This is a genomic window from uncultured Porphyromonas sp., from assembly GCF_938023125.1.
Taxonomy (GTDB): Bacteria; Bacteroidota; Bacteroidia; order Bacteroidales; family Porphyromonadaceae; genus Porphyromonas.
This window is the reverse complement of record NZ_CALHDW010000012.1, coordinates 1-97,511: the sequence shown is the minus strand read 5'-3', so window position 1 is coordinate 97,511 and position 97,511 is coordinate 1. Positions and strand designations below refer to the sequence as shown.

General features: G+C 47.1%; 72 protein-coding genes and 2 tRNA genes. 40 read left to right on the top strand and 34 right to left on the bottom strand.

Translation table 11 applies throughout. From position 1 onward, the window contains the following. The 8 genes from Q0090_RS03930 (at window position 1) to Q0090_RS03895 (ending at window position 8,776) form a co-directional block, all read left to right on the top strand. A tRNA-Gln gene (locus Q0090_RS03930) sits at window positions 1-71 on the top strand. A gap of 138 nt (window positions 72-209) precedes the next feature. Continuing rightward, window positions 210-1,286 (top strand): LptF/LptG family permease, encoded by a 1,077-nt coding sequence (locus tag Q0090_RS03925; RefSeq protein WP_297947656.1) that lies wholly within the window; start codon window positions 210-212, stop codon window positions 1,284-1,286. A gap of 46 nt (window positions 1,287-1,332) precedes the next feature. Then, window positions 1,333-2,130 carry a thymidylate synthase gene (locus tag Q0090_RS03920; RefSeq protein ID WP_297947654.1) on the top strand — a complete coding sequence of 266 codons (798 nt, stop codon included), beginning with the start codon at window positions 1,333-1,335 and terminating at the stop codon, window positions 2,128-2,130. 7 nt (window positions 2,131-2,137) lie between these two features. Beyond that, window positions 2,138-2,650 carry a dihydrofolate reductase gene (locus tag Q0090_RS03915; protein ID WP_297947652.1) on the top strand — a complete coding sequence of 171 codons (513 nt, stop codon included), beginning with the start codon at window positions 2,138-2,140 and terminating at the stop codon, window positions 2,648-2,650. Beyond that, window positions 2,647-4,017, top strand: coding sequence for a histidine--tRNA ligase (gene hisS, locus Q0090_RS03910; protein ID WP_297947650.1), 1,371 nt, complete (start codon window positions 2,647-2,649; stop codon window positions 4,015-4,017). The genes Q0090_RS03915 and hisS overlap by 4 nt, the downstream gene beginning before the upstream one ends. A gap of 1 nt (window position 4,018) precedes the next feature. Next, window positions 4,019-5,917 (top strand): 1-deoxy-D-xylulose-5-phosphate synthase, encoded by a 1,899-nt coding sequence (gene dxs / locus Q0090_RS03905; RefSeq protein ID WP_297947648.1) that lies wholly within the window; start codon window positions 4,019-4,021, stop codon window positions 5,915-5,917. Between the two features lie 5 nt (window positions 5,918-5,922). Continuing rightward, window positions 5,923-7,269, top strand: coding sequence for a Trk system potassium transporter TrkA (trkA, locus tag Q0090_RS03900; protein WP_297947647.1), 1,347 nt, complete (start codon window positions 5,923-5,925; stop codon window positions 7,267-7,269). A 13-nt stretch (window positions 7,270-7,282) separates the two neighbouring features. Further along, window positions 7,283-8,776 (top strand): TrkH family potassium uptake protein, encoded by a 1,494-nt coding sequence (locus Q0090_RS03895; RefSeq protein WP_297947645.1) that lies wholly within the window; start codon window positions 7,283-7,285, stop codon window positions 8,774-8,776. A gap of 446 nt (window positions 8,777-9,222) precedes the next feature. On the opposite strand, the gene trxA is transcribed toward Q0090_RS03895, so the two are convergent. From trxA to Q0090_RS03880, 3 genes are all read right to left on the bottom strand, one after another. After that, window positions 9,223-9,537 (bottom strand): thioredoxin, encoded by a 315-nt coding sequence (trxA, locus tag Q0090_RS03890; RefSeq protein ID WP_297947644.1) that lies wholly within the window; start codon window positions 9,535-9,537, stop codon window positions 9,223-9,225. A gap of 49 nt (window positions 9,538-9,586) precedes the next feature. Then, window positions 9,587-13,342 carry a DNA polymerase III subunit alpha gene (gene dnaE, locus Q0090_RS03885; RefSeq protein WP_297947643.1) on the bottom strand — a complete coding sequence of 1,252 codons (3,756 nt, stop codon included), beginning with the start codon at window positions 13,340-13,342 and terminating at the stop codon, window positions 9,587-9,589. Between the two features lie 881 nt (window positions 13,343-14,223). After that, entirely contained in the window at window positions 14,224-14,457 is a 234-nt protein-coding gene (locus Q0090_RS03880) for a hypothetical protein (protein ID WP_297947641.1), read from the bottom strand. Between the two features lie 514 nt (window positions 14,458-14,971). On the opposite strand from Q0090_RS03880, the gene Q0090_RS03875 reads away from it, so the two are divergent. The 19 genes from Q0090_RS03875 (at window position 14,972) to Q0090_RS03785 (ending at window position 33,739) form a co-directional block, all read left to right on the top strand. Continuing rightward, complete coding sequence (locus Q0090_RS03875; RefSeq protein WP_297947639.1) at window positions 14,972-15,832, top strand: glycosyltransferase family 2 protein; 861 nt, start codon at window positions 14,972-14,974, stop codon at window positions 15,830-15,832. A 118-nt stretch (window positions 15,833-15,950) separates the two neighbouring features. Continuing rightward, a complete protein-coding gene (locus Q0090_RS03870; protein ID WP_297947637.1) occupies window positions 15,951-16,862 on the top strand; it encodes a YitT family protein in 912 nt (303 codons plus the stop codon). Next, window positions 16,859-17,554, top strand: a complete 696-nt coding sequence (locus Q0090_RS03865; protein WP_297947635.1) for a peptidylprolyl isomerase — start codon at window positions 16,859-16,861, stop codon at window positions 17,552-17,554. Before Q0090_RS03870 ends, Q0090_RS03865 begins: the two co-directional genes overlap by 4 nt. Before the next feature lie 17 nt (window positions 17,555-17,571). Further along, on the top strand, window positions 17,572-18,285 hold the full coding sequence (locus tag Q0090_RS03860) for an SAM-dependent methyltransferase (protein ID WP_297947633.1): 714 nt from the start codon (window positions 17,572-17,574) through the stop codon (window positions 18,283-18,285). 12 nt (window positions 18,286-18,297) lie between these two features. Then, a complete protein-coding gene (locus Q0090_RS03855) occupies window positions 18,298-19,740 on the top strand; it encodes a hypothetical protein (protein ID WP_297947632.1) in 1,443 nt (480 codons plus the stop codon). Window positions 19,741-19,884: 144 nt separating this feature from the next. Continuing rightward, window positions 19,885-20,346, top strand: a complete 462-nt coding sequence (gene queF, locus Q0090_RS03850) for a preQ(1) synthase (RefSeq protein WP_297947630.1) — start codon at window positions 19,885-19,887, stop codon at window positions 20,344-20,346. A gap of 24 nt (window positions 20,347-20,370) precedes the next feature. Then, complete coding sequence (locus tag Q0090_RS03845) at window positions 20,371-21,276, top strand: diacylglycerol kinase family protein (RefSeq protein ID WP_297947628.1); 906 nt, start codon at window positions 20,371-20,373, stop codon at window positions 21,274-21,276. Continuing rightward, window positions 21,273-22,283, top strand: a complete 1,011-nt coding sequence (locus Q0090_RS03840; RefSeq protein ID WP_297947626.1) for a calcium/sodium antiporter — start codon at window positions 21,273-21,275, stop codon at window positions 22,281-22,283. Before Q0090_RS03845 ends, Q0090_RS03840 begins: the two co-directional genes overlap by 4 nt. Before the next feature lie 5 nt (window positions 22,284-22,288). After that, a complete protein-coding gene (locus tag Q0090_RS03835; protein WP_297947624.1) occupies window positions 22,289-22,825 on the top strand; it encodes an FHA domain-containing protein in 537 nt (178 codons plus the stop codon). A 21-nt stretch (window positions 22,826-22,846) separates the two neighbouring features. Next, window positions 22,847-24,013: a GDP-mannose 4,6-dehydratase gene (gmd, locus tag Q0090_RS03830; protein ID WP_297947623.1), complete on the top strand. Its 1,167-nt coding sequence runs from the start codon at window positions 22,847-22,849 to the stop codon at window positions 24,011-24,013. A gap of 21 nt (window positions 24,014-24,034) precedes the next feature. Further along, window positions 24,035-25,120: a GDP-L-fucose synthase gene (locus Q0090_RS03825; RefSeq protein ID WP_297947621.1), complete on the top strand. Its 1,086-nt coding sequence runs from the start codon at window positions 24,035-24,037 to the stop codon at window positions 25,118-25,120. A gap of 49 nt (window positions 25,121-25,169) precedes the next feature. Beyond that, complete coding sequence (locus Q0090_RS03820; protein WP_297947619.1) at window positions 25,170-26,468, top strand: L-serine ammonia-lyase, iron-sulfur-dependent, subunit alpha; 1,299 nt, start codon at window positions 25,170-25,172, stop codon at window positions 26,466-26,468. 45 nt (window positions 26,469-26,513) lie between these two features. Then, window positions 26,514-28,256 carry a hypothetical protein gene (locus Q0090_RS03815; RefSeq protein ID WP_297947617.1) on the top strand — a complete coding sequence of 581 codons (1,743 nt, stop codon included), beginning with the start codon at window positions 26,514-26,516 and terminating at the stop codon, window positions 28,254-28,256. Between the two features lie 27 nt (window positions 28,257-28,283). Further along, the gene (gene pncB / locus Q0090_RS03810) at window positions 28,284-29,462 is read left to right on the top strand and encodes a nicotinate phosphoribosyltransferase (RefSeq protein ID WP_297947615.1); all 1,179 of its coding nucleotides are present in this window, start codon (window positions 28,284-28,286) and stop codon (window positions 29,460-29,462) included. A gap of 23 nt (window positions 29,463-29,485) precedes the next feature. Beyond that, the gene (gene nadD / locus Q0090_RS03805) at window positions 29,486-30,061 is read left to right on the top strand and encodes a nicotinate (nicotinamide) nucleotide adenylyltransferase (protein WP_297947613.1); all 576 of its coding nucleotides are present in this window, start codon (window positions 29,486-29,488) and stop codon (window positions 30,059-30,061) included. A gap of 325 nt (window positions 30,062-30,386) precedes the next feature. After that, window positions 30,387-31,112, top strand: a complete 726-nt coding sequence (locus Q0090_RS03800) for a dihydrodipicolinate reductase C-terminal domain-containing protein (RefSeq protein WP_297947597.1) — start codon at window positions 30,387-30,389, stop codon at window positions 31,110-31,112. Between the two features lie 42 nt (window positions 31,113-31,154). Beyond that, window positions 31,155-32,564 carry a signal peptidase I gene (lepB, locus tag Q0090_RS03795; RefSeq protein WP_297947594.1) on the top strand — a complete coding sequence of 470 codons (1,410 nt, stop codon included), beginning with the start codon at window positions 31,155-31,157 and terminating at the stop codon, window positions 32,562-32,564. A 42-nt stretch (window positions 32,565-32,606) separates the two neighbouring features. Continuing rightward, window positions 32,607-33,107 carry a signal peptidase I gene (lepB, locus tag Q0090_RS03790; protein WP_297947592.1) on the top strand — a complete coding sequence of 167 codons (501 nt, stop codon included), beginning with the start codon at window positions 32,607-32,609 and terminating at the stop codon, window positions 33,105-33,107. After that, window positions 33,104-33,739, top strand: a complete 636-nt coding sequence (locus tag Q0090_RS03785; RefSeq protein ID WP_297947590.1) for a WbqC family protein — start codon at window positions 33,104-33,106, stop codon at window positions 33,737-33,739. The genes lepB (Q0090_RS03790) and Q0090_RS03785 overlap by 4 nt, the downstream gene beginning before the upstream one ends. Window position 33,740: 1 nt before the next feature. On the opposite strand, the gene dnaA is transcribed toward Q0090_RS03785, so the two are convergent. The 15 genes from dnaA to rplM form a co-directional block, all read right to left on the bottom strand. Beyond that, window positions 33,741-35,156: a chromosomal replication initiator protein DnaA gene (gene dnaA, locus Q0090_RS03780; protein ID WP_297947588.1), complete on the bottom strand. Its 1,416-nt coding sequence runs from the start codon at window positions 35,154-35,156 to the stop codon at window positions 33,741-33,743. 619 nt (window positions 35,157-35,775) lie between these two features. Continuing rightward, the gene (locus Q0090_RS03775) at window positions 35,776-36,933 is read right to left on the bottom strand and encodes a glycosyltransferase (RefSeq protein ID WP_297947586.1); all 1,158 of its coding nucleotides are present in this window, start codon (window positions 36,931-36,933) and stop codon (window positions 35,776-35,778) included. A 10-nt stretch (window positions 36,934-36,943) separates the two neighbouring features. Further along, window positions 36,944-38,050 carry a DNA-processing protein DprA gene (gene dprA / locus Q0090_RS03770; RefSeq protein WP_297947584.1) on the bottom strand — a complete coding sequence of 369 codons (1,107 nt, stop codon included), beginning with the start codon at window positions 38,048-38,050 and terminating at the stop codon, window positions 36,944-36,946. A 21-nt stretch (window positions 38,051-38,071) separates the two neighbouring features. Next, entirely contained in the window at window positions 38,072-41,758 is a 3,687-nt protein-coding gene (gene purL / locus Q0090_RS03765; protein ID WP_297947582.1) for a phosphoribosylformylglycinamidine synthase, read from the bottom strand. Window positions 41,759-41,946: 188 nt separating this feature from the next. After that, window positions 41,947-42,381, bottom strand: a complete 435-nt coding sequence (gene rpiB, locus Q0090_RS03760; protein WP_297947580.1) for a ribose 5-phosphate isomerase B — start codon at window positions 42,379-42,381, stop codon at window positions 41,947-41,949. Window positions 42,382-42,577: 196 nt separating this feature from the next. Beyond that, entirely contained in the window at window positions 42,578-43,306 is a 729-nt protein-coding gene (locus Q0090_RS03755) for a response regulator transcription factor (protein WP_297947578.1), read from the bottom strand. Window positions 43,307-43,372: 66 nt separating this feature from the next. Further along, a complete protein-coding gene (locus tag Q0090_RS03750) occupies window positions 43,373-44,965 on the bottom strand; it encodes a HAMP domain-containing sensor histidine kinase (protein ID WP_297947576.1) in 1,593 nt (530 codons plus the stop codon). Window positions 44,966-45,466: 501 nt separating this feature from the next. Then, a tRNA-Pro gene (locus Q0090_RS03745) sits at window positions 45,467-45,541 on the bottom strand. Window positions 45,542-45,572: 31 nt separating this feature from the next. Continuing rightward, window positions 45,573-46,655: a 3-dehydroquinate synthase gene (gene aroB / locus Q0090_RS03740; protein WP_297947574.1), complete on the bottom strand. Its 1,083-nt coding sequence runs from the start codon at window positions 46,653-46,655 to the stop codon at window positions 45,573-45,575. Between the two features lie 3 nt (window positions 46,656-46,658). Continuing rightward, the gene (alaS, locus tag Q0090_RS03735; RefSeq protein WP_297947573.1) at window positions 46,659-49,283 is read right to left on the bottom strand and encodes an alanine--tRNA ligase; all 2,625 of its coding nucleotides are present in this window, start codon (window positions 49,281-49,283) and stop codon (window positions 46,659-46,661) included. A gap of 174 nt (window positions 49,284-49,457) precedes the next feature. After that, on the bottom strand, window positions 49,458-50,555 hold the full coding sequence (locus Q0090_RS03730) for a hypothetical protein (protein WP_297947571.1): 1,098 nt from the start codon (window positions 50,553-50,555) through the stop codon (window positions 49,458-49,460). 346 nt (window positions 50,556-50,901) lie between these two features. Further along, window positions 50,902-51,726, bottom strand: coding sequence for a translation elongation factor Ts (gene tsf / locus Q0090_RS03725; RefSeq protein ID WP_297947569.1), 825 nt, complete (start codon window positions 51,724-51,726; stop codon window positions 50,902-50,904). Between the two features lie 38 nt (window positions 51,727-51,764). Beyond that, on the bottom strand, window positions 51,765-52,634 hold the full coding sequence (rpsB, locus tag Q0090_RS03720) for a 30S ribosomal protein S2 (protein ID WP_297947567.1): 870 nt from the start codon (window positions 52,632-52,634) through the stop codon (window positions 51,765-51,767). A gap of 238 nt (window positions 52,635-52,872) precedes the next feature. Further along, window positions 52,873-53,259 (bottom strand): 30S ribosomal protein S9, encoded by a 387-nt coding sequence (rpsI, locus tag Q0090_RS03715; RefSeq protein ID WP_297947661.1) that lies wholly within the window; start codon window positions 53,257-53,259, stop codon window positions 52,873-52,875. A gap of 11 nt (window positions 53,260-53,270) precedes the next feature. Continuing rightward, entirely contained in the window at window positions 53,271-53,726 is a 456-nt protein-coding gene (rplM, locus tag Q0090_RS03710; RefSeq protein ID WP_297947565.1) for a 50S ribosomal protein L13, read from the bottom strand. Window positions 53,727-54,216: 490 nt separating this feature from the next. Between rplM and cobM the strand changes: the two genes are divergently transcribed. Together cobM and cbiD are read left to right on the top strand one after the other, a co-directional pair. After that, window positions 54,217-56,052 carry a precorrin-4 C(11)-methyltransferase gene (gene cobM / locus Q0090_RS03705; RefSeq protein WP_297947563.1) on the top strand — a complete coding sequence of 612 codons (1,836 nt, stop codon included), beginning with the start codon at window positions 54,217-54,219 and terminating at the stop codon, window positions 56,050-56,052. Window positions 56,053-56,072: 20 nt separating this feature from the next. Next, window positions 56,073-57,887, top strand: a complete 1,815-nt coding sequence (gene cbiD, locus Q0090_RS03700; protein WP_297947561.1) for a cobalt-precorrin-5B (C(1))-methyltransferase CbiD — start codon at window positions 56,073-56,075, stop codon at window positions 57,885-57,887. Window positions 57,888-57,949: 62 nt separating this feature from the next. Here the strand turns inward: cbiD and Q0090_RS03695 are convergent, their stop codons facing one another. The 10 genes from Q0090_RS03695 to Q0090_RS03650 form a co-directional block, all read right to left on the bottom strand. Then, the gene (locus Q0090_RS03695; RefSeq protein ID WP_297947559.1) at window positions 57,950-59,101 is read right to left on the bottom strand and encodes a hypothetical protein; all 1,152 of its coding nucleotides are present in this window, start codon (window positions 59,099-59,101) and stop codon (window positions 57,950-57,952) included. 4 nt (window positions 59,102-59,105) lie between these two features. After that, on the bottom strand, window positions 59,106-59,999 hold the full coding sequence (locus Q0090_RS03690; RefSeq protein WP_297947557.1) for a class I SAM-dependent methyltransferase: 894 nt from the start codon (window positions 59,997-59,999) through the stop codon (window positions 59,106-59,108). 34 nt (window positions 60,000-60,033) lie between these two features. Next, on the bottom strand, window positions 60,034-60,828 hold the full coding sequence (gene mazG, locus Q0090_RS03685) for a nucleoside triphosphate pyrophosphohydrolase (protein ID WP_297947555.1): 795 nt from the start codon (window positions 60,826-60,828) through the stop codon (window positions 60,034-60,036). Window positions 60,829-60,834: 6 nt separating this feature from the next. Beyond that, a complete protein-coding gene (locus tag Q0090_RS03680; RefSeq protein ID WP_297947659.1) occupies window positions 60,835-62,850 on the bottom strand; it encodes a cytochrome c biogenesis protein CcdA in 2,016 nt (671 codons plus the stop codon). 101 nt (window positions 62,851-62,951) lie between these two features. Then, window positions 62,952-63,944, bottom strand: a complete 993-nt coding sequence (locus Q0090_RS03675; RefSeq protein WP_297947553.1) for a pseudouridine synthase — start codon at window positions 63,942-63,944, stop codon at window positions 62,952-62,954. A gap of 381 nt (window positions 63,945-64,325) precedes the next feature. Continuing rightward, window positions 64,326-64,688: a septum formation initiator family protein gene (locus Q0090_RS03670; protein WP_297947551.1), complete on the bottom strand. Its 363-nt coding sequence runs from the start codon at window positions 64,686-64,688 to the stop codon at window positions 64,326-64,328. A 346-nt stretch (window positions 64,689-65,034) separates the two neighbouring features. Beyond that, window positions 65,035-65,487, bottom strand: coding sequence for a pantetheine-phosphate adenylyltransferase (gene coaD, locus Q0090_RS03665; protein ID WP_297947549.1), 453 nt, complete (start codon window positions 65,485-65,487; stop codon window positions 65,035-65,037). Between the two features lie 67 nt (window positions 65,488-65,554). Then, window positions 65,555-67,489, bottom strand: a complete 1,935-nt coding sequence (locus Q0090_RS03660; RefSeq protein ID WP_297947548.1) for a DNA topoisomerase IV subunit B — start codon at window positions 67,487-67,489, stop codon at window positions 65,555-65,557. Further along, window positions 67,489-68,616 (bottom strand): hypothetical protein, encoded by a 1,128-nt coding sequence (locus Q0090_RS03655; protein ID WP_297947546.1) that lies wholly within the window; start codon window positions 68,614-68,616, stop codon window positions 67,489-67,491. The genes Q0090_RS03660 and Q0090_RS03655 overlap by 1 nt, the downstream gene beginning before the upstream one ends. Before the next feature lie 43 nt (window positions 68,617-68,659). Next, complete coding sequence (locus Q0090_RS03650) at window positions 68,660-70,333, bottom strand: Na/Pi cotransporter family protein (RefSeq protein WP_297947545.1); 1,674 nt, start codon at window positions 70,331-70,333, stop codon at window positions 68,660-68,662. Window positions 70,334-70,448: 115 nt separating this feature from the next. Between Q0090_RS03650 and Q0090_RS03645 the strand changes: the two genes are divergently transcribed. The 10 genes from Q0090_RS03645 (at window position 70,449) to Q0090_RS03600 (ending at window position 89,035) form a co-directional block, all read left to right on the top strand. Continuing rightward, window positions 70,449-72,116 (top strand): nucleoside kinase, encoded by a 1,668-nt coding sequence (locus tag Q0090_RS03645; RefSeq protein ID WP_297947543.1) that lies wholly within the window; start codon window positions 70,449-70,451, stop codon window positions 72,114-72,116. A gap of 14 nt (window positions 72,117-72,130) precedes the next feature. Next, complete coding sequence (locus Q0090_RS03640; protein WP_297947542.1) at window positions 72,131-72,460, top strand: translation initiation factor; 330 nt, start codon at window positions 72,131-72,133, stop codon at window positions 72,458-72,460. A 76-nt stretch (window positions 72,461-72,536) separates the two neighbouring features. Then, entirely contained in the window at window positions 72,537-73,586 is a 1,050-nt protein-coding gene (locus Q0090_RS03635; protein ID WP_297947540.1) for a DUF4837 family protein, read from the top strand. Window positions 73,587-73,622: 36 nt separating this feature from the next. Then, the gene (gene pdxA, locus Q0090_RS03630; RefSeq protein ID WP_297947538.1) at window positions 73,623-74,738 is read left to right on the top strand and encodes a 4-hydroxythreonine-4-phosphate dehydrogenase PdxA; all 1,116 of its coding nucleotides are present in this window, start codon (window positions 73,623-73,625) and stop codon (window positions 74,736-74,738) included. A 27-nt stretch (window positions 74,739-74,765) separates the two neighbouring features. Further along, on the top strand, window positions 74,766-78,041 hold the full coding sequence (locus Q0090_RS03625; protein WP_297947536.1) for a UvrD-helicase domain-containing protein: 3,276 nt from the start codon (window positions 74,766-74,768) through the stop codon (window positions 78,039-78,041). Window positions 78,042-78,477: 436 nt separating this feature from the next. Then, the gene (nfo, locus tag Q0090_RS03620) at window positions 78,478-79,332 is read left to right on the top strand and encodes a deoxyribonuclease IV (protein WP_297947534.1); all 855 of its coding nucleotides are present in this window, start codon (window positions 78,478-78,480) and stop codon (window positions 79,330-79,332) included. Between the two features lie 23 nt (window positions 79,333-79,355). Further along, entirely contained in the window at window positions 79,356-80,795 is a 1,440-nt protein-coding gene (locus Q0090_RS03615; protein ID WP_297947532.1) for a DUF4836 family protein, read from the top strand. A gap of 38 nt (window positions 80,796-80,833) precedes the next feature. Further along, window positions 80,834-85,738: a translocation/assembly module TamB domain-containing protein gene (locus tag Q0090_RS03610; RefSeq protein WP_297947530.1), complete on the top strand. Its 4,905-nt coding sequence runs from the start codon at window positions 80,834-80,836 to the stop codon at window positions 85,736-85,738. Further along, on the top strand, window positions 85,722-88,040 hold the full coding sequence (locus Q0090_RS03605; protein ID WP_297947528.1) for a BamA/TamA family outer membrane protein: 2,319 nt from the start codon (window positions 85,722-85,724) through the stop codon (window positions 88,038-88,040). The genes Q0090_RS03610 and Q0090_RS03605 overlap by 17 nt, the downstream gene beginning before the upstream one ends. Before the next feature lie 14 nt (window positions 88,041-88,054). After that, window positions 88,055-89,035, top strand: coding sequence for a glycosyltransferase (locus tag Q0090_RS03600; protein WP_297947526.1), 981 nt, complete (start codon window positions 88,055-88,057; stop codon window positions 89,033-89,035). A gap of 127 nt (window positions 89,036-89,162) precedes the next feature. Here Q0090_RS03600 and Q0090_RS03595 read toward each other — a convergent pair whose 3' ends face one another. Beyond that, on the bottom strand, window positions 89,163-89,582 hold the full coding sequence (locus Q0090_RS03595) for a 5-fold beta-flower protein (protein ID WP_297947523.1): 420 nt from the start codon (window positions 89,580-89,582) through the stop codon (window positions 89,163-89,165). A gap of 180 nt (window positions 89,583-89,762) precedes the next feature. On the opposite strand from Q0090_RS03595, the gene Q0090_RS03590 reads away from it, so the two are divergent. Beyond that, window positions 89,763-90,470, top strand: coding sequence for a peroxiredoxin (locus Q0090_RS03590; protein WP_297947657.1), 708 nt, complete (start codon window positions 89,763-89,765; stop codon window positions 90,468-90,470). Between the two features lie 269 nt (window positions 90,471-90,739). On the opposite strand, the gene Q0090_RS03585 is transcribed toward Q0090_RS03590, so the two are convergent. From Q0090_RS03585 to Q0090_RS03565, 5 genes are all read right to left on the bottom strand, one after another. Further along, window positions 90,740-92,899 (bottom strand): elongation factor G, encoded by a 2,160-nt coding sequence (locus tag Q0090_RS03585; protein WP_297947521.1) that lies wholly within the window; start codon window positions 92,897-92,899, stop codon window positions 90,740-90,742. A 332-nt stretch (window positions 92,900-93,231) separates the two neighbouring features. Continuing rightward, the gene (locus tag Q0090_RS03580; protein WP_297947520.1) at window positions 93,232-94,560 is read right to left on the bottom strand and encodes a VWA-like domain-containing protein; all 1,329 of its coding nucleotides are present in this window, start codon (window positions 94,558-94,560) and stop codon (window positions 93,232-93,234) included. Next, a complete protein-coding gene (locus tag Q0090_RS03575) occupies window positions 94,557-95,624 on the bottom strand; it encodes an AAA family ATPase (RefSeq protein WP_297947518.1) in 1,068 nt (355 codons plus the stop codon). The genes Q0090_RS03580 and Q0090_RS03575 overlap by 4 nt, the downstream gene beginning before the upstream one ends. Before the next feature lie 31 nt (window positions 95,625-95,655). After that, on the bottom strand, window positions 95,656-96,501 hold the full coding sequence (locus tag Q0090_RS03570; protein ID WP_297947517.1) for a hypothetical protein: 846 nt from the start codon (window positions 96,499-96,501) through the stop codon (window positions 95,656-95,658). Between the two features lie 275 nt (window positions 96,502-96,776). Further along, the coding region (locus Q0090_RS03565; protein ID WP_297947515.1) for a hypothetical protein at window positions 96,777-97,511 on the bottom strand (735 nt) is incomplete at its 5' end.

The window sequence follows — 97,511 nt, the reverse complement described above, 5'->3', positions numbered from 1 at the left end:
TGTCTCGTGGTGTAATGGTAGCACAACAGGTTTTGGTTCTGTTTGTCAAGGTTCGAATCCTTGCGAGACAACACACATTGATTAAGAGCTCCCACTACAGTGTCTAGTTTAGATCATGTAGTGGGAGTTTTCTTACATTTGCAAGCGGTATGCGTATAGATAGTGTCAAGAGGTATATAAGACATCGAATACTAAACTCTTCTAAGCCGATGTTTCTCCGATTAGATCGTTACATCATTCGGCTTTTTCTAGGGACTTATTTCTCGTCTATCTTGCTGATATTGTCGGTAGCCATCGTCTTCGACATCAATGAGCGTATCTCCAAATTCCTCAATCCGGAGTGCTCTTTGTACGAAATTGTATTCCATTATTACCTCAATTTCGTACCCTACTATGCAAATATGTTTAGCCCTCTCTTTGTTTTCTTGTCGGTTATTTTCTTTACCTCTAAACTGGCAGAGAAGACGGAGATTATCGCCATTTTGGCGAGTGGTGTAAGCTTCAAGAGACTGTTGCGCCCTTACCTCTTTTCGGCGGCAATTATTGCTCTACTTACCTTCTTATTAAGCAGCTTTGTTATCCCTCCCGGGAGCCGTGTTCGCAACGATTTCCAGAATAAATACTTTAGGGATAAGCGTCAGACTTATGCAGAGAGTGTGCAGATACAGGTCTCCCCCAGCCTATTTGCCTACATCCACTCTTATAGTGCAGATACCAAAACGGGCTACAGCTTCATGTTAGATAAGTTCGAGCACAACACGCTCAAGAGCAGACTTACCGCTCAAACAGTAGAGTACGATACGCTTAATACATGGCGATTATACGATTATAGTATCACTCGTTATGGAGCCAGAAGAGATACACTGGAGCGAGGCTCTCAGATTGATACGACGATTAACCTAAAACCTCAAGACTTTCTTATTTCTGCTGTAGATGCCGAGACCTATACTACCCCGATACTCCACCAGTATATTAGGGAACTAAAGTCTCGTGGGGCAACGAATGTAGGGCTATTGGAGGTGGAGCTGCAAAAACGCTATGCAGCTATTCCTGCGGCCTTTATCCTTACTATAATAGGTGTTTCGCTCTCTTCTCGGAAGCGTAAGGGGGGGACGGGGCTTTCCCTCGCCATTGGTATTGGTCTTAGCTTCACCTATATCCTTTTCCTTACCCTAGCCTCTAGCTTCTCGGCATCAGGTGACTTGTCTCCTATTGTGGCAGCCCAAATGCCCAATGCCATCTACGCTATAATTGCCATTTTCTTGTACAAGAGGGCCCCTCGGTAATACTTCTAGTTTTTGTATCTTTGCCTTATTAGCTGTTGGATTGATTATGAGACAGTATCTAGATTTACTCCAAAAGATTATGGATGAGGGGACTTTGCGCTCCGATCGTACGGGCACAGGTACCAAAAGTATTTTTGGGCACCAAATGCGGTTCGATTTGGAAGACGGATTCCCACTGCTTACCACAAAAAAACTACATCTCAAGAGCATTATATATGAGCTTCTTTGGTTCCTCCGAGGAGATTCCAATGTAGCTTACCTACAAGAGCATGGTGTCTCTATTTGGGATGAATGGGCAGACCCCGAGGGAAATTTAGGTCCCATTTATGGAGTACAATGGCGCTCATGGCCTAGTTACAATCGAGGGGAAGCCTATGACCAAATAGCCCGAGTAGTAGAGGATATTCGTACCTCTCCCGATAGTAGAAGGTTGATAGTTAGTGCTTGGAATGTGGCCCAAATTGATCAGATGGCACTCCCCCCTTGTCACTGTCTAATGCAGTTCTATGTAGCCGATGGACGCCTAAGTCTACAACTTTATCAACGCTCGGGGGATGTATTCCTTGGCGTACCCTTCAACATTGCTTCTTACGCATTACTCCTTATGATGGTGGCCCAAGTAACCGGGCTTAAGCCGGGAACATTTGTACACACTCTTGGGGACGCTCATCTCTATTGCAACCATCTAGAGCAAACAGCTTTGCAGCTAATGCGCACTCCTCGCCCTCTGCCTACAATGCAGTTGAACCCGGAAGTGTGCAATCTCGAAGACTTTAAGTTCGAGGACTTCAAACTATTAGATTATAACCCTCACCCCCATATAGCAGCTCCCATTGCTGTATAAGTATCTTATGACTTTATCTATAGTAGTAGCCGTGGCTGCCAATAATGCCATTGGAAAAGACAATGATCTATTGTGGCATCTACCCGGAGATCTTAAACGATTCAAGGAAACAACAACGGGGCATGCCATTATTATGGGGAAAAACACCTTCTATTCGCTCCCTAATGGGGCGCTCCCCAATCGACGTAATATCGTTGTCTCCTCTACATTGGTTCCGCCCGAAGGGGTTGAGTGCTACTCTACTCTGCAAGCGGCTTTGGAGGCTGTAGCCGGGGAAGAAGAGGTCTTTATTATAGGAGGAGCGCAACTATATGCTGCAGCCCTTCCTCTCGCAGATAAGATCTATTTTTCTCGTGTGGAAAAGGGATTCCCCGAGGCAGATACCTATTTCCCGGAGTTCGATCTTACGGAGTGGACTCCCTCATCTTGCACTCGCTATCCCCAAGACGAACGCAACGAGTATGCTGTTACACTTACAATATATCAACGTATTGCCTACTTTAAGCATAGACTAAAATGAACAAACCATCTATACCAAAAGGGACTCGCGACTTTAGCTCTCTCGAGATGCAACGTCGCAACTATATATTCAATACCATCAGCGACGTGTATCGCTTGTATGGATACAAACAAATAGAAACTCCTGCTCTTGAGTTGCTTTCGACCTTGATGGGGAAGTATGGAGAAGAGGGCGATCGTTTGCTCTTCAAAGTACTCAACTCTGGAGACTTCTTGAGCGATGTAACCCAGCAGGATTTTGATGAAAAGAACCTCCCTCACATTGCCAATAAGATAAGTGAAAAGGGACTTCGGTATGATCTTACAGTGCCCTTTGCTCGCTTTGTCGTTCAGCACAGAAATGAGATAACATTCCCCTTTAAGCGTTTTCAGATACAGCCGGTATGGCGAGCCGATAGACCCCAAAAGGGGCGCTATAGAGAGTTCTATCAATGCGATGCCGATGTGGTAGGCACAGACTCTCTCTTGTGCGAAATAGAATTGATTCTGATTATCAACGAAGTATTCTCCCGCCTAGGAATAGCCACTCGTCTGCACCTCAATAACCGCAAGATCCTTGCCGGTATTGCAGAGGTGGTAGGTGTTCCCGATCAGCTCACAGAGCTTACCATTGCCATGGATAAGTGCGACAAAATTGGACTTGATGGGGTAATGGAAGAGCTTCGTGCCAAAGGATTCTCCGACGATACCATCCAGCGTCTCCAACCCTTCCTACACCTAGAGGGAGAGAATAGAGAGCGACTAGAGGCCTTGGTTACCCTACTCGCTTCCTCCGAAATAGGCTGTAAGGGTGTTGAGGAATTGACCTTTATATTTGAGGGATTAGCCTCCCAGCACCTAACTACGGAGATCCTTTTCGATCCCTCCCTAGCTCGTGGATTGGGATACTATACCGGAGCTATTCTGGAGGTAAAAGCCAAAGATGTAGCCATTGGTAGCATTACTGGCGGTGGGAGATACGATAATCTCACCAGTATCTTCGGGCTTGACGGTATGTCTGGGGTAGGTATCTCTTTTGGAGCCGATCGTATATACGATGTGCTTCTCCAGCTAGATGCATTCCCTACCACCACGAATACCACCACCCAGGTACTCGTTATTAACTTTGGCAAGGAGGAGGTACAACAGATGCTTCCCATCGTGCAAGAATTACGAGCTAATGGTGTAACCGTGGAGATTTATCCCGATGCTGCCAAGCTTAAAAAGCAGATGAGCTATGCCGATAGTCTCGCTATTCCCTATGTTGTATTAGCCGGTAGCGAAGAGCTAAAGCAGGGGATGTTTACCCTAAAAGACATGGCAGAAGGAAGCCAAGAAACACTCTCTCAAGAGCAACTAATGCATTTCTTTACTTCAAAAGAGCACTAACATGGCTACACCCTATCCATTGCTTAATGGAATAGACTCCCCTAAAGACCTTCGAGCTCTCTCCTCGGATAAGCTCACGGAGCTTTGTAGAGAACTTAGAAGTTTCCTTCTTGATGTTCTTTCGCAGCATCCGGGGCACTTAGGGTCTAGCTTAGGGGCTGTGGAGCTATCTGTAGCTCTACACTATGTATTCCGAACCCCCTACGATCGCATTGTATGGGATGTAGGGCACCAAGCCTATGCACACAAAATCCTCACGGGGCGACGCGATCAGTTCGAGACCTTGCGCCAGTGGGGAGGTATAGCGGGCTTCCCTTTCCCCGATGAAAGCGAGTACGATACATTCCCCGCAGGGCATGCTTCCAACTCTATATCAGCCGCCCTTGGGATGTCTGTTGCTGCAGAACTCAATAAAGAAAAGCGCAACGTAATTGCTGTTATTGGCGATGGCTCTATGACGGGGGGCTTGGCATTTGAGGGGCTGAACAATGCTTCTTCTTTCCCCAATAACCTGCTTGTTATCCTCAATGACAACAATATGTCTATTGATGCTAACGTAGGAGGGCTCAATCATTACCTGGTAGACCTTAATACGAGCCATGCTTATAACACCGTTCGGTACGATGTCTATCGAGGGCTAAAGCATATAAAGCTCATCAACGATGGTAATAAGCGTAATATCTTACGTCTGAATAATAGCATTAAAAGCCTCTTCTCCAATAATCAATCCTCCTTCTTCGATGGACTGAGTATTCGCTACTTCGGTCCGATAGATGGGAATGATATCCTTCGATTGGTAGAGGTCTTACGCAAAATAAAGGACCTAAAAGGGCCTAAGATTCTTCATATTCGCACGATAAAGGGAAAGGGATATCCCGCTGCAGAGAAGAACCCAACGATTTGGCATGCCCCCGGGCATTTTGATATTCTTACAGCGGAGCGCCTCGATAAAAAGAAGGCTGGAGAGGCACCCAAGTTTCAAGATGTTTTTGGACAGACTCTCGTTGAACTAGCCGATCAAGACGAGCGCATTGCAGGAATTACTCCCGCTATGCCTACGGGTTGTTCTATGACCTATATGATGAAGGCTCACCCCGAGAGAAGCTACGATGTAGGTATTGCAGAGTCGCATGCGGTAACGTTTTCCGCAGGGCTTGCACGAGAGGGAATGATCCCCTTCTGTAATATATATTCCTCGTTTGCCCAGCGAGCTTATGACCAGTTGATCCATGATGTATGCCTCCCTCGCTATCATGTCGTACTCTGTCTCGATAGAGCCGGCCTTGTTGGTGAGGATGGAGCTACGCATCAGGGTGCTTTCGACTTATCCTACCTCAGTTGTATCCCCAATCTTACGATAGCAGCGCCTCGCAATGAACACATGCTACGCAACTTGATGTATACAGCCTATAAAGGTCAGGATGGGCCCTTTGCCATACGATACCCTCGTGGCTCGGGTTCGTGTCCGGAGTGGCGTAATAACATGGAAATATTGCCTATTGGCAAGGGCGAATTACTTCAGGAAGGGGATAAGATTGCCATCCTTTCCATAGGAGCTATTGCCACAGAGGTAAGTAAGGCCATAGAGCTACTCAAAGAGAAAGGAGAGACTGTACCGGCTCATTACGATATGGTGTTTCTCAAACCATTGGACACTACCCTTCTTGAACACGTTGCAACCCACTATCAAGCCGTAGTAACGGTAGAAGATGGGGCTATACACGGAGGGCTCGGATCTTCTGTCCTCGAAATCCTAGCTGAGATGGGCTACAAAGGCCGTCTCAAGCGCTTGGGAATCCCCGATCAGTTCATCCCGCACGGAACTCCTAGAGAGCAGTATTCGTTCTCTGGTATAGATGCTCAGAGTATTGCACAGACTATTCTCTCGCTTAAAGAATAACTCCAATGAAAATTGTAATCGCCGGTGCCGGAGAGGTTGGCACACACCTAGCCAATAAATTATCGGCCGAGGAGCAACAAGATATTACGCTGATGGATCCAGATCCTAAGCGTCTGAGTGGCTTGTCGAACTCTGCAGAGCTGCTTGCCGTGGTGGGAGATCCCACAGACGCACGAGATCTACGCGATTGTAATGTGCAGCACGCCGATCTTTTTATCAGCGTGATGCCGGATGAGCCCACCAATATCTTGGCATGTACTCTGGCAGCTTCTATTGGAGCTCCGGAGACGATTGCTCGTGTAAGTAATCACCGATATTTGGCTCCGGAGTACACTCGCTTTTTTGAGGGGCTTGGTGTTACCAGCCTTATTTATCCGGAAGAACTTGCCGCCGAAGAGATCAACATAACCTTCCAAAACCCCTGGGCTAGACAGTACATAGAGCTCTTTAATGGCAACATTGTACTCCTAGGTGTAAAGGTGCGCAATGGCTCTGAACTCGTGGGAAAGAAGCTGATCGAGCTCCCCCATGTGGAACGGAAAAAATTCCATGTGGTGGCCATTAAACGTGGTACTGAGACCATTATCCCCTCGGGGCAGACCTCTATAGAACACGGAGATATTGTCTTTTTTACGGCCATAGGCAGCGATATAGACGAAGTAAGGCAGCTAGCCGGTAAGAAGAAAGTAGAGGTAAAGCGCGTGGTCGTGATGGGAGCCAGTAGCATCGCCATGCGTACCATAGCCAAAGCAAATAGGAGTATTGAGTTTATTCTATTCGAGAAAGAGAAACGCCGTATAGAGGAAATTCGAGACAAGCTCCCCTCCAATGTGACCCTCTATCATGGCGATGGTAGAGATCCGGCTTTGCTTGAGGAGGTGGGGATACGAAATGCTCAGGTCTTTATGGCGCTAACGGAGAACTCCGAAACGAACGTACTAGCTTGTCTAGCCGCCAAACGTTACGAGGTATTCAAAACCATTGCCAAGGAAGAAAACATCGACTACATTCCTCTGGCAGAACGGCTTGACATCGGTACCATTATCAACAAAAAGCTGATAGCTGCCGGCTATATCTACCGCTCTCTCCTGGGGCAGGATACGAGCACGGTGAAGTGTTTGACGATAGCCAATGCCGATGTGGCCGAGATCGTTGCACGTCGTGGCTCCCCCATTACCGGTAAGCCGGTAAAAGACTTAGCACTCCCCAAGGGAATTACCCTAGGAGGGATGGTGCGCAATGGTGTACCTCGTATGATTGATGGTAACACCATTATAGAACCCTACGATTTGGTCGTTGTATTCTGTTATGACCTTGCTATCGACAAGGTAAAAGCTCTATTCGAAGAGTAAACCACAAGCATATATGTTCTCGGTTCTTCACGCTCAAAAATCAAAGCGATCGGGGATTAATTATCCTTTTATTGCCTCAGTTGTTGGCAGTATGTGCCTTTTTGAGACCCTTTTTCTGCTGGTTTGTTTTGCTGTTGCTCTCTATACACGAGGGGGGGATGCAATGCCTTTCCTCTATACGATAGGCATTATGGCATTGGTAGGATCATCTCTATTCTTCTACGGGAAACTCGCAAAAAAGAATCGGAATACAGGGATCCGAGAAGGCATGCTATCGGTTACAACAACTTGGCTAATACTCTCTTTGATAGGTATGCTCCCTTTTGTCTTTGGGAATTATACCCCGACTGTTATCGATGCTTTCTTTGAGACCGTATCCGGCTTTACCACTACCGGAGCGACCATATTCACCTCGGTACATCAGCTACCCCACGGAGTTCTGCTCTGGCGTAGCCTTATTCAGTGGCAGGGAGGTATTGGTATTGTTGTCTTTACCTTGGCTCTAATGCCTACACTAGGCTCTGGAGGTGGGTTACTCTATAATGCGGAAACTACAGGTATCAAACACGATCGTTTCATGCCTCGTATCACGGAAGTCGCGAGGAGACTTTCTATTGTCTATTTGGGGCTAACGGCTCTACTTACCATCCTCCTAATGTGTGGGAATATGAATTTTTTTGAGTCTATTTGCCACGCCCTTACTTGCGTCTCTACTGGAGGATATTCTACTCGAGATAATGGTATTTTGGAGTTCAATTCTCCCTATATAGAGTACCTCATTACCCTATTCATGTTCATTGGGAGTCTTAATGTTACCCTGCTCTACTTTACCTTTTTCGGGAAGAAACCCGGTAAACTTTTCCGCGATGAAGAGTTTCGTTGGTTTACTATTTTCGTGGGGATTTGCATCGTACTTTCTACGGCTTGGCTGTCATACCAAAACCTATTCGACACGGCCGAAAGCACTTTCCGCCACGCTGCTTTCCAAGTCATCTCCCTAATTAGTAGTACCGGGTATGTCACGGCAGATATGAATGAGTGGCACCCTCTTTTCTTCTGCTTAGGGATGATAATGATGGCGATCTGTGGATGTGCAGGATCTACAGCCGGAGGGCTTAAAATGAGCCGTTTTATGGTGATGGTGAAGAACCTAAACAACGAGTTTAAGAAGCGAATCCATCCCAAAATGGTAACGAATGTGCGCTTCAATGGCAATAGTATCTCGGGCGATTATGTGGTGCAAGTTCTTGCTTTTATTTCCCTCTATATCACCCTTATATTGATTGGAACCATCGCCTTGACCATCTCTGGTAACAACTTTATTACGGCGGCTTCTTCTGCCTTTACCTGCATCAGTAACGTAGGCCCTTCGTTCGGAAAGTTTTCTATGAACTTTGCCTATGCCACAGGCTTTGAAAAGATTATTTTGAGCTTCATCATGCTGGCAGGTCGCCTAGAGGTCTTTACGGTAATCTGTATCTTACAACCCGCTTTCTGGCGTAAATAACACTTCTGCAGCCAAAGAGGCTGTCTCCTTTTTATCTCTCGACATTTCGGATTATGTGTGCCAGAGGGGTTTTTATTCCCCTCTGTATGCCACTCTCTTGCCCTAAAAGGGAAAGAAATCTGCTTGAGAAGTAAATCTTTTCTGGGCAAGATTGAGTGCGAACCCAGATAACTTTGAGAAGGATCTCACGCAGTAGGGAAAGGGAAATTAGGCTGTACTCTACCCTAGCAATTAGACGACTTTGTCGCTACCTATTGAGTGGGTCAAACGGAGAAGGGGCGTCTCTCATGAGATGGGAGTTCGGGGTAAATAAAAAGAGAAACAACGAACTCCAAAAACGGACTCCGTTGTTTCCCTGTCTATTAATAGGAGGATTCCATCCCCGAGGGGAGGAATCTTCCCGTTATATCAGCCCCAATATATCAGGGCTAAGGTTCCGATTCTTCTTAGAGAAGCTTCTCTGCCTCTGCAATTAGGGTAGCTTTTGATTGTGCTCCCACAAGCTTATTTTGCACCTCTCCGTTCTTGATAAACAAGATGGTAGGGATATTGCGTACACGGAATTGTGCAGGCAAGTCCTGGTTACTATCTACATCTACCTTACCTACGATGATGCGTCCTTCATATTCGGTTGCAAGCTCGTCAATCATAGGGCCAACAAGCTGACAGGGACCACACCAAGTAGCCCAGAAATCTACGATCATAGGTTTACCTTCGGCAAGAAGTGCCTCAAAGTTCGTATCAGTTATTTGCATTGCCATAGTTCAAACTGTTCTTTAGTTACTAATTTATTTATACTACAAATATACTCTATTTTACGGAATAAGAGATCTCGAATGACTCTAAAAGATCTACCAGCCAAGTACCCAGAGTGAAAGTCCTCTCTGTCATGAGGTACCTCTCTATCGGATTGCCAAACTCATCACAGAAGGATATGATAAGCTTTGTTTGGGCATTATTGGCTTTCTCACTACCATGGGCCTCTATCTCGGTGATAAACTCTTTGATAAATAATTCATCAATCTCTTTATAGGGGATGAATAACTCAACCTCTTTGATTGAAGAATAGTATTCGTCGGTCAGAAGTTCAATTGAGTTGAAAGAAAGATCGAATCGTTCCGGTTCATCAGGCTTCCTAAATTGCCATGGCTTTACACTGGCATGGCAGATCAGGAAGATCTCGGTTTTGAGGAAATGTTTGTACTCGAGGTACTGTTTCCCAAAGAGGGCAAACTCATGAGAACCGGACAAATCTTCGAGCGTGAAGCGACCATAGGGTTTGTTCGTCTTGGTCAGACCTTCCACCACATTTGTAACCAATCCGGCAAATACCATCCTGGTGTCTTTGAATTCCTCCAAGTCCTTTTTGTCGAGATCATCGAGCTTTACAGTACAAAGCTTATCTAGGATAAGGCGGTAAGGCTCCAGGGGATTCGAACTAATATAGATACCAACAAGTTCGTACTCTTTGCTGAGTTTGGTAAGATTATTCCAAGGCTCGGCTTGGGGAACTTCCGGTTCTGGGATCGAAAGTTCTTCGCTCTCTCCAAATAGCCCCATGCTCTGAGATGAACTCTCCTCTTGCACAATGCGACCATAGGCAAGCAGAGTGGCTATAAATGAATCCTCACGGGAGTTGACAGGAGGTGCAAAGAAGCTCTCTCTCTCAATACCGAAGCTATCGAAGGCGCCGGAGAGAGCGAATGCTTCCATCGTTTTCCTATTGATAAACTGTCGGGGGATGCGAGCAACAAAGTCGTAGATGCTTGTAAAGGGGCCATTTTGCTCTCGATCTTCGATGAGTTTATCGATCGTTGTTTGGTTTACCCCTTTGATGCCGCTAAGTCCAAAGCGTATGTCGCCGTTGCTATTGACACTGAACTTTTGCATTGATTCGTTTACGTCGGGAGAAAGAAGGTGGATGCCCATTGCTTTGCATTCCTTCATGAGTTTCGCTATTTCCGGAGCATTATTGAGATTACAACTCAAGTTACCCGCCATAAACTCACTCGGATAATGCGCCTTGAGGTAAGCCGTTTGGTAAGCCAGCCAGCTATAACAAGCAGCATGACTCTTATTGAAGGCATATTTGGCAAAGTCCTCCCAGTCCATCCAAATCTTCTCTAGGACCTCTTTGGAATGCCCATTCTCTACGCCACCTCTGAGGAAGTCTGCCTTGAGCTTCTCCATCTCCTCAATTTTCTTTTTCCCCATCGCCTTGCGGAGGGAGTCACTCTGCCCGCGTGTGAAATTGGCAAGAGAGCGAGATAGAAGCATTACCTGCTCTTGGTATACGGTTACACCAAAAGTCTCCTCGAGTATTTCCTTGGTTTCCGGCACATCGTAGACGATCTCCTCTCTACCGTGCCTCCGTGCAATGAACTGAGGGATATACTTCATCGGCCCCGGGCGATAGAGGGCATTCATCGCAATGAGTAGCTCAAATCGATCGGGTTGTAGCTCTCTCAGATACTTTTGCATCCCTGCGGATTCGAACTGGAAGATCCCCACCATGCGTCCCTCGCAGAAGAGTTTGAATGTCTTCTCGTCGTCTAGAGGGATGTGGTCTATGTCAATATCTTTGTGGAATCGGTGCTTTACATTCTCCAATCCCTCTCGGATGATACTGAGCGTCTTGAGACCTAAGAAGTCCATTTTGATAAGACCTGTGGACTCAATAACCTTACCCTCGTACTGGGTAATCAATACCTTATCGCCGTTCTCATCGAAGGAGGTCGAAATGGGGATTACGTCACTTATATCATACTTCCCGATGATTACTCCACAAGCATGAACCCCAATATTGCGAATACTCCCCTCCAACTTCTGTGCATACTTAAAGGTGTCTTGTATCTGAGGGTTGCTCCCGACTTGTAATTTCTTTAGCTCTGGTACGACTAGAGTAGATAGCTCAATGGTTACGTTGCCCTTGGCATTTTCATAGCCGGGCGTCTTGTGTATAAGCTCCATATCGCTATCACTAAACTTATCGGGGATGAGCTTGGTAATGCGTCGGCTCTCTTCTACCGGTATATGTTTTAGGCGAGCCACGTCGGCAATGGAGCTTTTGGCTTTCATTTCGCCAAAGGTGATGATCTGAGCCACGTTCTTATGTCCGTACTTCTCGGTAGCCCATTGGAGGATCTTTGCACGCCCGGAGTCGTCAAAGTCTATATCAATATCCGGGAGAGAGATACGATCCGGATTGAGGAATCGCTCGAAGAGCAAGCCGTATTTCAAGGGGTCTAGGTTCGTTATCTTGAGGCAATAGGCTACGGCCGAACCTGCTGCCGAACCACGCCCCGGCCCCACACACACTCCCATGTCTCGGGCTGCCTGAATGAGGTCTTGCACGATAAGGAAGTATCCGGGGAATCCCATCGACTTGATCGTGTTCAACTCAAAGTCAATCCGCTCCTTTACCTCCTCGGGGATGGGGTCGCCATAGCGCATTTTAGCACCTTCGTAGGTAAGGTGTTGAAGGTATTTATCGGCATCATCAAACCCTTCGGGCAGTGGGAAGTCCGGCATAAGTGCCGGGTTTTCGATGGTATAGAACTCTACTTTGTTTAGGATTTCCAGCGTATTGGAGAGAAGTTCGGGGCGATCTGCAAATATCGCATTCATCTCCTCTTGAGTTTTGAGCCACTCTTGCTGCGAATAACGCATACGCTGAGGGTCGTCTAGATCTCTCTTCGTACCCAAGCAAATGAGCATATCGTGCGCCGTAGCATCCTCCTGATTGACAAAGTGGACGTCGTTCGTTGCCACCACCTTTACGCCCGTGCGCTCTGCAATATCGTAGATCACTTCGTTCACAGCCAGCTGCTGCACAAAAGTCTCTCGATTGGCATTCGGGTCGTCCGTCTTATGGAGTTGTACCTCTAGGTAATAGTCTTCTCCAAAGATATTTTTGAACCAACGAACGGTCTCTTCTGCTCGCTCGGGATGCCCTCCTAGGATGTGTTGAGGGACCTCTCCCCCCAGGCAGGCACTCATTACAATAACCCCTTCGTGGTGTTGCTCAAGCAAATCTTTGTCGATACGGGGGCGATAATACTCCCCTTCGGTAAATGATGCGGATACCATTTTGCAGAGATTGAGGTACCCTTGTTTGTTCTTGGCAAGGAGGATAAGATGCCATCCGCTTCGGTCTATGGAGCGGCTGGGGTTGTAGGGATCCGGTACATCCTTGTCTTTGTCGAAGCGGGTGCGTCGTGCGCAATAGGCCTCACAGCCGAAGATCGGCTTAAACATCTGGCGCTCTACCTCACTTATCTCCTGTTCCAATTTCTCTATTTGTTCCTTATCCTCGGGAGTGAGAGACTCCTTTTTTTGCAGCTCCTTTATCTCTTTTTTGAGAGAGGAGATGCGAGAACGATGCTTTGAATTGACCTTGTTGCACTCATCGAAGAATGTTTTAATCCCAAACATAACTCCATGATCCGTAAGGGCAATACCGGGCATACTATCCCCGATGGCTTTTTTTACGAGAGCCGAGACGGAGGCTTGCCCATCAAGGATTGAGAATTGTGAGTGAACGTGTAGGTGGACGAAAGGAACCATACTATATCAATTGTCGTTGCTCTGAGTGTGCTATATACTTGTTTGCAAAGGACCGGTAAACACATTTGAAAAAACCTGTGTTTCGGAAGGAAATCAATTTGCTTGGAATACTATAGACGAGTAGTTTGGGTGAAAAAACGACCTCCATTGACATGTAGAAGATTGCAAGATTTTACACCGAAAGGTTCTTCTAGGATGGACCTCCCAGACGCAGGAGAACCTCCTAGAATATAGACTATTGGAGATTGTACGGAATCTTGAGAATTAAGAAGGAGATCCTCCTTTTTCATAAAGATGCGTTCTATTGCTTTCGATCCATTGCCTGTATTCGTGGCAATATAATCGATCTATCTTATCATATATAGATTGTTTTATAATCTGAGGTGTAGAAGGATCACGGAGAGCGTTCTCCTCTTTTTGTAACAAATGGAATCGTTCCAGGAGGACTTCTTTCTCCGATGGAGTTGCCTTTTCCATTTTGATTAACATGATCCCTTTTAATTTGGCGATCGTTTCCCTTAGTACATCTTTGAGCATTTCGTCCATGCGATTTTACTGCTTTATTGTTTTACTGCAGAAAAGCTACGGTCTCCCATCGGGGGAAGAGCTTGCTACAAAGTTAGGCGATTTGCTTTACTCGTCCACCATCTCGCCCTCTTCGAGGTAGGCTCCCCAAAGCTCTAGAGTTTTTGGGAGAATGCTAATTAGGAAACAAAACGACCTCCATTGACATGTAGAAGATTGTAAGATTTTATACCGAAAGGTTCTTCTAGGATGGACCTTCCAGACGCAGTAGAACCTCCTAGAATATAGGCTATTGGAGATTGTACGGAATCTTGAGAATTAAGAAGGAGATCCTCCTTTTGTACAAAAAACAGCCTCTACTTGCCGATCCATTGCCTAAATTCTTTACAGTACAGTCTTTTTATCTTGTCATATATGGATTGTTTTATTGACTCGGGAATTCTCGGATCACTGAGCGCCTCTTCTTCGCTTTGTAGTAAACGAAATCTATCCATAAGTTCTTCGTTTTTGGATTTGTTAGCTTCGATAAGTATAAGCCCTTTTAAGTCGGATATGGTTTCTCTCAAGACATCAATTTGCATTTCATTCATACTTTTACTGCTTTATTGTTTTACTGCAGAAAAGCTACGGTCTCCCATCGGGGAGAAGAGCCTGCCACAAAGTTAGGCGATTTGCTTTATTCGTCCTCTATTCCGCCCTCTTCGAGGTAGGCTCCCCAAAGCTCTAGAGCTTTCATCAAATTCCTAATGAGCTTTTGTCGGATTCCTCATGAGCTTTTGGAAGAAAGCTAATGAGCTTTTATGAGAATGCTAATTAGGAAACGTCAGAATGGTCATTAGAAATAGAGAATATTACATCTTTATCCCCCTTTCTTGCTCTCTTCCAAATTACGCTTTTCTTGCGCTTCTCTCATCGCATCGGAAAGAACTTTCCGATAATCCAGCCTCTATTAATAGAGTTGTTGCTGCCGAGGACAGAGAGGCTGTCATTTTGTTGGTCTGTACGCATCTCTGCCAGCAGCTCTATTTTTGTCGCTCCATTGTCGTTAGTGGAAGAGAAAGGGGTTCGGTGAGAATCTCCTACCTTTGCCGAGGATTAAACGTTATGGATAAGACAGCCTACACTCCACGTCGCATTGCTGCCATTACAATGGCTAGAAATGATGACTTTTTTCTCAATCGCTGGGTACGCTACTATGGAGAAGCACTCGGTTATGAACACCTATATATATACCTAGACGGACTGGAGCAGGCAATTCCCTCACGAGCTATCCCCGAACAGGTAAAACGTTGGGAGCATCGTACGTTATCCCGAGCTCAAGGAGATAAATATCGTATCGGCTTGCTCAGCTCTCTTGCACAGCAGTTGTTCGCCAAGGGATACGATCTCGTAATAGGCTGCGACGCCGATGAGTTTCTTATCGTAGATCCCCAAAGAGAAATGGGACTTGCAGAGTACCTTTCTCGGCAAAATTTGCCCTCGTGTTCTAGTGCATTAGGACTGGATTTGGGGCAGTGCATCGGGGAAGAAGAGACGTTGGATGGTACTCGTTCTATCCTCGCTCAAAGGCACTACGCTGTATTGAGTTCGCGCTATACCAAGGCTGTTATTTTGTCTCGTCCCTTGCAATGGGGGTCGGGATTTCATCGAGTTAAGGGGCATAACTATCATATTCTGCCCGATTTGTACCTCGTTCACACGGGATACTGCGACTTAAAACGTCTCCAACTCCGTACGCAAGACTCGCAACGGACGGATGCCTCGTGGGGAGCACACCTCAAGCGCAGAGCCAAAACGATTTACTACACTACGCATCGCAAGGCAATTCCCGCAGACAAAATACTCTCCCGTGCTCGGCGTTGGCAAACGCTCTACCGCCCCCTATACGCCCTAAACAAACCCAAAATGCCTTGCCCTCCTCGGGTTGTACGTCTCCCCTCTCGCTTTTCGCAGATTGAGATCTAGGCTTTTGGCTGTAACTCCCCCTTCAGCTCTCTTGAGAGACCAGAGTAACTAGTCCAAATTTCCCTACCTTTGTATCCAAACAATTAGGTGATATAAACGAGAAACCCTATTTATCCGGATGAAAACGAGAAGGAATCCATTCAGCTCCAATCCAACAATCACGGGGAAGCAAGTTGCCAACGATTTATTTTTGGTGCTCATCGGTGCTATCCTTCAAGCCGCAGCTTATTCCATCTTTATTGCACCGGCAGGGATTGTGCCTGGGGGTGTATATGGTATCAGCATTGGTATCAATCACCTAACACAGGGGCTTTGGTCGATTTTCCCCGAAGGGCTACCCATTGGTAAGGTCTCCCTGTGCTTCAATATCCCTCTATTCCTGTTGGCGGCTCGTAAGCTCGGCATGTATTCCGGAGGGAAAACCATCGCTACATTCCTACTCATTGCCCTGCTGACCGACCTTATCACGACGCATATAACCAAAGGACTCCCCATCATAGAAGACGACCCCTTCCTTGCTGCTGTTTACGGAGGGGCGATTTTGGGACTAGGCGTATTCTTCACCTTTAGAGCAGGTAGCACGAGTGCCGGTACCGATGTACTTGCTCGGGTTTTGGGCAAGGGGCGCAATATCAAAACCAGCAACCTCATTATTCTCATCGATTCTCTTGTGGTTCTATTCGGGCTTATCGTCTTCCGCGATTTGAGAGTGCCTCTCTACTCCCTCGTTACCATCTTTGTGTATGGTAAGGTACTAGACCTGATGAACCCCGAGAATCCCAACAAAGCCATCTTTATCATCTGCGAAAATCCGCAAGAACTACGCGCTCTTATTATAGACGAACTACAGCTCCGTGCTACCTATCTACACGGTAGAGGCATGTATGCAGGAGTGGAGCGCGATATCATCTTTATGATTGCAGAGCGCAAAGATGTGCCCAGGCTCAAACAATATGTGCTGGAGAAGGATCCAAAGGCTTTCATCGCTACTGCTAATGCAACCAACGATACATTACCCCCATTAATATGAAAAGACTTGTACTCTCTTTCCTCTGTCTCATCGCCCTCACTACTCAGCTCAAAGCTCAATATACGGCTCCTCTTACCAACGAAGCATCCTTCTTTGTCAAGATAGAGACCAGCAAGGGAAATTTTGTGGTTGCTCTGTATGATGGCACCCCACGCCATCGAGACAATTTCTTGCAGCTAGTTCGTGCTCATAGTTACGAGGGTACGCTCTTCCATCGTGTCATCGACCGCTTTATGATACAAGGGGGCAATCTGATGACCCGAGGGGCTACTGCGTCTACAGATGTGAGCCAAGATACCATAAGCACACGCATTCCGCACGAAATTGATCTTACGCGATTCTTTCACAAGCATGGGGCGTTGTGTGCGGCTCGCGAAGGAGATGAGGTGAATCCGGAAAAAGCCTCTTCGTCTACACAATTCTACATTGTAACGGGGAATTACTTTACCGATCTTGATCTTGATGAGCTGGAGGCTCGCACCGGACGCAAGTACACACCTGAGCAACGAGAGGCTTACAAGCTCTATGGAGGAACACCCCACCTCGACAATGGCTACACCGTCTTTGGCGAAGTGGTAAGTGGTATGAACGTGGTTGAGGAGATACAACGTGTAGCTACCGACGACCAAAACAGACCTCGTAAAGATGTTATCATCAAGAAAGTAAGCATCGTTGCCAAACCTAAGAAATAGGAGCATCCTAACCTCTTATGACAAACTCTTCCGGCATCCTCTATATGCTGCCTGTACCCATTGCAGAAGGTAGTATAACGGACTTTTTTCCTCAAGCGAATGCTCCCATAATAGAGCAACTAGATCTATTCTTTGTTGAGAATATTCGCTCGGCACGAAGAGCAATTAGGCTCTTTTGTCCCCATAAACCGATCGATCCTATCACCTTTATAGAGATCGGGAAACATGCCGATGAGGCGACCCTTAGTGAGGCTTTTCTTATGATGGAGAAGGGTGAGTCTGCGGGAGTTCTCTCCGAAGCCGGATGCCCCGGAGTGGCAGACCCCGGAGCTAGAGTAGCTCGTCTAGCTCACGAGCACAAGATACGAGTAGTACCGCTCATCGGCCCCTCTTCTCTCCTGCTAGCTTTGATGGCATCCGGTCTTAATGGCCAATGCTTTGCCTTCTCAGGCTATCTCCCCAAAGAGCCAACCGAGCTAAAGAAAAGCATTGCGAAGCTAGAGCGGCGCATTACGGAAGAAGGTCAATCTCAACTATTCATCGAAACTCCCTATCGCAACGAAAAGATGATGGAGAGTTTGCTTGCCCACTGCCGGCCCACTACTCGCCTCTGCGTTGCTCAAGACATTACGGGGCAAGAGGAGCATATCGAGACTCGCTCCATCGCTCAGTGGCGAAAGATCCCCTTCTCACTAGCCAAAGTGCCGACCCTTTTCATCCTAGGAGCGTAGAGGAATAGCACTATGGCCGATCTTATTCCCCCCTTGCCTTGCGACTTTGTTCATCAGATTGAGCAGGACTTCCCACAAGAGGCAGCGACTCTTTTATCCGCATTAGATCACACCGAGCCTATTGTAAGTCTTCGTCTCAATATCCGCAAATGTGTGCGTTACAAAGCGTCTCCTTCACTAGCTTACCCTTCTACGCCGATCCCTTGGTGCCAAGAGGGATATAGACTTGGGGGACGCCCATTTTTCGCTCACGATCCCCTCTGGCACGCCGGCATGTACTATGTACAAGAAGCTGCCTCTATGGCTCTTGCCCAGCTTGCGCCTCTCATCCCTAAGCGTCCCATAGAGGTGTTAGACCTGTGTGCTGCTCCGGGGGGAAAGTCAACTCTTTTGCTCAATATTTTACCCGAGCATAGTACTCTCGTAGCCAACGAGCCAATTCCCAAACGTGCTCAGATCCTCCGAGAGAACCTCATGAAATGGGGCTATCCCAATACAATGGTTACCAATAATTATCCGGATCAGTTGGCAGCAACAGGAGCACAGTTCGATATGATTGTAGTAGATGCTCCTTGCTCGGGCGAAGGGCTCTTCCGTAAAACACCGGAAGCTCGTCTGGAGTGGTCGATGCAGTCAGTAAACGAATGCGCCCTACGCCAAAGAGAGATCCTTGATGCAGCTTGGACTATGTTACGGCCTGGTGGCATGCTCGTATATTGTACTTGCACCTTCAATAGATACGAAGACGAAGAGCAAGCGGAATATCTCTTGCGAGAACACAATGCCAGCCCCATCACGGCGATTACCCCTCCCGAAGAATGGCATTGGATTGAGGGGAAAGGAGGAGTGGGATGGCACTTCCTCCCTGGCATGACAATGGGAGAAGGGTTCTATTTCGCCGCTTTCTACAAGCCTCAAGAGGGGGATAATAACACCTCTTCTACTCCACTCCCCAAAACAGCAAAGAGAAAAGCAGGACGTAGAGAAACATCCGGCATTTCATTTTCTAATATAGATAGACGTTGGTTTCTTTGCGAAGAGGGGAACGAAAGGGAAGCGGGAAAGTTCGTTACATCCCCCGTTGCACCTGAGGTTATACAGAGGATCCCCTCACAGCTCCTCCCTAAATACCAAGAATTGGCATCCTCACAAGCCATCCGCATTCTATCTGCAGGGGTTTCTGTGGGAGAATCTAAGGGAAAGGAAATAATTCCCTCTCCTCTACTCCCTTATAGCCAGCTTTGCAATATCTCAGCCTTCCCTACCATAGCTCTTGAGAGGGAGCAAGCATTGGCCTATTTGGCTGGAGAAACTCTTGCATCTCATCCTTCGACTCCCAAGGGGTTCTGCCTTGTTTGTTACGAAGGGATTCCCCTTGGTTTTGTAAAAAACATTGGGTCAAGGTACAACAATCTCTATCCCAAACCTTATCGTCTAAGGAACCTACCTCAGTAGTTTTCCCCCGTTCTACTCTTACTCTGCCTAGCGGGAAAATCCATCCTATTAGCTTAATCCCTAAGGAGAAAGCAACTAAGAATAATGGTATAAGCGTATGTTTGACTACTTTTGTAGAGACAAACAGAATATACTATAAGTTCTATGGATAGATCAGAAGAGGGGCTTGAGCTCCTTGGCAAGAAAACGGAGTATAAAGAAGATTATGCTCCAGAGGTCCTAGAGGCATTCAGCAATAAGCATCCCCAACGTGACTACTGGGTTCGCTTTGTCTGCCCGGAGTTTACGGCTCTCTGCCCCATTACGGGGCAACCCGACTTCGCCACAATCTACATCGATTACATCCCAGACGAATGCATGGTAGAGAGCAAAAGTCTCAAACTCTACCTCTTCAGTTTTCGTTCGCATGGTGCTTTTCACGAAGATTGTGTCAATATCATCATGGATGATCTCATCAAGCTGATGAATCCTAAATACATAGAGGTAACAGGAGACTTTAGCCCTCGTGGGGGCATTAGTATTGTGCCCTTCTGCAACTATGGGCGCCCTGGGACGCAATATGAAGCCATCGCTCGTGAGCGACTACTCCGCCATGATCGCCATTAATCATTATCCCCTTAAAAATATTTCATGATTAAGCCTAATCGCATACTTGCCATCATCAACCCCATCTCCGGAGTGGCCTCCAAAAGCCGTATTCCGGAACTTCTGGCAGAGGCCTACAACGAACGAGAAGAGGAACTACTCATCACCTATACAAAAGGAGAGGGGCATGCGACTCGCCTTGTAAAGGAGGCAATAGAAAATAATATAGACAGTATTATTGCTGTGGGAGGAGATGGCACCATCAATGAGATTGCGAGTGCATTGCATGGCTCTCAGGTCAAAATGGGAATAATCCCCAAAGGGAGTGGCAATGGTCTGGCACGAGCCCTGAATCTACCACTCTCCAGCGATGCAGAGGCTGTTCGGGTAATCACAGAGGGCTATACCACAGCCATAGATACAGGTGTGGTGGATGGTAAACCCTTCTTCTGTACTTGCGGCGTGGGATTTGACGCAGAGATGACTAAGCGGTATGCCGAGACTTCGCGCCGAGGGTTGCTTACTTACATCAAAGCGGCCATTGATGAGTACATTGCTTTCCGTCCTCAACAGTACCGTATTACCATTGACGGCGAAATTATTGAGACAAAAGCCTTTCTTGTTACGGCGGCCAACATAGATCAATACGGCAATAACTTCTATATAGCTCCGGGGGCAAGTCCCTCCGACGGATTGCTCGATCTTGTCATTCTACGCCCCTTTGATCCCTTACTCGCTGGGCATGTTGCCTTGCAACTTGTAACTAAAAATATCGACAAAAATAGTTGTGTCGATAGTTATAGAGGAGCTAATATCGTGATAGAGCGAGAGTGCGACGACAAAGCTCCGGCTCAGATTGACGGAGAGTCTGTACTAGCCGGCAATCGTATAGAAATCGGTGTACGCAAACAAAGTCTTCTCGTTTATACTCCCAAGCCTGCTGAAAAATGAGTACACTTCTTAGTATTGCCATGCTACTCGGAGGGTTGGTTCTTATCTTCTATGGAGCCAACTTCTTGACCGATGGTGCGAGTTCTATTGCCCGACGGATGCAGGTGTCAGCCCTTGTTATCGGGCTTACAGTTGTTGCTATTGGCACCTCTACTCCCGAGCTTGCTGTCAGTCTCTCTAGCGCCATACATGGGAAGGAGAGTATTGCATTAGGCAACGTTTTGGGAAGCAACATCTTCAATATCCTCGCTATCTTGGGTGTCACAGCGATCATTACCCCACTTCGGGTAGGTAAGAGCACGTTGTATGCAGAGATCCCTATGGTATTCATCTTCTCTATCTCTCTTATCCTACTGGCCAATGATGCTGTGGTACATAGTGCTACCGTAAATAGTCTTGATCGCATAGATGGTCTTGTGTTGCTCTTTTTCTTTGCTCTCTTTATGTGTTATACTATCTATATAGCTCGCAAAAAGGGAACAAAAGAAATGAATGAGGCGCACCAACCCGATGGCGATGCCCCCAAGATCAAGGTTTATAATTGGTGGCTATCTATTGTAATGGTAATAGGTGGCCTTGTAATGCTCGTTGTTGGGGGGAACCTCTTTACAGAGGGGGCCTCTGCCATTGCTCGCGCTCTAGGCGTTAGCGAATCGGTGATAGGGCTCACTCTCGTTGCAGTGGGCACCTCCGTACCTGAGCTAGCCACTTCTATTGTAGCGGCAAGAAAGGGCGAAGTAGATATGGCTATAGGCAACATTGTTGGTAGCAATATCTTTAATATCGCCTTAATCCTTGGGACAACTGCCACTATACGTCCTATCAAGTCAGAAGGCATTACCCTTCTAGATTATGGCGTAATGTTGCTCGCCGTTGTATTGCTCTTTCTCTTTACTCTATTTTATGGTAAGCGTGAGATCAAACGCTTGGAGGGAGCAGCCCTTCTCTTGGTCTACATCACTTATACGGTCTGGCTGATCCTCCAAGAAACCTCTACTTTAGCATAAACGATATGAAATATATACTGTGTCCCTATTGTAAGAAACGCCTTGAGGGTACCTGGATTCGGAGTGTTTTGGATAAGAATGGCCATGTAGATACGCCTTGTCCCGGATGCCACAGGCAACTTGCCTTTACCCTACGCCCACCCAAAGCTTCTCAGCAAATGGAGGGAGAGAAAGCAGGCCGCTCAGACAAATGTGACGAGGGGCAACCCCTTGCTTATTTGCAGGTTGTAGAAAATGTATTTGGCTATTCGGCACAATTTCCTCTCTACGAGGGGCTCAATAGGATTGGCCGTTACAATGATAGACATACAGAGATTGAGGTTGCCATTCGCACGGCAGACCCGAGCCTCGATCGCAACCAATCGCTACTAACCATAGAGAAAGACGCAGAAGGGAAGATCGTTGCTATCCTTATGGACGATGATAGCATGACCGGTACCTTTGTGAATGCACGTGAGCTCGACCCCGGAGAGAAACGTCAACTCTCTGATGGAGATGTAATAACCCTTGGGGCTACATCTCTTATTTTTTCTATAAAGTAAACTTTGTCATACGAGAGAGATATGAGTACACCTACCCCTAGAAAAAAGGCCCTTATCACCGGTGTCACAGGGCAGGATGGAGCCTATTTGAGCGAATACCTACTCAAGCGAGGATACGAAGTTCATGGACTAAAGCGCCGCTCCTCTCTATTTAATACAGAACGTGTAGATCACCTCTACCAAGATCCTCACCTAGAAGGACGTAACTTCTACCTTCACTATGCCGATATGACAGATGGCCAGGGGCTAACTCGTCTTATTGGGGAGATAGCTCCGGATGAGGTATATAATCTTGCAGCACAAAGCCATGTGAAGGTTAGTTTTGAGCTACCGGAGTACACTGCCGATGTTGTTGCTTTAGGCACACTTCGCCTCCTGGAGGCAATACATCTCCTTCGTATGGACGATAAAGTGCGTTTTTACCAAGCCTCTACCAGTGAACTTTTTGGGCTTGTGCAAGAGATGCCTCAGAGGGAGACTACCCCATTCTATCCTCGAAGTCCCTATGCCGTTGCCAAGCTATATGCCTACTGGATCACAGTAAACTATCGGGAGGCGTACGGAATACATGCCAGCAATGGCATTCTATTTAACCATGAATCACCTCTCCGTGGAGAGACCTTCGTAACTCGTAAGATAACCCGAAGTGCCAGCCGCATTGCCATGGGATTGCAAGATCGTCTCTACCTAGGCAATCTCTCGGCACGACGCGACTGGGGACATGCCAAAGATTATGTGCGCTCTATGTATCTCATCTTGCAGCGCGATACTCCCGATGACTATGTAGTAGCTACGGGGGTGACCACAGAGGTCCGCACCTTTGTTCAACTCGCTTTTTCTGAGATCGGACTCACTATCGAATTCCGTGGAGAAGGGTTGAATGAAGAGGGAGTGGTTACTTCGATAGATGCCAATCGTCTAGCTCAGACCGTGGGAGAAGAATTTCTCTCTCATGCATGTAGCCTAGAGGGGAAAGCCATTGTTGCCGTAGACCCTGCCTACTTCCGCCCTACTGAGGTAGAGGTTCTTTTGGGAGATGCAACTAAGGCTCGCAATCTACTACACTGGCAGCCGGAGTACACCCTGGCAGATATCGTACACGATATGATGGAAAGCGATGTACAACTTATGAAGCGCGAAGCCTACCTAAAGCAGGGTGGATTCTCCGTCTACAACTACTTTGAATAAAAATTTTCTGCCATCATACTTATGGATAAGAGTGCTCGTATCTACATTGCAGGTCATCGTGGACTAGTCGGTAGTGCCATCTATAGGGAGCTCAAGCAACAGGGATACAAAAATCTCATTACCCGTACTCATGCGGAGCTTGACCTCCTAGATGCTGTGGCTGTTCGCAGGTTTTTCGACGAAGAGCAGCCTCAGTATGTATTCCTTGCAGCAGCTTTTGTTGGGGGGATACTTGCCAATAGCCGCTATCGGGCAGAATTTATCTATAAAAACCTAGGGATACAACAAAATGTAATTGGTGAGAGCTATCGCCATCATGTAGAGAAACTCCTCTTCCTCGGGAGTACTTGCATCTATCCTGCCAACGCACCTCAGCCCATGAAAGAGGAATGTCTCCTGACCTCTCCTCTAGAGTATACCAACGAGCCCTACGCTATCGCCAAGATTGCCGGGCTCAAGATGTGTGAGAGCTTTAACCTACAATATGGTTGCAACTATCTTGCAGTAATGCCCACCAATCTCTATGGACCCGGAGATAATTTTCATCTCGAAAATAGTCATGTATTACCGGCTATGATGCGTAAAATGCACTTAGCAAAACTCCTTCGCCAGGCAGACGTGGAAGCCTTACGACGCGATATTGCCTTGCGTCCTATCTCGGGATTGGACCAAAACTCCTCCTTGGATCAAATTACCGAGCGTCTTGCCTTCTTTGGTATCACTTCGGATCAGCTTGTCCTTTGGGGATCGGGTACTGTTTTTCGGGAGTTTATGTGGAGCGAAGATATGGCAGCAGCATGTGTCTATGTAATGAATCATATTGATTTTACTCGCCTATCGGCAGATGCTCCCGAGGGAGAAATCCGCAATTGTCACCTCAATGTAGGTACAGGCGTAGAGCATTCTATTGCCCAAATTGCCGAAGAGGTGCGAAAGACAGTCAACTTTGAGGGCACTATCGCTTTCGATCATATTCACCCCGATGGTACCCGACGAAAACTTACAGACCCTTCTCGCCTTAGAGACCTTGGATGGGAATATGCCACCTCTATAGAGGAGGGCCTTCCCAAATTATACCAATGGTATTGTCAAACAAATGCGCTATAAAACGACTTTCGCAACAATACGAACTTATCTTCTTCCGTTGATAGATTATATGCTTACTCCAGATATAGAAGCTCAGTGTATAGAGCTTATTAAGAATGAAGTTGTACCCGCTACGGGCTGCACAGAGCCGGTAGCCGTTGCTCTAGCTGCTGCACAAGCTGCCCAAACTCTGGGAGAACCTTCTACGTCTATAGAGGTGCTCCTGAGTGCTAATATGCTTAAAAATGCCATGGGAGTAGGGATTCCCGGTACAGGGATGATCGGTCTTCCCATTGCTGTTGCGTTAGGAATTATTTTAGCAGACCCCGCTAAGGAACTCACTATACTAGAAAACTTTACCCAAGAGCAACTGACTCAAGCAAAAGCCCTAGTAGAGAAAAAGATCATGTCTATACGTCTCAAAGAAGGCGATATAGATAAGCTATACATAGAAATTAACCTAAAGGGTGCTAACCATACAGCCAGCACAATTATCCAAAGCAACCACCGCAATATCGCCTATATACGTCGAGACGAAGAGATTCTCCGCGATCATCTCTCTAGCAGTGCTTCTTCTACACAAGGGGCTAGCGATGAAGCGAAGGGCCTACAGCTCACTTTTGATGTAGTCTATGAGTTTGCAACTACAACACCTCTAGAGAAGCTCTCTTTTATACAAGAGGCTGCCCGACTCAATAAAGCTGCAAGCGAATTTAGTCTCAAAGGCTCCTATGGTCACTCCGTTGGGCAGATGATACGAGGAGATTGGGGCAAGAGGTATCTAGGGAACTCCGCTCTTACAGAGATGCTTACCTACACAAGTGCGGCCTGCGATGCCCGTATGGATGGTGCTCCCGTTACTGTAATGAGCAACTCCGGCAGTGGCAATCAGGGAATTACGGCTACCCTACCGGTACTAACCTTTGCCCAGCATGAGGGAGCAAGCGAGGAGCAGACTATACGAGCATTGGTACTCAGCAACCTTATGGTGATCTACGTAAAGCAAAAGTTAGGTCGCCTATCGGCTCTCTGTGGATGCGTTGTAGCAGCAACAGGATCTAGTTGTGGTTTGACCTACCTAATGGGCGGCAGTAGAGAACAAGTAGAGTTCGCCATAAAAAATATGGTAGGTAACATTACGGGAATGTTGTGCGATGGCGCCAAGCCAAGTTGCAGTATGAAGGTCTCGAGTGGCGTATCCACGGCCATGTTCTCTGCCCTACTAGCCATGGAACACAAGGTAGTCACTAGTAGTGAAGGTATTGTGGATGAGAGCGTCGATTCTACCATAGACAATCTCGCAAGTATTGGACGTATCGGCATGAACGAGACGGATCGACTTGTTCTCGATATCATGACTCAGAAGTAATATTAAGTTCTCTTTTATAAATCGTTTACCCCTATCTAATCATATATGGATTCTACATTCTCTCCATCAAGGACCATACGACCACAGCGCATGTCTTTCTATGGTTTTCTTCGACTTGTGCTGATCAATTGGTATTGGTTTGCCCTATCTCTAGCAGTAGCCTTCGGTTTTTCCAAACTGTTGGGGAGTAGTTCTGCTGTCGGGTACAATAAGTACCGCATGGCTGTAATGACACGTTTTCCTATACAGCCTCCTGAGTATACTAAGATCTTTGTGGGAGGGAATTCAGAAAAGGAAGCTCCGCTTTGGAAGCATACTCCCGCTTTTGACGCTGCTCAAATCTATGGATGGATTGTATCAGCAGACATGATCGATCGAGCCGGAAAGAGAGAGGGATTTGAAGTCGAGTATGAACAACGAAGTACTTTTTCTTCTCGAGATATATATAATTATATCCCATTTAGACTGCTCTTCCCCGATGCTTTAGATACCGACTACTTCACTTTGGTGGCGCAACAAAAGCCTAACGGTCTGGAACTCTCTAAAATAAAAGGGACATATCAAGGGCAGAAGATTGAAGGTAAAGATTCATACACTATACTACTCCCTTGGAATAGTTGCATCGAAACTCCCATAGGAAAAGTAATCCTACAAGATAATCCGGGGTGGGAAGAATATGGAGCAGATGGCTATGCCTTAGACAAGCCCATCTACATTACAAGGCGGATGATAACAGAAGCGCGCATCCAGTACGACTGGAGTATGGTGATTGAGAATCCTCTCCCCAATTTCCTTAATGTGATAATCGCTACCGCAGGCTCCGCTCGACGTTCAAAGCAAATACTTGACGGGATGCTTATTGATCTAGACTCTCTTGTGCGCTACAATGTGGCACTCGACTTGGACAAAGAGCAAGAGATGATAGAGGCCGCTCTTCAGAGACTCATGTACCCAGACTCCATCTCCTCTAGCCTTACGACAGAAAGCCGCACAGGAGAGATTACGGATTTGCAGGATAGGCTTGCCCGTTGTATAAGCAATCGGGAGGTCCTACGCTACGACAATTTGATTGAGGTTACTGCGACTCCGACGATTCAGCCAGCTGCCATAGGAGAATCTTCTGTCAGAAGTATCCTTTTGCTTTTAGGGCTTATTATCCCAACAGTATTAGTCTATTATGTATGGATATTACAAGGTAGAATTTTGGAGCCTCGACAACTATCTCCCTTCTGGCAGAATGCCCTTATCTCAACGCTTCGCCTACATCGTAAGAGAAAAATTTACACAGATACTCCCGAAACGATCGATACGCTCCGTTTTACTCTTCAGTCTTATCAGAAAGAAGATGCCGCCGGCCCCATATTGCTAACTACTCCATCTAAAAGCTTAGATGCCCAGAAACGACTGAGTAAATTGGTGGAAGATCTTGCTGCAAATTACTCATTAAGCGGAGGGAATAAGAGTAAAATCGTACATCTTCTTCATGCCTGCAATCATGCTACAGATAGCTTACCTCATGCACGTATTATAGAAGCAGGTTACTGGGGCAGTAAGCAATTCTATCAAGATTTAGCTCCTACAGAAGGAGAGGGCAAGTCCCTAAACTTCTTGATAGCTCCTTCCGATTCGGTTCACCTATTGGCTTCTCATGTCTCCCAAATCGTTGTGGTGGTTGAGCAAGATTATAGCAAATCACCTCTTCTCTCAGATCTTGAGCATTCACTATCTCAGGATATTCCTTCTATCCAGGTCCTTTGGGTATGCCATGGATTCCCATCTGTTCGATAATCTATTCAAAGCCAACTCGTATCCTCTATGATCATTAATAGTCTTCTCGATACAGACCTGTACAAGTTTACTACGGGTTATGCTTATGCCAAACTATTCCCCTATGCCTATGGACACTTTAAGTTCATAGATCGGGATCATCGTATCTATCCTAAGGGGTTTGCTCAATTGCTAAGAGAAGAGATTGACCATATGTCTCGAATTGCTCTAAGTGATAGCGAAGCACAGTTTATAGCCCATCGGATGCCCTATATCCCTCCCACTCATATTGATATGCTAAGGGGGTTTCGTTTCAATCCCGACGAACTTACTATCACACAAGACAGTGAGGGTCATTTGTTTATAGATGCAGAAGGGCCCCTCTATCGAGTAACTCTTTGGGAGACGCCCATCCTAGCGCTAGTAAGTGAATTGTACTATCGGGTGATGAATATCGCTCCAGACGAAGAGTATATGCAGCGAGTGGCTATAGAAAAGGCTCATCGACTAGAAAAGGAGAGTCTGAACTTCTCGCTATTCGGGATGCGCCGACGCTTCAGTTACGAGGTTGAAGACAAAATTACCCGTATCATGCAAGAGTATGCTCCGCAGCACTTCTTTGGTACGAGCAACGTGCACTTTGCGCATAAATACAACCTCAATGTATCGGGTACCCATCCCCACGAGTGGATCCAGTTCCATGGCGCTATATATGGCTACAAAATGGCTAATTATATGGCGATGGAAGACTGGATTAACGTGTACGATGGAGACTTAGGAACCGTGCTTACAGACACCTATACAACGGATGTTTTCTTGAGGAATTTCAGTAAAAAACATGCTCAACTATACACGAGTTTGCGCCACGATAGCGGAGATCCTTTCCAATTTGTAGACAAGGCAATTGCTCGCTATCGAGAGCTAAAGGTGGATCCGAAAATTAAATATATCATCTTCTCCGATAGTCTCAACGTAGACAAAGCCCTAAGAATACAGAACTATTGTGCCGATCAGATTCGTTGCTCCTTTGGTATTGGTACGAATCTCACCAATGATACGGGTTGTGGTGTAGCCCCATCAAACATTGTGATGAAACTATGGCGCTGTAAGATGACAGAGCGAGAGGAGTGGAGCCATTGTGTAAAACTTAGTGATGCGCACGGGAAATATACAGGTACTCCCGAAGAGATTGATCTAGCCCGTCTTACATTGGGGATTAAAGACTGATTAGCCCTCAAATCTCGATAGAAATGGAGAGTATAAAGCCCCAAATTGCCATTTTTGCAGGTTCATTTGACCCCATACATATTGGGCATATGGCATTGGCCAATTACATTCTCTGCCATAGCGAGGGGATCGAACAACTTTGGTTTGTACCTACCGCTCAAAATCCGCTTAAGCCTCGAGCAACGGAGCTCTCCTTTTCTCAGCGATGCCACCTTATCGAAGAAGTGATAGCCAACGACCCTCGATTTTCTTGCTGCCGCATAGAGGAGACTTTACCCGCTCCCCATTACACGATATACACACTAGACGAATTGAGAGAGCATTACCCCCAGTACCAATTTGTCCTCATAATGGGAGCCGATAATTGGCTTACTATAGAGCGCTGGTATCGTTGGGGAGAATTGATTGAGCAATACCCTATTTTGGTCTATCCTCGTCCCGGTTACCCTCTCCCTAGAGAGGTAGAGAATGCTAATGTATCGCTATTGCATGACGCTCCGCTCATGGAGATCTCTTCTTCTGATATCAGATCGGCTCGACATAAGGGACAAGACCTCCGCTATTGGATGCCTCGCCCCGAACTTTTTGATCTTCTCTAATCCCTCCTCAACAATGCCCAGACCCCGCCGCAAACTTTCTGCCCTGCAAGCAACCTGTATTTCGGCTATTTGGTTTGTAATTGCAGGCTGGCTTTTTTCTTCCGTTAGGCTGGATATTTTTTCAATCTTAGCCATCATTCTTTCGGGAATCATCGTCTTTATTGCTCTGTATAAGAGCTGTCGTTAAATCCTCGTTGGTCCCCCTTGATATATACACTTCTCCACCTCTGCTCCGGCCACAATGCCCTATGTTCTACTAGTTATTCGTACTTTTGAGGGTGGATTAAGAATGAAACTCTACTCACCTCAGATATATTAAGACTCAATGGATATACTATTAGTAGGCTATGGACGCATGGGGAAAGCCATCGAAAAAGAGGCTTTACGGAGAGGACATCGTATTACCGGAATCTTCGATGCTGATGGCGAATGCTTTACCGATCAAGAGCAATTGCCATCCGCTGATGTCTGTATCGAGTTTACAACTCCTCAGACTGCCTATAAAAACTGCCTACATGGGATCAACAAAGGGTTGCCGGTAGTATCGGGCACAACAGGCTGGCGCGATGATATACAGAAGCTACAAAACGACATCTTGACCTCCAAGAGCGGCACCTTTTTCTATGCTAGCAATTTTAGTTTAGGGGTAAATATCCTTTTTGAACTCAATAGACGCCTTGCCAGAATCATGCAGAAGGCGCCCGAATACAGCGTCTCTCTAGAGGAAACACACCATATACACAAGCTAGATGCCCCCAGTGGCACGGCTATTACTTTGGCCGAAGATATAATAAAAGAGTCCCCTAGTCTGGAGGGATGGACCCTTGCCCCGGATTCTGCTCCTCACACTCTCCCTATAGAAGCCAAGCGAATAGGAGAGGTCCCCGGTATTCACAGTATCAAGTGGCATTCTCCGGTTGACGAACTCACACTTACCCACGAGGCGTTCGGAAGAGAGGGCTTTGCCCTTGGAGCGGTACTCGCAGCCGAATATGCTGCGACTCACCACGGAGTACTCTCAATGAGTATGATGCTTGGATTTACAGAATAAATCCTCCTAATCAAATAACGAAGAACCTAATATAAAGTATATATGCAACACAATAGCACCCAGAAGAAAAAGCTATTAACCCGACACAATATTGTAGGAGTTATTGTATCTCTTCTTTTTATCATATTTGCCATTTGGGCAGGTTGGCTATGGTTGATTTTCCTTCCCCTAATCATAGATTATTACTTCTTCCACAAGATCAAATGGAATTGGTACACCTCCATCCAAAACAATCTATTGCGTAATATTTGCGCATGGATCTGCGATATCATTTGCTGTGTTATTGGGGTGGCATTGCTCAATATCTACTTCTTCCAAAACTTTGCTATCCCCTCTTCTTCTCTTGAGAAGACCTTGCTCGTAGGGGATTATCTCTATGTTGATAAACTGAGCTACGGCCCAAGGCTCCCGAATACTCCTCTGGCCATTCCTCTGGTTCACAATACATTTTTGGGAGGTAAGAGCTATAGTGAGACACCTACACTCAAATATCGTCGCCTTCCCGGGCGAGGTCATGTAGAGCGCGAAGACCTAGTCGTTTTTAATTTCCCCGCCGGAGATACTGTAGCAGTAAAGGTTCCCAACCCCGATTACTATACCCTTATAGCTCTCTATGGGCGTGATGCCGTATGGAGAAATACGGCTGAATTTGGAGAAGTAGTGTATCGCCCCGTAGATCGTCGCGACCACTACGTAAAACGTTGTGTAGGAATGCCGGGAGAGACCCTCCAAATCCGCAACAACGATCTCTATATTAATGGAGAAAAACAAGCTCGCCCCAAGTATATGCAGCTCAATTATTATGTGCAAGCAAAGTCTGAAGGCCTATCGGAACGCGACTTTGAAACGTTGGGCATTAGCGAGAGTGACCGTGGCTATATCCAGCTATCTCCCGAAACTTCTACGTCTCTATCCGGTATGGGGTTTGACCTAGCCTTAGAGGGGGGGAAGAGCTCTTTCTATCACTTCCCTCTCACCGAAGAGATGCTACAAAAGCTACAAAGCGATCCTAGAGTGCTCAAAATAGTGGTAGAACCCGATAGCGAAGGGTTTACCTATCCCGTAGATGCCCACTTGGGATGGAGCCGAGATAACTATGGCCCTATACTCATCCCCAAGAAGGGAATGACCATCAAGCTGTCTCCTACTAATATATCGCTCTACAGACGCTGCATAGAGGCATACGAAAGACACTCCGTGGCTGTAGATAGTAATGGCATTATCAAGATTGATGGAGAGGCTAAGGATACATATACTTTTGCCATGGACTACTATTTCATGATGGGAGATAACCGCCACAATTCTGCCGATAGCCGCTACTGGGGATTCGTACCCGAAGATCATATTGTAGGTAAACCGGTTCTTCTTTGGCTCTCTTTGGACAAAGACAAAGGGCTATTCTCCGGCAAGATCCGCTGGCGTCGTATGTTCCGTAAAGTGACTAAGTGGTAGTAATCACCTTCCCTATTCGGTAAGATGGCATCCCAAGAGTCTATGAAGAGGAAGCGTCTGGCATGGAAATACTATGCCCTCCCGCTCTTTTTTATCATCTTGGTGGTCTTGTTGCGCCTCTGGGTAGGCTTTGTATACCATGTGCCCAAAGAGAGTGAGACTTTTGGGAAATATGCCGGACGTTACCTTCTGATGGTACGAATAGGCTCTCCCAAACGGGGAGACCTTGTGCTTGCAACCTTCGAAAACAAAGGTAAGAGGGCTGATACCCGTCGCTTGCCTTTATTGGTTGCAGGGCTACCTGGTGATACTATCGAATCGTATGCAGGTGCTATCTATGTCAATGGCAAATCGTGGTTCCCCGACAGCGCTCAAAAACGCCCCTCTTCACTAACCTACCAGGCGGCAGATCCTGGCCACTATCGTTTGGTACTTCGGTCTAATGAGTTCTGGTTACTAACCTACTCTCGCCATAATAATAGGGACTCTCGCCACTATGGCCCAATAGCTCGCAATCGGTTGTTTGGCATACAAGCCCTATGATATTATCTACAGCCTACGCTCCTCCCATACAATACTTCGCAAAACTAGCCTCCGGTAGAGTCCTTCTCGAGGCTTGTGAGCATTATATTAAGCAGACCTATCGCAATAGATGTCGCATACTAGCAGCCGATGGCGTACAAGAGCTGACTATTCCGGTAGAGCAAGGCGCCTCTGAGCAATGCCCCATCCGAGAGGTGCGCATCTCGGAGCACAACAACTGGCGAGCAAGACACTGGCAAACGCTAAAAAGCTGCTATGGAATGGCCCCTTTTTACGAGTATTATGCGCCCGATATTGAGCCATTCTACCATAAGCAATATACCTTCTTGTACGACTTTAATTTGGAGTTAATAGAGCTTATTGCAGGGTTAATGCACTTGGATATCTCAATCACGGAAACTGATACGTATCAAGCCTCATCTCCCGAGGATTTTAGGCTCTCTATCCGTCCTAAAAAGCCTGCTTTCGATCCCTCTTTCGATGCTAATGTCCCCTACTACCAAGTATTCAAAGGGGAGAATGGTATAGACTTTACGCCCAATCTGAGCGTTTACGATCTCCTTTTCAATGAAGGGCCTCTAGCCCCTATTCTACTCAAAAAATCAATCATTCTCTTCCCATCTATCCAATGAGCTAGCACTGCAATTGCTGCTCAAGTGTGGTGATGGTTGTAGCAAAATCATGATCTATAGATATAGCATCACGGGTTGAATTACAGCCATGGATGACGGTAGCATGACTCCTCCCCCCTAGGTAATGACCGATGCTGGAGAGGGACTCTTTGGTGTGCTTATTAGCCAAAAACATGATGACGTGGCGAGCCATAACAATATCTTGGCGGCGGCTTTTCCCCTTTACTTGATGTGCCGGGATGTGGAAGTTCTCACACACAAGTCTTTGTATATTCTCTAGCGTTACCTCTCTCTCCTCTAAGCGAATTGTACGAGATAGAATCTCCCGACTAAATGGTAGGTCTATGGGGCTACCTGTAACAGAGGCACTCAAGAAGATACTAGAGAGTACTCCATCGATCTCTCGTACACTGTGGGAAGCATTCTTGACAATGAAGTCACTCACCTCCTCGGTAAGGACAACACCTCCTTGGCTTGCGAGTTTATTGAGAATTTCACGACGGAGGCATAGGTCCGGGCGTTTGATCTGCGCCGTAAGAGATCCTGCCATACGAGAGACAATACGCTCACTCAGGGCATTAAAATCACTTACAGAGCGATCTGACGTGAGTACAATCTGCTTCCCAAGGGAGTATAGGTGATTGAAAATCTCAAAGAAAGCCTGCTGCGAACGCTCTTTCCCCTCCAATTCTTGTATATCATCAAGGAGTAATACGTCTATCTGCTGATAGTACTTGATGAAGTCGGGTACCTTCTTATTTTTACTTGCTGCTGTAAATTGCTGTACAAACTGTAACGTAGTGACGTAGAGTACACGCATCTCCGGATGCTGACGGAGTATCTCCCATCCCATGGCATTCATCATATGCGTCTTCCCTACTCCTGGGGGGCCGTAAATAAAGAAGGGGTTCATCATAGCATCTCCCGGCTCTACAGAGATACGACGAGCCAGGGAAAGAGCTACATCATTAGACTCTCCACGAATAAACGAATCGAACGTAAAAGGAGGGAGCAACTTTGTGTCCCACTGGGGAGGGGTAGTAGCTCCTGCATCGCTGTGAGGGACTGAAATACTTTGAGGAATACTTGCCGGAGAGGTTGATAGAGAGACTTCGGACATCGAAGTAACTAGGCACCCTTCTGTTGCGTTATTGGAGGTGCTATCTACCATTGCATGGTATCTTAGTCGAGCATGTTCGCCAAGTACAGACCGCAAGGCTTGCTCCATTTGGGGCTTAAAATTCTGCTCAATAAATTCGCAGAAAAAGGCACTAGGTACCTTTACCACGATGGTATTATTCCCCTCTAAGCGCACGGGCTCTATGGGATGAAACCAAGTATTAAACTGCTCGGAGGGAATATGAGCACTCAAGTGTACGAGACACTCTTGCCATATGCTATTCACATTTTGTTCCATATTCTCTCTTTAGGCGTTCTATATATTCTTACTTTACATCCTTATTATACCTTCGCAAAGAGGAGAGGCTCCCCCTAAGGAGAGAGGATCACTCGCTCAAAACTTCCTAATAATAGGAGTAAAGCGTAGTGCAATCGACCTCTCCTTCCTATTAAGTCGAAGGTGTAATTTGGTCTTCCGAGATAGTATAACCTACCCCTCTATTTTACTCTGACGAACTAGAAATTTCAAGTGATCTCTAGTTCAATCACATCGCAAAACTAGTGCTTATTTTCGGGCTAAGCAAACCAAGATTTTTCACAAATAGGCTAATGATATAGCTAACTACCTATAGAATCAGCACCTTGCGTAAGCACTTATAGACCACTAAGAAGAAAGCATATAAATGCCTATATATTAAAGAGATATAAAACATGGATTTTATGAAACGGCAAGTTATCAACAATCAAGAAAAAGCGTAACTCCCTTACTATATTGCACTTTAGGTGTGTAACAACATAGGGAGAATAGCTTTCTTCGATAATCAGACAAAGTACAACTTACCAGGTGGAATAGCGAAAGGGGAATAGCTGCACCGATTGTTTGCTTGCATGCACAAACGCCATTTGCTTTTGGAGGTCTACACATCTCTTTTGGAGGCTTCTCCCGCAGCTTTAGAGCCTGAGAGGATATCAAGGATCATTTGGGCATTGTAGCAATCGTCGTAACGAGGAGATAAGAGTTTTGCCCTATGCTCTTGCTCTTCTAGGGTAAACTCACGAGATGCAATGGCACAAGCTTCGTGTAGAATGTCCTCATCACTCTTTACTCGGTAGACGCTCTCCTCTAGCCCTGTCCCGTAGACCATCTCTTCATTTGCTATGATGTACCGACCGGCATAAAGGGCATTGAGGAGCTTTAGTTTAAGCCCTGTTGGCTGATTTGTGACCAAGATATGTGCAGAAGCCTGCTCTATGAGACGCTCCATTCGTTCGCCTGATACGTTGGCCTCTAGGCGGACGTTTTCGCTTTTCTGTACGCATTTTTGGAGGCTGGGAGGTGGATTTCGTCCTGCTACTACGAGAGGAAGAGGAAGTTGAGAAGCTAGGCGAATCAATCTCTTGGCCGTAAGTTCATTCTCGAGGACAGAGAGTTGTCCATGAAATAAGAAGTAATTTCCACTCCCCGGTAGGCTCTTCACCTCTTGATCACCATGAAAGCCCGACACCCATTGCACCTCTACCTCTGGATAGTTGTGTGCAAAATAATCTCGCTCTCGGGGGGTAATTGCTAGGATATGATGTGCATAACGGAGGTTCTTCTCAAAGGAATGTAAGCGAAGACTCTCAAGGGCGAAATAGAACTTCTTGAATAGATTTCGAGTGCCCTTTGCCAGATAGTGGTAGTACTCATGCTCTATATTGCAAGCACGGACTATGCGAAGGCGATTGCGAAGAGCCGGGTGAGATAAAAAGTGACATGTATGCAACCCTTCAAAGAGAATAGGAGCATCGTCTTCTAAAAGATGGGAGAGAAGAAGCTGGGAACGACGGCTATAAACGATATAAGGCTCATGCGACAAGGCCGAGAATATCCCTCTCAGACGAGGATAGTAGTAAACCTTTTCGCACAAATCCTCTAGCTCCTTTTGCTGAGGTCTGCCATACTGATAGCAATGCAGTATAACGTCTATACCTTGCTTGGCAAGGGCTTTTACTTTATAGTAAACATCTATTACCCCGCCATAATCTGCAGGATAGGGAACATCAAAAGATACTATGTGTAAATGTCTTTCCATGGTATTGCAATTATGATTTGCAGTAAAGCCCCCCGGGAAGAGGCTTAATATAGCCGTCAAACTCGAGCGTGAACAGCTTATTAGATAGCTCAGCAGCTGATAGCCCCAAGCGTACAAGAAGATCATTAAAGTGTATCGTTTCCTCCTCCAAAATGAGGTGCAATACAGGATCATCAGGGAGATCTTGAGGGGCAAAAAGAGAGGGAATGGTCTCCTCCTCTTCTCCATTAGGCTTCCCCCATCCCAGCACAGATATAATACTATCAGCATTAACGGCAGGGACGGCCTGCATAGATGCTATGATGCGATTGCACCCTACAGAGGTAGAATCAGTAATACGCCCCGGAACGGCAAATACCTCCCGACCATAGCCCGAAGCCATGGCCGCAGTGAGAAGAGATCCCCCACGAGCTGCACTCTCTACCACAAGGGTGGCATGAGAGAGGCCTGCTACGATACGATTGCGGCCTACAAAATGGTGACGTTCCACTTTACTTCCCCAGGAGTACTCGCTGAGTAATCCCCCATTTTTGAGCATCTCAATAGCAATATTGCGGTGTGCTGCAGGGTAAATCCGATCTAAACCGTGAGCTAAGACGCCGATAGTGGGGATTCCTAAGTCGAGGGCTACTTTGTGTGCCTTTACATCGATGCCAAATGCCAATCCACTAATCACCACAAGATCGGGGACCTTATTTGCCAAATCTTCGAGTAGTACTTCTACCGCTTTTAAGCCATAGCGAGACGCACGCCTTGTACCCACTACACTAATACAATGAGGAGAATGTAAAGCCTCTCTATTGCCAATATAAAAGAAGGCGGGAGGTGGATCTGCACACTCTGCAAGTAACTGAGGATAGTCCGTATCCCCTAATCCAAATGTATAGATATGCTTTCTCCGGGCCTCTTTGATCTCTCGTTCGGCACTCTCGAGTAACTCAGGAAGAGAAAGGTGCGACACCACACGCCTATAAAGCGCAGGTGCCACACCTTCTAAAATAGCGGGATTGGAAAAAATATCGCAGACATCATCTACAGCCTCTAAGATACGACGAAGAGTAATAGCTCCTACACCCTCTATTCTACTTAGAGCTAAAAGATAAGCTGCCTTGTCCATCAGCTTCCTAAAAGCTAGATATTAATGCTCTTTTAACCAAGCAAAAGCATTGGCAAAAGCTTCCATCCATGGGGTTACTTCGTGCGAGGTATCAGGATAGAACCCACACTGCCAGGGGAATACAGATCGCTCTGGGTGTGGCATGATAGCTAGGTGACGACCATCATCACTGCAAATGGCAGCAACACCCTCCGGAGAGCCATTAGGGTTACCTGGATAGGTCTTATAGTCGTATTGAGCAACGATATTGTACTGATCGATAGGAGCATCAAAGGCAAAACGACCTTCGCCATGGGCGCACCATACTCCAAGGGTGGTACCGGCTAGTGAACCCATCATTATCGAATTGTTTTTGGGAATGGTTAGCCCAACAAAGCAGCTCTCAAACTTGTGCGACTCGTTGTGCAACATTTTGTGGCGGGGCTTTTTATCGGCATAGAGAAGACCGAGCTCGGCCATTAGTTGACAGCCATTGCACACACCCAAACTGAGGGTATCGGGGCGAGCATAGAAAGCATCGATAGCCTCCTTTGCTCGTTCATTGTACAAGATACCTGCAGCCCATCCCTTAGCGGAGCCGAGCACGTCACTATTAGAGAATCCACCACAGAAAACAAGCATCCGTACATCCTCTAAGGTCTCGCGTCCTGAGGTAAGGTCCGTAAGGTGTACGTCTTTTACATCGAACCCTGCAAGGTGAAGGGCATACGCCATTTCGCGCTCTCCATTCGTTCCCTTATCTCGTAGAACGGCAGCGACAATACCCGAGTGCTTACTTCTGTCGGCATCAAGTCCTAAAGAGGTTTTCTTGCCAGAGAAGTCTTGAGGTAAGCGATAACGGATAGGCTGGATGGGATAGTTCTCAAAACGCTCTTGAGCAAGTCTCTCTGTCGATTGATAGCGATCTAATAAGAACGATGGGCGATACCAATCTGTACGAGCCTTATCTATATCAATAGTAATCAATTTATCCCCCTTCTTAATTGAGAGTGTACGCTCATCCGAAGGAGTGGCAATTACAGCAAAAGCAACACCCATTTCATCGAGTACCTTCTGAGCCTTATCAAGATTATTTACTTGGAGTAATACCCCGGGGTTCTCTGCATAGAGGAGCTTGGTAAGGTCTTCTTCTTCAAGCTCAGAGAGGTCGATAGAAAGACCGCCCTTGGTGTTGGCAAAACACATCTCGAGCAATGCCGTAAGCATCCCCCCTGCCGATATATCATGCCCGGCAAGTACGAGATCTTTCTTAATAAGCGATTGTACAGCCTCAAATGCATCTGCAAAATACTCAGAATTGGCTATAGTTGGAGCGGAGTCGCCGACCTTACCCAGACTCTGGAAGAAGGCAGAACCACCCAAAGCAAGGGGCGCAAAACTAAAGTCAATGTACAAAAGGGAAGAGCCCGCAACAGGCTGAATAACCGGTGTTACAATCTTACGAATGTCGCTTACCGGAGCTGCTGCCGATATAATAACCGTACCGGGGCTTACAACGGATGGCTCTGTCGGATACTTTTGTGTCATAGAGAGCGAGTCTTTCCCAGTGGGGATATTGATACCCAACTCTATGGCAAAATCGGAACAAGCCTCTACGGCACGATACAAACGTGCGTCTTCTCCCTCATTGCGGCAGGGCCACATCCAATTGGCGCTTAGCGAAACACTCTGTAATCCCTCGGTAAGAGGAGCAAAAACGATATTGGTCAAAGCCTCTGCAATAGAGAGTATTGAACCCGTAGCAGAGTCTATAAGTCCGGCTTGAGGCGCATGCCCAATAGTTGTAGCATAGCCCTTCTCGCCTCGATAGTCTAGTGAAATAGCACCAAGATCTGCAAGAGGGAGCTGTAGCTCACCACAACATTGCTGACGTGCGATGCGCCCTGTCACAGATCGGTCTACCTTATTGGTTAGCCAATCTTTACAAGCAACAGATTCCAAACTGAGCACTCCTTGAAGGTACTTCTCGGGAGCCTGAGCATCGTATGTTGCATCTTGATAAGAGTGCTCCAGCGTAGTGTCTCTCATGATAGTACGCGGGGGCTTTGCTAGCATATCCTCTACAGCAAGATGGATTGCTTCTTCTTTAGTAGACTTTCGTCCAAAACAAAGTTCGTGACTATCGGTAGTCTTACCCACCTTATATATAGGGGCCTTCTCACGAGCGGCAATAGCGGCAATTCGCTCATAGTCTTTTTCTTCGATGAGCAAGCCCATACGCTCTTGACTCTCGTTGCCAATGATTTCCCTATCTGATAGGGTGGCATCCCCTACGGGGAGGGCGTCAATATCTATCTCACCACCGGTGGCTTCGATAAGTTCTGTAAGGCAGTTAAGGTGCCCGCCGGCTCCGTGATCGTGAATACTAATGATAGGATTATCGTCACTCTCGGCAAGAGCTCGCACCACATTTTCTACACGTTTTTGCATTTCCGGATTGGCTCTCTGTACGGCGTTAAGCTCAATGCCGGCACTATACTGCCCTGTATTTACAGAGCTTACAGCGCCACCGCCCATACCAATACGGTAGTTATCACCACCGAGTACCACAACTGTCTCTCCGGCCTTGGGTTCCTCTTTAATGGCATCTCGCTGGCGAGCATAACCGATCCCCCCGGCAAGCATAATCACCTTGTCGTAGCCATAACGTGTAGCCTCGGCATCTTCTTGATGTTCGAAGGTAAGTAGCGAACCCGTGATGATAGGCTGACCAAACTTATTTCCGAAGTCACTGGCTCCATTAGATGCCTTTGTAAGAATGCCTTGAGGATGCTGATAAAGCCATGGACGAGCCTCCATAGACATAGGGATAGTGGACTGAAGGCGAGGATAACTTGTCATATATACGGCTGTACCGGCCACAGGAATAGAAGCCTTCCCCCCTGCCATACGATCTCGGATCTCCCCTCCGGTACCCGTGGCTGCCCCATTGAAGGGCTCCACTGTTGTGGGGAAATTGTGCGTCTCTGCCTTGAGAGAAAGTACAGTATCAATAGGTTGAGTGGAGAACAATGAGGGGCGATCGCCACAAGATGGGGCAAATTGCTCCACCCTTGGCCCCTTGACGAAAGCTACATTGTCTTTGTAAGCGGATACCAAACCATTGGGATTAGCTTCCGAAGTAGCCTTGATCATGGAGAAAAGAGATTGCTCCTGCTCCTCTCCATCAATAACAAAGGTGCCATTAAATATCTTATGTCGGCAATGCTCCGAGTTTACCTGAGAGAAGCCAAATAGCTCGCTATCGGTGAGCTTACGTCCCAAACGCTTTGAAAGATTTTGAAGGAAATCAATCTCTTTTTCGCTTAGAGCCAACCCCTCAGAATGGTTGTAAGCCGCAATATCATCTATGTACGCAATGGGAGCCGGAGTGGCATCCGTATGGAATATAGTAGCTGCCGGAGCATGGTATACACACTCGGTCATAGGGTCGAATGCGGGTTGCTCTTCCTTAACACGTCTAAGCAACTCAATGCGCGTAATCCCCTCAATACCCATGTTTTGAGTAATCTCTACTGCATTGGTACTCCAAGGAGAAACAATCTCACTACGAGGTCCTATATAATCTCCTTCGGCTTGCTCTGTAGGGGTAGTTTTGCCTTCTAAAGCAAAAAGCCATTGGAGCCTTTCAAGGTCTTGATCAGAAAAAACGCCACTATGCTCTACGGCATAGAGGATATCGCACTGCGAGGGGAAATAACTAATCATCGCTATTCTGTAATAAAAAATAAATCTGGCATCCTAAATTCTCTCCCAAGAGAAAGTGCAGAAGCCTTGCAAAAGTAGGAATTTTCTCGCATCTAGCGAACATTCTCGGCTGAGAGAATACAAAAAGAGGAGAGACTTATTTAGAATAAAGTCTCCCCCCATAATATCTAAAGGGTCTCTCTATCTTATTAACAAAGAGGAATCTTTGCCACTCTTGCTTCGTGCCGTCCTCCTTCAAAATCGGTAGAGAGGAATGCCATTATGATCTTCTTAGCTTCGTCCAACGAAATGAATCGAGCCGGGAGTGAAAGTACATTGGCATTATTGTGCGCTCTACCCAGTGCTGCAATCTCTTCGTTCCAAGAAAGTGCAGCACGCACATGGGGATGCTTATTGAGAGCCATAGATATGCCATTGCCCGAGCCACATATGGCAATCCCCCACTCTAGATCGCCACTATCGATGGCCTCTCCCAATTTGTGTGCAAAATCGGGATAATCGGCACGCTCTTCGCTGTAAGTGCCAAAATCTTGATACTCAATACCCTGATCTGCAAGGATCTTCTTTACCTCTTCTTTGAGGGCAAAACCGGCATGATCCGAACACAATCCAAATCTTTTCATAGCAATGAAAAACCTTTCTATATTATCTCTTTCGTAAAATCTTTAGTCCCTTTACCCCGAGAGGTGCATGGGATGGAAATTATCTCCTTTTGCACACAATAAGTAGGGGGAAGAGCTAGCTCGAACACTCACGAGAGCGAGAGGCAACACTCATCCCCCAAGCCATTGCAGGATAGGCTTAGACCTATCTATTTGCTTAAATCTTGGTTACAAGATCTTCGGGTACACCATCTCCCAAAGTTGTATTGAGGCGGTATCCCTTTCCGTGTACGTTCTTAATTTCGAGAGTGGGGTCTTCCTTCAAGATCTTGCGTAGCTTGGTAATGTATACATCCATACTACGAGCATTGAAGTAATTGTCGTTCTCCCAAATCGTTTTGAGGGCATAGTTGCGCTCCAAAGTTTCGTTTGCAAAAGAGCAAAGGAGGCTGAGAAGCTGACTCTCCTTGGTGGTGAGCTTTATCACCTTTTCGCCAATGGTAAGTGTTTGCTTCTGTATGTCAAAAAAGAACTTACCCAACTGATAGTAGGGCATTACCTTAGACTCAACTCCCTTTACACGTCGCAAAATTGCTTCGATGCGAGCCAATAATTCATCAAGACTGAATGGTTTTGTCACATAGTCATCAGCCCCCACTTCAAAGCCATGAAGTACATCTCCTTTCTCTGTCTTTGCTGTGAGGAAAATAATGGGCACCATAGTGTTTATTGCACGAATGTCTCTAGCAAGAGCAAAACCATCCTTATGAGGCATCATTACATCGAGGATACAGAGGTCGTACTCTGTCTTCTCAAAGTTATGAAGCCCCTCTTCACCATCGCGAAATAGATGAGTCTCGAATCCCTTGGTGTCAAGATACTCCTTGAGCAAGAGACCTAGATTTTCATCGTCTTCGCAGAAAAAGATTTTCGTTTTTTCATTCATAGCTACTTATTATTGATTGTTTCCTTTTATTCTTAATTCCTCTACAATAGAAAATCTAAAGGAGGACTATTGTTCATCCGAGGGAGCATCTTCGGTGGGCAACTCAAAGATCATGGTTGTACCTACCCCTATCTCACTTTCCACTTTTACACGCCCTTTCATAGTTTTGATTGTAGCTTTTACATACGAAAGCCCCAATCCAAATCCCTTCACATCATGTACATCTCCCGTATCTACACGATAATACTGGCGAAATATATTGCGTTGATCCTGACGCGATATACCAATACCATTGTCTTTTATCTCAATACGAAGCACACTAGGCTTGGGGTTCGAGGTCGACAAATGGAGTCTGGGAGGCACTTTGTGTTTGGAGTATTTAATGGCGTTGTCTAGGACATTAAATATGATGTTCTGAAAGTGCATCTTATCCACATTGAGGTAACTATTCTTGGCACTGAGATCCGAAGTCATACCCCCCATTTTCTCTTCGCACTTGAAGGTGTAGACGGTAATGGCATCTTCTAGCAGGTCATGGGCATCGAATAGGACGGGCTTAAAGCGTATTTTACTCTCGTTTACAAGCGTAAACTGTAAGATCTTTTCGATCAAGAAAAATAGCCGCTTCGTCTCGCTCTGCATGGCTCCTAACAATCGTTTACGGCGTGTGGGATCCTGTACAAGCACATCCTCATCGAGCATCTCAGACGCTAGTTTTATAGAGGTTACAGGGGTCTTTAGCTCGTGCGTCATGTTGTGCACAAAGTCTTTTCTACCTCGCTCGAAACGCTGTTGGCGCACAAAGAAAACCAGAGCTACGGCAAAAAGTATTAACAAGACCAATGTAGTAAATATGGTAGCAACTGTATAGGTGTGTGTGGTGATGTATCTATTGTGCTCATAAAAGACTACTTCTACAACGCCCTGACCGGAGTTACTCATGGAGATCCTACTGAAAAGAGTATGGTGTACACTATTCTCCGGAGTGGCAACAGCGTTATGGGAGGGCCCCTTCTCGTATACTAAGTCGTTGTCTTTATTGTAAATGCGAATGATAAAGTCCTCATATACTCCCACCTTCTCCAGTGAATATTTAAGGGAAGCATCGAGATATGAGTAAGAGATCTTATCGAAGGAGGGATGAATATCACTCTCCAGGTCTATAATAGAACTCAAGATAACCTCATTAAGGGCATCTTGATGAAATAGATAAGCATCTAGTAATCGTCTCTGAACGTCCATTGTAAACAGAGATCGAGAGTCCTTTACAGTCGGAGGAAGCGGGGGGATTGTATCCTCTAGATACGCCATGGAACGATCCGAAACGCGAGATCGGTTGGCCGGAGAATTCCACGATACGAGGTCTCTGATGCGATTGTCTAGAACAGAAGGTGGCGTTCTACGCTCATCATCTCTCCAGTCGTCTAGCATCTTACAGACCATGTTGCGAAGATCGAGCTGACTTGCGACAAACTGAGCCACAGCCTCCCGTTCTACCTCTTCTATGGCCTGATCTACAGCATTCTTTACATTGGAGAGAAAATACTCCTGACGCATCTCATGCATATCTCGCAAGAAGCGAAACTGCGTGTAGAGCGACACAGTTAAAGCCAATACAGGTAAAACAAAAAGAATTATGACCCAACGCTTCTTAAACATACAAGCTCTTCATCTCTTTTTTCTCCTTTATATAACAGAATACATAAGAGAAAAACTCTTCTATAATAGAACAACGCAATCTCTCCCACCCGGGGAGAAATCTGCGAATTTGGGTACTTGAGGATACTCTCAAACGCGGCGATTAGCTTTCTATTAATACCTACTCGCATCATCTTACAGATACAAAAATAACAATAATCCCCTAATAGGCAAGAGGGTTAAAGAGATCTTTATCAAAAAGCTTCCGGCCAGCCACCAAAAAGCTATAGAATAAGAGATAAAGAACGCCCTCAGCACAAAGGGATAGGGCACTTGGGCAAGGAAGGGATGGAAAGTGCGGCTAAACTCTCCTTTACGATGCGCTCCACGAGGTTAATAGGCAGATAAAACGGTATCTTTCTTCTTTTGGGTTCTTCCTCCAAAGGGAGCGCAAGATCGCCCTTTCTTAGAAAAAGAAAAAGCACCTTGCAAGACTATGCAAAGTGCTTCTTTCTACTCTTGTCGGGATGACTAGATTCGAACTAGCGACCCCACGCCCCCCAGACGCGTACTCTAACCGGACTGAGCTACATCCCGAACAACGGCTGCAAAGGTAGATACTTTTTTTTTACTGACCAAACATTTCTCGATAAAAATCGAGAGATTCTTTGAGCAAGTCGTCCGTACAAGAGACTTTCTCCATCTGTCCCAGAGACTTAAAGGCAATTATAGAAACCGTATCATCCTCATTTTTTTTATCCTGATGAAGGAGTGATAGGATCGTAGGATAGTGCTTACAAGAAAAAGTATAGGGAGAAAAGGACTCTCGCATAAGGGAGATAAGATCTGTGAGATAACTTTTTTCGGCCCCTAGCAAGATATGTGAGAGATAAAGCTCGCATAGCAGCCCAATCGCCACAGCCTCGCCATGACGTAATACCCTACTCGACCCTTCTTGAGCTCGTATATGGGATAGTCCCTCTACCCCATGTCCTATGGTATGCCCGAGGTTTAACCATTGGCGCAGGCCCTTATCGGTAAAATCGGCTTCTACAAATTGCTCTTTGATGGCTACGCTCCTATTTATAAAGGGGAGCCAAGAGTCGATGCTACCCCAAGGATCAAATGCTTTGATCTCTTGCCATAGATTCCCCGAAGAGAGTAGCCCATACTTCACTAGCTCCCAGTAGCCCGAGAGAATCTCCTCTTGTGGTAGTGTGGATAGGAATTGGGGATCTATCATCACAGCACGAGGGAGAGAGAATGCACCTAGCAGATTCTTCACTCCAGCATAATCGACCGCCGTTTTTCCTCCGACAGAAGCATCAATCATGGCCATAAGAGTGGTAGGAACGTAAACGCAAGGTATACCCCTCTTATATATAGAGGCAACGAATCCGACAAAGTCGAGCAAGGCCCCTCCTCCCACAGCGACCAATAGGGTGGAACGGGTAGCCGAGCGAGTAAGAAGCCAGTCAATGGTTTCTCCTACATGGGAGAGGGATTTTACCTCTTCTCCCCCGGGGATAATAAGACGATCTGCGGGGTCTATACAACTCCATAGAGGAGCAAGACGCGGAGCAGCCTTTGCTGCCACCTGTTCGTCTACAATTGCAAGACAGTGGTCGAAAGCCCCCTTTCCATAGAAAGGGAGCCATCTTTCCTTGAGTACATCTAGGGCAATATAAGAGGGTGAGGAGGCTAACGACATGGCCTATCTAGCGTGTACATCTATCTGAGAGAGGATCTGCTCGAGAGCCTTGGGGAGGCCATTGCCGTCTTTCCCTCCGGCTGTAGCAAAGTGGGGTTGTCCACCGCCGCCACCTTGGATCAGGCGGGCAGCCTCTTTTACCATATTACCGGCATGGAGCCCCGAAGCAACCGCCTCTTCGCTCAGCATGATCGTGAGAAGGCCTCTTGCGCCCTCTGTTGTTGCTGCCACAAAGACGAAAGGCTCTTGCAATTCGCCTCGCAACTGGAAGGCTATATCCTTGATTATATCGGCCTTTTCTTCTCCTTGCAGTACAAACAAACGATAGCCCGAACGCTCAACTCTAGATGCCAAAAGTTCCTTTTTGAGCCTTGTGGCATGGGCACGTTGCAGAGTGTCGAGTTCGGCTTTGAGGGCACTCTCTTCGCTGAGCAGCTTCTGCAAAGCCTTTACTACATCCGGCGTGTTGTTGAGAAGAGCCTTTATTTCCCTGAGCGTATCCTCTTGTTTGTAGAGGAAAGCCTCTGCATTAGTTGCGGTAACGGCTTCGATACGACGTACTCCGGCAGCAATCGAACTCTCGGATACGATGCGGAAGGCGCCGATCATACCCGTAGAGGGGAGGTGAGTTCCCCCACATAATTCGATAGAGGTGCCATACTTCATCACGCGCACTTCTTCGCCATATTTCTCGCCAAAGAGAGCCATTGCCCCCATGGCACGAGCCTGGGCAATAGGGATATTACGATGCTCTTCTCTGGGGTAATCGGCACGTACAGCTTGGGTTACAAGCTCCTCTACTTGGCGAATCTCCTCGGGAGTGAGTTTATTGTAGTGTGAGAAGTCGAAGCGCAATACTTCCGGACTTACAAAAGATCCCTTTTGCTCTACATGCTCCCCAAGTACCGTGCGAAGGGCCTGATGCAAGAGGTGTGTTGCTGTGTGGTTGGCCTCTGCCATGCGCCGACGCTCCTGATTGATCTCGGCACGGAAGGTCTGTTCCGGATCATTGGGGAGCTTGGTCATAAGGTGCACGGGCAGGTTATTCTCACGTTTGGTATCCACGATGGCATAACGCACGCCATCCTCGTCTATAAGATAGCCGGAGTCTCCTACCTGCCCCCCCATCTCGGCATAGAAGGGAGTAACAGAGAGCACCACTTGATAGAAGTCTTTATTCTTTTGTTTTACGTGGCGATAGCGAAGTATAGAGCAGTCTGCCTCCGTTTGATCATACCCAACAAAGAGAGTTTCGCCCTCGGCAAGAGTTACCCAGTCGTCCGTCTCAAGTTGAGCGGCACTTCGTGCTCGAGCTTTTTGCTCTGCCATCTCACGATCAAATCCCTTTTGGTCGAGCGTCATACCATGCTCACGCAAGATCAATTCCGTCAAGTCTAGAGGGAAGCCAAATGTATCGTATAGCACAAAGGCATCGTGCCCCGAGAGTTGTCCCTTATTCCCCAACTCTTCTATTTTCTTATCAAGGAGTTTGATACCGGCCTCCAGTGTACGCAAGAAGCTCTCTTCCTCCTCTCTCATTACTTTTTGAATCAGGTCTTTCTGAGCAATTAGTTCGGGGTAAGCTGCTCCCATAGACTCAATAAGAGTGGGCAGGAGAGTATACATAAAGGCTTCTCTACGTCCCAAGAAGGTATATCCATAGCGCACAGCACGACGCAAAATACGGCGAATCACATAACCGGCCTTAGCATTGGAGGGGAGCTGACCATCTGTAATTGCAAACGCAATAGTGCGCACGTGGTCTGCCACTACTCGCATGGCAACATCGCTACTCTCCTCTTTCCCGTAGGGAATACCCGAGAGCTCGGCAACGGCTCTAATCAAAGGTTGAAAGACGTCGGTATCGTAGTTGGAGCGTTTCCCCTGCATGGCCATACAAAGACGCTCAAAGCCCATACCGGTATCAATTACCTTGTGTGGGAGAAGAGATAGAGAACCATCTGCCATGCGATTGTATTGCATGAATACAAGGTTCCAAATCTCCACTACTTGGGGGTGGTCCCGATTTACGAGCTCCCTACCGGATTGCTGCATACGCTCCTCGTCGCTCCGCAAATCGATGTGAATTTCGCTACAAGGTCCGCACGGCCCCGTCTCTCCCATCTCCCAGAAGTTATCCTTTTTGCTACCATCGAGAATCCGTTCTTGGGGGAGGAAACGGCCCCAATAGGAGGCGGCTTCGTTGTCCCTCTCTAAGCCATCGCTCTCGGCTCCCTCAAATATGGTGGCATATAAGCGGTCGGCAGGGATGCCCAAACGCTCGTGCAAGAACTCCCATGCCCACGAGATGGCCTCCTCTTTGAAGTAATCGCCAAAAGACCAGTTACCGAGCATCTCAAACATAGTATGATGATAGGTATCGTGCCCCACCTCCTCGAGGTCGTTGTGCTTACCACTCACGCGAAGACACTTCTGAGCATCTGCAACGCGCGGATACTTTGCCTCCACATTCCCAAGGATTATATCTTTGAATTGATTCATCCCGGCATTGGTAAACATTAGGGTAGGATCGCCCTTAACCACCATAGGGGCAGAGGGTACTATATGGTGTTGCTTCTCAGCAAAAAATGCCACAAAAGCGGCACGTATCTCATTCGCAGTCATCATATCTGTATAATATGGTTCTCTCTTTATTTCTTATGCGTGCAAAGGTACAAATTAGCTACTATATGGCACCTCTGGGGACAAAAAAAGCCTCCCATGTCGCACCCCTCGACGAGAGAGGATACCACATGGGAGGGTGATACTAGAGAGAGAAAAGACTCCCTCTATATACTAGTCTTACTTACGAAAGATAGCGATGTGATTTGAGCTGAAGTCGCCATTTACCATCTTAAGCGACTTAAGCATGCTCTGAGCGTCTGCATTTTCAAATAAGAATAGCTCTTCGTTTACTGCGGGAATACCTGCAAATTTGGCATTATAGGGAGCCATATCCTTCACAACTTCCCAACGATATAGGAGGATGATGTTTCTAGCAGGATCCAAAAAGAGTTGATGCATCTTCTTTACTTTAAACTTCTTAGCACCTTGTCCAAAGTTAAGGTCTGTATCTGTCCAATTAGGTTCAACAGTGCATTCCTGCTTGTCAATTTCTTTGAAGTTCCCAAACATCTCAGCATACTTCTTAAGTACACCACTATCTTTGAACTTTGTAATGAGTTCATCGGCATCTGCTGGATTTTTAGAAAGCAATCCATAGCCTGAAAAAACATTTACATTGAGAAGTTTAACACCAGAATGAGTATATAGAACCCCTGAAAAATAGTGTTGCTTAGATTCCTTTGGAGCTCTAAAACCGAAAACATTTTGAGCATCTTCTTTGAGATCCCAAACTTCCCAATCCAAGCCATTTGCAGACATTGCCTTCTTTACGATGGGCTCCCACTTACTCATTTGTGAGAAGGGAAGAGTTGAAGGAATATAGATATCCTTTTTCTGACCATCTTCAGATACAATCCCATAGTAGTTTTCATTCTTGATTCTTTCGCCACCATCTTCTACAGTAACAGCAACTTCCACTTTAGCCTTACCAGCAGTAAAAGTAACTTTAGCATTACCAGTAGCCTTAGCTTCAAGAGCTGTGTTAGAAGCTGCTACAACCTTTGCGTCAGAGCTTGTTACGGTGAAATTAGAGGGCTTAGCAACCACAACGAGAGCACCATCTGCTGCAGAAGCTGCATTAGTAGTAATCTCTACCTTGTCACCAACATTAAGGGTGAGAGCTGTAACTTCCTTACCAGACTGCTTTACTGTAATAGACCCATCATCAGTAGGCTTGTTGTCAGGGATGTTCTTTCCCTGACATCCTACGGCAACCATACCTACGATTGCCAAAGCACCGAGTGCTGCAAAAAACTTTTTCATTTTCAATTTCATTTAGTGTTAGACATATCTAAATTATTCATTCTCTGTGTGCTACTAGGATTCTCCATGAGCCCCCTCTCTGGGGCTTCTCTGATGCAACATCTCCAACAATGCACCTTGTAATGGGGAATCCAACACCACAAAGATAGTAATTTATTTATTTCTCACAATAGCAAAAACAAGAAGAAATCTTTGACGATCTGGCATTAGATCGAGGAAAAAGAGAGATGATGATACAGAAAACCCACCCATCCCAAGAATAAGGATGAGTGGGTTTTACGAGTTGTATATCACCTATCTTCCTCCGATACCATCCTTTATCCAAAAGGACAAGGGAGAGAGAAAAGGAGGAGGGATTTTACTCTGCGTTCAACGTCACACGGCGGAATGCAACCACTGTGAGTGTCTTGCTTGCAGACTTGAGATAAGTATCCACATCCATCTTGCCATCGCTAATGAAAGCCTGACGTAGAAGGGTGTTTTCCTTGTAGTACTTCTGTAGAGCACCTTGGGCAATACGATCGATAAGCTCGGGCTTCTTGCCTTCTTCGAGGGCTTTCTCACGAGCGATCTTGAGCTCACGCTCTACTACTTCTTGGGGTACCTCTTCCTCGCGAACGGCAACAGGGTTCATAGAAGCAATCTGCATAGCGGTCATACGAGCCATTTCCTGATCAACAGCTTCGTTGAAAGCAGCAACAACGGCAAGCTTATTACCCGGGTGAATGTAAGAAATGGTGTGCTCAGCCTTTACGAATTCGTAAGCTCCGAGCTCCATCTTTTCACCTGTTGTACCGGTGCGGTCTGTGATATGATCGGCCACCGTACGACCATCAGCAAGCGTAAGAGCAAGGAGAGCCTCTTTGTTCTCAGGTTGCTTAGCCATTGCTACATCGAGTATATTCTTGGTTAGTTGGATATGCCCTTCGTTCTTAGCTACGAAGTCGGTTTCGCATTGGAGAGATACGATTGCTGCAAATCCGGCAGCGTGAGCAGCGAGCACACACCCTTCGGTAGCTTCACGATCAGAACGCTTAGCAGCTACAGCCTTACCCTTAGCACGGATAATCTCCATAGCTTGGTCGAAGTCGCCATTCGTTTCTTCGAGGGCGTGCTTGCAGTCCGTAAGCCCTGCTCCACTCATCTTGCGGAGCTTTGCAATATCTTGGATTGAAATAGCCATTTGCTTTATTACTAGTATATTTTCTGTAAAGAGAATTATTATTCAGCAGCAGGAGTTTCAGCTTCTGCACTAGGAGCTTCGGCTTCTAGGTTAGTAGCTTCGGGAGCCTCTTTTGAAGTCTCCTTGGAGCGTTCGCGGCGAGCACCGGCACGGGTGCGACGTCCGGAGCGAGCTCCTTCTGCAGCTGTTTCGTCTTTTACCTCTTCCTCTACGTTCTGAGACTTATATTCAGTAAGACCTTCGCTGATGGCGCCACACATAGCACCCATGATAAGCTCGACAGTCTCTCTCGAGTCGTCATTAGCAGGGATAACATAATCCACAAGCTTAGGATCTGCATTGGTATCTACGATAGCAAATACAGGGATACCCAAACGAGTAGCTTCGCGTACGGCAATGTGTTCTTTGGTGATGTCCACAACAAAGAGAGCCGAAGGCAAGCGGTTCATATCTTGGATAGAACCCAATGTCTTCTCAAGCTTAGCGCGCTGACGCTCAACTTGGAGTTTTTCGCGCTTTGAGAGGTTGCTGTAGGTACCATCTTCCTTCATCTTGTCGATTTGCACCATCTTCTTCACGGCCTTGCGGATGGTGGGGAAGTTGGTAAGCATACCTCCCGGCCAGCGCTCTACTACGTAGGGCATACCTACCGACTTAGCGAGCTCTTCTACGGGTTCCTTTACTTGTTTTTTGGTGGCTACGAACAAGATCTTCTTGCCGTTGCGTGCCATATTGCGGATAATCTCGGTAGACTCCTCTATCTTAGCAACTGTCTTGTGGAGGTCGATAATATGGGTGTTATTACGTTCCATGAAGATATAGGGAGCCATAGCGGGATTCCACTTGCGGGGTTGGTGTCCAAAGTGTGCCCCGGCTTTGAGTAGCTGTTCGAATGTGATCGATGCCATATTGTTTGTTTCGTTTACGTTCTTAATTGATTAAACCATTGATTTTGCAACCACTTGGTAGGGTTCTACCCCTCATTTGTACCCACCGGATGTATGTACAAGAGGTGGTGAAAAAGAGCCATCCAAGCAGTTTAGATACTAAACGCGAGTAATCTGTATTCTTTCCATCTATCGTGCCCAAAGAGGATAGTCTTTGTTCCTCTGTAATAGTGAGCAATAGGGAAGAAAGAGGCGAAGATTAACGCTTGCTGAATTGGAATCTCTTACGAGCCTTGGGACGCCCCGGCTTCTTACGTTCAACAACGCGAGGATCTCGAGTTACGAAACCTGCAGCGCGGAGCGTAGCCTTGTCTTCGGGGTTGATCTTAATAAGAGCACGTGTGATAGCTAGGCGAGCTGCTTCGCTCTGGCCCTTAAAACCTCCACCACGGAGATTTACCTTAATATCATACTTCTCAGCCACTTCGAGCTTGTTGAGTGGCTGACGCACTACAAACTGCAAAATGCTAGAGGGGAAGTAATCAGCAAGATCCTTCTTATTGATTACAATCTTGCCTGTGCCTTCGGTTACATATACACGTGCTACGGCACACTTGCGACGGCCTATTGCATTAATCTGTTCCATCATCCGAGAGGTTATTTAAGAGTGTTGATGTCAATAGTACGAGGCTGCTGAGCGGTATGAGCATGCTCACTACCTTCGTACACGTAGAGATTGTTGAGGAGCTTATCACCCAACTTATTCTTGGGGAGCATACCCTTTACTACCTTGCGGAAGAGACGATCAGACCCCTTCTTTTGGAGATCACGAGGGCTAAACTCGCGCTGACCACCGGGGTATCCACTAAACTTAAGATAGACGCGATCTTCCCACTTTTTGCCCGTGAGCACAACCTTTTCGGCATTGATGATAATAACATTGTCACCACAATCTACATGTGGAGTGAAGCTGGGTTTGTACTTGCCACGAAGAAGCTTCGCTACTTTAGAGCACAAACGACCCAAGCTCTGACCATCGGCGTCCACAATCACCCATTCTTTGGATGCAGTTGCCTTGTTCACCGATACTGTCTGGTAACTTACAGAGTTCATTTCTTCTTTTTACTTACAATTGTGTTACTTACTACTCCTCTTCCGGTTCGATACTATGCGGTTTATAGCCACTACCATTGTCACCCACTACCTCGTTAATTAGAGGGCTTGGACAGGGTCCTCTCCTCGGGTAGTACCAAGGCAGAGACTCGCTCAGCACCTTGCCATTATTGGAGCTTCTTTATCTTTCGATAATAATCAGCGCGGCAAAGGTACAAAATTCCACTCTAATAGCAACTATATTCCTGCCCTATTTCCTCAGATTTATTAGGCAAAAAGCCCCTCCCACTCTGCCTGGGAAATATTTTTTTCTTGCCCTGTGGCGATTTATTTATCAGGCAGCGTTTTTTGCGCGTTTCACGCACGGCATCTGTCCCTCTTGCCTCATAGTCTAGAAAGTATCACTTTCTTCGGGGGTGAATCTGTACCTTTGTAACGAAAAAAACAGGAGAAAAAAACAGATAGCTCTACCCTATATTGTACTTCAGTTATGAGTAAAGAGAAGAAAGAGACTGCCCTAGTAGTAATCTCAGAAGCAGGGCTAAAGGTCGCTCGCACCATACAAAAAGAACTCCCCAACGCCATCATTTACTACAAAGGAGAGGCCGAGGGCACCTATTTTATCAGTTCCTATCAGACCTTTGTAGAGGAGCACTTTGGAGAATGCTCTGCCCTCATTTTTGTTGGGGCTCTAGGCATCTGTGTACGTTGTATTGCGGCTCAGGTAGCTCACAAATACCACGATCCGGCGGTGGTGAACGTGGATAGTACCGGCAAATTTGTGATACCCGTACTCTCCGGGCACGTGGGAGGCGGCAACGAATTGGCACGCCACTTGGCCGGCATTACGGGCGGAGAAGCCATTATCACAACCCAAAGCGACAATCAAGACCTCTGGGCTTTGGATCTTCTTGCCCGTCAGTGGGGATGGCATACCACCGCCTCTCCCCAAGAGATAAATCAGGCGATATTTGCATTCGTAGGAGGGAAAAAGAGCGCCCTACTACTAGAGGTGCGCACTCCGGGTACTGAGCATCTGGAAGCCTCTCGCCCTCCCCATGTAGATATATTCTACCGATATGAGGATATCCCCCTCACTGAATACGATCTCCTTATCACCGTAGGGTATAGCATCTATTCTCCTCAAGATATTCTCCACTTAGCATACTACACTCCACTTCTTACGCTCGGGGTGGGCTGTAAACGAGACTGCCCCACCCTTGGTGTTAGTGATACGATAGAGCAAACTCTAATAAAAGCGGGTATCTCTCCCCTTGCCATCGGCGAGATTGCCACGATAGAACTGAAAAAAGACGAACCTCTCATCGCCCATCTTACCCAGCACTTTTCTTGCCCCTCTCCCCAAATTTATACGGCATCGCAGCTCGGAGAGATAGAAGTACCCCACCCCTCGCAAAAAGTATATGAGACTACCGGATCGTGGGGCGTAGCCGAGGCGTCTGCCCTTGCCTCCTCGCAAATGGGACAACTTCTTATTGAGAAGACGAAGGGATCGACCCAAAACGAAAACGACTTCACCTTTGCCGTAGCTCTCCCCCTTGCGTGCGACCGCTCTCAAGGGCATATCGAAATTGTAGGGGCAGGTCCCGGTGATCCGGAGCTCATCTCGGTACGAGGGAAAAAGATGCTCCAGAGAGCCGACCTAATCCTCTACGCGGGGAGTCTTGTGCCTCGAGAGCTAACTCTTTATGGAAAAGAGGGGGCTGTGATACGAAGTTCGGCGAATATGAATCTCGAGGAACAGTTCTCTCTCATGAAAGAATTCTACGACAAGGGACTCTTTGTAGTGCGACTACACACGGGAGACCCTTGTATCTATGGGGCAATTGCCGAGCAAATGGCGTTCTTCGACCGCTATAATATGAGTTACCACATCACTCCGGGGATTTCTTCATTCCAAGCTGCCGCTGCTGCGCTACGCTCCCAGTTTACCATTCCAGAGGAGGTGCAAACCATCATACTCACACGTGGCGAAGGGCGCACTCCCATGCCCGAGCGAGAGCAACTCCACCTATTGGCTCGCTCCCAAAGCACCATGTGCATATACCTAAGTGCAGCCATTGTGGAGCGAGTACAGGCAGAATTGCTACAAGTCTACCCTCCCAATACACCCGTTGCAGCCTGCTATAAACTCACACACAAGGAGGAACGAATCTATCGAGGAGAGCTAAGCCAACTTGCTCAACTAGTGCGCGAGAATAATCTCACCCTCACAACTCTACTCGTAGTAGGCAAGGCCATTGATCACCGCGAGGGGGTATCACGGCTCTATGCAGACGAGTTCAAACATCTCTTCCGCAAATAAGAAAATCTATCCTCTCTTATATGATTCTCGTCTTTGGAGGTACAACAGAGGGGCGTATAGCTATTGACACGCTCAGCGAGGGGGGGAACCCTTTTTACTACTCCACACGTGGAGAGCAACAGAAGGTAGAAGAGCCCCTTGTGCAGCGCATTACAGGAGCCATGGACGCCCCTACCATTGAGGAGTTTTGTCGTACGCACGAGATTCGACTTATCATAGATGCAGCCCACCCCTTCGCCCAAGAGCTACATAGAAACATAGGAGTGGCAAGTCTATCGCTGGGGATACCCGTTATCCGTTTGGAGAGAAACTATCCCCCTCATGCCCAGGATATAACTTACTGCTCAAGCTACGAAGAGGCTGTAGATAGGATGCTTGCGGATGGAGTTAGGCATCTGCTGGCTCTCACCGGTACCCAAACCATTGGGAAACTTCGTCGATTTTGGCAGCAGCGCAAGACAACATTCCGCATCCTATCACGCCAAGAGTCCCTCGATATTGCCTGCAAAGAGGGATTTCCTGAGCAACAACTGATCTTCTACACGCCCGAAGAGGGAGAAGACGCCCCCATTAGCCGAATTCATCCTGATGCTATCATAACCAAAGAGAGTGGAGAAAGTGGTGGTTTTTTAGAGAAAATAGAGGCTGCTCGACGTGCAGGCATTCGTATTTACGTTGTAGTGCGCCCACCACTCCCCCCACACTTTCATCTTGTTGAGGGGCAACATGGATTATACCGCATGGTACGCCGTTATATCCCGGACTACTTCCCTCTCAAACGAGGATACACCACAGGGACGTGCGCCACAGTCACAGCCAAAGCTGCCCTTATGGCTCTACTCTACGAGAGTGAAGAGCAAGAAGTAGAGGTAGCCCTACCCGATGGCGAAATTATAACGCTCCCTATTGAGAGCATAGAACGCCTATCTCCCACCAAGGCTCGTGCAACCATCCGAAAAGATGCAGGGGACGACCCAGATGTGATCCATGGGCACATCATTGCAGCTACCGTAGAGCTTGTAGCGGGGGATGAACTACGCTTTTTGCAAGGTGAGGGCGTAGGCGTAGTTACCTTACCCGGATTGGGGCTACCCATTGGCTCCCCTGCTATCAATGCCACGCCCCGCCGTACCATCACACAAGAGCTCCGAGCCCTTTATCCCGAGGGTGGTATTGATGTAACCATAAGCATTCCGGATGGGGCGGCTCTTGCGGCCAAAACATTCAATCCTCGCTTGGGCATCGTAGGAGGGCTCTCTATTATCGGCACCTCCGGTATCGTAAAACCCTTCTCCCACGAGGCTTTTGTAGACTCCCTACGCAAGGAGTGTAGTGTGGCCTTTGCCCTGAGCCCCTCCCGCCTTGTCATGAACTCAGGAGCCAAAAGTGAGGCTTATATAAAGGCACTTTACCCCCAGTTGCCCCCCCAAGTCTTTGTGCATTACGGCAATTTTATTGGGGATGCCCTCAGTATAGCCCAGGAGATGCACTTTGCTTCGGTTAGTCTAGGTATCATGGTAGGTAAGGCCGTAAAGCTGGCAGAGGGCAACCTAGACACCCACAGCAAGAAGGTGGTTATGAACAAGGTCTTCCTGCAAAAGGTAGCAGACGAAGTGGGCGCTAGCTCCGATACACATGCCTTGATTGACGAGCTCTCCATGGCGCGAGAGTTGTGGGGCATTCCCAACATTCTCGAGCGAGATCGCCTCCTACTTGCCCTCCTCCGGAGGTGCCACTCCGTAACAGCCTCTCAGCTATCTCCCGATACCCCCATCGTGCTACACCTTATAAGCGAAGGGGGCGAAACGATACTCTCCTATCCTGAGAAAAAATAAAACCTCCCCTCTTGGATAAGAGAGAAGGTTAGCAAGATCTGCCCCCAATCGGAGGCTAAAAGTCAAAAACGGAAGCGGGGCGTAAGCGCAAGATTTAGCTCTAGAGAGTGGCTGAAACGGTTGGGAGATCCCTCCAAATCGAGGAGATGATACCACCCCCGAGCCACGAATGCCATCTGCACAAGAGGGGTGGAAAAGAATTGGTAATGCGCTCGAATCCCCAGAAACGAAGTCCGCTCTTGATCCCGAACCAAGGGCCCCTCCCAAAGCACCCGACTATTGACAAAGGGGCCTCCCATGGGAGAGACAAAGTGACTACCCCGCCAATAAGCAAGCTCTGTGAGCAAATGTTTTCTTTGATATCCCAAGGTAGCATAAAAGGCATGCCCCATAGGCGCAGGAGCCTCTGCCCTAAGAAGAGAGGGAAGATAATAGGCAGCCGCCTCAATGCTACCATGCGATAATGCCCAGGAAGCACGTAACCCGATAGCTGACGCCAAGTAACTATGCACCGTATCATGACGATGCCAACTGATCTCACCACCACGATGTGTAGCCACCACCTGCCCTACTGCACGTAGGGAATAGGAGCTTTTTTCCACAATCGGGAAGACAAGAGAGAGTCCCATGGTAAATGCTTCTTGGTGCCGATCGGCTCGGAAGGTGAAGCTCTGCCAGTCAATCCAGACATCCCCCTTGAGCCAGGGGTAATCGGCCTTTAGCTGCACGCCCATCTCCGGATCGGCAGAGTAAAGCAATTCGGGGTTGTATAAAGGCTGGATAAGTTGGTGAGCATCTTCATTATCCACTCGCCCCAATCGTACCTCTAGATGGGGGTTGGCCCGAAGAAGGACACCGAAGAGCGGTACGAGATGAGGTACGGCGCTCACGGTCGAATTGTCCGTCCAATGGGGTAGCTCAGCCCACCATGTACCCGTAGGATAGCGTCTTGCCCCAAAGAACCCCGTGGCATGGGCTCCCACTTCTATGGCAGCCCCGGAGAGGAGATCGGGCATGGAGTAAGCAATAGTACCCTGCAAACGATACCCCGGAAGCGTGTAGCCCGTGCCATAAGGCTGGGCATATTCATTGTTGCGAAAGAAGCCTTCGGCTCCCAGATTGGCGCTCCAGCGTAGTGAGTCTTGGGCCTGCGCCCCACTGCCAGAGAGACCCCAAAAGCAAATGAGTAATAGGTAGTGGAGAAAGTGTTTCATCGTATCAATCTCTACGGAAGAGGTAAATAAGCGAACTGGCGGCACGCGCATCCATCAGGGTTCGCACGTTACCCCAAAAACCAATTAGCACAGCCCGAAGCCAAGCATTTAGGCCTTTACGTCCTCGTTGTTGCTGGGTCATTAGCGCAATATAATAGACATCAAGCCACATGGGACGGAGCTTCTCTAAACGAAATCCGTACCGCTCGGCAAGAGTTATCAGACTATCGGGGGTAAAGTGCCATACGTGGCGGGGAACATCGTAAGCAGCCCACTCGCTTTGCAAGAGCTGAGCATCGTAGCTTGTAGGATTGGGCACCGCTATCAGCAAAGTCCCCCCTTTGGTTACCAGTTGAGATAGGCGTTGCATGTGATCCTCAAGATCTACAATATGCTCCAAAACATGCCAAAGGGTAACGATCTCGAAGGAGTGATCGGGCCAGTCTGTATGTAGCAAAGCCTCAGAGGGTGTGAGTGCAAACTTTTCTTTAGCAAACGCACGAGCCTCGGCATCCTGCTCTACACAAGAGACTTGATAGCCCAGCTGCTGCATGTGATGAGCGAAGTATCCCGTACCACACCCCACGTCCAAAAGGCGAGGAGAAGCCCCATCATGAGGCGGAGTGGCCCGCTTAACCAAACACCCCTTCTGCTTGAGCATCCTGCGCCTAGCTGCATGGTAAAGACGATTCATCAGCCCCTTGTGCACATCGCTATGCGATATGTAGTTATTGCTTTTATAGTAGGCTCCCAACTCCTCTTTTCGGGGAAGAGAGGCGGTCATGATAAGCCCACAATGACTACAACGCACGAGTGGAAAACTCTTACCACTCACCAAATGATCCGAAGCAATCCCCACAGGAGTTTGCTGCTGATAGTGACAAACAGGACAGATCACAGAAGAAAAAACTAAGAAAAAACCTTGGTCTAGATTAGTTTTGCGAGTGTTTGAGATGCTTTGCCTCCTCCCAGAGGGCATCCATTTCTCCTAGAGTAAGATCTTTTATATCCCGACCTTGCGCCTTGGCTTGGCTCTCGATATAGCCAAAACGAGATATAAACTTACGATTGGTGCGCTCCAATGCATTATCGGGGTTGACCCCATAGAGGCGAGCTGCGTTTACTACCGCAAACAATAGATCTCCGAACTCTCCTTCGATATCTTCGGCTTCTTTTGCCTCTATAGCTTGACGCACCTCTTGCAGTTCCTCCTCTACTTTGGTCCAGACTTCCTGCGCTTCTTCCCAATCAAACCCCACGGCCCGAGCTTTGTCTTGGATGCGGTAGGCTTTTACCAAAGAGGGTAAGGAGGTGGGGACGCCCGAGAGCACCGTTTTGTTTCCACCGCGCTCATGCTGCTTTATCTGCTCCCATTGCGAGGTCACTGCCGAGGCTGTATTCACAACACTCTCTCCGTACACATGGGGATGGCGGAAGATGAGTTTATTACAAAGCGTATTGCATACATCCGCAATATCAAAGCGGTTTTCCTCTTGCGCCATGAGGGCATAAAAACAAATATGAAGGAGCACATCACCGAGCTCCTTCTTCATATCTTGATAATCCTCTTGCAGGATCGCTTCTGAGAGTTCATAGACCTCCTCTATGGTATTGGCCCTGATACTCTCTTTGGTTTGCTCTCGATCCCAAGGGCATTGAGCCCTTAGGGTGTCGAGAACATCTAGGAGGCGAGCAAAAGCTTCAAGTTTCTCTGCTTTGCTATTCATTGTAGTTTACTGTTGTGCCGAAGGGGCTGCGAGAGAGGGAATGGGCTTACCATCCTTACGAGCGGCAAACTCTTTCTTCCCATTCTCTAGGAAGTTAACGTATTTGCTGATATCCAAATCGTGCTGATACGAGGGGCCGAGAGGCATTCCTTCGTGGTCTATGGGCACGTAGAAAGGCTGCGAGTTGGCACCAAACTTACTACGCTGTAGATAGCTCCACTTGTCGCCTACGGTGCGTAGTTTTCGGGTCTTGCCATTCTCTGTTACCTCTATAACTTCGGGTAATTCTGTCTTATCGTCGACCATCAAAGTAATCACAACATAGTCTTCATCGAGTAGCTGCTTTACCTTGCCGTCAATCCAAACATTATTCTCCATTTCGCGGCAGTTGACACAGCCATAGCCGGAGAAGTCGAGCAGAATAGGCTTGCCCATCTCACGAGCCTTAGCAACCCCTTCTTCGTAATCGGTGTATTTAGCATGTACTTCGCCCTCGTAGAGGTTAAAGTCTTGCGTATAAAGAGGAGGAGCAAAGGCACTAATAGCCTTAAGAGGTGCACCCCAAAGCCCGGGTATCATATAAACGGCAAACGAGAGCGATATGAGAGCCAAGAAGAAACGCCCTACCCCAACCTTTTCCATAGGAGTATCGTGGGGGAAGCGGATCTTTCCGAGGAGGTAAAGACCGAGGCAGGCAAAGATCACAATCCACAATGCGAGGAAGGTCTCACGGTCTAAGATACCCCAGCCATATGCCAAATCGGCAATGGAGAGGAACTTGAGAGAGAGAGCCAACTCGAGGAATGCCATCACAACCTTTACCGAATTGAGCCATCCACCACTCTTGGGTAGCCCTTGAAGCATATTGGGGAATATGGCAAAGATAGAGAACGGAAGAGCCAAAGCCAAGGCAAAACCAAACATACCCAAGGCCGGACCTAGGTATTGCCCCATGGAGGCAGCCTGCACTAGAAGCGTACCGATGATGGGACCCGTGCACGAGAATGAGACGAGTACCAAGGTAAAGGCCATGAAGAAGAGGCTCACAAACCCTGTTGTAGAGTCACTCTTGCTATCCATCTTATTGGTCCACTTAGAGGGGAGCACGAGCTCGAATGCACCAAAGAATGATACGGCAAAGAGCACCAATAGGGCAAAGAAGATCAGATTGAAAACAGCATTGGTTGCAAGCTCGTTTAGCTTACTTCCACCATAACCAATGGTTACAGCCAAGCCCAATACTAGATAGATGATGATGATGCCCATCCCGTAGAAGATAGCGTCGCGAATGGCTTTTTTGCGCTCTTTAGTCCGCTTGAGGAAGAAGCTTACCGTCATGGGGATCATAGGCCAAACGCAAGGGGTTATAAGGGCTACTAACCCACCCAAGAAGCCGAAAAGGAAGATCTGCCAGAGAGATGCGTCTGCACGACTCAGGGATTCGTCTCCATAGGCTTTGAGGGTATCGATTACCGGAGCCCATAGAGCCTCTTTGTCTCCTTCGAAAGAAGAAGATGCCGCTGCAGCGAGGGCACTATCAGCTACAGCTGTATCGGTACTATCGGCCAGTGCAGCATCTGTGGCTCCATCGGCCTCAGCCGTTGCATCTACAGCCTTAGACTTAAGATCTTTGGGCGAAAAAGAAACTTCAATCCCATCCGGGGGAAGACACGCCTCCTCGTTGCAGGCTTGCGATTTTACACCCACCTCTATAGCAAACTTATCGGCATCTGTAACGACGATTTTCTGGCGGAAAGTAACGGTTCCATCGAAAGAACGCACCGTCATCTCAAACTGCTTTTCGTACGCCTCGTGAGGTTTACGATCGGCAACAAAGCCCCCTACACGTTTGGCACCTTGGAGCTTGTAGAACTTAAACTCCGTAGAGTTGGGGCCATCTTCCGGCATATTTTGGTCATAGATATGCCATCCGGATTTGATTTTTGCAGAGAAAACGAGAGTCTTTTCTGCCGTACCCTTATCCTCCAGAGAGGCCTTCCAGGTAACAATGTCGTTCTGCATCTGAGCCTTGGCAGCCCCAGAGAAAAGTAGGGTTAGACAGCAAAAAAGGCCGAGGAAAGAAAGATTCTTTAATTTCCGATACATAGGCTAATATGTTTAGTTCAGTCTATCTTTTTGAGAGAATCAATGGATAGATTCTTCTCATTTTCTGTTCGTTTCTCGAATACTTGACGCTCCGAGGTGGTCAGACGGCGGTGTAGCAACTTGTAAAAAAAGGCCGGAATAGGCGACTCGAAGCGGAGCTTTTCCTTTGTTACGGGATGCAATAGCACTAGCTCCTGCTGGCTCAGGGCGATAGAGGGAGCTCCCTTGATCACACCTTTGCTTTCGCCCACTAAGGGGCACTTCTTCTCGTTGAGTTGACTGCGAATGCCATTATAACGCCCTAGCAAAGAGATCCGGAGAAGGGTTCGCCACGAAGCTCTCTCCTCTACCTGATAAGTAGCTCGAGAGCGACGAGAAGGCACTACCTTCTTTTTCGTATCCCCATCTCCTGCCGGCTTTTTAGGTTTGGGAGGGGGAGCAAACTCTCCCTTTTCTTCGGGTAGAGCCCCTTCGACCAAGGCGGCAAACGTCTGACTCAAAATATATTTCTCCCAATTATCCAAAATCTCCTGCTGCACTTCTCGATCACGAGCAAAGAGGATCAATCCTCGTGTATCCCGATCGAGGCGATTGAGTAGGAATATCTTTTCCCGAGCATCTCCACTCTTGTAGTGGTCTGCAACAATCCGGTATACTGTATGTTTATCCCCGGGTTTGGATGCAATTGTAGGAATCCCCGGCTCTTTTTGCACAAGGATAAACCAATCGTCTTGCCATAGCACTTTTACCTCCGTATTGTCTAGTACGGGAGCAAACCCCACACTATACACAACTACTTCGTCCCCCACTGCAATTGGGGCGCTATGCTCAGAAACGACCTGACCATTGACCTTTATACAACGATCTCTCAGGTATTGTTTATGGGTTGTACGGCTACTCTCGGGGAGCAACTGAGTGAGCATACCCATAAGTGTAGTAGCCTCAGAAGCTGTCCCTTGCACTACCACACGACGATAGCGCCGTGGGCTTCCCTTTTTGTTATAAGTCATTTACTACGAGATTTACTATGCACACGACTCAATGCAATATTGCTATAAAGCATGAATACGCAAGCTACTGAGAAAAAGAGGATCCACAACTCACTCCTAAAAAATAGGCATATAGCACCTGCGAGCCAAAGCAATCCGGAGAAATGGGCCAAACGAATGAGACGCCTAATGCGGAGCGTATCTTTACTGGCCCGATAGGCTACTACTGCACAGAGATAGCCCAACGATCCCAACAGAAGGACGTAACGAGCGTGAGGCCATAGAACAAAAATCTGTAGTATAAGCCCTGCAAGAAGTGTCAAAGTACTTATGGTGTAGACAATCGAATTGATCCTAGAAGAATTAGTTCGTCGCATATACGCTGCTCAATTTATCCCAGTCCTAATCTTGATGAGATGTAGTATCAACAATCAAGAAAGTAACCTCTCCGGGCTTCTCAAAGTTGTACTTAATCCGAGCAATACGCTCCAACTCTTCGCATCCATTGAGTTGCTGAAGGGCCAAACTATCCTGCTCAAATTTTCTCTTTGCATCTCGTACAGAGTGCTTAAGGCGCGATATGGTAGCTCTATGTTCTATCTGCTCGAATACACTAGCCTCGCCAAAAGCGAGCTCCGTTACAGAGAGAAGAACAAAACAAGCAAGCGCCAACACCCACGGATGTGCCGCATTGTATCGGTCGATACGCTTGAGATAATCTCGTGTGCGTGCTGCCACTCTACTGCCCAACTTCTTGCCTATCATAGTTTATACAAAACACTCTATCCTCCAAAATTGTTTCCTTACCTCTCCCGCCCATCGTGGTATTCCGGAAGATTTGGATACAACTATATTCCAACTACAAAAATACACCTTTTTCCTTTACTTCCCTCAGTTCTTAAAAGAACGTGTCCATTAGTTCAATCCCCCCCCCCTTATAGTAAGGCAAAAATCCGCCCCTGCCCTTAGGGGTATCTCCACTCTGGGTGAAAAGAAAAAAAATCCTGCCCTGGAAATAAAAAAAACTCACCCTAAAACCTCCTCACAAATCAGCCTAAAAAAGGAAAAAAAACAGGCTGCAACTTGTAAGAAACCAGGCAAGAGAAATAATCTAAAGAAGGAAGCCGGGAGGGAGCATGCCGGAAACATCGTGACCATGGTTGATCAGTTCTCGAATAGCTCCACTACTGATGTGAGACAAATGCTGAGCTGTAAAGAGGAATACCGTCTCTATCCCTGTAAGGCAGCGATTGATGTCTGCCAAAGAGCGTTCGTACTCGTAGTCGAGCCCGGAACGAATCCCTCTAAGAAGCACCGTAGCCCCCACCTCTTTGGCAATATCCGCAGTAAGCCCTATATAGGCAATTACTTTGATACGCTTTTCCTCCGCATAGAAAGAAGAGATCTGACGGAGTCGCTCCTCCGAGGTGTAGAGAGGTTGTTTCTTGTCATTAACGCCAATGGCAATAACCACGGAGTCGAATAGATGTAGACCTCGCGTTACAATATCGGCATGACCAATGGTAAAGGGATCAAAAGATCCGGCAAAGAGAGCGGTAATCATTGGACGAAAATATTTGGATCAAGGCGTGGAACAAAAGAGACGCAGACAAGCAAAAGGCTCCTCGTTACTACTCATCCTCCATCACAAGATTCTCTATGATAAAATCTTGTCTATCCGGAGTATTCTTGCCCATATAGAAATCGAGCAAATGCTTATAGGTATCCTCCTTGCGGAGAGAGACCTGACGAAGCTTGATATTTTCTTCTGTGATAAGTTCCTTAAACTCATCGGCAGAGATCTCTCCAAGCCCCTTAAATCGGGTAAGTTGCGCCTTCTTGCCCAGAAGCTGGAGAGCTCGATCTCGCTCCTCGTCGCTATAGCAGTAGTAGGTATATTCGGCCAAAGCCTCCTTATCACCCTTTGTCTTACGTTTCTTTCGTTGGGCAATCTCTCCCGGGGGTAAAGCCACACGGTAGAGAGGAGTTTCTAGGATATAGACATGGCCCTTACGCACCAAGTCGGGGAAAAACTGAAGGAAGAAGGTAAGCATCAAGAGGCGAATGTGCATACCATCATCATCGGCATCGGTAGCAATAATCACCCTATTGTAGCGTAGCCCTTCTAGCCCCTCTTCTATGTTTAGAGCAGCCTGCAATAGGTTAAACTCCTCATTTTCATAGACAATTTTCTTGGTCAAGCCAAAGCAATTGAGGGGTTTACCTCGTAGACTAAAGACGGCTTGATACTTTGGGTCTCGGCTTGTAGTGATAGATCCACTTGCCGAATTTCCCTCGGTAATAAAGATGCTCGTCCGCTCGGGCTCCTTATCCTTTAGCTTGGTATCGTTAAGGTGAATGCTACAGTCTCTCAGCTTCTTATTGTGCAGACTCGACTTCTTTGCTCGCTCTCTAGCCAGCTTGGCCACCCCACTCATCGACTTGCGTTCACGCTCGCTCTCTTGTATCTTCTTGAGCATTACGTCCGCTACATCGGTATGAATATGTAGGTAGTCGTCAAGCCGATCCTTGAGGAAATCCCCGACAAACTTCTGTATACTCACCCCATAGAGAGGCTCATCTTTGTATTGATGCTCCTCGGGGACCATGTCTTTGGAGCCTAGCTTTGTCTTTGTCTGGCTCTCGAAGGTCGGTTCGATCACCTTGAGGCTGACGGCGGCAACAATCCCGGAGCGAATGTCCGAGTAGTCAAAGTTCTTAGAGAAATGCTCCTTAATGACACGTGCTACCGACTCACGGAAAGCCGAGAGATGCGTCCCGCCTTGGGTGGTATTTTGCCCATTAACGAAACTGTAAAACTCCTCTCCATACTGGTTGATATGGGTGATAGCCACCTCTATATCATCGGACTGTAAGTGGATTACCGGATAGAGAGGATCGCCCGTAAGATCCTCATTCAAGAGGTCTTGCAGACCATGACGGCTAAGGAACTTCTTGCCGTTGTAAACGATGGTAAGCCCGGCATTGAGGAAGGTATAGTTGCGCAACATGGACACAACATACTCCTCACGGAATTGGTAATTGCGGAAAAGTGTAGCATCGGGAGTAAAGCAAACCTCAGTACCCTGGGGCTCATCACAAGGCACAAGCTCGCCTTCGTGCACAATCTTGGCTCGCTCAAACTCTACTCGTTTGGTCTGACCTTCTCTCCGAGATTGAACGGAGAAAGAGGAAGAAAGTGCATTAACGGCCTTGATACCAACACCGTTAAGTCCGACCGATTTTTTGAAGGCGCGAGAGTCCATCTTCGCCCCCGTATTCATCTTACTTACGGCATCTATAAGCTTGCCCAGAGGGATACCTCGGCCATAATCGCGCACAGAGACGGAGCCATCGGCAATGGTAACCTCAATTACCTTGCCCTGCCCCATTACAAATTCGTCTATCGAATTGTCTATTACCTCCTTGAGAAGCACATATATACCATCGTCACTCGCCGAGCCATCGCCCAGCTTCCCGATGTACATACCGGGCCTGCGGCGAATATGGACATCCCAATCGAGGGTGGTAATACTGCCCTCGGTGTATCCCGCAACTGCTTCCATTACAATTTTTTGATGAAAGCTCTACGAGTCTTGTGGTGCTTGCGCTCGAAATAATTCCACTGCATCTGCACCGACATATTGGTCTCTAGCTCCGGATTGCTCTCGGCGTACTCCACACCAAACTTTTGGTATATCGGTATCAAATCGTTGAAGAGAAGAGCATTGACTCCTCGATTCATATATTCGGGCAAAACACCCATCAAATAGAGGTCGATTACCTTAGGTCTTCCCTTCAAGGCTCTGAGCAAATGGATGAATCCGAAGGGGAAAAGCTTGCCATTCGCTAGCTTTAGAGCCTTACTCAAGCTAGGTAGAGAGATAGCAATACCCACTACCTTTTCGTCTTTCTCACGTACGATAAGCGTAACAAACTCGGGTCGAAGCATAGGTATATAGAGCTTGACGTAGTGCTCAATCTGAGCCGGACTAAGCTCCGAATAGCCGTAGAGATTGCTATATGCCTTATTGATGGTCTCAAAAACTGCAGGGCCATATGGGAGTAGCTCCTTGCGGTCTTTAACCTTGACTACTCGCAGGCCATACTTCTCTTGTACAATCTTAGAGATACGGATGTGCTTCTCTGGAATTTCTTTGGGGATGGTTATTTTGAATTCCTTCCAATCCTGATCTTTTACAAAACCAAGACGCTCCAATTGCTTAGGATAGTAGGCATAGTTATAGATGGTGATCATCGTACCCAATTGGTCGAATCCCTCTACAAGCATCCCTTCTTTGTCCATATCGGTAAAGCCCATCGGCCCTTGTAGCATTTCCATTCCCTTGCTTCGGGCCCAATTCTCCACCACCTCAAAGAGGGCATCTACCACGGCATTGTCATTGATAAAGTCAACGAAGCCAAATCGAGCGTTACTCTGATTCCAAGTTTCATTGGCTCTATGATTGATGATACCGGCAATTCGGCCTACAATACGCCCATCGCGGTATGCCAAAAAATAGGCAGCTTCGCAAAACTCAAAGGCAGGATTGCGATCCTTATCAAGGGTCCCTAGCTCATCATCAATGAGTACGGGTACGTGGTACGGATTCTTCTTATAAAGGTCATTCCCAAACTGCACAAAGCGTTTGAGGTCTGACTTATCTTGGACTTCTCTAATCTCTACTGCCATAATAATCTCTGTAAGTTGTTTGGTGGAAAACTGAGTGTGCCGATTATACTTTCTTCTCTACAATAGCTTGTACTACATTGAGTGCATAATCGCCAAAGTGCTCGTATTCATCTATTATATCAAGGTAATATACCGATTGCTGATAGGGATATACGTGATTGTCGAGATCCTGCATATTCTTCTGTTTCAGGTCGTCACGCATATTGTCTATCTCATTTTCTATGTTGTAAGACTGGTGGGCGGCATCTGCTCCGGGGTTGCTCATTTGCAGTACTTCTATCATGTGTAGAGCACTCTTTAGCACTACTTCGTGCAGAGCAAGTAGGTTCTCCACGAGGATAGGTTCGAAGGAAGTATTGCTGCTATTGCGCTTCTTGAGAGATCTTGCGATATTGAAACAGGTATCCCCAAGGCTTTCTATTTCGGTGGCTGCACGCATCATCACACGCACCTCTTGCTTAGCATCACTACTCAAGTCGCCATCCGAGAGAGCATTTAGATAGTTGACAATCTCCACCTCTACGCGGTCACAAATATTCTCGAACTTCTCAATTCGATTAAACGTGTTGTTGAATTCTGTAGGATCCGTGGTTGAGATAAGCACCTTATCCATCTGCAACATCTCCAGCACTCGGTTGCTATAGGAGCCGAGTTCTTTGTGTACTTGGATAAGAGAAAGCTCACTCGTGGAGAGCATACGCGTAGAAATAAACTGCAGGTGACGGTCTTCGTCATCGCCCAGAGTGGCGGTCTTGGGAGAGCGGATCACTCGTTCGCAAATCTTCACATAGACAGGGACAAACCAAATCATTAGCAAAGTGTTGGCGATATTGAAGAGGGAGTGGAAAAGAGCCAGCCCCACCGAGGGGTTTTCTCCCGATAAGTCTTTGACTAGGTGAGCAAGCGGATAGAAAAGACAAAGCACCCAAATAACCCCTAAGAAGTTGAAGAGGAAATGTGAAAAAGCCGTCCGCTTAGCAGCCACATTAGCGTTGAAAGCCGCAAGATTGGCCGTGATAGTAGTCCCAATATTTTCCCCTAACACCATGGCAAGAGCAAGCTCAAAAGGAATCCATCCATTGTAGCACATGATAAGGGTAATAGCCACCGTAGCACTCGAGGACTGCACGATAACGGTCATAACGGTACCTATTAGCAAGAAAATAAGTACGGATGCAAAACCAAGATCTGAGTAGGCGGAAAGAAATTCCAAAGCCTCCGGATTGCTTTGCAAGTCGGGCATTGAGCTCTTAAGAAACTCCAATCCCAAAAACAATAAAGAGAAGCCTATTACAAACTCTCCAATGTTATTCCACTTCGACTTCTTCGAGAAGATCAAGGGAATAGCGAAGGCAAATAGGGGAATGGCAAAGGCACTAATGTCTACCTTAAAGCCGAGCAACGAAATAATCCAAGCGGTAACGGTGGTACCAATGTTAGCCCCCATCACCACACTAATGGACTGAGCAAGACTAAGCAACCCGGCATTAACGAAACTTACAACCATTAGGGTCGTAGCCGAAGAAGACTGGATCAAAGCCGTAATCGTAATCCCCGTAAGGACTCCGAAAAAGCGGTTAGAGGTCATTGCAGAGAGGATGTTACGCATCTTGTCCCCGGAGATTTTCTGGAGACCTTCACTCATGATCTTCATCCCGTAAAGGAACAAACCAAGAGCACCAATTAGACGAATAAAGTCAAGAATTCCAAAAGTCATGTCTACACACTACTCTGCTACTATTTCTATACTTTTACTTGAGGGGCTAGAGTCTTTCTTTGCTACTCTTTGCCTAAATTTGGGGACAAATATAGTCGAAAAAGATTAGAAAACTATGGACTCAATACAGATAGTTTGTACAAATACTGGTCGCAAAGATCTGGTTAATAAGGGAATAACAATATTAGAACTTGCAAATAAATACGAGCAAGAACTAGGCTTCAAGCCTATCAACTGCCGTATGAATAACAATACAGTAGGGCTGACGGAGAAAATTACCAAGAGCTCCGAATTGCACTTTGTAGGGCTAAGCGAGGAGAGCGGGCAACGAACCTACTTCCGCACCTTGAGCTTCATTTTAAGCAAAGCCGTGCGGGAGGTCATCCCCACAAGTAAGCTACGAGTAGAACACTCTTTGTCTAATGGCTACTACTGCAGCATCAAAAACGGACACGAAGTTACCGATCAAGAGCTTGCCAATATAACCATCCGAATGGATGAAATTATAGCGGCCGACCTCCCCTTTGTTACTCGTACAGCATCTCAAGAAGAGGCTGTAAAGGTCTTTAGAGAGCTCGGAGAAGAGGATAAGGCAACTCTGTTCGAGACCTACAATGTCCCCTTCATTACGTACCAAGAGTTGGATGGATATCCCGATACCTATTACGGATCATTAGCCCCATCTACCGGCTATATCCACCTCTACTCCATAGAGCGATATCTAGATGGTCTTCTAGTGCGCATCCCCTCTCGTAGCAACCCCAACGAACTTGCGCCCCTTACCGAACAACCCAAACTTCGTGAGGTGCTCAAAGATCAAAAAGAGCTCATACACATGCTCGACATTCCCTACGTGGGGGATCTCAACAAAGCCATTGATCGTGGGGAAATTAATGACATCATTATGGTAAGTGAGGCTGAGCAGGAGAAGAAGATATCCATGATTGCTCAGGAGATTGCCAAGCGCTACCACGAAGATGGGGTGCGCATCGTACTCATCTCGGGTCCCTCATCGTCCGGGAAAACCACCTTTACCAAGCGTCTTTACATCCAACTCCGCACTTGTTTTATCAAGCCTCACAGCATCTCTCTCGATGATTATTTCGTTAACCGTGACAAAACGCCTCTCGACGAAAACGGAGAATACGACTTCGAATCCCTCTATGCCGTAGACCTCGACACCTTCAATCAAGATCTACAGAAGCTACTAAGAGGGGAAAGTGTAGAGCTACCCACCTTCGACTTTAAGCTCGGAGTTCGCTCTTATCGCAACGATGCCTTTACGCTCCGCTCCGGAGATCTTCTTTTGATAGAGGGGATTCATGCGCTCAATCCTGAGCTAATCCCTACAATTCCTACAAATACAACATTCAAAATCTACGTCAGTGCCCTTACAGCCATTGGCTTAGATGCTCACAACCGCATCCCCACAACCGACAATAGACTCTTGCGCCGCATGGTACGAGACTATCGCTACAGAGGTAGAAGTGCCGTAGACACGCTCTCTCAATGGGCTTCGGTACGAAGAGGTGAGGAACGCTGGGTATTCCCCTATCAAGAGAATGCCGATAAAGTATTCAATAGCGCTATGGTGTACGAGATTGCAGCTCTCCGCCGTTTTGCAGAACCCCTACTTATGGAGGTCCCTGCCAACGTGCCGGAGTACAGCGAGGCACAACGTCTCCTACGCTTCTTACGCATGATTCATTACATACGTATAGACAAGTTGCCGGGTACTTCTCTCATCAGAGAATTTTTGGGAGGCAGCTCCTTCCACTATTAATTTGAAGATACAGCATGAGCAAAAAAAACATGGGAGGATTGGTCTACAGCACAGACCCCAATTTTTCCCCCAATAGCCAAGCAGAAGATACGATAGAGACTCTCCCTGCGGAGAAGCAACGCCTGCGCCTACGCTACGAGCGCTCAGGGCGCGGAGGCAAAGAGGTTACACTCGTTACCGGGTTCGTCGGGAGTAGTGACGACCTCAAGGCGCTGGCTACTAAGCTAAAGCAAGCTGCCGGATGCGGAGGTTCGGCCAAAGATGGAGAGATCATACTACAGGGGGATAAGCGTTCGCTACTCATCTCCCTATTGCAGCGCATGGGCTACAAAGACACAAAATAGCCCGGAGCTCCCCTTCCTAAAGCGATTATATCGTAACTTTGAGGTGCTTTTTGAACAAAATCCATAGTGCATTAACATGACAAAAGTAATCCATACCCTAGTACTCCTTGCAAGCTTTATAGTACTTGCAACAAGCTGTAATAAAAAGACCAACACCTTTATAGCTGCGGCAGGAAGCCCTGGCGAAATGCTTCTTGTAATGGATGGTGATTGGCTCAAAGGCTCAGAAGGCGAAAGCGTAAAGGAGATGCTCCAAGCAGAGGTCCCCGGACTCCCCCAAGTAGAGCCCTGGATGCGGGTACAAACGGTAGCTGAAGCCGACTTTGGAGACTTCCTTCGTAACACTCGAAATATCCTTATCGTAAAAGCAAACGAGGATACCTATACACACAATTCTGTCAAGTATTCTTACAACGAATGGGCACAGGGGCAACTCCTCATCGTTGTGCAAACACCCAATGCCGACTCTCTAAAAGCACTCGTTGCCAACGACGGAGATAAGATCCGTCACCTATTGCTCCGCCACGAACTCTTCCGCTATGCCGAAGTCTGGAGCAGTGAATTTAGCAGCAAAGCCGATGAATATTGTCAGGAGGTCTTGGGCTGCCACGTCAATATGCCCCAAGACATGCTCTCCTACAAAAAGGGTAAGGACTTTCTTTGGATGTCGAATAACTCCGACAACAAACGTAGCGATATGGTTGTCTACAGTCTCCCCTATAGAGGCAAAGAGGATCTATCCCTAGAGGTAATGCTCGCACGCCGTGATAGTGTACTTGGTAGCAATATCCCCGGAGCAACCCCCGACAGCAAGATGACAACCATACCCGAAGGGCTTACCCATCAATACCTACAAATGCCGGACGGCTCCTACCGAGGGGTACTTCGTGGGCTCTGGGAAACCTCGGGTACAAGTGCCATGGCCGGCCCTTTTATCATGCATGCCATTGCCCGCCCCGATGAGGGGAAAGTATACTACATAGAGGGCTTTGTCTACTATCCCAACGAAAACAAACGCGACCTTGTGCGCCGCCTAGAGGCTGCCCTATTCTCCCTGCGTCCTCTTTCCGAAGAGACCTTCGACCCCGCACCCATCAAGCAGATTTGGTGGTCAGACGTCCACTGATAGTCGCAAAAATAACCCCCTCCGTCCTCTTTACATATGGAACCAAACTACAATCGCAAACCCGTAATAGGGATCACACATGGAGATATAAACGGAATTGGTTACGAAGTACTTTTCAAAGCCTTTACCGAAGCTAATATCACCGAACTCTTCACCCCCATTATCTATGGTTCGGCAGATGCAGAAGCCTTTTGGCGCAACCACCTAGCCGTAGAGGCTGTTCCTTGGCGTATCATTTCAACCCCGGGAGAGGCAAAAGAGGGCGAGATCAATCTCATCTCTTGCACAACGCAAAACGTACAAGTAGAGGTAGGCATGCCCACCCCACTCGCCGGAAAGTGCGCATTCGACGCCCTTGAGAGAGCGATGGAAGATGCTCTAAACAATCGGATAGACGCCCTCGTTACAGCTCCCATCAACAAAGCGACAATGCCTCAAGACCTATTCCCCTTTAAGGGACATACGGACTACCTGGGGGCAAAGTGCGGATTAAGAGAGAACGAATCTCCCCTTATGATACTCACGAGTGGCGATATACGGGTAGCGCTTGCTACTACACACGTTGCCATTAGCGAGGTGGCAGGGCTTTTAAGCGAATCCCTACTACTAGAGAAGCTACAAGCCATAGAGAGCAGTATGCAACGCGACTTCGATATAGAGAAGCCCCGCATTGCCGTACTCTCCCTCAACCCCCACTCGGGAGACCAAGGGCTAATAGGAAGAGAGGAGATAGAGATCATTACCCCAACTCTGCAGAAGGCTCGAGAACAACACAAGCTACTTGCCTTCGGCCCCTTTGCGGCAGATGGTTTTTGGGGCTCCGCAGAGCTCTATAAATACGATGCCATCTTAGCTCTCTATCACGACCAAGGATTGGCTCCCTTTAAGTCTCTCTTTATGAACGAAGGCGTCAATTTTACCGCAGGCCTCCCCATCATACGCACCTCTCCCGACCATGGGACCGGATATGATATTGCCGGAAAAAATCTTGCCAGTTCCGCCTCTCTCACAGCTGCCATCTATCTGGCTATCGATACCATTCGCCGCCGCAATCGCTACAGCTATGCCCGCCGCAATCCGCTAAGAAAAGGATACAACGAGCGTGGCAACGACAACGAAATACTAGCCCCAACTCCCCACTCTGAGGAATAGTCTCTCCCACATCTCCCCCTCCCCATTATGGCTCAACTGAATGTCTATACGGCATCAGCCGGTGCAGGTAAAACCTACACTTTGGCTCTAGAGTACCTCACCCTTGCCCTAAAGGATCCGGAAAAAGACTTCCGACACATACTGGCAATGACCTTTACCAATAAGGCTACCAACGAAATGAAAAGCCGTATTGTGGAGGTGCTCTATCAGCTAACGACCGAGCGAGAGCCAAGCCCTCTGGCTATTGCCTTAGGGGAGCGGCTAAACCTATCTCTAGAGCAAGTAATAGAAAAAGCACAGCGCACCTTGCGCAGTATATTGGGGGATTACTCCTCCTTCCGCGTAAGCACGATAGACTCCTTTTTTCAAGAGGTTGTGCGCTCCTTTGCCTTCGAACTCAACTTTGCAGGGAACTACAAAGTGGAGATGGATCAAGATCTTTGGCTACACAAAGCCATTGTGCTACTACTCCATAGTCTGGCAGAAGAGCAAATGAGCGATACCCGAGAGTGGGTCTATCAATTGGCTCAAGAAGAAATCAATGCCGGCAGAAGTATCCAAATTGATCAAGCCCTAGGTAATCTGGGGAAGCAACTATTTGCAGAGGCCCCTTTAGCTGCCGTGCGTGATGGAAGATTCCCCCAGAAAAAAGAGATTGCACTCTATAGAAAAGCCATTGATGCCTACACCGAAAACTTCGAAACGGAGCGTTACAAGTTGGCAGAGGCCTTTTTGAGGAAACTACACGAGGCCGGGCTACAAACGCTGGACTTACACGGAGCCGCAAGAAGCCCTTTTTTTTACTACGAAAAGGTGCTAAAGGATCGTCATCTAGGCGACCAACCGCCCCAGAGATGTAAGCAGGCTGCCGAAGATCCTCTTGCCTTATTCCCAAAGAAAAGTGCCCATAAGGATCTTCTTATAGAACTATGGGAGCAAGGATTGAGAGATATATTATCGGATACCATTTCTCTAGAAGAGGAACGCGGGATATACTATCGGACGGCTCTCTCCACCCGAAAAACCCTCAACGTGCTAGGCACACTCGGTGATATCAATGCCATGATGATGCAACAGGGCAGGGAGAGCAATACCCTCTTACTAGCCAGCACACAACAATTCATCCAGCGCATTATAGATAATGCAGATGCCCCCTTCATCTACGAGCGGCTAGGGAGTGTACTACACCATCTCATGCTAGACGAGTTCCAAGATACGGCACGCATTCAATACGAGAATATCCGCCCGCTACTTGAGAACACGCTATCCTCGGGCAACGACAACCTGATAGTTGGCGATGTAAAGCAGAGTATCTACAAATTTCGCCATTGCGACCGCCACATCCTAGGCTCCACACTTCAAAAGGAGTTTCCGGACTATTATTCGCACCATCCCCTGCAATACAACTGGCGAAGTACACCGGAGGTGGTCTTCTTTAATAACGCCATATTCGAGCTACTCCCCTCTTTCGTTGAAACAAATCTAAGGGAGGAGCTATCCGAAGCTACTGAGCAACTGAAGGATACGCCCTTTGCCCACTTGATACCGAATGAGGAGAGTATCCGAGAAATCTCGAATAGTTACACCGAGGCCCAACAGCACGTAGCCCCTCCCAACAAAGATAAAAAAGGCGGTATAGAGGTCTACTACTATCCCACAAAGAAGAAGGGCGAGAAAAAAGAGGAGGCATCCAACGCTCTCAACCTGCCACAGTATAATGTTCCCTCTGTGATCCTATCCCTGATAGAGGATCGTCACTATAGACCGGAAGAGATAGCCATCCTTGCCAATACCAATAAGGAGGTTGCAGCCCTTGCCAGCTGCCTCATCACTTATGCTCAAGAGCATCCAGAGAAGGCTCCCTTACTCAAGTTTGTTTCAGGAGAAGCTCTCAATATTAGCAATTCTGCCATAGTTAGGTTCCTTATTTCTCTGCTAAAAGACCTCTCGGAGGGGCGAACGAGAAACAAGGCACTCTACCGCACGGCCCTAGTTCACTACGAGCAACTAATAAACAATGCATCCAAGGAGAGCGAGAGCTCCCTACTCCCCTTTGAACAACTGCACTCGGCTTGTCTAGAGCAACTACCCTACCTCTCTCTCTATGATCTCGTAGAAAGTACCATACATCGGTTGCAACCTCTTATAACGCCTGCAGATCAGCCCTATATTACAGCCCTATTGGATCAATTATATCTCTACCACTGCGATGAGGTGGCAGACCTACAAGGCTTTTTAGATTGGTGGGAAGTAAAGGGAGTCAAGACAACGTTGCCCTTCGACGACGGGGGCGATGCCATCCGCATTATGACTATCCACAAGTCCAAAGGCTTGGGATTCCCCTTGGTACTACTCCCTTTCCTCGAATGGGATTTGGGTACGGGCAAGCACAAAAACTCCTATATCTGGAGCGCCCCTAGTCCTCTACTGACCGAGGAGGTAGGCTACCAGCTCCCCATTGTCCCCCTAGAGATGAGTTCAAAACTTGCCAAGACCCTCTACATTGGCGACTACTACAAAGAGAAGACGGATGCTATTATAGATAGGCTTAACCTCTTCTATGTAGCTATGACTCGAGCCAAACAGGGGATTGTACTATGGCTCCCCGATACCTCAGAGCTAGATGAGAAGAAAGTTACATACGACCTCTCAAAACTCCTTGGCTCTCTTCTTCAGCGGAGCGAAGTAGAGAAGTTTATTACTCCCATTCCGGCCAATCCGAAGACGAACTCCGGAGATAATCAAGCACAGACGAAGCCCTCGTATCCATTTCCCGGCATAACTCCTCACACAGAAAGCACCCAACAGATAGCAATCAAGCGATCCGGAAGCCAAGCCTACAAAGAGAACCTCTCGGTGCGCTTTGGCTCGGCAATGCACTATATCCTTAGCCTAATCGCTACCCCCCACGATATAGACAACGCCATAGAACAAGCCCTCAACGAAGGAGCCTTGCTAAGGGAGGAAAAAGAATCCATTGTAGAATACCTCCAAAAAGAGCTTGCTCGACCCGAAGTTGCCCTCTGGTTCTCTCCGGAGGTAGAGGTTTTCAATGAGCAAACCATACTCCTATCGCTCCAATCTCATACCTACCGCCCCGATCGAATTGTGGTTACTCCCGAAAACGAAGCCATCGTCATTGACTACAAATTTGGCAAGCCACTGCCTCGCTATCATCGTCAGGTACAGCGGTATATGCAGCTTCTCAGCAAGATGGGGTACGCCTCTGTTCGGGGGTATCTTTGGTACTTCGCCTCCGAATCCTCACAGATAGAGGAGGTTTTACCCGCTCCCAACAAGTAAAATAATACTAGCTACTTTCTAGAAAATTCTTGGGCAAAAGTTGAGCATACTTCTGCCCAGAAAATATTTTTCTTTTGCCCTAGAATCAAAGAAATTTAGGGCAGCAACAGAAAGGGGAATCAGTGAGCATTCTAAAGCCTATCAATTATCAACCCAAAAGCTATTGTCGGAGCCTCTTACCATCTTCTCGTTCTCGCAAGAAAAAGAAGAGAGCCTCTATCGGAGAGGCCCAATACGGCACAATCGCCAATAAAAGCGACAAAAGAGCAAGCATCGAACCTTGATCCGGACTCTACACTTTCACACAAAACTTAGGCCAAATAGAAGAATAAAGGGTATATTTGCATGAGGAAAGTCTATTTTTCTCTTCCCCTATCTATTTCGCCGGAATTGGAAATAGAAAACTTATACGATCAAGTAGTAGAGAACCCTTCTTATGAAGACAAATAATAAGTATATCGGAGCACATGTTAGTGCTACGGGAGGCGTGGAAAATGCGGTACGCAACGCCCATGCCATAGGGGCTAAAGCCTTCGCCCTATTTACACGCAATCAACGCCAATGGAAGTCCGCCCCTCTCCCACAGAAGAGTATCGACTTATTCCAAGAGCTAATGGCTGAGTTTGGCTTCAAGCCTGAGCATATTCTCCCCCACGATAGCTACCTTATCAACATGGGGAATCCCGATAAAGAGATGCGCCAGAAGAGCATTGATGCCTTTATCGACGAGATGGCCCGTTGTGAGCAGTTGGGGCTCAAACTTCTCAATTTCCACCCAGGGAGCCACCTCAAAGCCATCGACGAAGAGGAGTGTCTCCAGCTTATTGCCGATGGGGTTAATCAGGCCCTACGAGTAACCCAAGGTGTAAAGGCTGTACTAGAGAATACCGCAGGGCAAGGAACGAACCTAGGGTCCCGTTTTGAGCACCTGGCCTATATTATCGATCGCATAGAAGATAAAAGCCGCATCGGTGTTTGTATTGATACGGCACATACCCTTGCCGCAGGATATGAGATCCGCACCGCAGAGAGCTATCAAGCCATGTGGAGTGAATTCGATCGGGTTATTGGCTATTCATACCTATCGGGGATGCACCTAAACGACTCGAAAAAAGAGCTTGGCACCCGGGTAGATAGGCACGATAGTGTGGGTAAGGGCACCATGGGAATGGAGCTATTCCATCAGGTCATGAATGATCCCCACCTAGACAATATCCCCATTATTTTGGAGACTCCCGACGAGTCTCTATGGGCTCAAGAGATTGCTCTACTCTACTCTTTTATCAAATAAACAAACATCTAGAATAACGTACTATGCGTCCGACTCGCTATCTTTTCCCCCTTATATCGGCATTTCTTCTTCTCATCACTTCGGCATGCCACTCCTACAAACCGCAAACACTTCTCTCCACAATCCCTCAGGATGTAGACTACCTTGCCTACCTCCATCTAGAGAAGTTATCTAAGTTGGCTAGCGATGAGGCTCTGGGCTACCATCTTGAGCCAGGAGATAAGGAATGCCTAGAGAAATTGGGCAAGTACGTAGCCTGGAAAGAGATATTGGCATATGGGGCTGGCGACGACCTATACATTACCCTACATGTAAAGAATGCCGAGGCTCTCCTTACCAACCTTAGAGACTATGCAGACTCTATCAGCTCCGAAAACGGACTGAACTACGCCTATCTCAAGGGGTGGAACGTTGCCTTTAGTGACAAGCAGCTCTGGATAAGTCAACAAGGTTTCTTTACCTCTATCTTTGAGCGCAGCCAAGATCTCGTAGCCGGTAAAGGGGAATCCGCTGCAGATATTGCAGGAATAAAAGACCTCTTGCAACAAGACTTTGGTCTATACCTCAATCTCTACCACACACAAGAGCAGATAGAGAGTGTATCTTGGCTTGCAGCGCTAGCTCCAGATCTACAAGAGAAAGTGCGTAATACGCATTTAATAGTCAATGGTAGCTTCAAAGAAAAAGAACTGAAGCTTGACTACAAACTCGTAAACAACGAAGGCGAGATTATAAACGATGAGTACAATATCTCTCAAAAGGTGGATAAGGATATCCTCAATTACCTAGCCGATGATTGCGACCTCGTTATCCTACAAGGGGTAGAAGGCAAGGGGCTAGTCAAACTTTTTGGCAAAATAGACAACAAAGCCAATACCAAGGAATGGGAAACCATCTTGGGATCCTTAGACGGCACAGTTGCCTTCTCTGCTACCTTTGCACCCAATGGCGCCTACAATACGGAGAATTGGTCTCTTGTGGCTCAGGTAAAAAAAGGTGAGGAAACCCCATCTATGGTGGCTCTACTACAAGTATTGGGGGCAGACCCGAAGACGTGCAAAAGGCTGGGAGATGACTATATCGTAACGAACAACCGCTATGGCGAGTTCTATGTTGGAGCTCGCAAACGGATTCTATTTGCAGCTTCGCGCCCGGTGAATAAGTTCACTCCTTCGTTTGAGAGCCGCCCAATCACTCGCGCTATACAGTCTGGGGTAGGTAATATTCTACTCGATATACCCTTAAATGGTTCCATCAGCCAGTCCATTGCAGAGAGGCATAACTACCGCTTCGAGGGGTACGTAGCCCTTCGTGCCGAGAGCCTCGGTACCGGTAAGCTAGTCCTACACAACGATGGAGAGAAAGAGGGAAATATCCTCAATGGAATACTAAAAGCATTACGCCCCATCCCCGTAGACGGAGCAGAAAGTTTGATGCTAGAAGAGGCTCTCAAGCACGAATAAAGTCTCTTTTTGTAGTACTTTTGCTTCGGTAATTTGTGATGGAACAGGAGATAAAAGAGGCAACACCCACAGCCGAAACAACCGAAAGAGCTGATGATCAAGCTGTTTCCAATAAAACTCCACAGCTCCTCAAACCCAAAAGGGGCAGGTGGAAGCGTATCGTTGTAGCCCTACTTCTAGCTCCATTTGCCCTCATTTTTCTTCTTATTTCTCTGCTATATCTCCCTCCGGTACAACGTGGAATTGCGAGATTTGCTGAGCAACAAGTAAAGAAGAAGACAGGTATTGATCTTACCATTGGCGACCTAGGACTCCGTTTTCCCCTTACCCTCTCCCTTCGAGACATAAGAGCTATTAGCCCAGAGGGAGATACCTTGGTAGCCCTATCCAGATTAGATACAGATATTCCTCTATTCCCCCTCTTCAATGGACAGATAGAAACGCCTAAGCTTCGAGCCGAAGGAGTCTCTTTTTACATCCCGGACTCGGCACGCACCATGATTATGGGCGGGGGAGCACAACACCTCGAAGTAGCGGCCATTGCTGTCAATCTAAGCCAACAGACTGTGGACGCAGGGGCACTGTTGCTAAAGGATGGTGGATTCTCTCTATACAGTGTAGATACGGTCAAAAACCCCAATCCTACCCCTGTAAAGTGGAAGATCGCGATTGATCGCATTGACCTACAAAAGACGAAAATAGATATCACGATGCCTCTTGATAGCCTCTATGTACGAGCCGATATCGACAAAGGGACCATGGAGGGATTCTCTTATGATATAGAAGCTCTACGCCTAGAGACCAACCGAGTATCACTCCGAGCCAAGTCGGGGAGCTATGCAAGAGATGCACGCCCACCTAGTACCCCCTATGTAGATTATACCCATCTCTTTGGGTACGATATGGAGGTGGATGGGACCAATCTTGTACAACAAAAGACACTCCTTATGGCAGAGGTATCGCATCTGTCGATTAGGGAGCACTCGGGAGCACGTATCAACGATGTATCGGGGTCCTTCTTTATGCAAGATGGACTTATTGAGCTCGAGGAGATGCAACTTATCACACCCTATAGTAGGGCAGATGGGTCTTTACGGATCCCTCTATCCATATTTATAGCGAAAGACACTACCGCAATACTACGTGCGGACCTCCGGGCACAACTCCACCCCAAAGATGTTTTCTACTTTACAACGATAGATACACACAAGCTACTAGGCAAGCAGGCGAGTCTATTAGATACTCCCATAGCACTAGAGCTAAAAGCAGAAGGTACCACAGAAGATCTCACCCTCTCACGTGCCTATGCATCGCTTCCTCAGATGCTATCCGTAGAGCTAGAAGGTAATTTACAACACATACTTTCACCCAAGCAACTGAAGGGGAACATCGAATTCGACCTCAAGACAAACTCCAAAGCCCATCGTCTACTCTCCTTCCTCGACGCCTCTACGGCGCAGCGTATTGCCATTCCGTCCGGCTCCCGCCTTCGTGGCAAAATGCGTCTCACCCCTAGTAGTTATGGTCTGGATGCTAGGCTCACCACAGCCCGTGATGGATCTGTACTCCTCAAAGGGGACTTCTCGCCAAGGACTATGAGCTACAGAGCGGATACCGAGGTCAAACAGTTTAATGTATCCGCTTTCTTACCCCACGACTCTATCGGCATTGTAGATCTCAACCTACATGCCAAGGGCAATGGATTTAATTTCTTGTCCACACGCACTGTTGCCGATCTGCAACTCAACCTACATCGTCTCTCGTATAAGCAATACAATTTCGACAGTGTAGACTTTGTTGCCTCTATGAATAGGGGTGAGTTTCAAGCCTATACCAAGAGTCTTAATCAGGGGGCCTTGGTATCTTTTGACATGGCGGGCGCTATCCAGCAGGGCTCCTTAGCGGGTAATATCCATATCCAAGTAGACACCGTTGCACTACATACGATTGGCCTTTCGGCTACACCCTTGTCGTTTGGTGTTGGATTAAATGGGAAATTTTCTACCAACCTAAGCGACCGGCACTCTATCCAATTGACGGCGCACGATCTCTTTGTCCATCTAGAAGATGGCCGGTATGGCTACGATTCGGTCTCTTTCCGTGCCCTAGTCTCCCCAGATACAACAACGGCCGCTTTTGCTGCCGGAGACCTATATCTCGATGCCTACATAGGGGCGGGCATGTCTACCCTAGGTAGCACGAGTCAACAAATAACGAACTATATCCCCCAACTTCTATCCGACTCCTTGCAACCAGAGGCGCTCTCCAAGATGATTGACCTCTTGCCGCCTATCGGGATAGAGCTCGTAATGGGGCAACAAAACCCTATAAGCAATATCTTACGAGAGACTAAGACCTCTTTTTCGAGTGCGAATATAATGCTCACCAATACCCCTAAAGAGGGTTTGGACTTAGAAGCAACCATACAAGACCTGAGGCAAGATACGCTCCGTATAGACAACGTGTATGCGAGTATCACCGCCGAAGAGGGGCACGGTCGTACCACCCTATCGGAGAGTGTATATCAATCTCTCAATGGATTTACGTGGAGCGATGCTCAACCCATTCGCTACGACCACGTTGCCAATCCTCGTGAAGGTACGGAGAAATATCTACGCTTTGACCTTCGTGTCAACAAGAAAAAATATCGTACACAACCTCCCTTCTCTATTTACCTCCATGCTATAAGCGACCTAAGAACCCTAGACTTTGACGCAAGCTATACGGGTCAAGGAGAGGGAGACTATGCCCTGAGTGCGATTCTATTTAAGAATGCCAATGGGGTCGGGATTAGCTTCAAAAACAAACCCATTGTACTAGCCGGCTATCGACTGCACGCCAATACTCAAAATGCGCTCTTCTACAACTTTGGGAATTCTAACGTGCACTCTTCTCTGCAGCTACGCAGCGACAATAATGCAGAGCTCTCTATTACCTCCCAAGAAAACGAGGGGTCTCCCTTTAGTTCTCTCTATCTAAACCTGAGCCAACTAGAGCTAAGGGACATCAATCACTTCTTTGGGATGGAGAGCCTTGAAGGGAATACATTCGCAGATATAACCATTGAACGCAACCCCCGCACCGGGATTCCGAGCGCTACGGGCGATGTTTCCATCAACAATTTGAGCTACGACAAGACCAATATCGGACATATTGGTATGGCTCTCTTCTACGAACCTCGAGATAATAGCTCGCATTACGTTACAACCCAGATCAACTATAACGGGAAGCTAGCCTTCTCGGCTGAAGGTACTTACAGCCCTCGTAACGAAACATCTCCCATCGATATGACGGCGAATGTTTCGGGATTCCCTCTATCTCTTGCCAACCCCTTTATCGGAGCTAAAAACGCCGCTCTTGATGGCACTGTAGACGGTAGCCTCTCCATTAGAGGTACTACTAGCAACATGCTTTTCGATGGAGTAATGACGCCTCACGAAGCCTCGTTCTTCCTTCCTTTAGTCGGAAACAAGTTTGCCATTGATACGCCTCCTATCAAATTCCGCGATAGTAAGCTCCTCTTCGAAGACTTCCGTCTGCGAGCTCAAGGGAAAAAACAATCCTTTACCATCAATGGTTATCTCGCTCTACTTGGCAAAGATGCTCTCACCACCAACCTCCAGATCACGGGAGAGGAAGTAGAGCTTATTGATAGCAAAGCAAGAAGAGGGCAAATGATCTATGGTAAGTTGCTAACCAGTGGAAACATAAACGTAAATGGCCATATAACCCATCCTAAGGTTAGAGGACGCTTGCATGTGCTTGGTGGTACTAACATAATCTACGTTTATAGCCAAGCCGAAGCTAAGGCAACTGATAAGCTCGCCGGAGTTGTCGAATTTACGGACTTTACGGACACTCTCGATAGAGCGAATGATGAGGTACACAATAGAGTCTCTCTTGGCGGTATGGATGTGGTACTGGATCTGAACATAGATCCGGCGGTGCGAGTAGGTGTAGACTTATCAGAAGATCACCAAGATCACGTGTACGTACAAGGGGGTGGAACCTTCCGTTTCACCTATCCTCCCTATGGAGAAATGAGCCTAATGGGTCAGTATAATCTCTCGGGAGGAGGGGATGTTCGCTATGCTTTCCCCGTTGTGGGGCGCAAGATCTTTTCTATTGATCCCAGTAGCAATATCTCCTGGAGTGGCAATGTAATGAATCCTCATATCGACTTCAAGGCCACCCAACGAGTGCGTGCCAATGTAGTAGAAGGAGGCAAACCTCGTAATGTAAACTTCGATGTACAGATCGTGGCCAAAGAGCACTTAGAGAATCTAAATCTGGCCTTTGACGTATCTGCACCCGAGGATCTTAGCATACAAGGGCAGCTCTCTTCTATGAGCGCAGAGGAGCGAGGAAAACAAGCTGTAGGCCTTATGGTTAGCGGTACATTCCTAGCCTCGGAGCCGAGTAAGACCTCGCCTCAGCAATTGCTCAGCGGGTTAGCGGTGAGCGAACTCAATAGCCTTACGAACAAGATCCTAGAAGGGACCGATTTCAATGTAGGTATGGAACTACATGATGCTGCCGAATTCGGATCGGCTTATACAGACTATACCTATAGTTTTAGCAAGCGTCTTTTTGATGATCGTCTCAGTGTAACTATCGGGGGTAAGGTAAGTACCGGAAAGATCCCGACCAACCACGAGCAAACCTTTATTGACAACTTCAATCTGGAGTATCGCCTAGACAAAGCGGGCTCTATGTACCTCAAAGGCTTCCACAAACGCAATAGTGACAACCTGATCGAAGGGCTGGTAACCGAGACCGGTCTCGGTTTTATCATACGTAAGAAGTTTAGTCGTTTGGTAGATATTTTCCGCAAACAAATGCCCTCTACCCCCTCTAACAGTAAATCTCAAGAGCAGAATACTCTTATAGCACCTGCCCCCAAGGAATCAGAAAAACCGGTTAGCCATGACGAAGAGAAGTAACTACAGACCTCTACTAGCCGAGGGTAGTTTAGCGTTCCTAATTCTACTCCTACTGAGTGCATGCTCCGTTACAGCCCTCCTCCCAGAGGGCGAGCAACTCTACATTGGTGTGGGGAAAACCCAAATCCTCAATCAAGATCATAGCAAACAAGGAAAGGAAGCCATAGAAGCCGCAAAGAAGGAGGTAAACGTACCGCCTAATGACTCTTTTCTGGGATCAGCTCGCTACCGCTTCCCTTTCCATTTTGGGCTTTGGGTATACAATAGTTATCGAGACGATAGCACCTTTTTGGGGAGAAAGATCTATAAGATGTTTGCCTCCGAACCCATTCTTCTCAACAATGTAAGCCCTCAAATACGTTCCAAATTAGCACAGAATGTACTGCGCGAACATGGCTATTTCGATGCTATTGTGAGCGATAGTATTGCCCCATCCCCCAAAGACTCTCTACAGGCTCGGGTATACTACACAATGGACATGGGGTTGCCTTATCACCTAGAAAGCGTGCAATACCTGAGCGACAGTGCTTTCGTTGCGAAGTCTCACCTCGACCATGCCGCCATCTCCACTCTACACAAAGGAGATCAATTCAACCTAAACAACATACTAGAGGATAGACAAATTGTCAGTACACATCTGCGCAACAATGGATACTACTTCTATACCCCGGAAGCCCTAATATATCGTGTTGATACCGCCATTGCCCCCCAATCTATCGATATGCGCATCGGGTTCAAAGAGGGGCTTGAGCCGCAGAGTTTAGCTCCTTGGAGTATTGGCAAGGTAACTTTCGATATTGGACTATCTCCATCGGCTCCTGCAACCGACTCTACCCTTATTGGTGACGTCAAACTAAGGTATAACAATACACGCACTACTCGCTTGTCTGTACTGGGTAGACGTGTATTCTTACGCCCGGGAAGTGTATATTCTCAACTTAATGAGCAGAATACACGACAAGCTCTAGCTCGTTTGGGAGCATTCTCTGCCACAGATCTCGCTTTTTCTATTGCAGACAGCAATCAGCACGTCCTCGATCTTCACATCACCTCTACTCCGGATAAAGCATGGGATGCCACGCTTGAGGGAGCACTACGGTTCAAAAGCAATGGATTCAAAGGCCCGGGGTTGCGAGCCTCAGTAGCCAAGCGTAATGTCTTTGGCGGGGGAGAACAATTATCGGCGTCACTCTACGGTTCGTATGAAAATGCGAGCAAGAGTGGTTCCCTCTTGCATAGTTACGAATTTGGATCCGACGTAAGTTTATCGGCACCCGCCATCCTTTTACCAGGATTAAGCAACGTACTATTCGCCTTCCCAACCAATAGTGACATTACTCTATCTGCCTCACTAGTCAATAGAGCAGGCTACTTCAGAATGGCCTCTTTGGGGGCATCTGCCAATTACCTTTTCAACCCCAAAGAGCAACATAAGCACCGCCTCACAGCATTTCGTCTTCAATACAATTTCTTAAGCCATCAATCTGATGAGTTTAATCGTATTTTAGAAGAAAACTCGACCCTAGGGCTCAGTCTCAAAAGCCAATTTATCCCCCAAATAGGCTATACCTACACCTACGATGATATTATAGAAGACAAAGGTTCGCATCATGTTTGGATGGAACTATTTATTTCTGAGGCTGGCAATCTTACCAATGCCATCCAATCTTTAGGGAAAAAGAAGTACAATGAAACTAAGAAACTCCTTGGAGTACCCTATGCTCAGTTTATAAAACTCATGGGCGATCTCCATTATACCTACACGATAAATCCGAATCAAACCATTGCCACACGCTTCTCCACAGGAGCCATCTTTAGTTATGGCAATAGTACGGTTGCCCCTTATAGCGAACAATTCTACGTTGGGGGTGCCAATAGTATTCGAGCATTTACCGTGCGGAGTATTGGCCCCGGTAGCTATCAACCGAAGAGCGATAAATATTCATTTATCGACCAATCGGGGGACTTCAAACTCGAGATGAACATGGAGTGGCGCTTCCGACTTGTCAAAGCGCTACAAGGGGCGATATTTTTTGATGCTGGGAATATATGGCTACTCAATAAGGATGCCAATCGCCCCGGAGCCTCCCTACAAGAACTAACCTCCTTCAAGGATTTCTTCAATCAGGTCGCTCTTGGCACTGGGTTTGGTATTCGCTATGATTTGGGGTACTTTGTCATCCGTGGCGATGTGGGCGTTGGCCTACACATTCCTTACGATACAGGGTACTCTGGCTATTACAATATACCCGACTTTTGGAAAAGCATAGACTTCCACTTGGCCATCGGGTACCCATTCTAAAAGCAACTTCTATCATGCCCGCTCCCCTATTTTCCCTCATAATCCCCGTATACAACGTAGCTCTCTATATACAAGAGTGCCTCGAGAGTTGCTTTACACAGAGCCTCATCTCTCCGGAGGAGTATGAGGTAATCGTAATAGACGATGGTTCTAAAGACGAGAGTATAAGTCTTGCACAACCCATTATCGCAAGACACTCAAATGCCCGCATCATACACCAAGAGAATCGGGGACTTAGTGAAGCTCGAAACGCAGGATTTAGGGTTGCTACAGGTCGTTATGTTTGGTTTATAGACTCTGACGACTTCATCACCCCGGGCATACTAAAGCAGCTAAAGACGTTTTTAGAAGAGGCTAACAATCCTGATGTCGTCTCTCTATCATCGCGACTTTTCGGGGAAGGCTATATACGTACTCTGGAGTTGCATCCCAAGTTTACAGAGCCTATGAGTGGGTTGGAACTGCTTGATACCGAGCAACAGATTATCCCCGTACATCACTACCTCTATAAGCGTAATTTTCTCCTATCGAACCAGCTAACATTCTACCCACGTATCTACCACGAGGATGAAGAGTTTAGCCCTAGAGCTCTCTATTTTGCAAGGGAAGTTGCGTTCTTTCAAGGGGTGGCCTACCACTATAGACAACGCCCCAACTCTATCATGCACTCGGTTAATCTCAAACGCCCCCGAGACTTAACCATCATCGTGCAACGCCTCTTGGCTTTTTCCAAAGATCATCCATCAGAAGGGCTCAATCGGGTTATTGCCAGACTTCTACTGAGTACAATAGTCCTTTATAGAGAGATGAAATGTACGAGAGAACCCATTGCATTCCTTCGTAAGGTCAAGAAAAATAAAGCATTAGTCCGACTTCTTTCTCAGCATCCAGATAAGAGATTTCGCCATCTAAGTTGGGCTCTACGGGTGCTCCCTCCCACCCTCTCGTGGCACACCTATCTCTTGTACAATAGATTTACAAAAGAGCGAGACTAAACCTTGCATCTCTAAGCACTTGCTCCTAAAAAGAGAGCCTCGTCTCAGTAAACTTAAGCCTTAATAAAACCGCCCACCCCCAATACAAAAGAATGGGAGTGGGCGAAATTCTTTACGTACGACCTGCCTAGAATCTAAAGAATATGACCACAGCGGCCCATTCCTTTTTCACACCGGAAGCTCTCCCGATAGAGCGATTCTGTCTATCTCGTACGGTACCATCACTTTCGATTTTCCCTATTTGGCTATTACGATCGTCGCGTACAGTACCATCACTTTCTACTTTACCCATGGTACGTCCTTGGCCATCACGGATGGTACCATCACTTCCTATTTTGCCAACAGAACGTCCCTGTCCATCACGGATGGTACCATCGCTCTCAATCTTACCTACGGAACGATTACTCCGATCTCGGAGGGTCCCATTCGAATCTACAGAGGAAACTTGCGCCCCATTGGCATTGTAAATGTTTTGAGCATGACTCAGGTGCACACCGGCAAGCAGGGTACAGAGAACTGTGAGAATTACAAAGAATTGTCTCTTCATTTTTTCATTGATTAGAGGGTTAATAATCCAAACGCAAAGCCTTCTCCTATATAACCTTGCATAGTAGATAGACTTTGTATATACAAAGATAGAGAAAAACATTTGATCTCCCGGCCCTATGCTTCTACCTTTGCAACAGAAAGAAATAATAAGACAATCAACTAAAACAACAGACGTATGATGGAACAAAACCAACCAATTGCAATGCCTCGCCTTGGCGAAGCTGCACCTGCTTTTACAGCCGATACCACTCAAGGTGTCATTAACTTCCCCTCCGACTATAAGGGACAGTGGAAGATACTTTTTAGCCACCCGGCCGATTTTACTCCCGTATGTACCTCTGAGTTTATGACCTTTGGGCATCTTGCTGCCGATTTTGAGGCGCTCAATTGTCAGCTTGTTGGTCTATCTGTAGATGGATTGCAAAGCCACATTGCTTGGCTTCGTACCATAGAAGAAAAGATTGACTGGCACGGATACAAGAATGTAGAGATCAAGTTCCCCCTCGTAGTAGATGTATCTATGGAAGTTGCTCACAAGTATGGTATGATCCAGCCCGGTGAGAGCAGCACAGCAGCGGTGCGTGCCGTATTCTTCGTTGACCCCGAAGACAAAATCCGCACCATCATGTACTACCCTCTCTCTCTCGGCCGCAATTTCGATGAAATCAAGCGTGTACTTATTGGGCTACAGACCGTTGATAACTTTGGGGTAGCACTGCCTGCCGACTGGCGTCCCGGCGACGAAGTAATCGTACCCCCGGCTACCACTTGCCGCGTAGCTAGCGAACGCGCTTCGGGCAAAGAGGCTAACCTACACTGCTACGACTGGTTCTTCTGCACAAAGCAAATCAGCAAAGAAGAAGTAGAAAAAAAGCTAGGTAAATAAGATTCTTTTACCTACCTTTGCTATAGGATATTAGCATAGGGAGTCTCCTGCCTAGGGTATAGGTCAAAGTGAAGTAATCAGAAGGATCTGAGGAATCTTCCCATCGAATCTAGAACCAAAGCTTGAGTGCTCCCTTCTTTTGTGGGTAATTACACAAGACAAGTTACTTGTCGACCCACTCTGCTCTCAACTTACTTATACTAAATAATAAGGGCTGCACCATCGAAATCGAAAAGTGCAGCCCTTCTCTTTTTAAGCCTCAGATAGGATTAATCTTCTCCCTCTTGCTCCTCGGCGTACGTCTTCAATAGTTTTTCTTGTAGTTCCATAGGAACGAGTTCGTAACTTGCAAACTTCATCGTGAAGGAAGCACGTCCTCCCGTAAGAGAGCTGAGAGCCGTACTATAATTCATCAATTCTTTTAGGGGTACCTTAGCCAAGAGTTGCTCATAACCCTTCTTACTATTCATCCCCATAATAACGGCTCGTCTGCCTTGTAAATCACTCATTACATCCCCGATATAATCTGCGGGTACAGAGACCTCAACGTCGTAGATAGGCTCCAAAATCTTGGGAGCAGCTTCACGGAATGCCATACTAAAGGCATTGCGCCCTGCGAGCATAAATGAAACTTCATTGCTATCTACGGGGTGCATCTTACCATCATAGACAATAACGACTACATCGCGAGCATAAGAACCGGTGAGCGGTCCACGCTCCATTCTTTCCATAATCCCCTTGAGGATAGCAGGCATAAAGCGCGTATCAATAGCACCTCCTACCACGCTATTAATAAAGACAAGTTTACCACCCCAAGCAAGAGGAATCTCATGACGGTCTCTTACGGTAATCTTAAATTCTTGCCCTCCAAATTTGTACACTTCAGGGATATTTTCTCCCTCTACATAGGGTTGGATAATAAGATGAACTTCTCCAAATTGACCGGCACCACCAGACTGCTTTTTGTGACGATAGTCCGCCCGAGCAGCTTTGGTAATAGTCTCACGATAGGGGATACGAGGCTCACTAAACTCGGTAAGGATCTTATCGTTGTGTTCCAATCTCCACTTAAGAGTACGCAAATGGAACTCTCCTTGACCATATACAATGATCTGTCGCAATTCCTTGCTTTGCTCCACAATCCAAGTAGGATCTTCCTCCATCATTCGGTGGAGAGCTTCGCTCATTTTCTCAGCATCAGCACTATTTACTGGCTTTATGGCTCGCATAAACTTGGGTGCGGGGTATTCGATAGCAGGATATTGCCAAGTGCAATCCTTTTCGTTTAGAGTATTACCACGGCGCACATCCTTTAGTTTTACGGTAGCACCGATATCTCCGGCGGCAAGTTCGTCTACCTTAGTACGCGTCTGACCTGCCACTACGAACAGTTGGCCCAAACGCTCTTTACTCCCTCTTGTTATATTGATGAGATCGCATCCTTCTCGTACAGTACCCGACATCACTTTGAAGTAAGAAACTTCGCCAATATGGGGTTCGACAGTGGTTTTGAAGAAGTAAAGACTGATGGGACCGGAGGGATTAGGGGCCACCTCTTCGGCTTCGGTAGTTATAGGATTAGGCATCTCGGTCACATGCGGTGCAACGTCTCCCAAAAATTCCATCGTACGACGCACACACATATCCTTGGCAGCCGACACACAGAAGACAGGATACATATCTCCCAAAACAATGCCTTTGCGCATTCCTTCTACGATCTCTTCTTCGGAGAGACTCCCCTGCTCAAAGAAGCGATCCATAAGGGTTTCTTCGTGCTCCGCAGCACTCTCTATAAGTTGCTGGCGCATCTCTTCTGCCGTAGCTCGCTCGCTATCGGGGATCTCTAGCACTTGAGGCTTCCCGCCTTCGGCTCCCCATTGGTACATCTTCATGCGAAGAAGATCCACCACTTGGTTAAAAGAGGGACCACAAGTAACGGGGTATTGAGTTACCACTACCTTAGATCCGTAACGCTCCCGCAACTGAGCGATACTCATTTGGAAGTCAGCTTTTTCATGGTCGAGCTGATTTACAATGAAGATAGCAGGCTTATGAAGTCGCTCTATATGACGAAATTGATTGATCAGTCCCACCTCTACCCCGTACTGGGCATTGACTACCATAAGACAGCAATCTGCAATATTAAGAGCCGATACAGCACCACCGGCAAAATCGTCACTCCCGGGGCAATCGATAAAATTGAGTTTGCGCTCTGCCCACTCAACACTAAAAACAGTAGAAAAAACAGTATAGCCATACTCCTTCTCTACTGGGAAATAATCGCACACGGTATTGCCTGAGGCAATGTCTCCACGACGTTTTATCACACCACTCTCGAAGAGCATAGCTTCCGCGAGAGTGGTTTTTCCTGCACCGGAACTTCCCAAAAGTGAGATGTTCCTAATCTCTTCTGTTTTGTACGATCTCATGATAAAGGAACCTTTTTAAATGTTATACTTCTACTTACCCTAGAGCAAAAGACTGCTAAACAGAGTATTTCTCTACGGCGGTGGGAAGTTACAAAGAAAAATACAAATAGCAATATAAAAATCAAGAGCGGAAGGCAATTTGTAGCCGAATACTCTATTTTACTGTCATTTGTTAGATCATAGAGGATAATAGACTAGGTGCAATATAAATGCCACAGACAGCCAGATTATAGAAAAACCCTCCCCTATCCCATTAGCTTTATAGAGGAGAGTTACACTATTTCCTGAGGAAAAAAGGAAGCTTCAGAGAGGGGCTACTATGAGTACAACGACTAGGCTCGGATATAGAGCTTTGGCGCCCCCTCAAAGCGTTTATAAGCTGCTAAAGAACTTAAAATCCAAAGCAACTTACGGCGAGTACGCACTTGTGGCAAGGGGGCATACCCATCTGTGAATATAATGAGTCCATCGTACTCTGTGTGCTCTTCGAAGTACCGGATGAGAGGATCAAAGTTTGTACCTCCGCGTGCCATTACCTTGATACTCTTGCGCACTCGGAACATCTCTTGTACAGGAAGGCGCAATTCACTATCAAACTGCACTACCTCTATATGCTCTATGCCCTGAGTAAAGAAATGGTTAATCACACTCAGAAAATTTTGAATATCGTCATTGGCAATAGAGCCACTTACATCCACTCCAACCAGCAATCGGGTTGTATAGGGGTGTCGAATGCCCATTTGCATGAAACCATATCGACGGCTGGGCTTCATGCGACTAAGTACAACTTTATTGGATAGAATGCCGGTACGAAACTGGGCGAGCTGACGACGAATATTGACCTTGGCAAAAATAGAAGTCTCCAGAAGTTGCTGTAGCTCACGCGATAGAGAGCCCCACGTTTTTGTATTACGAGCCTTCTCAATGAGTTTTCCTATCGTTTCGTTTTGCAATTCATCTTCCTCCCACAGGGCAGAACGCTCCTCCCACTCCTCGGCATGCATCTGCAACTCACGCACTGCATCGTGCTTTTGAGAAGGCTCTCCCTCAGAAGAAGTGGCAGTTGTAGAAGAAGAAAGCCCTTCGCTCTCACCACTGGCTGAACCATTGGCCCCGTCTCGAACGCTTCCTTTGGCTCTTCCGCCCTCGGGGCTACGCTCGCCGGCACCCCCATTCACGCCTTGTTTCTTTTGAGAAGTCTCCCCCTGCTCTAGCCCCCCACGCTGAGTTTTCTTTTCTTCTTTAGAAGAGGAGTTTTGCGGAGGGATAAGTGCATCTACCATCGAATAATACTCCTCAAAACTACGGTTAGGAGGCAACTTCATCATGGTACGTGTGGCCATTGTCTCATTCGCATCGTAGTACTCGGCAATAGTCATATCACTGGCTATTGCTAAGCAGAATGGACGATAATTAAGCGGTTGCCGCTGGTAAGGGTGACGAAGTAATATCCGTACGACTTCGATACGCAGACGCTTGGCTACATACCCTTCTGAGCGATTGGAGAGCTTCTCTGTATTGTATTCTATGCGCCCTTTCCCCACACGCATTTCCACCTTTAGGTCAAGGTTTTCTACCAATTCGTGGGTACAAAGAGTATCAAAAAGGAGTGGCTCGGCAAGGAACCACTCGTCAGAGATATGCCGCAAAAGCTCTTTCATAACTGCCTCAGGTAGTCTGTCATGAGCGTATAGATGGAGGGTAGCTTGGTCATGATAGTAAGATTTGCATTCGGATAAGTAGCCGACGAAAAGTTATTGATAAGGTGCATCAGAGCCTCTCTTTGGTCATTTTTGTCAAGCCAAAGGATGTACTTCTCCAGATTGGTACCCACTAACTCAATCTCTTCCTCCGGATAACCACGAGCCTCTAAACAGCGGAATAGGTTATCATTGACAAGAGCCAATTGGGGTAATTTCATTGTCTTAAGCCTCTTTTTTACCTCTCCGAAGTGCAGTAGGAGGTCGGCTCCACTCACTACAGAAGTCTCACTAAGCGACTCCGCCAATCGGGCAGCGGCCTTTACCCCTACAATGCCGCTAATCAGTTTAAGAGTAAGCTCATCTACCTCCTCCAGACCTTTCATGATATCGGAGACACGCTCCCAAGCTCGGCGATCGGCACACTTATCGATAGAATCAGCATTTATATTGAACGGAGCATCTAGGGCATCTTGATTGTTTTCAATAAAGTGAATAACCCGTTCGTCTAGCTCTTGAGCCTCTGCCCAAAGCAACCACTCCGCAACGGTAGGACGGAAGAAATAGACATTGAATCGGGATACAAGTGCAGGGTCAAGCTCCGTAATTTGGTATTCGGCTCCGTCATTGACCGCCGAGATAACACGAGAGCCCTCGGGTAAGCGACGGCCGGCCAGCGTTCGATTGAGTGCTAGATCCATCACTGATTGGAGCATCTCCGGGCGCGCTCTATTCAGCTCATCCAAGAAGAGAACGATAGGCTTATCACCCTTGGGGAACCAATAGGGAGGCATAAACTCAGTGCGCCCTGTTTCTGTATTTAGATGTGGCAAACCTATCAAGTCTCCGGGGTCGCTCATTTGCCCCAAGAAGAGGGTAATTACCTCTATTCCCTTAGCTCGGAAAAACTCTGAAATGATACGAGATTTACCAATGCCGTGGACGCCCACCAACATGATATTATGATGGGAGGGAGTTTTCTCTAAAATGCTTTGTAACTGCTTATTATTGATGGTGATAGCCATAGCTATATTGTATTATTTTTTGCCAATGTAGTCAAATAGAGGAAGTCCAGACCTGCTTATTCCCATAGGTTTTGAGGGAAGCCTCGGGATACTCTTGAGCTACAAGAGACTGCATCGCCGAGAGTGACTTCTGCGCATTACAGCGGCTTAAGAAGCCCGGGAGCTGCTGCAATTGTGTCATATAAGAGGTGGGAGAGAGTACAAGGGTGAGCATCTTTTTGCGCCGCAAACGGAAGGAAAGAAAAGCTTGCCCGGCCGAGATCTGCAAATGGTAGGGATGCTCCGATTGGGCTAGCAAACTCTCCACCACCCTCTCGATACTGCCTAAGAATAGGGTACGGATCTTCTCTTCTCGAGCATACTCTACTACAAGGGAATCTAGAGACTCTGAGAGATGCATCAAGGCTTCTCGCTCCTCAAATAAAAGGGTGAGTAGGGGCTCTATACAGGGAATATTTTTACTACTCAATCCATAGCCCGGCTTCTGTGCCGCCCTGTCGTATTGGAGCCTTAAGTAAAAGGGATCGAGGCGTTTGGAGCGAGAGGCTCCTACCATACGGACATACTCGTTACGTGCCACCTTATTAAAAAGGACGTAGAGGGAGATATTATGATAAGAGATACGCAACCCACTACGGATAGGATACCAAAGGAAAGAGAAGCGGGTACCATCGGGCAACTCCTCCACGGCGAGCCCCAACAGGAGACAACGATCTCTGAGTCGCTGGATGTAATCTGAGGCTAAAGTGCGATAAGCTGCGGCTCCACAATGAAAGAGTTTTTGCTGAGTACTCGTCTCCAAAAAGGTAGTGGAGAGCCAATCTTTTAGGGACAATTGGATCCGACTACACAAATCTAACTCTGTAACTTCATCCATTTTTATAGCGTTTATCCATAAGGACTCTAGATAGAGAACAAAGGGTAGACCCAGTTGTTCACCAAGGGAATTATTCCCCTTGACAAAGTTACAAAGCAAGCTACAATAAAGAGCGGATATGGGCAAATCTCTTTAGAAAAGAGAGAGGGAGGCCACCCATCAACTAGAGAAAAGAAAAAATACCCTAGGCAAAGAGAAGAATCTCTCTTTGCCTAGGGTACAAATGGGAAATACACCTCGTCTCAGAAGTGTCTATGACTTATCTCTCTATGCCCCTACCTATACAGTGTGGCTTTGCCATCAAGCACGACGACAAGGGGAGACGAGGTGGTAAAATAAGCGAGCTGAGCGGAGAAAGAGTCGGTAAAAGAGGTCTCGGGCAGGAGACGCACCCCATCAAGCGAATAAACGGAGAGACGATGCGACTTGCCACCCCTCAACTCCACACTCAGCACCCCCTCTTTTATAGATACGTTTGCCGGGGCACTCTCCATATTGTCTAAAGCGGTTGGCTCCGTAGAAATCAGCACCTTCCAAGTGAAATCGGCAGGATGATTGCTAAGCGCATGCTGCACCCCTTTCGCATCTGTATACCCTAGTAAATACTGAGGCATAGATCCAATGATTCTTTTGTTTGTATAAAAGGGAGAATTTTCTAAGGTGCCAATCCCCTCTACCCATACAAGAGACATGTAAGCAATCGAAGGTGAGTAATGGATATTTGTATAGGAAATATTAGGGTAATTATAGCCTTCTCGAGTAGTATTTGAGTGGGATTGAGAAGGATGCTCATAGCTAAAATAGTAGACTCTTCTATTCTCTCCTGCGATCAGTTTGGTCTCAATGGACTTTAGAGTAAACTCATCGTAAAAAGCCTCATTCTCAGGGGAGCCTCCCACACCTATGTATTTTTCTCCCGGCTTGATAGCATAATCGAAGAGTACAAACTCCCTATCCGTACTTTTTTGATAGAGGTAAACTTTAGTTCCCTCCTCACGGGCATAGAAGTC

Excerpts from the sequence above, each read along its gene's own strand:
- Q0090_RS03915 (WP_297947652.1), top strand. The coding sequence starts at position 2,138 with ATGACTTTATCTATAGTAGTAGCCGTGGCTGCCAATAATGCCATTGGA.
- alaS (WP_297947573.1), bottom strand. The coding sequence starts at position 49,283 with ATGATGACTGCGAATGAGATACGTGCCGCTTTTGTGGCATTTTTTGCT.
- Q0090_RS03645 (WP_297947543.1), top strand. The coding sequence starts at position 70,449 with ATGGACTCAATACAGATAGTTTGTACAAATACTGGTCGCAAAGATCTG.
- tsf (WP_297947569.1), bottom strand. The coding sequence starts at position 51,726 with ATGGCTATTTCAATCCAAGATATTGCAAAGCTCCGCAAGATGAGTGGA.
- pncB (WP_297947615.1), top strand. The coding sequence starts at position 28,284 with ATGATCATTAATAGTCTTCTCGATACAGACCTGTACAAGTTTACTACG.
- Q0090_RS03635 (WP_297947540.1), top strand. The coding sequence starts at position 72,537 with ATGACAAAAGTAATCCATACCCTAGTACTCCTTGCAAGCTTTATAGTA.
- nfo (WP_297947534.1), top strand. The coding sequence starts at position 78,478 with ATGAAGACAAATAATAAGTATATCGGAGCACATGTTAGTGCTACGGGA.
- Q0090_RS03695 (WP_297947559.1), bottom strand. The coding sequence starts at position 59,101 with ATGAAACACTTTCTCCACTACCTATTACTCATTTGCTTTTGGGGTCTC.
- Q0090_RS03610 (WP_297947530.1), top strand. The coding sequence starts at position 80,834 with ATGGAACAGGAGATAAAAGAGGCAACACCCACAGCCGAAACAACCGAA.
- nadD (WP_297947613.1), top strand. The coding sequence starts at position 29,486 with ATGGAGAGTATAAAGCCCCAAATTGCCATTTTTGCAGGTTCATTTGAC.
- cobM (WP_297947563.1), top strand. The coding sequence starts at position 54,217 with ATGAGTAAAGAGAAGAAAGAGACTGCCCTAGTAGTAATCTCAGAAGCA.
- Q0090_RS03825 (WP_297947621.1), top strand. The coding sequence starts at position 24,035 with ATGGATAAGAGTGCTCGTATCTACATTGCAGGTCATCGTGGACTAGTC.
- dnaA (WP_297947588.1), bottom strand. The coding sequence starts at position 35,156 with ATGGAACAAAATGTGAATAGCATATGGCAAGAGTGTCTCGTACACTTG.
- dnaE (WP_297947643.1), bottom strand. The coding sequence starts at position 13,342 with ATGGTTCCTTTCGTCCACCTACACGTTCACTCACAATTCTCAATCCTT.
- dprA (WP_297947584.1), bottom strand. The coding sequence starts at position 38,050 with ATGGACAAGGCAGCTTATCTTTTAGCTCTAAGTAGAATAGAGGGTGTA.
- Q0090_RS03920 (WP_297947654.1), top strand. The coding sequence starts at position 1,333 with ATGAGACAGTATCTAGATTTACTCCAAAAGATTATGGATGAGGGGACT.
- Q0090_RS03860 (WP_297947633.1), top strand. The coding sequence starts at position 17,572 with ATGACAAACTCTTCCGGCATCCTCTATATGCTGCCTGTACCCATTGCA.
- Q0090_RS03820 (WP_297947619.1), top strand. The coding sequence starts at position 25,170 with ATGCTTACTCCAGATATAGAAGCTCAGTGTATAGAGCTTATTAAGAAT.
- mazG (WP_297947555.1), bottom strand. The coding sequence starts at position 60,828 with ATGAATAGCAAAGCAGAGAAACTTGAAGCTTTTGCTCGCCTCCTAGAT.
- Q0090_RS03575 (WP_297947518.1), bottom strand. The coding sequence starts at position 95,624 with ATGGCTATCACCATCAATAATAAGCAGTTACAAAGCATTTTAGAGAAA.
- Q0090_RS03600 (WP_297947526.1), top strand. The coding sequence starts at position 88,055 with ATGCCCGCTCCCCTATTTTCCCTCATAATCCCCGTATACAACGTAGCT.
- aroB (WP_297947574.1), bottom strand. The coding sequence starts at position 46,655 with ATGTCGTTAGCCTCCTCACCCTCTTATATTGCCCTAGATGTACTCAAG.
- rplM (WP_297947565.1), bottom strand. The coding sequence starts at position 53,726 with ATGAACTCTGTAAGTTACCAGACAGTATCGGTGAACAAGGCAACTGCA.
- dxs (WP_297947648.1), top strand. The coding sequence starts at position 4,019 with ATGGCTACACCCTATCCATTGCTTAATGGAATAGACTCCCCTAAAGAC.
- hisS (WP_297947650.1), top strand. The coding sequence starts at position 2,647 with ATGAACAAACCATCTATACCAAAAGGGACTCGCGACTTTAGCTCTCTC.
- Q0090_RS03755 (WP_297947578.1), bottom strand. The coding sequence starts at position 43,306 with ATGAATGAAAAAACGAAAATCTTTTTCTGCGAAGACGATGAAAATCTA.
- Q0090_RS03880 (WP_297947641.1), bottom strand. The coding sequence starts at position 14,457 with ATGAATGAAATGCAAATTGATGTCTTGAGAGAAACCATATCCGACTTA.
- rpsI (WP_297947661.1), bottom strand. The coding sequence starts at position 53,259 with ATGGAACAGATTAATGCAATAGGCCGTCGCAAGTGTGCCGTAGCACGT.
- Q0090_RS03595 (WP_297947523.1), bottom strand. The coding sequence starts at position 89,582 with ATGAAGAGACAATTCTTTGTAATTCTCACAGTTCTCTGTACCCTGCTT.
- Q0090_RS03800 (WP_297947597.1), top strand. The coding sequence starts at position 30,387 with ATGGATATACTATTAGTAGGCTATGGACGCATGGGGAAAGCCATCGAA.
- Q0090_RS03585 (WP_297947521.1), bottom strand. The coding sequence starts at position 92,899 with ATGAGATCGTACAAAACAGAAGAGATTAGGAACATCTCACTTTTGGGA.
- Q0090_RS03815 (WP_297947617.1), top strand. The coding sequence starts at position 26,514 with ATGGATTCTACATTCTCTCCATCAAGGACCATACGACCACAGCGCATG.
- Q0090_RS03775 (WP_297947586.1), bottom strand. The coding sequence starts at position 36,933 with ATGGAAAGACATTTACACATAGTATCTTTTGATGTTCCCTATCCTGCA.
- Q0090_RS03640 (WP_297947542.1), top strand. The coding sequence starts at position 72,131 with ATGAGCAAAAAAAACATGGGAGGATTGGTCTACAGCACAGACCCCAAT.
- Q0090_RS03925 (WP_297947656.1), top strand. The coding sequence starts at position 210 with ATGTTTCTCCGATTAGATCGTTACATCATTCGGCTTTTTCTAGGGACT.
- Q0090_RS03895 (WP_297947645.1), top strand. The coding sequence starts at position 7,283 with ATGTTCTCGGTTCTTCACGCTCAAAAATCAAAGCGATCGGGGATTAAT.
- Q0090_RS03875 (WP_297947639.1), top strand. The coding sequence starts at position 14,972 with ATGGATAAGACAGCCTACACTCCACGTCGCATTGCTGCCATTACAATG.
- Q0090_RS03845 (WP_297947628.1), top strand. The coding sequence starts at position 20,371 with ATGATTAAGCCTAATCGCATACTTGCCATCATCAACCCCATCTCCGGA.
- Q0090_RS03675 (WP_297947553.1), bottom strand. The coding sequence starts at position 63,944 with ATGACTTATAACAAAAAGGGAAGCCCACGGCGCTATCGTCGTGTGGTA.
- cbiD (WP_297947561.1), top strand. The coding sequence starts at position 56,073 with ATGATTCTCGTCTTTGGAGGTACAACAGAGGGGCGTATAGCTATTGAC.
- coaD (WP_297947549.1), bottom strand. The coding sequence starts at position 65,487 with ATGATTACCGCTCTCTTTGCCGGATCTTTTGATCCCTTTACCATTGGT.
- Q0090_RS03655 (WP_297947546.1), bottom strand. The coding sequence starts at position 68,616 with ATGGCAGTAGAGATTAGAGAAGTCCAAGATAAGTCAGACCTCAAACGC.
- purL (WP_297947582.1), bottom strand. The coding sequence starts at position 41,758 with ATGATTAGTTATTTCCCCTCGCAGTGCGATATCCTCTATGCCGTAGAG.
- trxA (WP_297947644.1), bottom strand. The coding sequence starts at position 9,537 with ATGGCAATGCAAATAACTGATACGAACTTTGAGGCACTTCTTGCCGAA.
- Q0090_RS03680 (WP_297947659.1), bottom strand. The coding sequence starts at position 62,850 with ATGCAGAACGACATTGTTACCTGGAAGGCCTCTCTGGAGGATAAGGGT.
- Q0090_RS03730 (WP_297947571.1), bottom strand. The coding sequence starts at position 50,555 with ATGAAATTGAAAATGAAAAAGTTTTTTGCAGCACTCGGTGCTTTGGCA.
- Q0090_RS03670 (WP_297947551.1), bottom strand. The coding sequence starts at position 64,688 with ATGATAGGCAAGAAGTTGGGCAGTAGAGTGGCAGCACGCACACGAGAT.
- Q0090_RS03660 (WP_297947548.1), bottom strand. The coding sequence starts at position 67,489 with ATGGAAGCAGTTGCGGGATACACCGAGGGCAGTATTACCACCCTCGAT.
- Q0090_RS03855 (WP_297947632.1), top strand. The coding sequence starts at position 18,298 with ATGGCCGATCTTATTCCCCCCTTGCCTTGCGACTTTGTTCATCAGATT.
- Q0090_RS03605 (WP_297947528.1), top strand. The coding sequence starts at position 85,722 with ATGACGAAGAGAAGTAACTACAGACCTCTACTAGCCGAGGGTAGTTTA.
- Q0090_RS03785 (WP_297947590.1), top strand. The coding sequence starts at position 33,104 with ATGATATTATCTACAGCCTACGCTCCTCCCATACAATACTTCGCAAAA.
- Q0090_RS03840 (WP_297947626.1), top strand. The coding sequence starts at position 21,273 with ATGAGTACACTTCTTAGTATTGCCATGCTACTCGGAGGGTTGGTTCTT.
- lepB (WP_297947594.1), top strand. The coding sequence starts at position 31,155 with ATGCAACACAATAGCACCCAGAAGAAAAAGCTATTAACCCGACACAAT.
- Q0090_RS03870 (WP_297947637.1), top strand. The coding sequence starts at position 15,951 with ATGAAAACGAGAAGGAATCCATTCAGCTCCAATCCAACAATCACGGGG.
- rpiB (WP_297947580.1), bottom strand. The coding sequence starts at position 42,381 with ATGAAAAGATTTGGATTGTGTTCGGATCATGCCGGTTTTGCCCTCAAA.
- Q0090_RS03835 (WP_297947624.1), top strand. The coding sequence starts at position 22,289 with ATGAAATATATACTGTGTCCCTATTGTAAGAAACGCCTTGAGGGTACC.
- gmd (WP_297947623.1), top strand. The coding sequence starts at position 22,847 with ATGAGTACACCTACCCCTAGAAAAAAGGCCCTTATCACCGGTGTCACA.
- trkA (WP_297947647.1), top strand. The coding sequence starts at position 5,923 with ATGAAAATTGTAATCGCCGGTGCCGGAGAGGTTGGCACACACCTAGCC.
- Q0090_RS03865 (WP_297947635.1), top strand. The coding sequence starts at position 16,859 with ATGAAAAGACTTGTACTCTCTTTCCTCTGTCTCATCGCCCTCACTACT.
- Q0090_RS03580 (WP_297947520.1), bottom strand. The coding sequence starts at position 94,560 with ATGAAAGAGCTTTTGCGGCATATCTCTGACGAGTGGTTCCTTGCCGAG.
- pdxA (WP_297947538.1), top strand. The coding sequence starts at position 73,623 with ATGGAACCAAACTACAATCGCAAACCCGTAATAGGGATCACACATGGA.
- Q0090_RS03750 (WP_297947576.1), bottom strand. The coding sequence starts at position 44,965 with ATGTTTAAGAAGCGTTGGGTCATAATTCTTTTTGTTTTACCTGTATTG.
- Q0090_RS03570 (WP_297947517.1), bottom strand. The coding sequence starts at position 96,501 with ATGGATGAAGTTACAGAGTTAGATTTGTGTAGTCGGATCCAATTGTCC.
- Q0090_RS03615 (WP_297947532.1), top strand. The coding sequence starts at position 79,356 with ATGCGTCCGACTCGCTATCTTTTCCCCCTTATATCGGCATTTCTTCTT.
- Q0090_RS03650 (WP_297947545.1), bottom strand. The coding sequence starts at position 70,333 with ATGACTTTTGGAATTCTTGACTTTATTCGTCTAATTGGTGCTCTTGGT.
- Q0090_RS03625 (WP_297947536.1), top strand. The coding sequence starts at position 74,766 with ATGGCTCAACTGAATGTCTATACGGCATCAGCCGGTGCAGGTAAAACC.
- Q0090_RS03590 (WP_297947657.1), top strand. The coding sequence starts at position 89,763 with ATGGAACAAAACCAACCAATTGCAATGCCTCGCCTTGGCGAAGCTGCA.
- lepB (WP_297947592.1), top strand. The coding sequence starts at position 32,607 with ATGAAGAGGAAGCGTCTGGCATGGAAATACTATGCCCTCCCGCTCTTT.
- rpsB (WP_297947567.1), bottom strand. The coding sequence starts at position 52,634 with ATGGCATCGATCACATTCGAACAGCTACTCAAAGCCGGGGCACACTTT.
- queF (WP_297947630.1), top strand. The coding sequence starts at position 19,885 with ATGGATAGATCAGAAGAGGGGCTTGAGCTCCTTGGCAAGAAAACGGAG.